Below are 113,013 nucleotides of genomic sequence, written 5' to 3' on the forward strand. Positions count from 1 at the left end.
CTGTAGCTCAGCTGGATAGAGTACTTGGCTACGAACCAAGGGGTCGTGGGTTCAATTCCTGCCAGCCGCACCAGTATTGCCAACATCGGGTTTTCCTGTGTTGATGAAAGTTTCAAGCTTCGCGCCGTCCGGCGAAGTGTGTCAGAGTTTGCGGCTGTAGCTCAGCTGGATAGAGTACTTGGCTACGAACCAAGGGGTCGTGGGTTCAATTCCTGCCAGCCGCACCAGTATCAGCAGTAGTGAAAAAAACCCGGAAAGTTCGCTTTCCGGGTTTTTTTTCGTCCAGTCAAACTGTCGCTTGAAACACGCCGCCAGCAGCGCGGCGCGCTTCAGTGGCCAGGCCGTATCAATTCGGATAAGGCTGGCCCGACGACGCCTGGTTGCCCAGGACGATGGTGGTCACCCACAATCCGCCATGCGTCACGGGACCGGTGAACTTGAACAGCGAAGCGCCGGACTGCGCCGGATCCGCCACGTTCGAGGCCAGCGCATTCAACCCCGAGCTCGTGAAGGTGCACGCGGTTTCTTGTCCAACTGCATTTTGTTCCGCATTCAGCACCGGCGTGGCGCCATTGAACAAATACAGGCCGCAATTATCCATTTTCGAGCCGTAGGTGGCGGATTGCGTGTAATGGAAGGTCACCGCGCCGTCGAGCAGGGCGGCGGCGGGGATGGACGACAGTTTCGCCGGCGTGATGCCGGTGAGGGTGGCGAACAGGCTGGCCTGGTTGGCCTTGGCAAACGCTTTCGACAGCGGCACGGCATTGATCTGGAACGGGAAGGCGCTGACGGGGCCATTCGGCGTTTTCAGGGTCCACACGTAGATTTTTCCAGGCGCCACTTTCGTTTCGTCGATGCAAGCCGTACCCGCGCCCAGGCCCGGCGTATTGGCGGGCAGGCTGGCCAGGTCCTGGCAGCTCTGGATCGCTTCCGCGTTATTGTAGAAAGCGCTGGCGGCGCCATTGCTGTCGGCAATCCGCATGTGGGTGTAGCCGGTCGCTGGCAGGATCAGCTGCAGTTTGCTGCCGGCCGTGCCCGGTATCTGGAAGTCGCCGAACGTCGTCAGGCCCGGTCCCCGCACGTCGATCTTGTTGACGGCCGGATTTTCCTGCAGCACGGTGTCGAGCTCGACGTGCGCGGCCCATTCGCGCGCAAAGCTGGCCGTGCCCCCGCTATCGACGCTGCGCTGGATGCGCGCATTCATGTGCATGTCCAGATGGCCGCTGCCGGCCAGTTTCCAGCCGCCGGCGCAGCCGCTGGTGTCGCTGGTCTTGACCAGTTGCCAGTTGAGCATGCCCGCATCGTTTCCTATCCGCAACTGCACCCATGCGCTGCTGGGCTTGCCTGCGGCGAAGGCGATGGCCGTCGCCCCGGCGCCCAGGCGATTGCCGATGAAGTCGGCCACGCGCGTCGTCGAGGTGCTGCTGCTGGATGTCAGCGTGGCAATTTCATTGCTGCTCAAGGGCTGCATGCTGACGCTGGACAAACCCAGCGCCTCGATCGTCAGGCCCGCGTGGGCGGCCTGGTCCGCGCTGGTCAGGGCGGCCAGGATGTCCGCCTGGCCCACCCCAGCGCCCATGTTGAAGCTGCTGTCGATGAACGGCGACACGACCGCCGTCGACGGCACGACGAAGCCCGTCTTCGGATACAGGGCGCTGAGCGAGGCCATGCAGGCGCGGATTTCCGGCAAGACACTGGCCGCGGCCGTCGCCTTGAGCAAGTCGGCATCCGATGGCGGCGTCGCCGCGGGGATGGTCGGCGCGCCGCCGGCGGCGGCGGGCAAGGTTACGCTGCCCAGCGCGCTGTTGGTGGCGATCAGGGTAACGGTGGCCATGGCGCCTTGCGCTTCCGCGGGCGCGACGAGGATCTGGTCCAGTACGGCATCCATGCCCGTGCCGTTGGCCACGAAGGCGCCCGTCAGCGGATTGGTATTGCCGGTATTAATCGGTTTGATCATGGCGACGACGGCGGCCACGGCCGCATCGAGCCGTTGCTGGGTCGCCGCCGTGGCCAGCGCCGCGGTGCAGGCGGCCGGGACCGCATTGGCGACGGGTGCGCAGACGGCGGCCAGGGCGGTGCCGCCGGGCTGGCCCGACGCCGTGGAGACGATCAGGTCCGTCAGCGGCGTGATGTTGACGGTTTGCCCTGCTGCGGTGGCGATGGAATTGAGCGTCACCTGCTTGCCCCCGGACGTGCCGGTGATGCTGAGGAAAAAGGGCGCCGTCATGCCGGCCACGTCGACGGTAAAGGCGCCGCCGGCGCCGGTGTTGACCGCCACGGACACTTTGCCCTTGCTATCGATGGCCACCACGCTGCCCGTGATGGGGGCGCCGACGGCGGCCGTGCCGCTGACCGTCGTTGCCGGCACCGGCGGGACGGGCGCAACGGGGGGAACTGGCGGCGCCGGGTCGGCCGGGGTGCTGCTGCCGCCGCCACAGGCGGCCAGCAGGAAGGTGGCCGCGCAGGCGGCGGCCAGAGGCAATTTATGCAATTTTATTTTCATGACATCCCCTTGGTATTTTTATTGAAATTACTGCTAGTAAACATTCTCAAAGTTTTCCATGAATAGCAATTTATTTTTCCTGGATGTATTGATAATGACTAGGAAGAAATAAACCTGTCGGTTTTGCGCCGCAGTCAGAAAATAAATGTGATGAAAGATGCAAGTGAGCGGGGCGGCTCGGCCGTTGAAATCCGGGCAGGGCGTCAATTGTGAAATAGTGCCGCCACGCCCTTTGCCATTCTGCAAAGCCCTGCTATAATCTTGTCTTAGGCGGCTGTAGCTCAGCTGGATAGAGTACTTGGCTACGAACCAAGGGGTCGTGGGTTCAATTCCTGCCAGCCGCACCAGAATATCGGGGGTCAGATTGTAAAATCTGATCCCCTTTTTCGTTTCCGAACGGATTTATGTTGCGCCTGTGGCACCGCGCCGGTACTGCCGGCGAAACGCGCGCGGCGTGACGTGCCTGGCGGCGCGGAACTGGCGGTTGAAGTGCGCGAGGTTGCGGTAGCCCGCCTCTTGCGCGATGACGGCGATGGCCAGATCGCTTTCGATCAGCTGTTGGCAGGCGCGGCCGATGCGCAGACGCGCCAGGTAGTCGCCCGGCGTGCAATGCGCATGGCGCTTGAAACAGCGGTGGAACGCGCCCAGCGACAGGGCCGCCTTCTGCGCCAGGGTTTCCAGTGCGATTTCTTCCCGGAAATGCGTGTGCATGAAATCGAACACGCCGGCCATGCGCTGGTGCTGCCCATCGGGCAGCGGCGCCTGCGCCATCGAGGCCAGCGGCCGCGCGCCCGCATCGCCCGCCAGTTCCAGCAGCACGTCGAGCAGCAGCGGCAAGCGCTGCGGCACGGGCAGGGCATTCAGCCGCAGCAGCTGAGCGGCGCAGCGCGCGCTCGTGGCCGGCGAAAAATGCAGGGCGGGGCCGGCGCGGCGCGCCAGCTGCCGCACGCCGTGCAATTCGGGAAAACAGGCCGCCAGCCGCTCCAGCCACTCCAATGAAAACCACACGACGACGGCCAGCATCGGCTGCGCGCTATCGATGCGCTCGCTGGCCGACCACGTGTGCGGCAAGTTCGGCCCCAGCAGCACCAGGTCGCCCGGTTCGAAGTCGCCCACGTGGTCGCCGATGTAGCGTTGCCCCCGTGCATTGACCGTCAGGGTCAGCTCGAACTGCGGATGGTAATGCCAGAGGAAGGGAATGGCGTCGAGTTCGCGCCACAGCAAGCCCCAGGAGTGGCCCGCCGGGATCGTGACTTGTTCGAATAAAGGCGTCATTGTGACGTTTTGAAGGTGTCAATGGTCAGGATAGTATCAGTATTGGCTGCCTGGCGCGCATTTTACGGCGCTGTGCCATCGCACAATCTGTCTCACACCAACACAGGAGACAGCGATGCAGAACCCATACCAATACGGCGAAGACCGTCCCGGCAACCCGTCCGTGGCCTACACGGAACAGACCCAGTTGCGCGACATCCAAAAGCAGCTGCCCCTGCGCGTGCTGTCCGCCAGCGACTTTTTGCACTGGCAAACCTACGGCTACGTCATCGTCAAGGATGCCGTGTCGCCTGAGCAAGTACGCCGCACGACCGATTTCCTGTGGGAATTTCAAGGACTGGACCAGCACGATCCCTCTACCTGGAACCGGGAGCAATTGCGCGACCATGCGATGAAGGAACTCAACGGCTCCGGCATGGTCGAGGCCTACCACAACCAGACCCTGTGGGATAACCGCCAGACCCCGCGCGTCTACGACGCCTTTGTCGACATCTGGGACCGCCAGGATCTGTGGGTAACCATCGACCGCGCCAACCTGAACACGCCGAATAATGGCAAGCGCAAGTTTGGCGGCTTCATCCACTGGGATGCCGATACCACGCTCGACCCGCTGCCCGTCAACGTGCAGGGCGTGCTGGCCCTGTCCGACACCTCGCCCGAGAGCGGCGGTTTTCAGTGCTATCCGGAACTGTTCAATAATTTATTGAGCTGGCGCAAGACGGTGCCGCAAGACCGCAACCCGTGGCAGCCGGACCTGGCGACGGTGCCGTATCCGATGGAATTCATCGCCATGAAGAAGGGAGAACTGTTGATCTTCAACAGCCTGCTGGCGCACGGCATTCGCCCGAACACGTCCACGGACCAGGTGCGTTTGGCGCAATACATTTCCTTTACGCCGGCCCAGCAAGACAATCAAAGTCTGCGCGACTGGAGGGTGCAAAGCTGGCGCGAGCGCAGCGCGCCGCAGGGCTACGCGTTTCCCGGCGACCCCGAGGAAAAGGAAAAGCTGCGCTACCCGCAGGCGCGCCTGACCGCGTTGGGCGAGCAGATTCTCGGCGCGCGCGACTGGTAAGCCACGCTCCATGCGTCAGGCTTGCCTGCCGGATAGACAATTGCGGGCAAATGCACGATCATGGCCTGACTAGCCATCGACCGAGGAAACGCATGAGTATCATCACCTGCATCGAAGACTTGCGCGTGCTGGCCCAGAAACGGGTGCCGCGCATGTTTTACGACTACGCCGATTCCGGCTCCTGGACGGAGTCGACGTACCGCGCCAACAACAGCGATTTCGCCAAGATCAAGTTCCGCCAGCGCGTGGCCGTCAACCTGGAAAACCGCAGCCTGGCGTCAACTATGGTGGGCCAGCCCGTGTCGATGCCGGTGGCCCTGTCGCCCACGGGCTTGACGGGCATGCAGCACGCGGATGGCGAAATCCTCGCGGCCCAGGCCGCTGAAAAATTCGGCGTGCCGTTCACCCTGTCGACCATGAGCATCTGCTCGATCGAGGACGTGGCGGCGAACACGACGAAACCGTTCTGGTTCCAGCTGTACGTGATGAAGGACCGCGAATTCATCAACCGCCTGATCGACCGCGCCAAGGCGGCCAAGTGCGGCGCGCTCGTGCTGACGCTGGATTTGCAGGTACTGGGCCAGCGCCACAAGGACTTGCGCAACGGCCTGTCGGCGCCGCCCAAGCTCACCATTCCGAATATCATCAACATGGCCACCAAGCCGCGCTGGGTGGCGGGCATGCTGGGCACGAAACGGCGCGGTTTCGGCAATATCGTCGGCCATGCCACCTCCGTGTCCGACATGTCGTCGCTGTCGGCCTGGACGCAGCAGCAGTTCGACCTGAGCCTGTCGTGGGCGGACGTGGAATGGATCAAGCAGCGCTGGGGCGGCAAACTGATCATCAAGGGCATCATGGATCCGGAAGACGCGCGCCTGGCCGTGGAAAGCGGCGCCGACGCGCTGATCGTCTCGAACCACGGCGGGCGCCAGCTTGACGGCGCGCAATCGTCGATCGAAGCCTTGCCCGCCATCGTCGACGCCGTCGGCAGCCAGATCGAAGTGCACATGGATGGCGGCATCCGCTCGGGCCAGGACGTGATCAAGGCCGTGGCCTTGGGCGCGAAAGGCGTGTACATCGGCCGCCCATTCTTATATGGCTTGGGCGCCATGGGCGGCCCGGGCGTGACCAAATGCCTGGACATCATCCGCAATGAACTCGACCTGACGATGGCGTTTTGCGGCTTGCGCGACCTGCAGCAGGTGGATAAAAAGATACTGCTGCCGGGGACGTTCTAAGCCGTCACGCGCACCAGCTTAAAACCTTCAGACGCGGCGGGCGGCACGAAGTGGCGCGTGATTTCATCAAATTGCGCGTTGCTGGTGGAAAACGGATGCAAGCCGCTGGCATTGCGCTGGCGCAAGCGCGCCTTGCATTCCTCATCCGTCACGTCGAGGTAGTGCAGCACGTGCGGCACGCCCGCCTGCTGGAACAGCTCGCGCATCCAGGCGCGGCTGGCCGGCGTATTCGCAGGGAAATCGAGCACGACGGACACGCCCGCCTGCAGCATCTGCAGGGCCAGAGGCGCGATGGCCGCGCGCAGCCGCGCCGCGCAAACCACGTAGTCTGCCAGACTGGCGATCTGGCCCGGATACAGTTGCGCCAGCAAGCCGTCTTCGCTGATGCGCACCGTATGCGGCGCGCTGGCCAGCCGGGCCGTCAGGGTGGATTTGCCTGAGGCAATCTTGCCGCACACGAGGTGCAAGGTGGGGGGAACCGGGGTGCTGGAAGTGGTGTGCATGGTCGCTCGCTCAGGTGAGTAAAACAAAGCCTGCGAGACGTCTTGATTGTTTGTTGCCGATCAAAGCCGCCTTGCAGGCGGCTTGGTCAATGTCATTCCTGTCCAGCCACCATGCTTGAAATGGCGGCAATAATCGATGGCTGGGGAGGGAATGGCGATGGCATGGGGTAACGATGCCATGGAATGTCTGGCGCTGTCAATGGCCGATGCTGCTCCACGTATCCTGGAATGCGGCGTCATCGAGCGGCCGCGCATGCGGGTCGTCCTGCCGGAACAGGCCGCCGATCAGCATGTCCTGGATGGCGCCCGTGAAGCCGCCATACGGCGAGGCGCGGCCCCACTGGCGGTGCGTATGGGCGAAGACGACGGCGTCTTGCTGCGCAGCCAGTTGCGCCAGCGCTTGCCGGAAGGTGGCGGCCGCTTCCGAGCCCATGTCCGTGGCGATGGCGCACACGAGGCGCTGGCTGAACTGCAGGCGCTTGCCTGCCAGTCCCAGCAGCGATTCATTGGCCAGGGCGAGGAACACATCGGGCGCCTGCTTGTCCTTTTCGCAGACGGTCCAGGTGGGCGCCCACGCTTCCAGGCTCATGAAGCGCGCATCCGTCGTGGCCGGCGTGTGCGTCCACTTCGCGTGCGATTTGTCGTTCCAGCCCAGGCGGCCAAAGGGAATCGACTTGCCCTTGGGATTGTATTGATGGCTGCGCACGGCGGCCTTGCCCCGCGCGCCAGCCTGCGCCATCAGGCCGTCGAGGCTGGCGGCAAACGGCGTCCATTGCGCCGCATCCCACAGCGGCGGCGCATCGGGCGCTGCCAGCAGCAGGAATACTTCGTACTCGCGTGAAAAAAACGCCATGCAGATTCCTTATCGTTGCAGTTGAGATATGGCCGCCCGCTGGCTGGGGCGCAGCAGGTAGACGCCGTACAGGCACAAGGGCAGCACGGCCAGCAGGGCGATGTACGGCAGGATCGATGCGCCATCCTCGGCGGGGTGCGGCAAGGTGGCCGTCACCAGCGCGTAGTCCCACAGTCCATGCACGAGCACCATGGGCCAGATGGAGCGGGTGCGCAGGCGGATGGCCGCGTAGCCGATGCCCTGCAGGGTGGCGGCCACGGCTTGCCACAAGGCGCCGCTGACGTCGCCCGAGGCCAGGCCGTTGGCCGTGTGGGCCAGGCCGAACAGCGCCGAGGACATCAGGACGGCGGGCCAGACGGCGTAGCGGTCCAGCATGCCTTGCAGCAAGATGGCGCGAAACATCAGCTCTTCCGAGATGGCCACCAGGGCCGCATTGCACGCGACGACCAGCAGCACGCGCGGCTGCGGCCAGCCGCCGGCCCAGGCCAGCAACAGCATCAGCAGCGCATACAGCAGGGGCGGCGAGACCAACCACACTGTTTTCCATGGCTGCGGCGCACACAGGCCCGCTTCGCGGGGCCGGCTTGACGCCAGCAGCAGCGCCAGCGCGAACAGGGCGGCCAGCGCCCATGACAGGCCGATACGGCCGGTGACGGCTGCGCCCGGCAAGGCGTAGCCGGCTGATTCCAGCCAGCGGCCGCCCATGCTCAAGCCCAGCCAGACGGCCAATGCGCCCAGGGCGAGCGGCATGGTGATATGAATTTTTTGCATGGAAAATCTCGATGTCATGTTGCTGGCGCATGGATGGTGACGCGGTTGCGGCCGCTGTTTTTCGACTGGTACAGCAAGGCATCGGCCTGGCGTATCAGTTCGCTGCTGTCCGTGCGCCGCTCCTGGCCGGGCAGGAGCGTGGCCGCGCCCAGGCTGACGGTCACGACGCCGTTCGCGCTGGCCGCGTGGGGGACTTGCAGCGCTTCGACGGCCGAGCGGATGGCTTCGGCCACTTCCAGCGCGCCCGCGGCATGGGTGGCGGGCATGATCACGGCGAACTCTTCGCCGCCGTAGCGCGCCGCCAGGTCTTCGGCCCGGCCCACGCTGCGCGCCACGGCGCCGGCAACGGCCTGCAGGCAGGCGTCGCCCGCCACGTGGCCGTACTGGTCGTTAAACTTTTTAAAGAAATCCACGTCCAGCATGATCAGCGACACCGGATGCCCGCTGCGCTGGGCGCGATTGAGTTCATGCGCCAGCGTTTCGTCGAAACAGCGGCGGTTGGCCAGGCCCGTCAAGCCGTCTTGCGAGGCGCGCGCGGCCAGGTCGGCATTCGCCTGTTGCAGCTCGGCACTGGCCAGGCGCAGGCTGGCCTCGATACGGTCGCGTATGGCGATTTGCCGCATCAGCTTGCGGAACAGGTACAGCAGCAGCGCCCCCGCCGCCAGCGAGGCGAGCACGATTTGCATGCTCAACCATTGCCATTCGGCAAAAATATCGTCCTTCGACAAGCCCGCCGCCACGATGACGGGAAAGCGCTGCAGATGGCGATAGCTGTACAGCCGTTCGATCTCGTCCACTTTCGCCGTCATCATCGCCGTGCCGACGGGCCCTTGGTCGCGGTAGGCTTGCAAGATGGCGCCCGAGGAAATATCCATGCCGATCACCTCGGGCTGGAACGGCCGCCGGTAGATCAGGGTGCCGTCATCGAGGGCAAAGAAGGCCGTGCCCGTATTGCCCAGGTTGAGCGTGGCGTAGATGCGTTCGAAGGAGTTCAGCCCCAGGGTGACGAGCACCACGCCGGCAAACGTGCCGTCTTTTGCTTCGACCCGGCGCGAGACGGGCAATACCCATTGCCCGCTTGATTTGCTGCGCACGGGCGCACTGATATGGCTGCCAAGCTGCGCATGCGTCTGGTGGTAGATAAAGTAATTGCGGTCGGCATTGTTGCCGTCCTGCCTGGCGCCGGAAGAGGAGGCCAGCAGCTCTCCCTGTCCATCGAAAATGAAGACGCCGGCAATTTCCACGATATTTTTCGACAACTGCTGCAGATGCGACTGCAGCCGTTCGCCGGTATGGTCATTGTTGCCTTCATTCCTGACGTGTTCGGCAATATCTTCCAGCATCACATCGGCGATTTCCAGTTCCATGTACGCTTGCGTGGCCAGGGTGCGCGCCATGTTTTCCGTCGTCGCCCGCGCTTCGCGCAAGCGCACGTCGCGCGAAGACCAGACGATCCACACCGTCATGCCGAGCAGCATGGCGCACATGCAAAAGAAGGCGATACTGGCCCAGACCGTCACTGGCCGCTTGTGGCGGTGCAAGACCTGGGGCTGCGCCGCGAGGGCGTTGGTGTCGGGGACATCCTTTAGTGGGCGCATGAACGGATCATGAAGTTGCATCAATGATATGGTAAAAATATTGCCATACTACATTAAAAAGTGCCGTCATAAAGTTGCCACATCACTATAGTTGCATGGAATAATAAGCATCGTCCGTTTCAACCTTCGATTGGAGTTGCATGGCCTACACGAAAACCATCACCACTGAGCGCCTGATCCTGCGCAAACCGCAACCCTCGGATGAGGCAGCCCAGTTCGCCATGCATGCCGATCCCGAAGTGATGCGCTATTTCAGCGAACCGCCGTGGGAAGATATCAGCCGCGCCACGCGCCAGATCGCCGAGGACAGCGCCGCTTTCGAGAAAGAGGAATTCTTCCGCTTTGCCGTCGAGCTGAAGGCGACGGGCGAATACCTGGGCAGCTGCAGCCTGTTTTCCGAGCACCGCCAGAACCGCCGCGCTGAAATCGGCTACGCGCTGGGCCGTCCGTACTGGGGCAACGGTTATATGCAGGAAGCGCTGTCGGCGCTGATCGAATTCGCCTTCGTCGAGCGCGACCTGAACCGCCTGGAAGCCGATATCGACCCGCTCAACGCCGGCTCGGCCAGCGCCCTCGAACGCCAGGGTTTTAATAAGGAAGGCTTTTTGCCGGAGCGCTGGATCGTCGCTGGCCAGGTCAGCGATTCGGCCCTGTACGGCTTGCTGCGGCGCGAGTGGGAAGCACGGCGCAAGGGCGCCGTGTGAGCCACTGCGGGAAGCCGCGATTGCCGCTCACCGATCATCCCCTGGTGACCTTGCGCCACCTGGAACGCAGCGACGCGCCCGCCTGGTATGCCTACCTGGCCGACCCTGTCGTCGTCGAACACACGAGCTGGGATTTGCATTCCATCGATGATCTGCAAGCCAATTTTGATGACTACGCATCGGCAGACGCGTCTTCGCCCATGCGCCTGGCCGTCGTGCTGCGCGAGGGCGGCCAGCTGGTGGGCACCATCGGCTTGAATGCGATTTCCCCGCAGCACCGTACGGCCGAAATCGCCTACGATCTTGCTCCTGCCGTGTGGGGGCAGGGCGTGGCCACGTCCATTGTGAACGCCGTCGTGGACTGGGCCTTCCGGCATCTTGGCTTGCTGCGCATCCAGGCGACCGTGCTGGAAAGCAACGAGCGTTCGCTGCGCGTGCTCGAACGCTGCGCTTTCGAGCGGGAAGGCTATCTGCGCTGCTACCGGCAAATTCGTGGAAGGTCCGGCAACTTCTGGCTGGTTGCGCGCCTTGCCGGCGTGCCATGAACAAAGCGCCCCTGAGCATCCTGCTGGTGGAAGACCACCTGGGCATCGCGCGCCAGGTGCTCGATTTCCTCGACGGCCTGGGCTGGCAGACGGACCATGCGGGCACGGGCGCGCTGGCGGTGCAATTGGCCACGCGCAATCCCTATGACGTGGTGCTGCTGGACCTGAACCTGCCCGACATCGATGGCTTGCAAGTGTGCCGCGCCATCAAGGCCGGCGCGCCCAGCAATGTGCCGGTTCTGATGCTGACGGCGCGCGACTCTTACGAAGACAAGGCGCGCGGTTTTCGCGACGGCGCCGACGATTATTTGACCAAGCCCTTCGACTTGCGCGAAGTGGCCTTGCGCTGCGAAGCGCTGGCGCGCCGGCAGCAGTTGCACGTGCAGCAGGAAATGCGCGTGGGGCCATTCACCTTGCAGACGCGCGCAGGACGCGCCCTGTATGGCGACGCACTCCTGCCATTGACGCAGACGGGTTTTAAGATCCTTCTGCTGCTGTGCCGCGAATACCCGCACGCCGTATCGCGCTCGGCCTTGCTGCAACAGCTGTGGGGCAGCCAGCCGCCCGACAGCGACGCCCTCAAATCGCATATCTACGCGCTGCGCAAGCAGCTGGAGTTGCTTGGCGGGTCTGGCGCGGCGGGCGTGCTGGTGACCATACCGCAGCTGGGCTACCGCCTGGCCTTCGACGGGGCGGCCAGCGATGGCTAAGTCGATCCGGCAGCGCCTGTTCGCGGCCCTGGCCGGCTTCACCGTCCTGCTGTGCCTGTGCTACACGGGCTTGGCGCTGGTCATCGCCTACGTGACGGAAGACATGCTGGTGCAGCGCCTGCTCGAACGCGAAGCGGTGGCCGTCAGCCAGCGCTTGCGCCAGCACGGTCAGCTTACGCCGTCTGGCAGCGACCTCATCACGGTTTATGGCAGTTACCTTGATTTGCCTCAAGCGGTGCGTGCGCAAGTGCCGCCGTCCGCCCCGCGCGCGGAAGTGTTTACGACGACGGGCCAGCATTATCATGTGCTGGCGCTCGATTTCGTTACCGGCGGCAAGCCGGCCCGCTGCTATCTGCTGGCCGACGTGGCGCCCGTGCTGGTGGTGTCGCGCCTGACGCGGGAAGTGGGCGGTGTCGTGGCTGGGGTGGCGCTGGCGCTGATCGGCCTGGCCCTGCTGCTGGCCTACTGGCTGGCGCGGCGTCTCGTGCTGCCCTTGCAGCGTCTGGCCCACGAAGCGCGCCAGCTGGCGCCCGGCGGCGCCGTCCATTTCAGCGAGCGCGACCGTCCCGACGAGATCGGTTTCCTGGCGCGCCGCCTGGAAACCACGTTTACCGAACTGCAGGCAGTGTTGCGGCGGGAACAGGCATTCGCGCGCGACGTCAGCCACGAACTGCGCACGCCGCTCACCCTGATGCATAACACACTGGCGCTGGCCTATGCGCAGCCGCTGGGCAAGCAGGAGCAGGCGCAGCTGCGGCAAGCCACGGACGAGATGCGCGCTACCATCGACGTGCTGTTCGCGCTGGCACGGGCCGAGCAATTGCCGGGCGACGTGGTGGAGTTGCGCGGCTGCATCGAGCAATGCCTGCTGCGCCTGCTCGACGAACACCCTTGGGATGCCAGCCTGCTGACCCTGGACTTGCCCGAGCGGCTGGAGGTGGTCGGCAACGTGCAACTGGTCATGTTGCTCCTAAATAATTGCCTGGGGAATGCCCTGTTCCATGGCGGCCCCGCTTGCCGCATCAGCATTGCATTTGCGCAAGGCCGCCTGAGCATCGTCAATACGGTGCCGGCGGGGCAACCGCGGCGCATCCACGGTTTCGCGCATGGCCAGAACCTGCTGCTGCGCCTGGCGCAAGCCATGCACTGGGACATCGTTTTCCACCCAAACACGGCGCAGTACCGCGTCGACATCATTGCGCTCCAGAAACAGTAAAAAGCAGGGAGATTTCACCGCGATTTCACCGGCGCCTGCATAAGCTGCAAGCTCTTGATTAACGGAGAAAACCGCATGAAATTTCTTATCAGCCTGCTGGTGCTGGCGTGCACCAGCATCCCTGTTCTGGCGCAAGTTAGCAGCCTCGTCCACAAGGAAGATAAACGCCGCTACATCGTCTACACGCCGGAGGCTTATCAAAGCCAGCCTCAGAAGACCTTTCCCGTCGTCTTCAATTTCCATGGCGGCGGCATGAGCATGGCGGAACAGATGCTGTACACGCAGATGAACAAGACGGCCGAGCGCCACCAGTTCATCGTTGTGTATCCGCAAGGCATCAAGCAAGACTGGAACGTAGGCTTCGGCATGGATTACCTGGCGGGCACGGACGACGTCGGTTTTACGCAAGCGATATTGAGCAAACTCAAGCAGGATTACCGCATCGATGACAAGCGCGTGTATGCGACGGGCCTGTCGCGCGGCGGCTTTTTCGCCTTGCGCCTGGCAGCCGAGTTGCCGCAGCAGTTCGCCGCCGTCGCCTCGGTGGGCGCGCCCATGCCGGAACCCGTGCGGCAGCATCACAAGCAGAAGGACAAGGTTGGCATGCTGCTGATACAGGGCACGGCCGACAAGGTGGTGCTGTTCGAGGGCAAGGCCGCCAGCTATCTGTCGGCCGAGGACACGTTCGATTACTGGCGCAGGCACAACGGCATCGACGGCGCCGTACCGCTGCCGCGCCTGATGCCGGCTCCTGCCGGCGACGCCACGCAAGTGACTTGGCTGGAGCAGGGCGCTGGCGGGGCCAGTGTGGCCTTGCTCACCGTCAAGGAAGGCGGCCACACGTGGCCCGGCGCCGATGCCTTCAATGTTGGCCTACCCATCGGCAAGACCACGCGCGCCATCGATGCGAATGAGGTAATGTGGGAATTTTTCAGCCGCCATCGGCGCTGACGCCATGCTAGGATGGCGGCGCATGGCGTAACCCAACAGGAAAGGCAGGCACAGTGGGATTATCAACAGCAGGTATCGCGGCCATGGCCGAGGCGATCTTTGCCAAGCCCGGCGCATCCGTGGCGCAGGCGTATTCGGAGCCGGAACAGGAAACGCTGCATTTCCGCTCGCCGGCCGAGCTGTGCGCGTATGCGGCCAGGCTGGAGGCAGATGGGGCCAGCGACGTGCTCCTGGCCGTCCATTACGCGGACATGGCCGGGCAGTTTGCCCCGACCCGCATCGCGCTCGACCCGGCCCAGTGCGGCGGCCTCACGTATCGTTATGTGTGCGAAGGCTGGGGCGTCATCCGCGTGTATCTGCGCCTCTCCAGCGGCAAGGGCCTGGCGTCGAACGTGGGCGCCAATTCGCAGAAGCGCGCGGAAAAATGGCAACCCCATTACCCGGCATTCGGTTCGCCCGACGCGTGGGACTGGGACGCCGTGGGCCGCCATGAACGCAGGCTTATCCGTGTGCTGAAGAAAGTGGCCGAGCAGGAAGGCGTGGCATGACGGACATGATGCAGATCAACCCCGCCACCGTCTTTTGCCGCTCGCTGGCGCAGCTTTCCGCCATGCTCGACAAGACCGGCACGGCGCCACAGCTGCTGGCGGCGCGGCTGCATCCGGACATGCTGCCGTTCGCCCAGCAAGTGCGCGCAGCCGTGAGCTTTTCCCTGCGCGGCTGCTGCCCGCTGGCGGGGCTGGAGGTGGCCGATTTCAGCGGCGCCGCCAGCCTGCAGGAACAGATCGCGCAGACCATGCGCTACATCAAGGCCATCCCCGCGGAACGCTTTGACGGGCCGCCTGACCGCATCTGCCGCGACCGCGCCGGCTTCGCCGACATCGTGCTGCCGGCCGATGAGTACCTGAGTCTGTACATCCTGCCGAATTTCTATTTTCATTTCAGCATGGCGTATGCGATTGCGCGCAGCCAAGGTGCCGCCATCGGCAAGGGCGATTTCGACGGTTATCATGCGTATGCGCCGGGATTTTCATTCGAGCGCCCTGCCGCGCCGTAGTGGTTACAGCCCCGCTTCCTTCCATGCTGACAGCTCCAGCCGCTTCAGCAGCCGGCCCGACAGCCCGCAGCTCCAGCAACTGATCTGGATTTGCCGGCGCCGCCCCTGATCCGCATGCCAGGCTTGCTCGGCGTAATCGAGCAGCGCGTCGCTGAGCGCAGAGGCGTCGGCTGTCGCAGGCAGGCGCGACATCAATTCAAGCACGCCGTGGGTGGCCTCCTTGATCTGCAGCAAACCGGCCAGCAGCGCGCGCAGCACGGCGCCGTCGATGGAACTGCTCGCTTGCGTGAAACGTTGCTGCCAGCACAGGCTGCGCTGCGGCCACAAGGCCAGCAGCGCGGGCACGTCGGCCGTCCGCAGTTGCCCGATCAGCTCATCCGCCTCCTGAAACAGGTCGAGGCGGTCGTACTCGTCGCCATCCAGCCCCAGCAGTTCATCGAGTTCCTGCAAGACGCTCATGCCACCACGTTCACGGGAACGCCCCGTTCGAACGCTTCGATATTGCCGATCAATATGTCAGCCAGCTTTTGCATGGCTTCACCACTGGCCCAGGCCGTGTGGGGCGTAAGGATGAAGTTGGGCAGCCGCAAGTTCAACAGCGGGTTGTCGGGCAGGGGCGGTTCCTTCGACAGCACGTCGAAGCCGGCGCCGGCGATTACGCCACGGGTCAATGCGTCGGCCAGCGCCGCTTCATCGACGAGGCCGCCCCGCGCCGTGTTGATCAGCAGGGACGTCGGCTGCATACGCGCCAGTTCCTTCGCGCCGATGATGTTGCGCGTCTTGTCCGTCAAGGGCAGGTGCAGGCTCAGTACGTCGGAGGTGGCCAGCAGTTCGTCAAAACTCACTTCCTTGACGCCGTCTTCCTGGATCGGGGAACGGTTGTGGACGATCACCTGCATGCCGAAGGCGCGCCCCAGTTGCGCCACGGACTTGCCCAGCGCGCCGTAGCCGAGCAGACCCAGGCGGCTGCCCGCCAGGTCGCGGATCGGGTGGCCGAACAGGCAGAAGCGGTCCGACGCCTGCCACAGGCCCGCTTCCACGTCCGCGCGGTAGGCGATGAGCTGGCGGCGCAGGGCCAGCATCAGGGCCAAGGTGTGCTCGGGCACGGTGGCGCGCGCATAGTCGCGGATATTCGCCACGATAATGCCCCGCTCGCGGCAGGCGGCCAGGTCGAGGATGTCCGTGCCCGTGGCGGCCACGGCGATCATCTTCAGATCGGGCAGGTGCGCCAGCTCGGCCGCGCGCAGCGGCACTTTATTGGTGATGGCGATGCTGGCGCCTTGCAGACGAGAAACTGTCTGCTCGCTGCCCTTGGTGTGCGGAAACTCTTCCCAGCTGTGGGCGAAGGCGGGCGGGCGCACGGTGGCGATCAGGCTGTCGCGGTCGAGAAAGACGATGCGGTGCGGGTGCAGGTGCGGTGGTGTGCTTGCTGCGGTCATGGCTGGGCCTCGGTCAGGGCGGCACGCGCGGGCAGGGTGCTCTTGCCCTTCAGTTGCGTGGCCGGGTGGTTGGTAAACATGTCGGCGACCCATTCGACGAACACGCGCACCTTGGCGGACAGGTGGCGGTTGGGCGGATAGATCACGTGGATGGGCAGCGGGTCGGATTCCCATTCACTGAGCAATTCCACCATTTTGCCCTGTTCCAGCAGCGGCGCAAGCATGAAATGCGTCATTTGCACGATGCCCAGGCCCGCCAGGCCGGCGGCCGCGTAGGCGTTCGAGTCGTTCAGGGCGATATGGCTGGGCATGGACATCTGGATGCGTTCACCGGCGCGCGTGAAATCCCACTCGAAGGTCTTGCCCGTCTTGGCAGAGAAAAAATTCACGCCCCGGTGCTGCGCCAGGTCGTTCGGGTGCTGCGGCGTGCCGTGGCGCGCCAGGTAGCCGGGCGCGGCGCAGGTAATGAAATGCAGCACGCCGACCCGGCGCGCGATCAGGTTCAGGTCGCCCAATTCTCCGCCGCGCACGGCGCAATCGACGCCTTCCTCGATCAGGTCGACGGGGCGGTCGCTGCAACCGAGTTCCAGCGAGATGTCCGGGTAGCGGGCAAAAAAGTCGGGCAGGGCGGGGATGATCAGTTCGCTGGCCAGGGCTGTCGGCGCATCCACGCGCAGCCGCCCGCTGGGGCTCAGGCGCGTGCGCGACAGCGATTCCTCGGCCTCGCGCACGTCCGACAGAATGCGCACGCAGCGCTCGTAATACGCGGCGCCATCGGACGTGATGCTGACGTGGCGCGTGGTGCGGTTGAGCAACTTGACCGACAGGCTCGCTTCCAGCGACTGGATCAGGGTCGACACGGTGGCTTTCGGCAGCTGCATGTTTTCCGCCGCGCGCGTAAAGCCGCCCGCGTCGACGACTTGGATGAAGACTTCCATGGCTTGCAGCTTGTTCACTTGATTTCCTATCACTTTCTGCGTGATTATTCAGAATCCTGAACAATCAATTCGGCATTGCACTCTTTATCAGATTGTAGATCAAGTCTATAGTTGTTGTACTGCAGCATAAATGTGATTGCCGCAGGAAGTTCACAGGAGAAATATCATGGGTCACCGGAATGGAATCTTTGCAGTGCTTGCTCTCGCTATGAGCTCGCTCGCTCTGGCCGCGATGGTATCGACGGATGCCTACTCGTCGGCGGCGCAAAGCGAAGCCAGCGGATATAGCGCCCTGACCCATGAAGTGGGCGGCGTCGCCCTGTTGTGCCTGAACGACACGGTGCGCGATGCTGCCGTGCAGCCGGTGGTGGCGCAATGACGTTTGCCGACGCCGCGGCTGAACTGGCACCTGGCCAGGCGCTGAAGATACGCGACATCCAGGTGCAGGGCGCGCAGGATGCGCTCGGCGCGCGCGTCTACACGGCCGGCGTGCCGGGCGCCAAACAGCCGAACCTGATGGTCTTCTTCCATGGCGGCGGCTTTGTCGATGGCGACCTGGAAGACGCGGACGACTTCCTGCGCTGCCTCGTGCTGAGCAACCCGGACCACGTGGTGCTGGCTGCGAACTATACCTTGGCGAAGGTGCGGCCATTCCCCGCCGCCGTGGAAGACGCGCATGCCGTGCTGCTGTGGGCAAAAAAGAACAAGTCCAAGCTGGGCTGGACGGGCAAGCAGATGGTGGTATCGGGCATCGAAGCGGGCGCCAACCTTGCTGCCGTGTGCGCCATGATGTCGCGCGACCGGGGCGGACCGCCCCTCGCGGGCCAGGTGCTGATCATGCCCATGCTCGACCCCGGCCTGTCGACCTGCTCGATGCGCAGTTTGCCCAGTTGTCCTGACCTGGCGGAAGTGGCGGACCAGTGCGCCGCCGCCTACCGCGGCTACCTGCCGAATGCCGCTGACCGTACCCATCCGTACGCGTCGCCATTGCAGTCGAGCCGCCTGAAGAACCTGCCGCCAGCCTTGATATTGTCCAGCGAAGACGACCCATTGCGCGACGAGGCTGAACAATACGGCAGCAAATTGATCGCCTGCGGCATCAAGACCACCGTGCGGCGCATGGCCGCCGCGCCGCTGCAAGACGCCACCGCCCGTAATGAATGCGCCTGCAAGGTGCAGGTATTGAGCGAAATTAGCAGTTTCGTCGCCGGACTGGGGCAAGAGCCCGAGTCATAAAGCCGCCATCCGCGGCACCGCAAAAAAACTTACACTAATCAGTTTACTTTTTGAGTTTCGGTTGCTACACTACGCAGTGTAGTTCCCATCCTGTCTGCGTTGTGCGTTCGCACAGCCAGCTTCGTCGTCCCCGTCCGCTTTCAAGCAGCTGGCGGCCTGTTTACCTTTGATCGAGCGCCGTCGGGCGCCATGGCACCACCATTCACTTTTTAAGCTGGGTTGCTTCCTGCCGCCCATACCATTAGAAATTTTCATAAAACAGGGAAATAAAATGAAAAACGTTCAACAATTTTCCACTCTGCTGAAGCCCCTGGCTGCCTCGCTCGCGCTGGCAGGTCTGGTGGCCGTGAGCCTGGCCGGCTGCGATTCGGCCAACAGCAAGGTGCCCGACGCGCCCGCAGCCGGCGGCCCGCCCATCTCGGCCGCCGCCGTCGTGGAAAAACAGATTACGGAAACGCAGGAATTCTCGGGTCGCCTGGAAGCGATCGAGCGCGTGGAAATCCGCTCGCGTGTCGGCGGCTTCATCACGGCCGTCAACTTCAAGCCGGGCAGCGAAGTCAAAAAGGGCGACGTGCTGTTCGTCATCGATCCGCGCCCCTTCCAGGCTGAAGTGTCGCGCGCCGAAGGCACGGCTGCCTCGGCCCGCGCCAAGGCGGAACTGGCCAAGCTGGAACTGTCGCGCGCTGAAAAGCTGCTGGCCGAAAAAGCCATCGCCCAGCGCGAATTCGATGAAAAGGCCTCGGGCCTGAAAGAGCTGGACGCGAATGTCCGCTCGGCGCAAGCCGCGTATGAAGCGGCCAGGCTGAACCTGTCGTACACGCAGGTGCAGGCGCCGATCAGCGGCCGCGTCAGCAAGGCGGAAATCACCGTCGGCAACCTGATCGACGCTTCCGCCATTCTGACTTCGGTGGTGTCGACGGACCGCATCTACGCCAGCTTCGACGGCGATGAAGACACGTATCTGCGCGTGGCCGGCACGGCGCAAAAGGGCACGCCCGTCACCGTCAAGGTGGGCCTGGCCAACGAAACGGGCTTCCCGCACGAAGGCAAGCTGGAATTCGTCGACAACCAGCTCGACCCGGCCACGGGCAGCGTGCGCATGCGCGCCACCTTCGCCAACGCCGAGCGCCAGCTGGTGCCGGGCCTGTTCGCGCGCATCCAGCTCGACGGCGGCAACGGGCCGCAGGCGCAAAGCACGGCCCTGTTGATCAGCGACCGCGCCGTCGGCACGGACCAGAGCCGCAAATACGTCTACGTGGTAGGCGCCGACAACAAGGCCGAATACCGCGCCGTCAAGCTGGGCCCGACCTCGGACGGCTTGCGCGTGGTGCGCGAAGGCTTGAAGGCGGGCGAAAAAATCGTCGTCAACGGCTTGCAGCGCGTGCGCCCCGGCGCGCCCGTGACGCCGCAGATGGTGGCGATGGATTTCGACCCGACCGCGCCCGTCGCTCCCGCAAAACCTGAAGTAAAAGACGCCAAGATCGCCGCGAAAGCAGCATCGACTTCCAAGGAATAAACATGAATTTTTCCCGCTTTTTCATCGACAAGCCGATTTTCGCGGCGGTGCTGTCGATTGTCATATTCGTGGCCGGGCTGCTGTCGATTTTCGGCCTGCCCATCTCCGAATATCCCGATGTCGTGCCGCCATCCGTGGTGGTGCGCGCGCAATACCCGGGCGCCAACCCGAAAGTGATCGCCGAAACCGTGGCCGCGCCGCTCGAAGAGCAGATCAACGGCGTCGAGAACATGCTCTACATGTCCTCGCAAAACACGTCCGACGGCGCGATGATGCTGACCGTGACCTTCAAGATCGGCACCAACGTCGAGCAGGCCGAAACGCAGGTGCAGAACCGCGTGCAGCGCGCCTTGCCGCGCCTGCCCGAGGAGGTGCGCCAGATCGGCGTGACGACGGTGAAATCGTCGCCGAATCTGACCATGGTCGTGCACCTGGTCTCGCCGAACAAGCGCTATGACGATATGTACCTGCGTAACTACGCGGTGCTGAACGTCAAGGACCAGTTGGCCCGTTTGCCCGGCATGGGCGACATCCAGATCTTCGGCGCCGGCGACTATGCCATGCGCATCTGGCTCGACCCGCAAAAGGTAGCGGCGCGCGGCATGACGGCCAATGACGTCGTCGACGCCATCCGCGAGCAGAACGTGCAGGTGGCTGCAGGTGTCATCGGCGCTTCGCCAGCGAAAAACTCGGACTTCCAGCTGACCGTCAATACCCAGGGCCGCCTGCAGACGCCCGAGGAATTCGGCGCCATCATCGTGCGCACGAATGCAGACGGCGCCGTCACGCACCTGAAGGACGTGGCGCGCGTGGAAATGGGCGCCAACAGCTACTCGCTGCGTTCGCTGCTGAACAATAATCCGGCCGTCGGCATGGGTATTTTCGAGGCACCGAATGCCAACGCGCTGCAACTGTCTTCCGACGTGCGTTCCAAGATGGAAGAGCTGAAAAAAGACTTCCCGCAAGGCGTGGAATACCGCATCGAGTACGACCCCACGCAATTCGTGCGTTCGTCCATCGAAGCCGTGATCCACACCCTGCTGGAGGCCATCGCCCTGGTGGTGCTGGTGGTGATCATCTTCCTGCAAACCTGGCGCGCATCGATCATTCCGCTGCTGGCCGTTCCCGTGTCGATTGTCGGCACCTTTGCCGTGATGCTGGGCTTCGGCTTCTCGATCAACACCTTGTCGCTGTTCGGTCTCGTGCTGGCCATCGGTATCGTCGTCGATGACGCCATCGTGGTGGTGGAGAACGTCGAGCGCAACATCGAGGAAGGCCTCTCGCCGCGCGACGCCACCATCCAGGCCATGAAAGAGGTCAGCGGCCCTATCGTCGCCATCGCCCTGGTGCTGTGCGCCGTGTTCGTGCCGATCGCCTTCGTGCCCGGCCTGTCGGGCGAGTTCTACCGCCAGTTCGCGCTGACCATCGCCATTTCGACCGTGATCTCCGCTTTCAGCTCGCTGACCCTGGCGCCGGCCCTGTCGGCCGCTCTCCTGAAACCGCACGATGCGCCGAAAGACGCACTGACGCGCGGCATGGACTTGGTCTTCGGCCGCTTCTTCGCCTGGTTCAACCGCTTCTTCGGCCGCGCTTCGCACCGCTACGAAGCGGGCGTGAAGGGCGTGTTGGGCCGCAAGAGCGCCTCGCTGGGCGTGTATGCGCTGCTGGTCGTTGCCGCCATCTTCACCTTCAAGTCCGTGCCGGCCGGCTTCGTGCCGGCGCAGGACAAGCAATACCTGGTGGGCTTTGCGCAATTGCCCGACGCCGCTTCGCTGGACCGCACGGAAGATGTCGTGCGCCGCATGTCCGACGTCATCAAGTCGGTGCCCGGCGTCGAATCGACCATCGCCTTCCCCGGCCTGTCGATCAACGACTTCACCAATGCGCCGAACGCCGGCATCGTCTTCGCCACCCTGAAGCCGTTCGATGAACGCGGCAGCAAGGAATTGTCGGGCGGCGCCATCGCGGCCGAGATCAACAAGCGCCTGGGCGGCATCCAGGACGCCTTCATCATGGTCTTCCCGCCACCGCCTGTGAATGGCCTCGGCACCATCGGCGGCTTCAAGATGATGATCGAAGACCGCGGCAACCTCGGTTACGACGCGCTGTACAACGCCACCCAGGCGCTGGCCGCCAAGGCCTACCAGACGCCGGAACTGGCGGGCGTGTTCTCGGGCTACCAGATCAACGTGCCGCAGCTGTTCGCCGACGTCGACCGTGTAAAAGCCAAGCAGATGGGCGTGCAACTGCAAACGATTTACCAGACCTTGCAGATCAACCTCGGTTCGCTGTACGTGAATGACTTCAATCAGTTTGGCCGCACCTACCAGGTGCGCGTGCAAGCCGATGCGGCTTTCCGTTCACATGCCCAGGATATCGCGCAGCTCAAAGTCCGTAATGACAAAGGCGAAATGATCCCGCTGTCGTCGTTGATGCGCGTCAAGGATAGTTACGGTCCTGACCGCGTGCAGCGCTACAACGCGTATGCCGCAGCCGATTTCAACGGCGGCGCCGCCCCTGGCGTGTCGAGCGGCCAGGCGCAAGCCGCACTGGAACGCATTGCCAAGGAAGTGCTGCCGCAGGGGATTTCGTATGAATGGACGGAGCTGACCTACCAGGACATCTTGTCCGGCAATACGATGATCTATGTGTTCCCCCTGTGCGTGCTGCTGGTGTTCCTGGTGCTCGCCGCCCAGTACGAAAGCTGGACCCTGCCGCTGGCCGTGATCCTGATCGTGCCGATGTCGATCCTGTGCGCCTTGTTGGGCGTCAAATTGACCGGCGGCGACAACAACGTGTTCACCCAGATCGCGCTGTTCGTGCTGGTGGGGCTGGCGTCGAAGAATGCGATCCTGATCGTGGAATTTGCCCGCGAACTGGAAGAGCATGGCCGCACCGTCGTGCAAGCGGCGCTGGAAGCGTGCCGTCTGCGTCTGCGTCCGATCCTGATGACGTCGATCGCCTTCATCATGGGCGTGGTGCCCCTGGTGTTCTCGCACGGCGCCGGTTCGGAAATGCGCCATGCGATGGGCGTGGCGGTGTTCGCCGGCATGCTGGGCGTGACCTTCTTCGGCCTGTTCCTGACGCCCGTGTTCTATGTTCTGCTGCGCACCCTGGCGCAGCGTTTTGAGAAAAAACCAGCCGATGCTGCCGCCAAGCCAACTGCTGCGCCAGCATTGAACCTGGAAGGAGATATATATTGAAAACCAATGCAATCATCCGGCGCGCGGCGCCCGTCTTGAGCGCCATGGCCGCAGCCGTGTTGCTGGCCGCCTGCGCGGCGCCCGAGTTCAAGCAGCCGCAGATCGAGACGCCGGCTGCGTTCAAGGAAGCGCAAACGCCGGCCGTGCAGACGGCGGCGGACGGCACGCGCTGGAAGCAGGGCGTGCCAGCCGAGCGCCAGGCGCGCGGCGAGTGGTGGCTGGCCTTCAATGATCCGGCCTTGACTAGCCTGATTAATGAGGCCACGCAGGCGAATGCCAACCTGGCGGTGGCCGCCGCCCGCGTCAAGCAGGCGAGGGCCATTGCCGGCATCGCCGAAGCGGACCGCATCCCGCAAGTGGGCGTGAACGTGGGCGGCCAGCGCAACCGCGCTTCCGCCGTGTCGCTCGGCTTGCCGAACGGCGCGCCGGTGGCGGCGACCAACGTCTACCAGGCCAGCCTGACGGCCAGCTACGAAGTCGACCTGTTCGGCCGGGTGGCATCGAATGTCAGCGCCTCGCGCAGCGATGCGCTGGCCGTGGAAGCGACTTACCGCTCGGTGCTGCTGTCGCTGCAGGCTGACGTGGCGCAAACCTACTTCCAGCTGCGCGCCACGGACGCCGAGCTGGCGACCCTGGAACAGACGGTGCGCCTGCGCGAGGAAAGCGTGCATGTGAACCAGCGCCGCTACGATCTGGGCGACATCGGCGAATTCGATCTGTCGCGTGCCCGCACGGAGCTGTCGACCGTGCGCGCCGAAGCCATCGGCCTGCAGCGCCAGCGCGCCACCGGCGAGCATGCGCTGGCCGTCCTGCTGGGCAAACCGGCCGCCAGCTTCACGGCGGGCGTCAACCCGCTGCAGGACAGCGGCTTTCTGCCCGTGATCCCGGCCGGCATGCCATCGTCCTTGCTGGAGCGCCGTCCCGACATCGCGTCGGCGCAGCGCACCATGGAAGCGTCGAATGCGCGCATCGGCGTGGCGAAATCGGCCATGTTCCCCGCCTTGAGCCTGAACGCTTCCGGCGGCGGCGCGTCCGACACCTTCTCGGATATCTTCAAGTGGAGCAGCCGCTCCTGGCTGCTGGGCGCCCTGATGTCGATGCCCATCATCGACGGCGGCCGCAACAAGGCTGCCGTGACGCGCAGCGAAGCGCAGCTGGAAGAATCGGTGGCCACGTATCGCCAGAGCGTGCTGGTGGCCTTCGCCGAGGTGGAAGACAACCTGGCCGGCCTGCGCATCCTGTCGGGCCAGACGCAGCAGATCGACGAAGCCGTCGTGTCGGCGCGCCGCTCGGCCGACCTGGCGCAAAAGCTGTACGACGCGGGCCGTTCCAGCTACCTGGACCTGCTCGACGCGCAGCGCAACCTGGCGGCCATCGAGCGCAACGCCGTGCAATTGCGCGGCAACCGCGCCGTCACCACGGTGGCGCTGATCCGCGCCCTGGGCGGCGGCTGGGGCGAGACGGAGCCGCAGGTCGCGGCCAACTGATTTCCGGCACCGCGGGCTGGCATTCCCGGCCCGCGGAGAGGAAAACATCATGAAAACGGCGTCGTGCATCTGCACGGCGCCGTTTTTTTTGTTGAAACCAGTTGAATCCGTTTGCGGACAGGCCGCGTAAATACTCGTGCAATCACGCAAATGCAGTCATCCAGGAGATATCACCATGCGCACCATCGTTCCCGCAGCTCTTTTCATCACCTCCATGCTGGCCGCCAGCGCCCCTTTTGCCGCCGACATGAGCACCATGGTGGGCGGCCAGAGCATGTATCCGAGCAAGGACATCGTCGACAACGCCGTCAATTCGGCCGACCACACGACCCTGGTCGCCGCCGTCAAGGCGGCCGGGCTGGTCGACACCCTGAAAGGCAAGGGGCCGTTTACCGTGTTCGCGCCGACGAATGCGGCGTTTGGCAAGCTGCCGGCCGGCACCGTCGAGACCCTGGTCAAGCCGGAAAGCAAGGCGACCCTGACGAAAATCCTCACCTACCACGTGGTGCCGGGCAAATACGACTTCAAGGCGCTGGCCAAGGAAATCAAGATGCATGACGGTAAAGCCACCTTGCCCACGGCCAGCGGGGGCAAGCTGATGTTCGCCATGAACGGCATGCACAACATCGTCGTGATGGATGAGGGCGGCAACAGCGCCAACATCAGCACCTATGATGTATATCAATCGAATGGCGTGATCAATGTCATCGACACGGTGCTGATGCCAAAATAAATGGACGAAAAAAAAGACAGGGGAAACCCTGTCTTTTTGTTGTTGCGGCCTCGATTACTTGGCTGGCGCTGCTGCCGGTGCGGAAGCTGCCGGCGTGGCTGGAACTGCCTTCTCTCCAGTAGCCGCTTTCTTCGCCTTGTGATGCTTGGCTTTCTTGTGCGTCGCTGGCTTGACGGCGGCGGCTGGCGCTTCGGCTTTGGCTGCAGGTGCAACGGCTGCGGCGGAAGCTGCTGGAGCGGCCGGCGCTGCCGGCGCTGCTGGCGCTGCTGGCGTCTGTGCGAAAGCGGCGGTGGCGAACAGGGTGGCGATCAGGGTGGCAATAACTTTTTTCATGATGAGATCCTTGGTGTTTTTTCGGGTGAGTGCAGTGTGAAGAAATTACTTGGCTGGTGCCGCTTCGGCGGTGGCCGATGCCAGTTTCGCATCTGCTTTGGCTTTGGTTTTTTTCGCCGTGTGATGCGCCTTGGCCTTGGTAGCGGCAGCTTCCGTCTTGGCGCTGGCCACTTCCGTTTTCGCGGCGACGACGGCTTTCGCTTCTTTCGCGTCCGCTTTCACGACGGCTTGCGCTTCCTTGGCGTCGGCTTTCACGACGGCCTTGGTGTGGGCCGCTTCCACTTTGGCGGGCGCTGCTGGCGCTGCGGGCGTCTGGGCAAAGGCAGCGGTAGCGAACAGGCCGGCGATCAGGGTAGCAATTGCTTTTTTCATGGTGCAGTCCTCAGTGGTGGTTTGTCTGGCGTGCCGGGATGATTCCCGTGTCACTGAGCATAAAACGCGCCCCCGGACGCTGGCGTTGACGCTCATTACAAACGCTTACAACTACCGCGTATCCGCCTTCAGGATGTCTTCCGAACGGCGTTGTCCGTAACCCTTGCCGTAGGCGCTGGAAGCGATGCTCACGAGCATACGGCGCGCCGGTATCACATAGATCTTGTTGCCGCCATTGCCCGGGGCGAAGTGCACGTCAATCTGCTGTCCCCCGATGTCCTGCGTCTTCGCGTACGAGAAGTAGCCGTAGCTGTCGGCGTCGCGGTCCACGGCGCCGATGGCCGGAGTGCCAGTGTCGCTCAAGTGCGCCGCTATGTCGCGCGCAAGCTGGCCTGTTCGATGACGTTCGCATGAAGGCGCGCCATGCAAAAAGGACAGCCGAAGCTGTCCCTGGTATTGCGGGCGAAACAGCCGCGCAAGCGCAGACCCGGCGGACGCGCTCGCGTGGCGACTGCCGCGATTACTTCGCTGGTGCTGGTGCCGCCGGAACGGCTTCTGCCGCTTTCGCTGCGTCCGCTTTCACTTTGGCTTTGCTTGCCTTGTGATGGGCCTTGGCCTTGGTGGCTTTCGCATCGGCCTTGGCGCTGGCGACGTCGGCTTTCGCGTCGGCGGCGGCGACCGCTTCTTTCGCATCGGCTTTCACGACGGCCTTGGTTTCCTTGGCTTCCGCTTTTGCTACGGCTTTCGTGTGGGCCGCTTCCGCCTTGGCGGGTACCGATGCTGCCGGAGCGGCAGGGGTTTGCGCGAAGGCGGCGGTAGCGAACAGGCTGGCGACGAGGGTGGCGATGACTTTTTTCATTTTATTTTCCTGGCGAGTGGTAAGTGATGGTGTGTCGGTGATTACTTGGCTGCTGCTGGCGCTGGCGCCGGTGCGGCGGCGGTGGCCGAAGCCAGCTTTTCGTCAGCCTTGGCTTTGGTGTGCTTGGCTTTGTGATGGGCCTTGGCCTTGGTGGCGGCCGCTTCCGTTTTAGCGCTGGCGACGTCCGTTTTCGCGGCGACGACGGCTTTCGCTTCTTTCGCGTCCGCTTTCACGACGGCTTGCGCTTCCTTGGCATCGGCTTTCACGACGGCCTTGGCGTGGGCCGCTTCCACTTTGGCGGGCGCTGCTGGCGCTGCTGGGGTCTGGGCAAAGGCTGCGGTGGCGAACAGGCCGGCGATCAGGGTAGCAATTACTTTTTTCATGGTGCAGTCCTCAGTGGTGGTTTGTCTGGTATGTCTGTTGGTGCCGGGATGATTCCCGTGTCACTGAGCATAAAACGCGCCCCGGAAGCTTACCGTTGACCTCGTTTACACTTTCTTACAATCAGGTGTTTTATCGGCTGTTGCTGCGTGATGCGGGCATGAAAACGAAAAAAGACAGCCGAAGCTGTCTTTTTGTGCGGCGCGGAAAACGCGCGGAGCCGATTATTTGGCTGCTGCTGCGGTCGCTTCAGTTTTGGCTTCGTCAGCCTTGGCCTTGGCTTTTTTCGCTTTGTGATGGGCTTTGGCCTTGGTGGCTTTGGCATCAGCCTTGGCGCTGGCGACATCGGCTTTGGCGTCTGCAGCGACGGCGGCTTCTTTCGCATCGGCTTTCACGACGGCCTTGGTTTCTTTGGCTTCTGCTTTAGCCACTTCCTTGGTGTGCTTGGCTTCGGCCTTGGCCGGCGCTGCTGGTGCTGGGGTTTGAGCAAAGGCTGCGGTAGCGAACAAGCCGGCGATCAGAGTAGCGACAATGTTGACAGTGCGTTTTTTCATGATGCAGTTCCTCGAGAAGTGGGGTTGTAGTTCAGGAGATCAATCCCCTGTCACTGAGCCAAAAACGCGCCGTGCGGCAATTGCGTTGACAGGATTTTCGTCAATTACAAACACTTACATTTGCCCGGACAGGCACTCTGTTAGCTGGCGTACCGCACCCCAGCCCCTGGCGGACTAGACTCGATGCCATCGTCACCGCATGGGTCCGCCATGAAAGCCGCCCTGAAAACCTATCAAGCCAAGCGCAATTTCGCCGTCACGCCCGAGCCCGCGGAGGGCGGCGAGGAAGCGGGCGACGGGCTCTCCTTCGTGATCCAGAAGCACTGGGCCAGCCGCTTGCACTACGATTTTCGCCTGGAACTCGATGGCACGCTGAAAAGCTGGGCCGTGCCGAAAGGGCCCAGCTACGACCCGCGCGACAAGCGCATGGCCGTGCAGGTGGAAGACCACCCCATTGCCTACGCCAGCTTTGAAGGCACGATCCCCGAAAAACAGTATGGCGCGGGCAAGGTCATCATCTGGGACAAGGGCACGTGGCAGCCGCAGGCGACCACGCCCGATGCGCGCGCCGCGCTGGCTGCCGGCGAGCTGAAATTCACCCTCTATGGCCACAAGATGCATGGAAACTGGGTGCTGGTGCGCATGCGGGGCAAGGATGAAAAGCAGCCGGCCTGGCTGCTTATCAAGGAAAAAGACGCGTTTGCCCGGCCGGCCGTCGCATTTTCCGTCGTCGACGAGTTCCCCGCCAGCGTCAAGCACCAGGCCCTGCCCGCGCGCAAGGCGGCTGCCGCACCGCCCGATGCCGCTTTGCCCAGCACCCTGTCGCCGCAGCTCGCCACGCTCGTCGATGCGCCGCCGCCGGACGCGCAAGACTGGATTTTCGAGGCGAAATTCGACGGCTACCGCATCCTTGCGCGTTGCGATGGCGAACGGGTCAGCCTGATGACGCGCAATGGCAACGACTGGACGGCCAAGCTGCCGCAACTGCTGCAGGCGCTGGAACAGCTGGGCTTGCCGCCTGGCTGGTATGACGGCGAAATCGTCGTCAACGACGCCGGCGGCCAGCCGGATTTTGGCGCCTTGCAGCGCGCATTCGACGCGGACAGCACCAGCGCGATCGTGTATTACCTGTTCGACGTGCCGTATTTCGATGGCCATGACTTGCGCGGCCAGCCCGTCGAGGCGCGCAGGGCCTTGCTGCAAGGGCTGCTGCAGCGCTTGCCAACTTCTCCCCAGGTGCGCTTCAGCGCGGCGCTCGATGCTGCGCCGCAGCAACTGCTGGCCCACGCCTGCCGTCTGGGGCTGGAAGGCGTGATTGGCAAGCGGCGCGGTTCGCCCTACGTCACGCGGCGTTCCGGCGACTGGATCAAGCTCAAATGCGGGCTGCGCCAGGAATTCGTCATCGGCGGCTATACGGCGCCGCAAGGCGCGCGCGAAGGCATCGGGTCGCTGCTGCTGGGCGTGCACGATGACCAGGGAAAACTGCGCTATGCGGGCAACGTGGGCAGCGGCTTTGACGATGCGGCCTTGCGCGACTTGCGGCAGCGTCTCGGGGCGCTCACCGTTGATACGAGTCCGTTTGAAGGCCAGGCGGGCGGCGTGCGCCGGCCCATCTGGGTCAAGCCGCAGCTGGTGGCCGAAGTGAGCTTCGCGCAATGGACCAGCGGCGGCGCCGTGCGCCATGCCGTGTTTCACGGCTTGCGCCAGGACAAACAGCCGGCCGCCATCGTGCGGGAGCGGCCACAGCGAAGCGATCGGACCAGGGAGAAGAGCATGCACAAGCACGATGAGGCGGCGGACAGCGTCCTGCCGGCCAGTTTCAAGGTCAGCCACGCGGACAGGGTGATCGACCGGGACAGCGGCGCCACGAAGATCGACCTGGTGCGCTATTACGCGCTGGTGGGCAAGCTGATGCTCGTGCATTTGCGGGGGCGCCCCGTGTCGCTGGTGCGCGCGCCGGCCGGCGTGGGCGGAGAATTGTTTTTCCAGAAGCATGCGGACACGTCCACCATGCCCGGCGTCAAACAGCTCGATCCCGGCCTCGATCCCGAGCATGCGCCCATGCTGGAAGTGGGCAGCGTACAGGGCTTGCTGTCGGCGGCGCAGTGGAATGTGGTGGAATTTCACACGCAAAACGCGCTGGCCAGCGCCTACGACACGCCGAACCGCCTGGTGTTCGACCTGGACCCGGGCAAGGGCGTGGCCTGGCCCGCCATCCGCGAGGCGGCCGTGCTGCTGCGCGCCTTCCTGACGGAGCTGGGCTTGCCCGCCTGGCTGAAAACCAGCGGCGGCAAGGGCTTGCACGTGGTCGTGCCGATCCGCCCGAAACACGACTGGGATACGGTCAAGGCGTTTTCGCAAGCCATCGTGGCGCACATGGCGCAGCTCATTCCCCAGCGTTTTGTGCTGAAAAGCGGGCCGGCTAACCGGGTCGGCAAGATTTTCATCGATTATCTGCGCAATGGGCGGGGCGCCACCACCGTATGCGCGTGGTCGGCCCGCACGCGCTCGGGGCTGGGCATTTCCGTGCCGCTGGCCTGGGAGGAACTCGACCAGCTGAAGGCGGGCGATCAGTGGACTGTCGGCAACGTCCACAGCCGCCTCGACGTGGGCAATGCGCCCTGGGCTGGCTATGCGCGCAGCGCCAGGGCCATCGATGGGGCCATGCAAAAGCTCGGTTTCAGTCCGCCGGCTTGAACGGCAGGGTGGCGCGCGCCAGCTGCAGCGCTTCGTCGATGGCGGCGTTAAGCTGGGGAATCTCGACGGGTTTGGTCAGGTAGCGGAAAAAGCCCGCGGCCAGGCCGTGCCGGATGTCGCCCTTCATGGCATTGGCCGTCAGCGCGATGACGGGGATGTGCGCCGTGCGCGGATCGTTGCGCAGGATGCGCTGTGCCTGGTTGCCATTCATGCCGGGCAGGTTGATGTCCATCAAAATGACGTCGGGGCGGCGTTCCAGCGCCAGCGCGATGCCCTGGCGCGCGTCGGTGGCCGAGATCATGCGCAGATGGGGCAGGAAGCTGACGATGTCTTCCACCAGCCGCAGGCTGGCCGGATTGTCTTCCACGTACAGCAGCAGGGCCTGGCCGCTGGCATCGTCCCCGGCTCCGCCGGCAGGCTCGGCCAGCCCCTCCGTGTCCAGCGGCATGCTCTCTGGCGGCGCGGCCATGGTGTCGAGTTCGATCCAGAACACGCTGCCCTCGCCAAGGCAGCTGTGCACGCCCATGCGTCCGCCCATCAGTTCGACCAGGCGCTTGGTGACGACCAGGCCGATGCCCGTGCCTTCTTCGCTGCCGGCCTCCTGTCCCAGGCGGTTAAACGGCTGGAACAGTTCGGCCATCTGCGCGTCGTCCAGGCCCTTGCCCGTGTCGCGGATGGCGATGCGCACGCACAGTGCATCGGGCTGCGAGATTTCCAGCTCCACCTTGCCGGCCGGGCGGTTGTACTTGATGGCGTTCGACAGCAGGTTCAGCAGCACTTGCTTGAGGCGCGTATGGTCGGCCCTGAGCGTCAGCGCTTCGCAGGCTGGAAAGATCAGGTGGATCTGGCGCTGCTGCGCCTGTTCTTCCACCATCACGCGCACTTCCTCGATCAGCGCGGGCAGCGTCACCGCTTCCATCGACAGGCTCAGGCTGCCTGATTCGATCTTCGCCAGGTCGAGGATTTCATTGATCAGGGTGAGCAAATGGCGGCCCGAGGTGACGATGTTTTGCACGAAGGTGCGTTTTTGCAGCACGGTCGCGGGCAGGGATTCGTTGGCCAGCAGCTGGGCAAAGCCGAGGATGGCGTTCAGCGGCGTGCGCAGTTCGTGCGACATGCTGGTGAGGAAACGGTCCTTCGCCTGGCTGGCCCGCTCGAGTTCGACTTTCTGTTCGTTGAGCGTGCGTTCGATGCGCTTGCGCTCGGAGATGTCGCGGATGGCCGACGAAACGAGCACGCCTTCGTCCGTTTCCAGCGGCGACAGGCTGATTTCGACGGGAAACTCGGTGCCGTCGCGGCGCAAGCCGTACAGTTCCAGGCCCGCACCCATGGAGCGGGCCCGCGGCGCCGTGGAAAATGCATGGCGGTGGCGCGGATGGTCGTGCGCGTAGCGGGCCGGGATCAGCACTTCCACATTGCGCCCGAGCAACTCCGCGCGCGAGTAGCCGAACAGGCGTTCCGTCTGCGAGTTGACGAGCACGATCTCGCCGTCGCCGTTGACGATGACGATGGCGTCCGGCGCCGATTCGAGCAGGCCGCGGAACTTCTGTTCGGCCCGGCGGCGGTCGCTGACGTCGCGGATGGCGCTGATGACGAAGGTGCCGATCTCCGTCTGGATGGGCGACAGGCTGATTTCGACGGGGAACTCGACGTTGTCCTTGCGCAAACCCAGCAATTCCAGGTCGGCGCCCATGGTGCGCGTGCGCGGCTGGTCGAAATAGCGCGCGCGGTGCGCCACGTGCGAATGGCGCAGGCGTTGCGGCAGCAGGCTATCGATTTGCCTGCCGTTCAATTCGCCTTCCGCGTAGCCGAACAGGCGCTGTGCCTGCTGGTTGGCCAGCACGATGGCGCCCGTGGCATTGACCATGATGACGCTGTCCGGCGTCGATTCGAACAGCACGCGGTAGCGCACCTCGACGAACTGGGCGTCGCGCGCCGCCTTCAGCAAGGTCGTGTCCTTCATGGTGGAAATCAGGTAGCGGGGGCCGTCCGCCCCGGCCTGTGCGGTCTGGCATGCCACATCGACGTGGATAAGTTCGCCATCCTTGCGCCGCCGCAGCGATTCGCGGTCATAGCTGCCGTGCAGGGTCAGCTGTTCGTCGATCAGCAGGGCCGCTTCGGCTTGTCCCGGCAGCGAGATCAGCTCCCACAGCGTGCGTCCCAGCGCCTCGTCGCTGGCATAGCCGAAAATGCGCTGGGCACCCACCGTCCAGCGCACGACGGCATGCTCTTCGTTCGTGATGACGACGCCGCCAGGGGCGCCGCTGAGGATAAGCTGATCTAACTCGGCATCCATTTTTTTCCGCACGCGAGACAGGGCTTGCCGGCTGGCAGGCCTGTGCATAACGTAGCGAGAAGCTTGATCAAAGTCAATGCATTTATAGTCTTGACTATTCTCGGTGGCGTGGGGCGTGCCTCAGGCCGCCTTGCGCCTGGCGGACGCCGTTTTGCGGGCGGCGGACGAGGCAGGACGCTTGCGGGCCGGCGCGGCGGGCGCCTTCTTGCCCAGGCTTTGCTGCAGCAGGGCGACCAGGTCGATCACGTTGCTGCCGTGCTCTTCTTCCGGCGTGGGCGCGGGCGCGGTGATGGTCTTGGTCTGTTTCGCCTTGATTTTCTTCTTGACCAGCGCCAGCACGTCTTCGCGGTAGCTGTCGTGGTATTGCTCCGGTTCCCACGCTTCGCTCATGCCTTCCACCAGGGACAGGGCCATCTTGAGTTCCTTGTCGGAAATACCCGCCGCCTTCAGGGTGTTGCCGGGTAAGTCCAGGTCGTCCGTGGGGCGGAGCTCATCGGCGTAGCGCAAGGTGTTGAGCACGATGGCGTCGCCGACGCAGACGAGCGCGCACAGATGCTGCTTGGTGCGCATGACTACGCTGGCGATAGCCACTTTATTGGCCTTGCGCAAGGTTTCGCGCAGCAGCGCATAGACTTTCTCGCCGCCCTTGGCGGGCAGCACGTAATACGGGTGCGCGTAAAAGGTCAGCGGCACCTCGGCCGCGTCGACAAAGGTGTCTATGTCGATGGTTTGCGTGGCCTTGACGTTCGCCTGCCTTAAATCCTCGTCGGACAGCACCACGTATTCGTCCGTCTTGTATTCATAGCCCTTGACGATGTCGTCCCACTCGACTTCCTCACCCGTCTGCTTGTTGTAGCGCTTGTAGCCGATGGGCGCGAAGTCGCGCCGGTCCAGCATGGACAAGTCCAGTTCATGGTCGAGACTGGCTGAAATCAGCTCGACGGGGATGTGCACGAGGCCGAAGCTGATGGCGCCTTTCCACAGTGCGCGCGCCATCGCTTATGCTCCCACGCTGCCGGTGACGGGCAGGACGATGCCCGTGATGTAGCTGGAACAGGCGGGCGAGGCTAAAAAGACGTAGGCGGGCGACAGTTCCTCTGGCTGGGCCGGACGGCGCATGTCCGTGTCGGCGCCGAATTGCCGGATTTCTTCCGGCGTCTTGTCGGCCGGATTGAGCGGCGTCCAGACGGGCCCCGGGGCGATGGCGTTGACGCGGATGCCCTTGTCGAGCAGGTTGCCGGCCAGCGCCATGGTAAACGCATGGATGGCACCCTTGGTGGTGGAATAGTCGAGCAGGTGTTTCGAGCCCTGCAAGCCCGTCACGGAACCCGTGTTGATGATGGCCGCGCCCCGCTGCAAATGGGGCAGCACGGCCTTGGCCATGTGAAAGTAGCCGTACACATTGGTTTTCATGGTCAGGTCGAAGCGTTCCTCGCTCAGGTCGAGCAGCGATTCCGCGTGTTCCTGGAAGGCGGAGTTGTTGACCAGCACGTCGATGTGCGTGAAACGTTCCAGCACCTGGCTGACGGCTTGCTGGCAAAAGCCCTGGTCGCGCACGTCGCCGGCAATCAACAGGCAGCTCTGGCCTTCCGCTTCCACGTAGCGCTTGGTTTCGTTGGCGTCCGCGTGTTCGTTCAGATAAATGATGGCGACATCGGCCCCTTCGCGCGCGTACAGCACGGCCACGGCGCGGCCGATGCCCGAATCGCCGCCCGTGATGACGGCCACCATGCCGGCCAGCTTGCCGCTGCCGCAATAGTCGGGCGCCAGGAAGCGCGGTTTCAATGCCATCTGCGCTTCGATGCCTGGCTTGTCCAGGTGCTGGGCGGGCAGGGGCGGGGCCGGCTGGCCGCGCTGGCCCGTCTGCACGGGCTGCCTGCTTTCCTGGCCTGGCTTGCCGGCATCACGTCCATCCTGCTCCTGCTGGACGGCGCGCTGCAAGTTACCGGCGGACTGGTCCTTGTTCTCGTTCATGCTGGCCTCCCTGGAAACGAAGATCCAGTATCGGCGCGGCGCCCCCATCAAACGGTGCGCTTGCTAACAGAGTGGCGCAAACAGGCGCAAAGTTATATGATGATTGACATAAATATTGGAGGGCAGCATGAAAGTGAGCAGGGAACAGGCGGCGCTGAACCGCGAACGCATCGTCGAAACGGCGGCCAGGTTGTTCCGCGAAAAGGGCTATGACGGCATCGGCGTGGCCGACCTGATGAAGAACGCGGGTCTCACGCATGGCGGCTTCTATGGCCATTTTGCGTCCAAGGAAGACTTGATGATCGAAGCGTGCCAGCATGCCTTGAATAAGTCGCTGGAAGGCTGGCGGGCGAAGGTGGCCAGCGACCCGCAGCGGGCGTTGCCGGCCATTGTCGACAGCTACCTGAGCACCCGCCACCGCGACCAGCCCGGCGGCGGCTGCCCGGCGGCGGCCATGGGCGTCGATGTGGCGCGCATGTCGCCCGGCGCGCGTCCCGCGTTCACGCAAGCCACGCGGCAGCAGTTCGCCTTGCTGCAGGGCTTGCTGCCCGACGGCGCCCCGGATGGTACGCAGGAGCGGCAGCGCCAGCAGGCGATCACCACGTTTTCCGCCATGGTGGGCGCCATGGTGCTGGCACGCGCAATCGATGACGAGGCGCTGTCGGCGGAAATCCTCGACGCCGTGAAGGCGCAATTGCTGCCAGACTGAGCACTTCCCCCTGTCAGCCGGCCTCGTCGCATGATAGGCTTCGGTTTTCAGATTTTGGGATTTCATCATGCTGCTCTGGCTCAGGCAATACCGGCGTCCTCTGTTGGCCGGGGACATCACTGCCGGTATCGTTGTCGCCATGATGATGGTGCCGCAAGGCATGGCCTACGCGCTGGTGGCCGGCTTGCCGCCCGTGGTGGGCATCTACGCCAGCATCTTGCCGCCCGTGCTGTATGCCTTGTTCGGCAGCAGCATGACGCAATCGGTGGGCCCGATGGCCATCGTTTCGCTGATGACGGCCGCGGCCCTGGCGCCGCTGGCCGACCCCGGTTCCTCGCTGTACATCGTGCTGGCCGCCCAGCTGGCCTTCATCAGCGGCCTCGTCCTGCTGCTGTGCGGCGTGCTGCGCCTGGGCTTCATGGCCAGCTTTTTGTCGCGCCCCGTGATCAGCGGTTTCAGCAATGGCGCCGCCATCCTGATCATCTGGGGCCAGATCACGCCCCTGCTGGGCGCAACGCTTCCCCACTGGCATACGCCCAGCCTCGTGCTGGGGCTGTCCGGCCTGCTGTTCCTGTGGCTGGCCAAGCGCTATGCTTCGCGGCTGTTGCAGCGCTGCGGCTTGAATAAAGTCGCCGCCGACGTGGGCGCGCGCCTGGCGCCGATGGCGCTGGTGCTGGCCGGCATCGCCCTCGTCGCCTATGGCGGCCTGGAAGCGATGGGCGTGCAGACGACGGGCCACGTGCCCAGCGGCTTGCCGGGCCTGAACCTGGCCACGTCTGGCGCCCATTGGCGCACCCTGCTGTCGCCGGCGCTGCTGATCGCCTTCATCGTCTTCCTGATGAGCATGTCCGCGGCCCAGACCCTGGCGCAAAAGCGCGGTGAAAAACTGCACACGAACCGGGAACTGCTGGGCCTGGGCGCGGCCAACGTGGCCAGCGCGCTGTCGGGCGGCTTTCCCGTGACCGGTTCCATTTCCCGCTCGGCCGTCAATTTCCAGGCGGGCGCGAACACGCCGCTGGCCAGCATCATCACGGCGGGCTTGCTGGCGCTGGCGCTGGTGGCGCCCACGGGCTGGCTGGCCCTGCTGCCGCTGCCCGTGCTGGCGGCCACCATCATCTTTGCCGTCAGCAGCCTGCTGGACTGGGATACCCTGAAATTGTCGTGGCGCTACGACCGCAGCGATGCGCTGGCCCTGCTGGCGACGACGGCCGGCGTGCTGGTGCTGGGCGTGGAAGCGGGCGTCGTGATCGGCGTGCTGCTGTCGATGGGGACCTTGATCTGGCGCGCCAGCCGCCCGCATATCGCCGTGCTGGGCCGTATCCCGAATAGCGAGCACTTCCGCAACGTGGAGCGCTACGAGGCGCAAACCCTGCCCGACGTCTTGCTGCTGCGCATTGATGCTGGCCTGTTCTTCGGCAATGTGGAAGCCGTCACGGAGCGCGTGGAAGACGAACTGCGCGGCCACCCGACGGCGCGCCACCTGGTGCTGGTCTTGTCGGCCGTCAACCAGATCGACAGCACGGCCTTGCTGGGCTTGATCGAACTCAACAGCACACTGGCCAAGCGCGGCATCAGCCTGAACCTGGCCGAAGTGAAGGGGCCCGTGATGGACCGTTTGCGCCAGAGCAGTTTATTGCAAGACCTGAGCGGCAAGCTGTACCTGAGCACGGCGCTGGCGATGAACGATTTGAGCGGAAGCAAAACATGACGATGGAATTGAACTTGCATGGCGAGGCGCGCGCCGTTGACAATATCCTTGCGCTGGAACAAATGCTGCAGGAAGCGCGCGCGCTGGCCCAGTGCGAACTGTGGCTGACCATGGCGAGCGATGCGGAGCAGGGCCCGGCCCTGTGCATGCTGCGCAATGGCGGCAACGCCTGGCTGATGTACCTGTCGGGACAGGATGACCTGAGTTTTCACTCGCTGGGCGATGAGGAGGCGGACGGCGTTTGCAGCTATCTGCTGTCGAACGGCCAGGTGGACGAGTATCCGGAAGCGTGGTGCATTGATCTGGAACAATGCCAGCGCGCCTTCGTCGCGTTCTTCAAGACAGGCGGCGCGCGGCCGGCCGCCATCGCCTGGGAGGCGGATTGATATGGCGCACACCATCATCGCTGACATCGACAGGGAATTGCTAGCCGCGCTCGATGCCAGGGCAGGGCTATTGACGCTGCGCGCCATCCTGCTACGCTACCACGCCAGCGGCGTGACGGCGGAACAAGTGGCCGGTTTGCTGCAGGAATTGCGCGCGTCTGCGCAGGACGGCGCGCAGGAGGGGCCGCTGGAAGACGTGATACTGGACGCCCTCGACATCGTGACGGGCTGGTGCGCGCCGCAGCTGCGGGTATGGGACGAGGCAGGGGAAAACCGTGCATCCTGAAAAGCTCAAGCAGGTGATGGGCCTGCCGTCCGCCGAACGCCATGCTTACTTTGTGCGCAAGGTAGCCGATACGCAAGAGGTGTGGGGCTTGCACCACGACGGCTGGGCCACGGCGCAAGCCCATGGACAGGTGGCGATCCCATTCTGGCCGGAAGCGGCGTTCGCGCAAGCGTGCGCCGGCGGCGAGTGGGAACATTTCCAGCCGCGCGCCATCGCGCTCGGCGATTTTTTGACCAGGTGGCTGCCCGGCATGGCGGGCAACTTGCAGCTGGCGTCCGTCTTTCCCGTGCCGCAAGGAGCGGGCGCCATCGCGGTGCCTGGCGATTTACTGAGGGATTTGCAGCATGAATCAGAACAATATGAGTGAACGCAAGGATCGCCTGGATGCCTGGTACGACGGCTCGGCCATCTGCCTGATCGCCGTCGGCGCGCAGGGCGACCCGCTGGACCTGGGCGACGACGAAGTGCGCGCCCTGATCGCGAAGCTGCAGCAATGCCTGGCCGAGTCCGAGGCAGGCACTGTGCCTGACTGAAGGTTCAGGCGGGCGTCAACTCCTTTTCCATCGCCACGCTGGCCAGGCTGATGCCGCTGGGATGCGCATACGCTTCTGCGCGCAAGGCAACAAAACCGGCGGCCTGGTAAAACGGTTCCGCATTGAGCGAGGCGGACAGGTGCAGGCGCGCGATGCCGCGCCCGCGCGCCAGCTGCTCCAGCGCCGCCAGCAGGCGCTTGCCGATACCGAGTCCCCCGCAGGCGGGATCGACGAACACGGCATCGACTTCCTGCTCGTCCGCATCGAGCATCGCATAGCCGGCAATGGCCCCGTCCTGCATGGCGACGATGCCGCCACCGGCAGCCAGCATGGCCGCATACGATGCCGGCACGGGCGTAGCTGTCCAAACAGTTATTTGCTCCGGCGCATAATGCGTGGCGCAGCTGACGCGCACGGCCACCGTGCGCAGGGCCCACAGGGCATCGATATCGGAGGGCAGGGCGGGGCGCAGGGTGATGGGCATGGCGGCTTTCCGGGCAAAAGGAGCATGCTAGCGCAATGGCTGGCACGGCGCCAGCATGAGTTTGTCAATCGTCACTGCGCCGGCTTGTCCGGATCGATGTAATACGAACCCGGCGGCGCACCCGGCACCTTCACCCGGAACTTCAGGCCGGACAGCAGCTTGTCCCACAAGGCGATGGCCTCTTCGTCGGTCAGCGACGCCGCGTCGGCGGCGCCGACCATGTTGTGGGCGACTTTGGTGTACATCTTGACTTCCAGCACAGATGGATTTGCGATGTCTTTCGGTTTGCCTACCAATGCCCATTCAAAATCATGTACTCCATCAGGGCGCAGGATGAGTGACTCTTCCCCCTTCCAATGCTGAACGTCCCGCTTCCCTTCGCGTAACAAGTTCCGCTTGGGATAAGTCGCCCCCTGTATGTCTTTTGCACTCTGTATGCGGTTGAGCAAGGATAATTCGCCACGCAGGCGCTTCTCAAATTCTTCTGAAGAGTAATCGCCGTATGCATCCTTGTTGGAACTCACCGAAAAAGTTATATCAGGAATACTTGGGAAATGAATTCCGACGTTATCAATCTCTTGCTCTTTATATAAACTTTCTGCTAGGAAGCCATGTTCGAAGCAAACGCCAGGATCTGAAGGAATTTCCTCCGTATCACGCAACCGTATGTTTTTTGCGAGAAGCAGTTGTCGACGAGCAATTTCTTCTTCTCGTTCACCGATATCCACATCTACAGCATCTCCAGCAATAAATGTAAAATCTCCTTTTGTAATATAAGTTCTAAAAAATAGAAATTTCATTTCCTTTGCATGAATGCTGTTGTAATAGCGTAATTGCCAACTATTTTCAATTGGGCCTTCAAGGTTGTATGTGATTTCTGCGCTCTTGTTTTTTTTAAGAATTTCTTCTATGTCTTTTTCTATTTTAAAATGCAAATTATTTGTTGTTATTTTTTTCGCGTCAATAGTATTGCTTCCAATAATAAGTTTCGATTCGACTGGAACTTCCAAGGCATAGCGGCCGAAACATAATAATTTAGTTTTTAAAAACATTTTTTCCAATCGACCATTCAATTTCGTTTTTTCAGGCATAATTTCCTCCTTAATCATAGAATTTTTTGTGCAAGCAATTATGGGGAGATATATGAAAATTATTAAAATATATTTAATAAAAATTGATTTCATTTTTTATCCCAATTTGCTAATTTTGCAATTTGAATTATGGAGTAAAGCATAGATGCAAGCACGTTTTTGTTCAAGTAACTATTTTGGTGTTCATAGCCGCTACCATCTGCTAATCCATGACGAAAAATATTTCCTGTAATATGGCGGGCAGACCGGATTGCTGGAACTGTTTCATCTCCAAGCTCTTTTGCAGGCTGCAACTTGAGTTTTAGTATGCGTGATCCAGTTTGAACGGTTAGGGTTCCTTTTGCATCATCGTTGGTTAGTTTCCATTTCTCTGCATGAGGAGGAGTAAAGTTCTTAAAAAAATCTGTCAGTCCACCACCCATGCCCTCAGTAACTTTGAAGATTACCTCGCCATAAGACAGGTAGTCTTTTGATTCGCAGTAACTAGCGTATGTTTGTTTGTGGAAGTATTTTTCGATGGATTGTGAAAATGCAAAAGCATCTTTTATTCGTTGGGTTACATTTTTTAATCCACCACCTTTTTCATGGGGAATGTTAGCTGGATTTACCCACGTCGGATTGATAAGGCGCCACCAATTACTGCTTGGTCGTAGATAAATGCTATCGAGTGCGTTCTGACCTTCTTGCGGCCAGCTCCATAAAATTCGATCTTTGTCGTCCACGACTTTGAGCCAATTCGCGCCATAGGCAACGCTCGGCATCATTTCCAATGCAGCTGGAGCATTTGCTACCATTGCAGTTGCATGCTCTCCGTTAATTCCCAGAACTTGTGCCGTCTTTTTATTGAATGGGCCAGATTTTTCCAAAAAACCGAAGCGCATACGTTTATAGGCGCTTGCGGCACCTATCGACGGCATGACGTTATGATAGACGCCAAGTACTTTTACTTCCTTGTCGTTAACAAGATTTCCATAACTTGGATGCATTAAGGTGCGTGCAAGCAGACCTCCCATGCTATGTGTGACGAGAATGACCTCTTCGCATTTGAATCCGCAGCCCACATAGCCTTTGACAAGTCCACGTATCCGCTCAGCGATGACGCCGGCGGAGATAGCATTGCTCTGCAAGAAGTTGTAGCCCATGGCGTGAACAGGATACCAGCATGGAGATATTTTTTTTAGATCAGCCTCGGTAATTGCAGTACCGGATGTGGCACCGAAGGCGCTGGGTGCTTGTAGCACTAATTTTGAAATTTCAGGATATGGACCTTGATTTTTATTGGAGTGAATATCTCTTGTCTGCCAATGGGGAAGAATATTTTTGTCTCTGACAATGTTATTCATGAAAAATTCCGCAGTCTTTAGCATTTCACCATAAGCCCCAATAAAAAGTATCTCGCTCCAGCCGCGCCAACGTGCAATTTGTGCCGGTGTTTCACGCAAGGCTGGGGGTAAGGAGGTATCTACTATTCCTGGAATGTTGTACTTTGCATTCTTTTTTATTTTTCTTGGACTAATGGCAATCAATGGCGGCACTCCAGCAAAATCATGTGGAATGTTGGTGTGGCGAAAATCGGAAAGTCCTGTGATGTTGCCACTTGGTTCAAATCTTCCTTGATTTGTGCTGTAAATATAATATTCGACCTCGGTTTCATTTGGATCGAGGGCCATCTGTCGATCTCTCGGTGATGCATTTTTATACCATCCACCGATGCCATAACCTTCTACGACACTCCATTTTCCGGCCACGCTCATCATGTCATCTGGCCTCCAGGAGATGTTATCGCTTTTGTCCAGCTCTTTCTGGCGTACCTTGCTCATGCGTAAATTACTACCCATCACGCCTGGTAAAAAGATGATAGGAATTATTTTCCCAGGAGGAATGGTTACGTCATGACGAATCGTGTCGTTTATTTCAGTCATATTGACGGTGTACTCAGCCCATCCGCCAACAGTCTGCCGAAATTCGCCTTGGTGATTGCCGTGTTCATTCAGATCCGTATCGTCACTCATGGAAGTTCTCCCTTATAGCGTATTGTGTAGCTATCCATGCCGTCTCCTTTCTGTACTGGGGTGTGCCCGTCACTGCTACTTTTTTCACTGATTCTGTGGCCATCTTCGCGTATTAACTCAAAAGCTATATCGGGAGCGGGTGTGCCATCGACTTGCAGCAGTCGAACGGCCTGATCAAAACGCGCCACTGGCCTCTCATTGAATTCCTGCGACACGCTCTTCGGCGCCAGGGTTTCCAGGTTGCCGTTGAAGAGCACGGGTGAGGAGGTGAAGAACTGCACCTTGTCGCTGATTTCCAGCATGTGGTTGGCGCCGTGCAGGCGTACGCCTTTCTTCCCCTTGATGTTGACCCAGTCCGCTTCGCTGATCAGCGACAGCACTTTCCGGGCGAGGATTTCCACCTCGTCGCTGTGCGCCTGGATGGACACCTTGCCGCTGGCGGCGATCAGTTTCATGCCGGCCTTGTGCACGAACAGGCTGAAGCTCTTGGCGATGCTGGCAAACATGCTGTCGCCGCTGGCGAGTGAAATATGCTTGCTGCTGCTGAGCGCCACATGCTCGCTGGCGGCCAGGTGGATGGACTGGGCCGTGCTCAGTTCGATGCCTGCCGGGCTGGCCAGCAGCAAATGTGGTTCGGACAGTTCCGGGAAATCGCCGCCGCTGCCCTTGATGGCGGCGTTTTGCCGCTGGATGGCGTCGGCCACGGCGCCTTGCTGTGCGGTACTGTCTTGCGCGCCCGCATCGACGGCCATGCCGGCCAGTCCCTCATGCAGTTGGCGCGCCTGCGCCAGGCGGGACTGCGTTTCGTCGAGCTGTTTGACCGATCCAGTTCCTGTTGATGTTTCCGTGGTGATCAGCATGCCTTTGGCGGCGCGCAGGGCGCCCCAGGCGTTGCTGGCCAATTCAAAGCCCGCGCCGCGTGCTTCCTTGCGGCCGGCATTGTCGTCGATGCGGGTGATGTTGCCCAATGACAGCCGGCTGTCCTGGTGTTCGCTGCGCAGCTGTGCCTGGATCGCGCCCTTGGTGTCGTCGAGTACCAGATGGTTGGCGCTGCGGGCGCCCAGTTCGCGGCTGCGCACGCCGGACAGCGCGCGCTGCTGCGGCAATTGCCACGGCGGCGGATTGGCGCTGTTGTAGACGACGCCGATGACGATAGGGTGGTCGATATTGCCGTCCTGGAATTGCACGACCACTTCCTGTCCCACGCGGGGCAAGGCGATCTGTCCCATTTGCGCTCCCGCCATCGGCATCATGACTCTTATCCATGGCGAGCTGCGTTCATCGAATGTACCCAGGCGGTCCCAGTGAAATTGCAGGCGGATGCGTCCCAGGGCGTCGGTATGGATTTCTTCCCCGGCCGGCCCGACCACCAGCGCCGTCTGCACGCCGGCGACGATGCATGGCGTGCTGTTGTAGCCGCGGCCCGGCCGCCAGCGGATGTCCCGCCGCACGCATACGAGCGTGTTCGCATAATCCGATGGCGCGCTGGGGCCTGCCTGATAGTTATTGCTGGCGATATGCTCGGCTGACAGGATCAGGTATTCGCGTTCGGCAATACTGTCTGGGCGCTCCTGGCCAGGCTGATAGCGTTTTTCCTCGGCGCTGAAATGCCCATCGAGCCGGAAACAAAGGCCGGGCTGTGCGCCACGGTGATTGCCTGCCGCCTCGAAATACTGGCGCAGATGGTCGCTTTCTTCCATGCGGCGCTGTGCCAGGGATTCCCCATCATTGACATTCTTGTAGCCATAGGCGCCCGTGTTTTCATACAGTTCGTGGGAAAATACGTCGCCCTGGCGATTCAGGGAGTAGCCGCTGGAAAGGCGTGGCTGCGGATTCTTATAGTCGAAACTGGCCAAGGTCAGCTGCCCGGAGCCGATCCGGCGCACGGCTTGCCATTGTTGTAAGCCATCGTCTTCCATGGAACCCGACCCGGAGTGGAAACGCATGGCGCCGTCGCCGGATGCCGTGGCGATCATGTCCGCTAGGGTGCTGTTATCTGCGAGCCACAAGGTATGGCCATCGGCACGGTGCTCGTACCAGTAATGCCAGCCGAGGGCTTCCCAGCGCCGGTGCAGGTGGTTGTAGTCGGTTTCATTGTGCTGGTTGGCGCAGGTTATCTGCGGATCGTCGCCATGGATGCTGGTTTTCCAGTCGCGCTGCCCGTAGTGCGCAAACGTTGTTTCGGTCAGCTGCATCACGCTTTGACCATGAAAGGAGACGTTGTCCTGGCGCAGCCGGGCAAAGGCCAGCCATGGTTGCAGCACCATGCGGTACCAGGTAAAGCCGCCGTCGGCGCGCAGCAGGCAAAACTCGCCCACATAGCCGTTAAAGTGGCGCAGCGTGCCATCGTCGCGCACCATGGAAATGGTCACCATGCGGCCCATCATGGCCTTGAGCGCAATGTGCGCGTCGTCCGACAGCAATTCGGCTTCGAAACGGAAGTCGCGCGATACTTCTTCCCTGGCGGACAGCGAATTGACCAGCAGGATGGCGCCGGCTGGCCCATCGTCATGGGGGAACTCGATTTTCAGCAGGCGCCGCTCTTGCGCGGCGAGGTCGAAGACCGATAGCGCCGCCTGTGTGCTTGCATGCATGGCCGGCCTCCGCTATAGCGATGTGATCAGGCGGGCACCGCAGGCGGTGGCATCGCCGTCATAGGCGTACGGCTTGCCCATGTGTTTTGCGCCGGCGCCGTCCGGCGTCATGGGGAAGCTGCCCTTGCACTTGGGGCAGAAGGTTGTGTCGTCGGCCAGCGCCGCCGTCTTCCCCATCACGGTGCTGCCCGACGATGCGCTGGTGACCTTGCCGCCGTGATCGGTTGCGTCTCCGAGCCGGATGACGCCGCGTCCCGCATGTTTCATGCTTGCCTCGCTTTCCAGAGATGAATTGTTCAATCCAGCTGCAGCAAATAACGCACTTCGGCGCCGCGCACCTTGCCTTGCGCCGTCTGCAAGAACGTCGTCCAGCCCAGGCGCCGCCTTTCTGAAGGGCTGGCGCTCAGGAGCAGGGGCCCGATGCACGGCGGGCTCAGTATCAGCCGCACTTCATATTGCAAGTCCGGGACGCCAAACAGCGCCAGCATCTTTGCCAGTGCCGCCGCACCAGCGCTGCGCGGCAGGAAGCGCTGCAGGCCGGCCGGATCCAGCGGGCCGATATGCAGGCAGATGCGCATGTCCTGGCGCCACAGCCGCAGGCCCACGGTTGCGCCGCGCGCCAGCGTAAAGTTGACACTGCCCAGCAGGCTGCGCCGGTCTTTTTCCAGATAGTCCCAGCCACCGACAAATTGTTGCAGGGCGACGGGGACGCCGCAGTACTCGGCCAGCACGGGGCCTATCGCTTGCGCGGAGACGGGGCGGCAGCGCAGCAGACCCGCGTACCAGGCCGCCACGTCCTGCGTCACGGCGCCGGCTTCGCCGCTTGACGGCAGCGCATCGCGCTGCACGCCGGCCAGTGCCGACAACAACAGTAGTTGCTCGTCTTTTGCCTGGGTCTGGAGCATGGATTCCAGCCGATACTTTTCACACGCCTGGTAATACAGCGCGACCATGCGGTGCGAAAAGATCTCGAGGAAGGCCGAGACGCCGGCGTCCTTGCTCGACAAGCGGTAGGCGGCGATGCGTTCCGAGTGATGCAAGGGCAAGGTGCCGCCGACGCCCAGAAAGCGCATGAACGCCGGTATCAGGATCAGCTGTTCATTCTCGTCGAGCGAGAGCCGCTCGATTTCACTGGCCGGAAAACTCAAGGACAGGCTGTTTCTGAAGCGCAGCACCTGGCCGAAGGCTTGTGCATGGGACACGTTCTGCTGACGTAGCCAGCACAGCAGAATACGCACCGCCTGCACGAACTGATAGCGGTACGGCTCGGCGAACAAGTGTTGGACTACACCAGATTCTGCAATCCGCTTCTTGGTTTGCATCGGATCAGCTCCTCTCCGCTTTGCAGTGACAGCACCACCAGTTCAATGAAACTGTTGATTTGCACATACAGGCCAAGGAAGTGATCGATCACCTGCACAAACAGGTGCATGCCGCTGCCGATAAAGGCTTCTTCGTCCAGCGTGATGCGCACTTCCACGCCGTGCGCCAGCGAGGTGCCGCGCCTGTGCCGCAGCCATGTCGTGGTGGGCGCGTGAGCCAATGCCACAATGCCGCCGATCTGGCGCTGCGAGGTGGCCGATTGGGACAGGTCATACAGCGTCAGCATTTCGCGCAGCGCCGGCAGGCCCTCCTGGACCAGCGCGTGATGATTCAGCGCCAGGTGCGAAATCAGGCGCCAGTGCAGGCCCGCGCCCGGTGAAAAGCGGCGCGGCTGGCTGGGACGGCGCAGCATGTGCAGTGCCGGCCCGCCAGCGCATGGCTGCAGGTCTCCTTGCGGCTGGCCGTATTTGAGTGCCAGGGGAAGATCGCGGTTGCTGCATGTCAGCGACAGCGACAGGCTGGCCTTTTCATGGATCAGTGGATGGAAGTCGCCATCGACCAGCGAAATTTTCTTTTCGTGACCAGGGCTCTTGATGGCCAACGCCGTATCGTGGCGCATGATCCAGTAATGGCCTTGTTGCGCCGGCCCCTCGCCATGGCGCAGGCTATACAGGGGGCGAAATTCGCTCAGCGTGCTTTCGCCGCCGCGTTGGCGCAGCAAACGCACCGCATCGACAGTGACGACTTCGTAGCCATGCGCATGGGTGGCATGGGCCAGCACGGAGTAGTCGGTTTTCTGCCGGGTGACGGAGATCGGTACGCCTTCCTGGCGGAAGAGATTGACCGCCGGACTGCAGCCCAGCTTCAGGTTTTCGCTGGAAATGCTGGACAACATGCGGGCCGCGGCGGAATCGGGCCGCAAACCGGCCATGCACAGATGCAGGGTGAAGCGCTGGCAAGCTGGCGGCAGGGCCGCGCCCAGCGCCGCGACATCGATGTCAAAGAAATTGAATTTTTCCGGATACGCAAAATACTCGCTCAGGATGCGGTAGGCCGGCTGCGAACGGGCGCCAAAAGGTAGCAAGGCATCCGCGTCGGCGAAGCCGACGGGCGTCAACGGCACGGTGGGCAATGCCGTCCATTGCGCCGCCTCGGTCGACACAAAAGCGCAGACTGTCTGCATGAACAAGGCATCGCGCAATGCGGCGCAAAAAGAAGCTTCGCCATCGATGAAGACGCGCAGCGATGCGGGTGCCGCATCGAGATGCCGGAGGCCGATGTTCAGCGAGGAACTGGCCGATACTGGCAAGCGCAAGCCCGGCGGCGCCTTGATCATCGCATCGAAAACGGCGCTGTCCAGTACCGATGCGCCGGTCGTCAGCTCATAGACCGTCTTGAAGCGGCAGCGCACGCCGCGCACGGGCGCTGCATCCATTTCACTGCCGGCCGGCAGGTGCAAGACGCCCGCGCCAGCCGCTGGGGCGCAATGGCGCACGATGCTGCAGGATGGAAAGGGGCGCAGATAATGCGGGAACAGGGCTTCGAACAGGGCTTCGGTAAATTGCGGATAGTCGTCATCGAGCCGTTTCGAGATGCGTGCCGCCAGCATGGCCACCGATTCGATCAAATGTTCCACGTGCGGGTCTTCGCACGACTCGCCGGACATGTGCAATTTGCCGGCGATTCTCGGATAGCGTTCGGCAAACTCGCGGCAATGCCGCCGCAACATCACCAGCTCGCGCTCGAAATACGGCAGCAAGTCCTCCATCTCTCTTTTCCTGTGTCTTGGCGGCGGAATGGCCAGTATCCGAGCGTTTGCTCCAAGGTAAATTGCGTTTGCGCAAATAATTGAACAGGGTTGCTGCGCAACATCAAGGACGTTCAAACTGACAACATCAGACTGGCAAGGCAGCATGATTCCAATGGTCAATATGGAGAACGCCATGACATTGCCATCCAAATTACTCTGGTCCGAAGGCCTGGCCATCGGTCCCCAGCAATTCCAGCAGCTGGACCGCTACCATGAAGCGCGCCTGCAACGTCTGGCTTCATTGATGAATCCCCATTTATGGGGCGTGCATGGCATCAGCTGGAACGCGGATGCGCTGGCCAACAATAGCTTGCGGGCGGATGCCATGTCGCTCGTCTTTCAGGATGGAGAACTGTTTGACGCGCCGCTTGGCGATATATTGCCCAGTGCGGTTGACCTGTCCAGGCTGCCTGCCAGCGAACATAGTTTTACGTTTTATGCCGCGCTGCCCGCGCTGCAGGCACATGGCGGCAATGTGAGCTCAGCGGGCGCCCGCTATGTCCAGGCGGATATCGAAACCCCGGATCTGTACAGCGAGGCAGTCAGCATAGACGTCGCTTACCTGAAGAAACGCGTGTATCTGCTGTCGCAACTGGATCCCCTGAACGATTACCTTGCCATCCCGGTGATCCGTTTGTACCGCGCTGGCAACGGCAGCTTTGACATCGATGCCGCCTTCATGCCGCCTGGCCTGACCATCAGCGCCGATCCCTCGCTGCAGAAACTGCTCGATTCGCTGATCGACCGCATGGGCGCGAAAATTGAAGCGCTGTACAGCCGCCACCGTCAGCCCGGTAACAATACGGTGGAATTTTATGGCGGTGATGTTTCCTCGTTCTGGATGCTGCATACCTTGAGCACGGCCAGCGCCATGCTCAGTCATTGCGCCAGCTACCGGCGCCACCATCCCGTGTATCTGTTTGAAAAATTGATGGCGTTGGCCGGCGGCTTGATGACGTTTTCAAAAAAATACACGCTGAGCGACTTGCCGTCTTATTCTCACGATGATGCGGCTCCCGGTTTCGGCAAGCTCGATGGCATCATTCGCGACCTGATCGATACGGTGCTCCTGTCGCGCTACTTCCCGATTCCCCTGTCCAACGATGCGCAACAAAACACCCACTATCACGGTTTGCTCGATGCCAAGCGGATAGACCGCCAGACCGAACTCTGCCTGGCGGTAAACGCCGATATGCCAGCGCTGGAACTGGTTGCCACGGTACCGTTGCAGTTCAAGATTTCATCTCCGGACAATATCGAACTATTGCTGGCCCGGGCGCTTCCGGGTGCCGAGTTGCGCCATATGGCCCAGGTTCCCGCCGAAGTGCCGGTGCGGCCCAATACGTATTACTTTTCCATCGATAGCAAGGGCAGTATCTATGACAGCATGATCAAGGCGCAGGCGATTGCGATTTACGTGCCGGCCGGCATAAAAGGGCTGAAGCTGGAATTGTTCGGTATCAGCGGCACGGCTGCATAACGATGACGGGTGTTGCGGGCGGGTGTATTGTCAAATGATTGTCCTAAGCAATAGACTTGCCCCTGCAGTTGACGTTATCATGTTTTTGTAAGTGTCGGTGGCTGAATGGCCGGCGCATAGGTGAAACATGGTGACAGGCGAGGGTGAGCATGGGCATGGCGAATGATGCGTGAGGTGTCTGGCGGCTTGCGGCCTGGCGGCGGAAGGGCGGCGGTGCGCCGCTGTGGGCGCGCATTGCTGCTGGCGTTCTGTGCCGCCTTGCCGGCATCGGCATCGGTGCCGGCCGCTGCGCCGCCGCACCAGGGCCAGCGCGTGCTGTTCCTCAACGCTTACGATTACGGCCGCGCCGGCGTGGAATCGTACACGCGCACCTATGTGGCCGCCATGGTGGCTGCGGGCCTGGCCAGCGAAGACATCATGGTCGAGCACCTGAGCCTCAATACCCAGGGCGACCCGGCGCTGCGCAATGAGATGCGGGATTTGTTGCTTTTAAGATACACGCAGATGATGGGACGCAAGGCCGACCTGATCATCGCCATGCAGCAGCCGGCGCTCGATTTTTTGCTGTCGGACCTGGCGCCGCTGGCGCGCGGTGTGCCCGTGCTGGCGATTAATACCTCGGGCAAGGCCTTGCCGGCCGGCAGCCCGCTGGCCATCTGGCAGCAAAAGGCGAATGTCGATTTCCCCGGCACCCTGGCGCAGGCCATGGCGCTGTTCCCGGAGACCAAAACCATCGTCATGGCCGTCGGCGCCAGCGAGGCCGACCAGGCCTTGAAGCGCAACATGCAGCAGGCGGCGCTGGCGTGGCAGGGCAAGGTGGCCATGCGCTACCTCGATGATCTGACCCTGGCGCAGATGCGCGCGGCGGTGGCGCACCTGCCCGCCGATACCTTGCTGGTGGCGGGCAATGTCAACCGCGACGTGGCCGGCAATATCGCCACGCCCGTGCAGTTTTCCGCGCAACTGGCGCGGCTGGCGAATGTGCCCGCCTTCGGCATGTATAACGCGACGGTCGGCAAGGGCATCCTGGGCGGCTCCATCCTGCACATCGAACAGGCCGCGCAGCAGGTGGCGCAGCTGTCGCTGGCAGTACTGGCGGGCAAGGCGCCTGCCGCGCCGGGCGCCTTGCTGCCGCCGGCCCGTCCCGTGCCCATGTACGATTGGGAACAGCTGCAGCGCTGGGACGCCGACATCAGCCGCCTGCCGCCGCACACCCTGTTCTTCAACCGGCCGCCGCAGCTGTGGCATGAGCACCGCGTCGCCGTGCTGCTGGTGGGCGGCGTCTTCATCGTGATGGCCGGCTTGCTGAGCGCCTTGCTGCTGCAGCGGCGGCGCTTGCGCCGTGCCGAGAGCGAGGCGCGCGAGAGCGAGCAGCGCTTCCGCATCCTGGTCGAGCACGCGCCCGAAGCCATCGTCGTGTATGACCTGGACCTGGACCGTTTCGTCGACGCCAACAGCAGCGCGCAGCGCATGCTGGGCATGTCGCGCGAAGCGCTGCTGGCGCGCGGGCCGTTCGACCTGTATAGCACGGAGCAGCCCGACGGCCTGCCTTTGGGCCTGATGGTGGAAGAGCATTTGCGCCGCGCCATGCTGGGCGAACCCATCCTCGTCGAGCGCCATGTGCGGCGCGCCGACGGCAGCATTTTCCCCTGCGAGGTGCGGCTGGTCAAATTGCCGATGGAAGGGCGGCGCCTGGTACGCAGCGGCATCGTCGACATTTCCGAGCGCAAGCACAGCGAGCAGGAATTGCTGGGCTACCGCGACCACCTGGAAGAGCTGGTGCAGCAGCGCACGGCCGCCCTGTCGGTGGCCGTCACCGAGGCCGAATCGGCGAACCGCGCGAAAAGCGTTTTTCTCGCCAACATGAGCCACGAATTGCGCACGCCCTTGAATTCCGTGATCGGCTTTTCGCAGATGATGGCCGATTCGAGCAGCATGTTCGAGGAAGAAAAACATAACCTGGCCATCATCAACCGCGCCGGCCACCACTTGCTGACCTTGATCAACGATATCCTGGAATTGTCGAAGATCGAGGCGGGCCGCATGCAGCTGCAGGCGGGACCCGTGGACTTGAACGGCTTGCTCGACGAGGTGCTCGAAATGGTGCGCATGCGCTCGCGCGACCAGGGCATCGCCCTGCGGCTCGAGCGCTCCGGCGTGCCGCCGCTGGTGCGCCTCGATGGCGCCAAGCTGCGCCAGGTGCTGCTCAATTTGCTGTCGAATGCGCTCAAGTTCATCGAGCAGGGCAGCGTGACCCTGTCGCTGGCCTGTCGGGAGGGCGACGACGGGCAGCTGGCGCTGGTGTTTGCCGTGCGCGATACGGGCAGCGGCATCGCGGAACAGGATCTGGAACGCATCTTTGAACCGTTCGTGCAGGCCGACAGCGCCGTGGCGCAGGCGGGCACGGGTCTGGGGCTGACCATCTCGCGCGAATTCGTGCGCCTGATGGGCGGCGAGCTGCGCGTCGAATCGACCTTGGGCGCCGGTTCCCGCTTCAGTTTCGAGCTGCGCGCGCCGGTGCTGCAGCAGCCGGCCATCGCGGCGCTGGCGCCGGGCCGCGTGGCGCGCCTGCCGCCGGCCCAGCGCGGGCGCATGGTGCTGCTGGTCGACGATGACGACAACTGCCGCAAGCTGCTGGCCGGCTTGCTGGCGCCGCTGGGCTTCCAGCTGCACGAGGCAGCGGGCGGCGCGCAGGCGCAAGCCATGCTGGCGGCGCAGCGCTACGACATGGTGCTCAGCGACTGGCGCATGCCGGACATGGACGGCCTGGCGCTGACGCGCTGGCTGCGCGCGCAGCCGGCGCTGGTGCAGCCGCGCCTGGTGATCATGACCGCCTCCGCCTTCGAGGAAGAAAAGCAGGAGGCGCTGGCGGCCGGCGCCGACGGCTTCCTGCGCAAACCGATCGAGCAGGAACACCTGTTCGCCATGCTGGAGCAGCAGCTGGGCCTGCGCTTCCAGCGCAGCGCCGCCGCCGCGCCGCGCGCGCCGGCCGCTGCCTTCGACCTGCAGCGGGAGCTGGCCCAGCTGGGCGGGGCCGAACGGCAGGCGCTGCTCGAATCCGTGCAAGCCCTCGATTTGCGGCGCAGCGCCATCGTGCTGGCCGGCTTGGCGACCAGCCTGCCGCAGCTGTCCGCGCACATCGCCGCCATGCTGGAACAGCACCAGTACCAGCCGCTGTGCGCCTTGCTGGCGCAGCTGGCCAGCGAGCCGCAGGGTGAAGGCGCATGACCGTTCACGCACCGAAAGGCGAGCGCCTGGGCGGCGTATCCATCGTGCTGGCCGTCAGCGTGGCGCTGACCTTTGTCGTCACCGTGCTGCTGCTGGTGTTTGCCGTGCTGTTTTACCAGTCCGAACGCGAGCAGCGCTGGCAGCAGCTGCACCGCAGCCTGGCCATCAGCGCGGACCAGCTGGCCGTGGCCATCGAGCTGCCCTTGTGGAATCTCGATGAAAAGCAGATGCAGGCCATCATGCGCAGCACGCTGGGCAAGCGCGACCTGGTGGCCAGCTCCCTGACGCCGGGCATCGGCAAGGAAGCGCTGGTCCTGCGCCGCACTGCGTCCGGCGCCATCGGCAGCTTTTCCTCGCTGTCCGCGGAACCTGGCTGGCTGGTGCAGCGGCGCCCCGTGACGATGGGCGGACAAGTCATCGGCAGCGTTGCCGTGTATGCGACGCCGGCCCTGCTGCACGCGCAGCTGCGGCAGCGCGCGCTGGGCATCGGCGCCATGATCGTGGCGCTCGACGTGATCCTGGTGGCCAGCATCTGGCTGCTGATGTGGTGTCTGATGCTCAAGCCCCTGAAGGCGATCGGCCAGTATGCGGCCGGCGTCAAGGCGGGGCAGGGCGAAGCGTTCGGCACGCCGCCGAAAGCGTGGTTCCTGGGCGAGCTGCGCACCTTGTACCGTTCCATCCGCGACATGGTGGCGCTGCTCGACAGCCGCTACCGCGCCTTGCAGCGCAGCGAGGAGCGCGTGCAGATGGCCACCGGCGCGGCCAGCATCGGCATCTGGGACTGGAACGTCAGCAGCGACGCCTTGCAGTGGGATGAGCAGATGTACGCGCAGTTCAAGGCCGATGCGGATAGCTGCATGGCGCCGGCGGCGATCTGGCGCGCGGCGCTGGTGCCGGACGACGTGCCGGCCGCCAAGGAAGCCCTGCGCGCCGCGCTGGGCGCCGGCCAGGCGTTCACGCACGAGTACCGCATCCTGTGGCCCGATGGCGCCATCCGCTACATCAAGGCCGATGCCGTGATCTTCCGCGACGGCCAGGGCCGGCCCATGCGCCTGGTGGGGTCGAACTACGACATCACGGCGCACCGCGAGGCGGAACTGGAACTGCTGCGCCACCGCCATCACCTGGAAGAGCTGGTGGCCGAGCGCACGAGCGCCTTGTCGGTGGCCGTCAGCCAGGCGCAGGCGGCGAACCGCGCCAAAAGCACCTTCCTGGCCAACATGAGCCATGAACTGCGCACGCCCTTGAATTCCGTGATCGGCTTTTCGCGCCTGATGGCCGCCTCGCCGAACATGCAGGACGATGAAAAGCGCAACCTGGCCATCATCCACCGCTCCGGCAATCATTTATTGACTTTGATCAATGAAATCCTCGAACTGACGAAGGGCGAGGCGGGCCGCCTGCAGGCGCAGACGGCCGTGGTGGCGCTGGCTCCGCTGCTGCAGGAAGTGATGGACATGCTGGGCATGCGCGCCGAGCAGCAGGGCATGGCGCTGCGCCTCGATTGCGCGGACGTGCCGCCGGCCGTGCTGCTCGACGCGACGCGCCTGCGCCAGGTGCTGCTGAACCTGATGTCGAACGCCGTCAAGTTTGCCGGCGGCGGCGAGGTCGTCTTGCGCGTGCGCGGCGAACGGCGCGAGGGCGAACAATGGATGCTGTCGTTCGCCGTCAGCGACACGGGCATCGGCATCGCGCCTGAGGACCAGCAGCGCATCTTCGAACCTTTCGTGCAGGCCGACAGCGCGGGGCCGAAGGATGGCACGGGCCTGGGCCTGGCCATCTCGCGCGAATTCGTGCAGCTGATGAAAGGCGAACTGACGCTGGAGTCCAGGCCGGGGCAGGGCGCCACGTTCCGCTTCAGCATACCCGCGCAGGCGGCCGAGGCGCCCGTGCAGGCGTCCGTGCCGCTGCCGGCAGCGCCCGCGCACGAGGCCCCGCCGGTACTGCGGGCGCAGGACTTGCTGCTGCTGGCCGGGGAAGAGCGCGCCGCCTTGCTGGTGGCGCTGCGCGAATTGAACCTGGCCAGGGTTGCCCTGCTGCTGGGCGCCTTGCCGCCAGCGGCGGCGCCCGTGCTGGCACCGCTGCAAGCCATGCTGGACCAGCATCAGTACCGCCAGCTGTGCGACTTGCTGGAGAATGAGGGCGCGCTGGCGCCCGCGTAAAAGTGTGGGATGACAACATCGTTTTCGCTGAAAAGACGGACTAAGTGGCGCCGATGGATGGTGCTAAATTGCAATAAAGATTATGATGATAATACGTAGTTCATCGCAAAGAAATGTCTTGTCCAGCGCGGCAACGGAGCGCCGCGCCTCATCCAAAGCTGAGAGAACTGCTACATGCACCGCGATTTTTCGGAAGTGAATTCGAAGGGCGAAGTACTGATCGTTGAAGATACGCCGGCTTCGCTGAAGCTGTTGAGCGATTTGCTCGGTGGCGCCGGCTATGCGGTGCGCCAGGCGCCGAACGGCGAACTGGCCCTGTGGACGGCCCAGGCGCGCCCGCCGGAGCTGATCCTGCTCGACGTGCGCATGCCTGGCCTCGACGGCTTTGAAGTATGCCGCCGCCTGAAGGAAATTCCATCGCTGAGCCAGGTGCCGGTGATCTTCCTGTCGGCGCAATACGATACGGACGACAAGGTGCGCGGCTTTGCGCTGGGCGCCGTCGACTTTATTGCCAAGCCCTTCCAGGCCGAGGAAATCCTCGCCCGCACCGATGCCCACGTGCGGCTGGCGCGGGCGCAGCTGCAGCTGGCGCAGGAGCGCGCCAACCTGGAGCGGCGCGTGGCCGAGCGCACGGCCGAACTGGAACAGGTGGCCAGCACCCTGGCGCGCGAAGTGCAGATCCGCCGCGCCAATGAAGAATTGCTGCGCCTGTCGGGCCAGGTCTTCGAAGCCACCCAGGACGCCATCCTGATCACCGACCCGGCAGGCGTCATCGTCACCGCCAATCCCGCGTTTACGCGCATCACCGGCTACGCGGCGCAGGAAGTGGTGGGCACGGACATCATGCGCCTGCATGCCGAATACACGGGCGAAGCGGTGCTGCTGGCGCTGCGCCAGGGCTTGCGCAGCAGCGGCTGCTGGTCGGGCGAGGTGCAGACGCGGCGCAAGAGCGGCGACACCTATCCCTGCCTGCTCAGCGCCTCCACCGTGCACGGCCCCGACGGCGCCGTCGTCAACTACATCGGCGTGTTCCTCGACATCAGCGAGCGCAAGGCCGAGCAGCACCTGATCGATTTCCTCTCCTACCACGACGCGCTGACGGGTTTGCCGAACCGCGTGCTGCTGCGCGAGCGCTTCGAACAGGCGCGCGCGAATGCCCTGCGCGACGGCCAGCAGGTGGTGCTGATGTGCCTGGACCTGGACCGCTTCAAGAACATCAACGATTCGCACGGCCAGGCCGTGGGCGACAAGGCGCTGCAGGTGGTGGCGCGTTTCCTGTCCGGCTGCGTGCGCGAGGGCGACACGGTGGTGCGCCAGGGCGGCGACGAATTCCAGATCCTGCTGCAGGACGATGCCCTGCTGGGCCGCACGCTGGCGCTGGCGCAAACCATCCTGGCCGGCCTGCGCGAAGAACTCAGCGTCGATGGCGAGCGCCTGGCGCTGACGACGAGCATCGGCATCGCCCTGTGCCCGGCCGACGGCGACAGCCTCGACGACGTGCTGCGCCACGCCGACACGGCCCTGGTGCGCGCCAAGGAAATGGGGCGCGACCATTACGCCTTCTTCACGGAGCGCATGGGCAGCGATATCCGCGCCCGCCTGGCCATGCAGCAGCAGCTGCGCGGCGCCATCGGCCGCGATGAATTCGAAGTGCACTACCAGCCGCAGATGTGCTTGCGCACGGGCGCCATGCTGGGCGCGGAAGCGCTGTTGCGCTGGAATAACCCTGTGCTGGGCAAGGTGCCGCCCGGCCTGTTCATTGCGCTGGCCGAGGAGTATGGTTCCATCACGGCCATCGGCGAGTGGGTGCTCGAAAGCGTCTGCGCGCAGATTCGCGTGTGGCACGATGCGGGCCTGGGCAGCATCAAGGTGGCCGTCAACCTGTCCGGCAAGCAGTTCGCGCAGGACCGCACCGTGCCTTTCGTCGAGGCGGCCCTGCGCAAATACGGCATCGCGCCCGCCTGCCTCGGCATCGAGATCACGGAAAGCACGGTGATGGGCGACCCGGACAAGGCCGTGGCGGCCCTGACGCGCCTGAAGGACATCGGCGTGGGCATTTCGCTCGACGACTTCGGCACCGGCTATTCCAGCCTCGGTTACCTGAAGCGCTTCCCCATCGACGTGCTGAAGATCGACAAATCCTTCGTTGACGACGTCACCACCAGCAGCAGCGACGCGGCCATCGCCCGCTCCGTCATCTCGCTGGCGCACAACCTCGACATGCGCGTCATCGCCGAAGGCGTGGAAACGCGCGAACAGGTCGATTTCCTGACGGAACACGGCTGCGATGAAATGCAGGGCTATTATTTCAGCCGCCCCCTCGCGGCCGCCCCATTCACGGACTTGCTGCGCGAACGGCGCACCCTGGCCGTGGCCCAGGCCTAAGTGCCGCGGTGCGGCCGATGCACCATGCTGGTGCGTCCGCCGCAGCGCGGTGCAGGATTCTCACTTTTCCTTCCCCTGACGCTGGCACATATCCTGCTTAGGTAATCGCTTATTTACGCGATTGCCCCGCATGCCAGACAGCAGCCATCCAGTCATACCTACACCAGCCAGCGCACACGGCGCCTGGCAGGCGCACCTGCGCCTGGGCTTCGCGCTGCACGAGGGCGTCAGCCGCCTCGTCGAGCGCGCGCACAGCGGCCCCCTGCGCGTGCAAAAGCCCCTGTATCCGGAAGGCGACGGCGTCTGCCACGCCATCATCATCCATCCGCCCGGCGGCGTGGTGGGCGGCGACCAGCTGGCCGTCGATGCCACGGCGGGCGAGGGTGCGCACGCCTTGCTCACGTCGCCGGGCGCGGCCAAGTGGTACCGCGCCAACGGCCACGTCTCGGGCCAGCACATCGTGCTGCGCGCCGGCAGCGGCGCCGCCATCGAGTGGCTGCCGCAGGAAAGCATCTTCTTCAACCAGGCTTGCGTGCGGCTGCGCCATGAGGTGGAACTGGCGCCGGACGCCGGCTACATCGGCTGCGACATCGTCTGCCTGGGCCGCAGCGCCGCGGGCGAAGTTTTTAATACGGGCAGCATCAGCCAGCAAGTGCGGATCCGCCGCGGCGGCAAGCTGCTGTGGTGGGAGCAGGGCGTGCTGGCCGGCGGCGGCCCGCTGATGGCCAGCCCCCTGGGCCTGGGAGGACATACGGTGTGCGCCACCCTGATCGCCGTCGGCACGCCCGTCTCGTCATCCGTGCTGGCCGCCTTGCGCGAGATCAAGGTGCCTGCCGGCGCCGCGTTTGGCGCCACGCAGATGAAAGCGCTGGTCGCGGTGCGCCTGCTGTGCGGCGACAGCGAGGCGGCGCGCCGGATCATGCTGGCCGCCTGGCAGCTGCTGCGACCCGCCATGCTGGGACGCACCGCCGTCGTGCCCCGCATCTGGAACACTTAGCATCTGGAACACTTAATCAGGAAAGAAGCGCAAGGAAAACCATGGACCTGACACCCCGCGAAAAAGACAAGCTGCTCATTTTTACGGCCGCGCTGCTGGCCGAACGGCGCCTGGCGCGCGGCTTGAAGCTCAATTACCCGGAAGCGGTGGCGCTGATCAGCGCCGCCATCATGGAAGGGGCGCGCGATGGCAAATCGGTGGCGCAGCTGATGTCGGACGGCACGAAGATTCTGTCGCGCGCCGACGTCATGGACGGCATCGCCGAGATGATCCCCGACATCCAGGTGGAAGCGACTTTCCCCGATGGCAGCAAGCTGGTGACCGTGCACCACCCGATACCGTAGTTTTTTTTGCGAAGGAGCCCCTCATGACCCCAGGCGAATACCAGTTGGAAGAAGGCGAAATCAGCTTGAATGCCGGGCGCGCCACGGCCACCGTGGTGGTGGCCAACCGGGGCGACCGTCCCATCCAGGTCGGCTCGCACTTCCACTTTTTTGAAGTCAATCCGGCGTTGGCCTTCGAGCGCTGGCGCGCCTACGGCATGCGCCTCAACATCACGGCCGGCACGGCCGTGCGCTTCGAACCTGGCCAGCAGCGCACGGTGGAACTGGTGGCGTTGGCGGGCGAACGCAAGGTCTACGGCTTCAATGGCGCAGTGATGGGCGAATTGCAAGACACTCCACCAGGAAAGGATTGAGATGGCCAGCATTCCCCGCAGCGCGTATGCCGAAATGTTCGGCCCCACCAAGGGCGACCGCATCCGCCTGGCCGACACGGAACTGTTCATCGAGATCGAGCATGATTACGCCATCTACGGCGAAGAGGTGAAATTCGGCGGCGGTAAAGTCATCCGCGACGGCATGGGCCAGTCGCAGCGCTGCGCGGCCGAGGTGATGGACACCGTCATCACGAATGCCGTCATCCTCGACCACTGGGGCATCGTGAAGGCCGACATCGGCCTGAAAAACGGCCTGATCTTCGGCATCGGCAAGGCGGGCAACCCTGACATCCAGCCCGGCGTCACCCTCGCCATCGGCGGCGCGACGGAAATCATCGCCGGCGAGGGCATGATCGTCACGGCCGGCGGCGTCGACACGCACATCCACTTCATCTGCCCGCAGCAGATCGAGGAAGCGCTGATGAGCGGCGTGACCACTATGCTGGGCGGCGGCACGGGGCCGGCCGTGGGCACGGCCGCCACCACCTGCACGCCGGGGCCGTGGCATCTGCACGCCATACTGGCGGCCGCCGACGCCTTCCCGATGAACCTGGGCTTCATGGGCAAAGGTAATGTGAGCCTGCCGCTGCCCCTGGAAGAGCAGGTGCGCGCGGGCGCCATCGGCCTGAAACTGCATGAAGACTGGGGCAGCACGCCGGCCGCCATCGACAATTGCCTGTCCGTTGCCGACCGCATGGATATCCAGGTGGCGCTGCACAGCGATACCCTCAACGAGGGCGGCTTCCTCGAGCACACCCTGGCCGCCTTCAAGGATCGCACCATCCACACGTTCCACACGGAAGGGGCGGGCGGCGGCCATGCGCCCGACATCATCGCCGCCGTGGGCCAGTCCAACGTGCTGCCGTCGTCGACGAATCCCACGCGCCCGTTCACCGTCAATACGCTCGACGAGCACCTGGATATGCTGATGGTATGCCACCACCTGGACCCGGCGATTGCCGAAGACGTGGCCTTTGCCGAGTCGCGCATCCGCCGCGAAACCATCGCCGCGGAAGATATCCTGCACGACATCGGCGCCATTTCGATGATGTCGTCCGATTCGCAGGCGATGGGGCGGGTGGGCGAGGTGATCATGCGCACCTGGCAGACGGCGCACAAGATGAAGGTGCAGCGGGGGCCACTGGCGCCCGACACGGCGCGCAGCGACAATTTCCGCGCCAGGCGCTACATCGCCAAGTACACGATCAACCCGGCCATCACGCATGGCATTGCGCACGTGGTGGGGTCCATCGAGGCGGGCAAGATCGCCGACATCGTGCTGTGGAAGCCGGCGTTTTTCGGCGTCAAGCCGTCGATGATACTCAAGGGGGGCATGATCGCCGCCGCGCAGATGGGCGACCCGAACGCCTCGATACCCACGCCGCAGCCCGTGCACTACCGCATGATGTTCGGCGCCTTCGGCGGCGGCCTGAAAAAGTCGTTTACGTTTGTGTCGCAGGCGGCCTACGAGCTCGATATCGGGCACCAGCTCAAACTCAATAAATCCGTCATCGCCGTGAAAAACATGCGCGGCCTGCGCAAGCACGACATGATCCACAACGGCGCCACGCCGCACATGGAAGTGGACCCGGAAACCTACGCCGTGCGCGCCGACGGCCAGCTGCTCGTGTGCGAGGCGGCCGCCGTACTGCCGATGGCGCAGCGCTATTTTCTATTTTAAGGGGGAGACATCATGCTCACTTTGCATACCAAATTAGGTCCCGACGATGGGCGCGCGCCCACCGCGCAACTGATACTGCCCTACGACCAGCGCGAAAAATGCCGGCTGCGCGCCGTGCTGTCGAATGGCGCCGACGTGGCCGTGTTCACCGTGCGCGGCACGGTGCTGCGCGACGGCGAGCGCATGACGGGGCCAGGCGGGCAGGTGGTGCGGATCGTCGCCGCGCGCGAAGCGACCTATCTGGTGCAGTGCGCGGATGCGCACACGCTGCTGCGCTGCGCTTTCCACCTGGGGAACCGCCACACGCAGGCGCAGGTGGGCGACGGCTTTTTGCGCATCCGCAAGGACGTGGTGTTGAAGGAGATGCTGGAAGGCTTGCAGGCGACCGTGACGGAGGAAGACGCGCCGTTCGAGCCGGAAGCGGGCGCCTACGGCGGCGGCCATGGCCACCACGACGGCCACGGCCAGCATTTGCTGGCACCCGTGCCGCTGCGGCAGAAAATCCACCGCCCCAGTGATACGCCGGGCACCGTCTGATGCAGGCCTCGGCCCTGCTGCATCTGCTGCAGTTCGCCAGCCCGGCCTTGCCGATCGGCGCCTACAGCTATTCGCAGGGGCTGGAAGCGGCGCTGGAGTCCGGCCTGGTGAGCGACGCGGCCACGGCGCGCGCATGGATCGCGCAGCATCTGGCGCAGGTGGTGGCGCGCTGGGAAGCGCCTTTGTGCTGGCGCTTGATGCAGGCGTTTGCAGCGCAGGATTTGTGCGCCGTGCAGCGCTGGAGCGAGCGTTTCATCGCTTCGCGCGACACGGCGGAATTTCGCGCCGAAACCATCCAGATGGGGTACTCATTGACCAAATTGCTGGCCGAGCTGGGCGTGGCCGACGGCGTCTTGATCGACATGCTGCAGGGCCAGCCGGAGGTGGCGCTGCCCACCGCGTATGCCTGCGCCGTGGCGGCGCTGGCGATTCCGCGCGAAGAGGCGCTGCTGGCCATGCTGTTCGCCTGGGCGGAAAACCAGGTGCTCGTCTGCGTGAAATCCGTGCCGCTGGGGCAGGTGGCGGGCCAGCGTTTGCTGCTGTCGCTGCGGCCCGACCTGGAAGCGGCAGCCCTGACGGCGCAAACCTTGGCAGACGACGAGATGGGCAACTGGGCGCCGGGCCTGTCGCTGCTGTCGATGCGCCACGAAGTGCAGTACAGCCGACTGTACCGCTCCTGAACACTACCACGAGAGACTACAACATGACATCGATTACCTCAAACCCCCTGCGCGTAGGCATCGGCGGCCCCGTCGGCTCGGGCAAGACCGCCCTGTGCGAAATGCTGTGCAAGGGCATGCGCGAACGCTACGACATGGCCGTCATCACGAACGACATCTACACCAAGGAAGACATGGAAATCCTGCTGCGCGCGGACGCCTTGCCGGCCGAGCGTCTGATGGGCGTGGAAACGGGCGGCTGCCCGCACACGGCCATCCGCGAGGATGCGTCCATCAACCTGGAAGCCATTGCGCGCATGCAGGCTGATTTCCCGAATCTCGACCTGATCCTGGTCGAGTCGGGCGGGGACAATCTGGCCGCCACCTTCAGCCCGGAACTGTCGGACTTGACCATTTACGTGATCGACGTGGCCGGCGGCGAAAAAATCCCGCGCAAGGGCGGACCCGGCATCACGCGCTCCGATTTGCTCATTATCAACAAGACGGATCTGGCGCCGTACGTGGGCGCCAACCTCGACGTGATGGCGCAGGACGCCAGGCGCATGCGCGGCGAACGCCCCTTCGTATTCACCAACCTGCGCAGCGGCGATGGCGTGCAGGTGGTCATCGATTTTATCCGCGAGCAAGGTTTGCTCGATCAACCAGGCAAGGAGCTGCAATGAGTGCAAGACTGATGACAAAAACGGCCGCCGTGGCGGCCTTGTGCTTGCTGGCCTTGCCGGCCATGGCCCACCCCGGCCATGGCGACAGCGTGGGCTTCCTGGCCGGTTTTGCCCATCCATTCACGGGTATCGACCATTTGCTGGCCATGCTGGGCGTGGGTCTCTGGGGCGGCCAGCAGCGCCGCAGCCTGGCACAGCCCGCCACGTTTGTCGGCATGATGCTGCTGGGCGCGCTGGCCGGCATGGTCGGATTGACGGTGCCTGGGCTGGAAACGGGCATCGCCGCCACAGTGGCGCTGGCGGGACTTGCCATCGCGCTGGCGCTGGCCTTGCCGAACTGGCTCGGTATGTTGCTCGTGGGTATGTTTGCGCTGGCGCATGGCAATGCGCATGGACAGGAATTGCCGGCCGCCTCGGCCGCGTGCGGCTTCCTGCTGGCCTCGGCCGTGCTGCTGTGGGCGGGACGCTGCATCGGCCAGGTACTGGCCGAGCGCCTGTTGCGCGTGGCCGGCGTGGCCTTGACGGCCGCCGGCGTGGTGCTGATGGGGGGGGCTTGAGCGGCTTAAGCGCCGGGGCGCTTGTCGGACAGCACGATGGGCGCCGCCTTTTCCGGATGTAAACCCTGGTGGCCCGCATACACGGCGGCAATCGCCGCCATGTCGGCGTCCTTGTCGCCCGTCAAATACAGATGGTCGACGACGCCCAGCACCTTGTTCGGGTAATCGATGTAGACCAGCAGCAGCGGCACCTTGGCGGCCAGCGCCAGGTGATAAAAGCCGCTTTTCCAGTTCGGACGGTAGCTGCGCGTCGCTTCCGGCGTGATGGCCAGCCAGTACCAGTCGGCGGCCAGCATGCGTTCGGCCTGGCGCTGTATCGTGCCGCTGGTGGTGCTGCGGTCGACGGGTTCGCCGCCCAGGTAGCGCAGCACCTTGCCCATGGGACCACGGAACAGCGAATCCTTGGCCAGCCAGCGGAACGGCAGCGACAGTGCCCATTTGCCGAACAGGCCCACCATGAAATCCCAGTTGGACGTGTGCGGGTAGACGACGGCGATGCCGCGCGGCCCCGGCAGGGGGCGGAAGCGCATGCGCCAGCCAAACAGGTGCAGCACGCGCAGCGCGCTGCGCTGGTGCCAGGTTGGCAAGTCGCCCGCTTGTACAAATAAATCGTCCATTGATACCCTTCAGTGACACTGTTCTTAATGGGATGGCGCTGGTGGCCATTTTCCTTGAAGCAAAATTCTGCGCAGGCATTCTATACGGGGCTGGCGGTGGCGACAAGCAGCCGAGGCCGCTATTCATGCGGTGTCGGGGCTGGTTGTACTGTCATTTTACCCATGCTTGCATCCTGTGCCGGGCACTAAATGCACAGTATGTGGTCAAAACTTGACGTAGTGTTGATTCATCCGACAGGGAGCCATGGCATGGAAAACAGTGTCAATGATGTACATGGAAACAATGTCCGAACGGACAAAGTGATGGCAGAGCTCGTCGAGCGTGGCGTGGCGTTTCATCACGCCCTGGGCCGCACGGTCGCGATGGCCTACTTGCGCGAGCACGCGGTGCCGGCCGAGGTGATACGCCGTGTTTTCAGCAGCGTACAGGCGCGCCGTCCGGCCCGGCCGGCACGGCGCCGATGGCGCTGAGGGGCAGGCAACAGCGACAAGTGCCGCTGCCACCGCTCAGGGGGGCCATGTATGTTGTTTAAGCCCGTGCCGCCAGTGCCGGGTAGTCCGTGTAGCCTGCGGCGTCCGGCGCGTACAGGGTGGCCGGGTTCAGCGGATTGAGCGGCGCATCGCTGTGCAGGCGGATGGGCAGGTCGGGGTTGGCAATGAACCACAGGCCGAAGGCCACGGCATCGGCTTCGCCCTTGGCCAGCAAGGCTTCGGCCGCCGCCTTGTCCATTTTCTCGTTGGCAATGTACACGCCGCCAAATTCCTGCTTCAGGTAGGGGCCCAGGCGGTCGTCACCGAGCGCTTCGCGGGCGCAGATGAAGGCGATGCCCCGTTTGCCCAGTTCGCGCGCGACATAGCCGAAGGTGGCGCGCGGGTCGGAGTCGCCCATGTCGTGTGCATCGCGTCGTGGCGCCAGGTGCATGCCGACCTTGTCTGCGCCCCAGACGGCGATGCACGCGTCCGTCACTTCCAGCATCAAACGGGCGCGGTTTTCAATCGAACCGCCATAGTTGTCGGTGCGCAAGTTGGTGCTGTCTTGCAGAAACTGGTCGAGCAAGTAACCATTGGCGCCGTGGATTTCCACGCCGTCGAAGCCGGCTTTTTTCGCATTCTCTGCGCCCAGGCGATACGCCGCCACGATGCCTGGAATCTCTTCCGTGTCCAGTGCGCGGGGCGTGACGAATTCCTGTTGCGGGCGCACCAGACTGACATGGCCGGCCGGCTTGATGGCGCTGGGCGCCACGGGCAAGTCGCCATCGAGGAAGAGGGGAGCGGAAATGCGGCCCACATGCCACAGTTGCAGGACGATCAGGCCGCCTGCTTCATGCACGGCGCGGGTGATGTGTTTCCAGCCTTCCACCTGTTCGTCGGACCAGATGCCCGGTGTGTCGGCATAGCCCACACCCTGCGGCGTGACGGCCGTCGCTTCCGAGATGATCATGCCGGCCGAAGCGCGCTGCGTGTAGTACTCGGCCATCAGGGCGTTGGGCACGCGGCCCGGGTTGCCGGCGCGCGAACGCGTCAGCGGCGCCATGATGATGCGGTTTTTCAGTTGCAAACTGCCAATGGTGATGGGGTCGAATAAAGTTGCCATGATTGTCCTTGTGAGTGCCGCTCCGGCGGCGTTGAGATGGGGGTGCTTACAAACCTTGCTGCATGTGCTCCAGAAAAGCCTCGATGGTGGCTTCATTGCGCTTGAAAAAGCTCCATTGGCCAACTTTCCTGGTGGAAATCAAGCCAGCCTTTTGCAAGGTGGCCAGGTGTGCCGAGACCGTCGATTGCGACAGCCCCAGCCGGCGGTCGATCAGGCCGGCGCAGACGCCGAAGTCGAGCGGATGGTCTTGTTCGCAAAAATACTGTTCCGGCTCTTTCAGCCACTGCAGGATCTGTCGCCGTACGGGATTGGCCAGCGCCTTGTGGATGGCGTCGATGTCCATGCTGTTTCTCCTGGTCGATGTTCGTCTTCAAACGATATATGTATCGTCTTTTGTGAATTTCAATATCGGTATATTACGATATAAGTAAAAAACGTGCTGGCCAGTGGATTTTTCAGGCAGGGATCAGGCGAAGTGGAACAGCAGCAGGGCGATGACGGCGGGCACGGTTTGCAGGTAAAGGATGCGCGTCATGACGGTGGCCGCGCCCCACACGCCTGCCACGGCGATGCAGCCCAGACCGAAGACGGTGAATGCCTGGGCGATGGCGGCGTCCGGATGGAAAAAGCCCAGCGCCAGCGCGGCGACGAGAAAGCCGTTGTAGCAGCCCTGATTCGACATGGCGGGGCGCACGATCTCCGCCTTTTCCTTGCTCAGGCCAAACACCTTGCGTCCGCGCGTATCGAACAGCACGGTTTCCAGCAGCACGATGTAGACGTGCAGCAGCAGGATGAGGGCAGTAAGGATTTGGGCCAGCAGTAGCATCATTTTTCCCGAGAGTGAGTGGATGCCCAATTATGCTTCTATCAGCATATTTTTGGGCAACAGCAGCAGAAAAATGTTCTGGCGGCAAGAGTTTTCACCCAATGGTATACTTTTCCCTTTGCTCCTGTGGGGACGACCCCGCTCGATGTGGGGGCTGTATGGCGGGGACGACCCTGCCGCCTCGGGAGAAATAGATGGCGTGGATCATTCTGGTATTGGCGGGTTTGCTGGAAATCGGCTGGGCCATCGGCCTCAAATATAGCGCTGGCTTTACCCGCCTCGTGCCATCCGTCTTGACGGCGGTGTCCATGCTGGGCAGCGTGGTGATGCTGGGCCTGGCCTTGCGCACCTTGCCGCTGGGCACGGCCTACGCCATCTGGACGGGCATCGGCACCGTGGGCACGGCCATCTTCGGCATCATGGTGCTGGGCGAACCGGCCAGCGCCGCGCGCATCGCCTGCATCGCCCTGATCGTGTCGGGCATCCTGGGCTTGAAACTGCTCAGCCCTCAATAAAGGATGCCCGCATGAGTCTCGCCATGACGTATTTCTACCTGGCTATCGCCATCATCGCCGAAGTCATCGCCACCAGCGCCTTGAAGGCGTCCGAAGGCTTCAGCCGCCTGTGGCCCAGCGTCATCACCGTGATCGGCTACAGCATCGCCTTCTGGTGCCTGTCGCTGACCCTGAAGGTCATTCCTACCGGCATCGTCTACGCGATCTGGTCCGGCGTGGGCATCGTGCTCATTTCCGCCGTGGGCTGGTTCTGGTTCAAGCAAAGCCTCGATACGCCGGCCCTGATCGGCCTGGGGCTGATCATTGCCGGCGTGCTCGTCATCAACCTGTTTTCCAAGTCCGTCGGCCACTAATTAAAAGCTGCTGGCCACCCGCGCCAGGTAATACCACTCGGCATTGGCTTGCGCGTTGACGTCCGGGAACAGGATGTAGGCGTCGAATTCGGCCGTCACGGGCGTGCCGTCCGCGCGCACGCCGATCTGCTCGCCCTGTTTTACCTTGTCAAAACTGGACCAGGTCTTGATGAAGCGGTCGTTTGCATGCAGCTTGTCGTGCACGACGACCATGTTCAGCGCTTCCATGTCGGCGTCGGCGATGGGTTCCGGTTGCGGTGCATCAATGAAGCCTAAAAAGGCCAGGGTATTCTTGATGGCGCGGTAGGCGACGTCCGGCGCGGCCGGGTCCGCGTGCTGGCCGCATTCCAGGGTCAGGGCGTAGCCGCCCGTCGAGCGCATGTATTCGGTCGTGCCCACGCCATAGCGCAAGACCAGGCCCACCTGGTCGCTATTGCCCAGGCGGCGCTGCACACCCTGGCCATACGCATGCAGCCAGCCATCGACAAAGCGGCGCACGCCCAGGCGGCGCGCCAGCGCGCGTTCCTTGTCTTCATGCTGGAACGGTTGCAGCGGGCCATCGTTGTTGCGCGGTCCCACCATGACGAAGGGCTGGCTGTCGGCATTGAACGAGTGCAAGTCGAGCAGCACGTCGTGCTGGCCCAGCAAGGGGCACAGCCAGTTGGCGATGCGGTCTTCGAAATCCTGCGGATTGTCGTTCGGAAACAGATTGCGGTTCAGGTTGCGGTCGCCGCTGCGCACGCCCTTGGCGTAGGCCAGCGGGTTGGTGATGGGCACGAAGGTGACGCTGCCGGCCACGATGGAGAGGGCGCCGCTGTCGAGTTCAGCCATCACGCGGTGGATGCCCTTGGTGCCGCAGGTTTCATTGCCGTGCACGGCGCCCGTGACGATCAGGCGCGGGCCGCTGCCCTGGCCCGTGTAGTTGATGGACTTGAAGTGGAGTGCGCTGCTCATGCTGGACATATCCTATGCTGTTGCGGGAAGGGAAAGCGGGGTCGGCATATTTTAGCGGGATTCGCCGTGCACGCCTGCAAAAATGTGGCCATGGTGCACTCTGGCGTGGCATGATCGGCGCCACCGTTGTTTTCCCTTGCCGATTCCATGTCCAGTACGTCCCATCCTTCCCGCCTGTATGGCCTCGACACCTTGCGCGCGCTGGCCATCGTGCTCGTCTTCATGAACCATTATTTGTTGTTCGTCAGCGAGGGCGGGGCGTTTGGTTTCTGGGGAGAAATCGGCTGGGTGGGCGTGGACTTGTTCTTTGCCCTCAGCGGCTATCTGATCGGCAACCAGATATTTGTCGCCTTGCGCAGCGAGCATGGATTTTCCTTGCCTTGCTTCTATGCGCGGCGCTTCCTGCGTACCTTGCCCAATTTCTATGTCGTGCTGGCCCTGTACTATTTGTGGCCCGCGTTCCGTGGCGACAGCGCGTTATTGCCCCTTTGGAAATTCCTGACGTTTACGCAAAACATCAACCTGACGCCGGGCACGGCGTTTTCCCATGCGTGGTCGCTGTGCGTGGAAGAGCAGTTCTATGTGCTGCTGCCGGCCGTGGCGCTGGCGATCGCCGCCTGCCGCAAGTCCTTGGTGTGGGCGTGGCTGGCCGTGGCCGCCAGCTTGATCGTCGGCATGCTGGTGCGCGCGTATCTGTGGGAGGAGTACGTACAAGTGCCGCGTGGCGGCCTCGGCTATTACAAGTATATTTATTACGCGTCGTGGTGCCGCTTCGACGAGCTGGTGGCGGGCGTGGCGCTGGCGCTGCTGAAGAACTACCATCCTGCCGCCTGGGCGCGCCTGACCGCCTACGGCAACCGCACCTTGCTGGCGGGAATCGCGGGCACGGCGCTGATGTTTTATGTGTTTCTCACCGATCACTATGGTTATGCGGTGACGGTGTTCGGGTATCCGGCCCTGGCCGCCAGTTTCAGCTTGCTGCTGATCGCCGCGCTCAGTCCCGGCAGTGCGCTATATCAACTGCGCGTGCCGGGCGCGGCCAGCCTGGCGTTGTGGTCATATGCGATTTATCTGTTGCACAAGCAGCTGTGCATCCTGCTGCGGCCGCTCTTGCAGGAGATGGGGTATGGCGCGGACGGCGCGCCGGCGATACTGATCAGTATCGTCGTCAGTATCTTGACGGGCTGGCTCCTGTATGGATTGGTGGAAACGCCGTTCATGCGTTTGCGGGCGCGTTATGTGCCGGCTAATCATACGTGACGACTACATATCGATCACATCGAGCCCCCGCGGCGTGCCCACCAGTAACTCCAGGATCGCATGTACGCGCAGGTTCGTGTCTTCCTGTTCCGTGTTGTAGATCAAGGTGCGCAGGCCGGGGACGGCTTCCGCGATGTGGGGACTGGCATAGGCATTGATCAATAACAGGACCAGGTCCGTGGCGCCCGCGCCCGGCTGGCGGCGCAGCCGGTCGTGGATCACGTTCAGCAGCGCGCGCTGCATGCGCGGCGTGGGATTGCTGATGTAGGCGAAGACGCTAGGCGTGTTGGCGATGGCCGCGCACAGACGCAGCTCCATCTCGTCGGGCTTCACGTCGGAAGCGATATCGAAATACGCGGCATTCCAGCGCGTGCGCGCATATGGGTGGTTGGGAGGGAAGGAGTCGGCCGTTTCAAAACCGCAGATGCGGCTCAGGGTTTTCAGCCAGGCTAATATGGTGGAGTTCATGCCCCGATTCTAGCGGCATTCCGCATGCGCCGGGCCGTCTCTATATAAAGGAGGCTGACGCCCGGGAAGCGGATGAAAAAGAGATTAAAGTTTCCTGTAAAACAGCCCTTGTCATTCTGGGAAAGCCTCTCTATAATGCTGGTCTTCGGGGCGGTTAGTTCAGCTGGTTAGAATACTTGGTCGACATCCAAGGGGTCGGGGATTCGAATTCCTCACCGCCCACCAGAATTTGGCAGTAGATAGTTTTTAAGCTGGCGCAAGCCGCAAGCGGTCATTTGAAATACAATGATCAAAAAAGTTTTACGGGCGGTTAGTTCAGCTGGTTAGAATACTTGGTCGACATCCAAGGGGTCGGGGATTCGAATTCCTCACCGCCCACCAGAATACAGTTAGAGAGAAAGGTAAAACCGGTTATGACACCGCGAACTACTACCAAGCTTTGGGAGTGACGCTAGTCGAACGGGTTTCCTTTGTCTCAAGAAAGTGAAAAACGCGGCTAGTCCGCGTTTTTTTGCGTCTGCGTTTTCCTTTCAGTATTTTACCCATCACATTGCAGTTTTACCTGGCGCCAGCGCCGATATGGAGATCAATATGCTTACAATCCGACTTCCCGATGGTTCCGCCCGTCAATTCGACGGCCCGGTCACCGTGGCCCAGGTTGCGGCCAATATTGGTACCGGCCTGGCCAAGGCTGCCCTGGCGGGCAAGGTCGATGGCAAGCTGGTCGATACCTCCTATCTGATCGAGCAAGACGCGGAACTGGCGATCGTCACGGACAAGGACGCCGACGGCCTGGAGGTGATCCGCCACTCGACGGCCCACTTGCTGGCGTATGCCGTCAAGGAATTGTTCCCGGACGCGCAAGTGACCATCGGTCCCGTGATCGACAACGGCTTTTATTATGACTTCGCCTACAAGCGTCCGTTCACGCCGGAAGATCTGGTTGCGATCGAAAAGAAAATGGCGGAACTGGCCAAGAAGGATGAGCAAGTCACGCGCAAGGTTGTCGCGCGCGACGAAGCGATTGAATACTTCAACAGTATCGGCGAAGCCTACAAGGCTGAACTGATCGGCTCGATTCCGGCCGACCAGGAAGTGTCGCTGTATTCCGAAGGCAAGTTCACGGACTTGTGCCGCGGCCCCCACGTGCCATCGACGGGCAAGCTGAAAGTGTTCAAGCTGATGAAGCTGGCCGGCGCCTACTGGCGCGGCGACTCGAAAAACGAGATGCTGCAGCGTATCTATGGCACGGCCTGGGCCAAGAAGGAAGACCAGGAACTGTACCTGCACAATCTGGAAGAGGCGGAAAAGCGCGATCACCGCAAACTGGGCAAGCAGCTCGATTTCTTCCATTTCCAGGAAGAAGCGCCGGGCCTGATCTTCTGGCACCCGAAAGGCTGGTCGATCTGGCAACAGGTCGAGCAATACATGCGCAATGTGTACCAGGTCAACGGCTATCAGGAAGTCAAGGCGCCGCAAATCCTCGACCGTGGCCTGTGGGAAAAAACCGGTCACTGGGATAATTACCGTGAAAACATGTTCATCACGGAATCGGAAAACCGCGCCTATGCGCTGAAGCCGATGAATTGCCCCGGCCACATCCAGATTTTCAACAATGGCATGCGCAGCTACCGCGACTTGCCATTGCGCTACGGCGAATTCGGTCAATGCCACCGCAACGAGCCGTCCGGCGCCTTGCACGGCATGATGCGCGTGCGCGGCTTTACGCAGGACGATGGCCACATCTTCTGCCTGGAAGAGCAGATCGCCGGCGAAGTGACGGCTTTCCACCAGCAGGCGATGGATGTGTACACGGCGTTCGGCTTTACGAATATCGACGTGAAGCTGGCCTTGCGTCCCGATAACCGCATCGGCACGGAAGAATCGTGGGATTTCGCCGAGGAATCCCTGCGTTCGGCCCTGCGCGCCTGCGGCGTGGAGTGGACGGAGTTGCCAGGCGAGGGCGCGTTCTACGGTCCGAAGATCGAATACCACCTGAAAGACAGCCTGGGCCGCGCATGGCAAGTGGGCACAGTGCAGATCGACCCGTCGATGCCGGGCCGCCTGGGTGCCGAATACGTGGCCGTGGACAACACGCGCCAGGTACCGATCATGCTGCACCGCGCGATCGTGGGTTCGCTGGAACGTTTCATCGGCATCCTGATCGAACACTATGCGGGCGCCATGCCGTTGTGGTTGTCGCCGGTGCAGGTGTCGGTGTTGAATATTTCCGACGCTCAAGCCGATTATGTACAGGAAGTTACAACAAAACTGCGCAAAGCGGGGCTGCGCGTGCAGGCTGATTTGCGTAACGAGAAAATTACCTATAAAATACGTGAACATTCCGTACAAAAATTGCCTTACATCTTAGTAATTGGCGACAAAGAGCGGGATGCGAATACAGTGGCCGTGCGGGCGCGGGGCAATGTCGATCTGGGCGTCATGTCCGTCGATGCCCTGATTGAGCGACTCAAACATGAAGTCGACACCAAGGCCTGACGAGGAAACTCGCTGCACGACCGTCTTACAAGATTTTTAAAGGAAATTACAATAGCTACTGACAAGTCACATCGCATCAATGGCGAAATCACTGCCCCTGAAATGCGTTTAAGCGGGGTCGATAACGAGCCACTCGGTATCGTAAGTTTGGCTGAAGCCTTCCGCCTGGCGGAAGAGGCAAACGTCGACCTGGTGGAAATTGCGCCTACCGCGCAGCCACCGGTGTGCCGTTTGATGGACTACGGCAAATTTAAGTATTCGGAGCAGAAGAAAGCTCACGAAGCCAAATTGAAGCAAAAGATCATCCTCGTGAAGGAAGTTAAATTCCGTCCGGGGACTGATGATGGTGACTACAATATCAAGTTGCGTAATCTCATCAAGTTCCTTGAAGACGGCGATAAAACCAAGATCACCTTGCGTTTCCGCGGTCGCGAGATGGCGCACCAGGATATTGGCTTCCGCATGCTGGAACGTCTGAAAGCCGATCTGGAGCCGTACGGCCAGGTCGAGCAGTTCCCGAAGATGGAAGGCCGCCAAATGATCATGGTTCTTTCGCCTAAGAAGAAGAAGTAAGCTACAATAGCGTTTTACTGTGGATCGACGTGGTTTGTGCCTGCATTGGTGCGACACCAGATTCCAGGCAGAATTTGCGCGGCCCGCTCAGCAATGTGCGGGCCGCGTGAACTGTAGCGGACTCGCATCCGCTGCACAACATGTGAAAGCAGGCATCTAAGCGCAGCGTCGTGTTGCCACCTGCAATCCTGTTATAAATGGAGCTGTCCGTAAGAGGACAGATTGCTATGCCTAAAATGAAGACCAAAAGCTCCGCGAAAAAACGTTTTCGCGTGCGTCCAGGTGGAACAGTCAAGTCGGGTCACGCGTTCAAGCGCCACATCCTGACCAAGAAAACCACCAAAAACAAACGTCAGTTGCGCGGTACCCGTAACATCAACGCATCGGATGTCACATCCGTCATGCGCATGATGCCGACTGCTTAATCTCACACTCAATTTAAGGAGTTACTATGCCTAGAGTAAAACGTGGGGTTACAGCTCGTGCCCGTCATAAGAAGATTCTTGTTCAAGCTAAAGGCTACCGTGGTCGCCGCAGCCGTGTATACCGTGTTGCCAAGCAAGCAGTTATGCGCGCTGGCCAATACGCTTACCGCGATCGCCGCAACAAGAAGCGCGTTTTCCGCCGCCTGTGGATCGCCCGTATCAACGCCGCTTCCCGTGAGCATGGCGTAACGTACAGCGTATTCATGAACGGCTTGAAAAAAGCAAATATCGAACTGGACCGTAAAGTCCTGGCCGATATGGCTGTGATGGACAAGCCAGCATTCGCTGCGATTGTCAACGCAGTGAAAGCAAAAATCGCTGCGTAAGCACGGTTATTGCACAACGTCATCCTCAGGGTGACGTTATAAAGAGCGGGGCAGGGGTTTTAACACCTTATGCCCCGTTTCCGTTTTTGATTGTTGGATTTTAGATAACTGAGTCCAGAATTGATGTCCAAAACAGGAAATGCCGCATGAACTCCCTAGAAGAACTCGTCGTCTCGGCCCAGGCTGACTTTATCGCCGCCGCAGACGCTGCCGCACTTGAAAACGCCAAAGCCCGCTACTTGGGCAAGACTGGCCAGATTACTGAAATGATGAAGGGCCTGGGCAAGCTGGACCCGGACGCGCGCAAGGCGCAGGGCGCCCTGATCAATGCCGTCAAGGTGCAGATCGAAGACGCGCTGACGGCGCGCCGTGATGCGCTGGCCGATGCCCAGATGCAAGGCCGTCTGAACGCCGAAGCGATCGACGTGACCCTGCCAGGCCGTGGCCGCATGCCCGGCGGCATCCACCCCGTCATGCGCACGTGGGAGCGGGTCGAGGAAATCTTCCGCTCCATCGGTTTCGGCGTGGCCGACGGCCCCGAAATCGAGAATGACTGGACCAACTTCACGGCGCTTAACAGCCCGGAAAACCATCCGGCCCGTTCCATGCAGGATACCTTCTACATCGACGGCAACGACACCGATGGCAAGCCCTTGCTGCTGCGCACGCACACGAGCCCGATGCAGGTGCGCTATGCGCGCACGCACACGCCGCCGATCAAGGTCATCGCGCCGGGCCGCACCTACCGCGTCGATAGCGACGCCACCCATTCGCCGATGTTCCACCAGGTCGAAGGCCTGTGGATCGCCGAAGACATCAGCTTTGCCGACCTGAAGGGCGTCTACCTGAACTTCGTCAAGGCCTTCTTCGAGACGGACGACTTGCAAGTGCGCTTCCGTCCGTCGTACTTCCCGTTTACGGAACCGTCGGCCGAGATCGACATCGCCTTCGGTTCGGGCCCGCTGAAAGGCCGCTGGCTGGAAGTGTCGGGCGCCGGCCAGGTGCATCCGAGCGTGGTGAAGAACTTTGGCCTCGATCCCGAGAAATTCATCGGTTTTGCTTTCGGCTCCGGCCTGGAACGCTTGACGATGCTGCGCTATGGCATCAACGACCTGCGTCTGTTTTACGAGGGTGATTTGCGCTTCCTCAAGCAGTTTAACTAAGGCGTTTCATTATTCCATGTCACTCGATGCGCTGGAGCGTGCCCTTGCATGCTCGCGCATTGAACATTTGAAAGCTTGATTATGCAATTTTCCGAAAACTGGCTCCGTACCATGGTCGATCCGAAGATGACTTCGGACGAACTGGCCCATCTGCTGACCATGTCCGGTCTTGAAGTCGAGGACGTCGATCCCGTCGCCCCGCCGTTCTCGAACGTGGTGGTGGGCCTGGTCCTGGAGATGGAAAAACATCCGAACGCGGACCGCCTGAACGTGTGCCAGGTCGACGTCGGCACGGGCACCATGCTCAACATCGTCTGCGGCGCGCCGAACGTGCGCCCGGGCTTGAAAGTCGTCTGCGCGATGGCCGGCGCCGTACTGCCGCCCGGCGCCGATGGCAAGCCGTTTGAAATCAAGGTAGGCCAGCTGCGCGGCGTCGAGTCGCAAGGCATGCTGTGCTCCGCGCGCGAATTGAAATTGTCGGAAGAAAACGCCGGCTTGATGGAATTGCCGGACGACGCGCCGATCGGCCAGAATTTCCGCGATTACTTTGCGCTCAACGACTTGAAATTCACCATCAAGTTGACGCCGAACAAGGCGGACTGCCTGTCCGTGCTGGGCGTGGCGCGCGAAGTGTCGGCTCTGACTGGCGTACCGCTGAATGCGCCGCAGTTCCGCACCGTGCCGGTTTCCAGCGATGAAATCCTGCCCGTGAAAATCAGCGCGCCGGACCTGTGCGGCCGTTTCACGGGCCGCGTCATCCGCGGCTTGAACGCCAAGGCTGCCACGCCGGACTGGATGAAGCAGCGCCTCGAGCGCAGCGGCCAGCGTCCGCTGTCGGCCCTGGTCGATATTTCCAACTATGTCATGCTGGAACTGGGCCGTCCCAGCCACGTGTTCGACCTGGCAAAGATCCATGGCAGCCTCGACGTGCGTTGGGGCAAGGCGGGCGAATCCGTCAAGCTGTTGAATGGCAACACCATCGCCGTCGACGAGTGGCTCGGCGTCATTGCCGATGAGCAGGAAATCGAATCGCTGGCCGGCATCATGGGCGGCGACGCCAGCTCGGTGTCGGACGATACGGACAGCATCTACCTGGAAGCGGCATTCTGGTGGCCGAACGCGATTCAAGGCCGCGCCCGCCGTTTGAATTTCTCGACCGATGCGGCGCATCGCTTCGAGCGCGGCGTCGATTTCGCCACCACCGTCGAGCACATCGAGCGCATCACGGCCCTGATCGTGGAAATCTGCGGCACGCCAGCCACCACCGTCGGCCCCGTCGACGACCACGTGGTGAACCTGCCGCAACGCCAGCCTGTGTCGATGCGCACGGCGCGCGCGCAAAAAGTCATCGGCGTGCCGCTCAATGATGAGCTGATCGCCGATATCTTCACGCGCCTGGCCCTGCCATTCACCCTGGCCGACGGCGTGTTTTCCGTGACGTCGCCCAGCTACCGTTTCGACATCGAGATCGAGGAAGACTTGATCGAGGAAGTGGCGCGCGTGTACGGCTTTGAAAACATCCCGACCTTGCCGCCCGTGGCCGCGAACGTGATGCAGATTGCACCAGAAAATACCCGCTCCTTGTTTGCGGTACGTCATGTGCTGGCCGACCTGGGCTTCCAGGAAGTGGTTAACATGAGCTTTGTCGATACGGCTTGGGAGCGCGATTTCTCGGGCAACACGAATCCGATCAAATTGCAGAACCCGATCGCCAGCCAGATGAGCGTGATGCGTTCCTCGCTGATCGGCAGCCTGATCGCCAACGTGCGCTACAACCTGAACCGCAAGACCAACCGCGTGCGCATCTTCGAAGTGGGCGCCATCTACCAGCGCGACGACAGCGTGGAAAACGGCCCCCTGTCGGTGGCCGGCTACGCCCAGCCGAAGCGCGTGGCGGCCATGGCCTACGGCGCGGTGGCGGACGAGCAATGGGGCCAGCCGTCCCACACGGTCGATTTCTTCGACGTGAAGGCGGATCTGGAAGCGCTGTTCGCGCCGCTGGTCTTGCGTTTCAGCAAGGCGGAACACCCGGCCCTGCATCCGGGCCGCTCGGCGAATGTGGAACTCGACGGCAAGGTCATCGGTTTCATCGGCGAATTGCACCCGCGCTGGATGCAAAAGTACGACTTGCCGCTGGCGCCCGTGCTGTTCGAAGTCGACGCCGCCGCCCTGACGCAGCGCGTCGTGCCCGCGTACCAGGAAATCTCGAAATTCCCTGGCGCCAGCCGCGACCTGGCCGTGGTCGTCAAGCAATCGGTGGCAGTGCAGGATCTGCTCGACAGCTTCCATGCCGCCGCCAAGGCAAGCCCGGCAGCGCGTATCGTGCAAGCCATTGTTTTATTTGATGAATATCGTGGAAAAGGGCTGGAAACGGATGAAAAAAGCCTTGCTTTCCGGATTAGCTTGCAAGATACTCAAAACACCCTGCAAGACGATGTCGTCGATGGCCTGATGGCTGTCCTGATCGATGCCGCCAAGCAGGGACACGACGCGAAACTGCGTTCGTAATTACCGGACTGGCCGTCGCTTTTTGCGTGACGGCCTTTCCGTCGTCAACCGTAGACGAGCTTGCCATGTGGCGGGCTCGGGCGCACAGAAAAGGCAGGGCAGGAAAATTAATAACAGCGACGTTGATTCCGCCGTACTGCAGTCCGCACTGGCCGCAGACTTACATCGGGCCATGCTGGTTGCCAAAGTGCGCCAGGAAGCGGAAAAAGATTTACCCACCTTGACCAAGGCGGAGCTGGCCGAACTGTTGTTCGAGCAAGTGGGCCTGAACAAGCGCGAAGCGAAGGATATGGTCGAGACCTTTTTCGACGAGATCCGCAATGCGCTCGAGCGGGGCGAAGCCGTCAAATTGTCGGGTTTCGGCAATTTCCAGTTGCGCGACAAGCCGCAGCGGCCGGGCCGCAATCCGAAGACGGGTGAAGAGATTCCCATCACGGCGCGCCGTGTCGTGACCTTTCATGCCAGCCAGAAGCTGAAAAGCATGGTCGAAGAGACCAGTCCGCTGGCACGTGCTGCCTGAGTGAGTGGCGATGAACGAGCGCATCAGTAAAACCGAGTTGATCGCCTTGCCGCCCATTCCGGCGAAGCGCTATTTCACGATCGGCGAGGTGAGCGAGTTGTGCGGCGTCAAACCGCATGTATTGCGCTACTGGGAGCAGGAGTTTTCCCAGCTCAAGCCGGTCAAACGACGTGGCAACCGCCGCTATTATCAGCACCATGAAGTGCTGCTGATACGCCGCATCCGCGAATTGCTGTATGAACAGGGCTTTACCATCAGCGGCGCGCGTAACAAACTCGACAGCCGTGGCGCATCGCATGTCATCGCCGATGAGCTGCCAGTGCTGCCGGCCGTGCCCGTCGTGCCGCAGGAAGCGCCGCTGGACCGCGTGTGGATACGCAATGAATTAATTGCGATTTTAAACTTGCTAAAATAAGATTTGTACCAATATAGGTCGGGTTGTCCGATACCGCTTGACTATACTGCATGGTACAAGCCCTGGCGCTGCCGGTATCGTACGGCACGCCATGTTTTGAATATAATGTTAATGTTGCGTTTTTGTTAGTGACGCTAGGCCGGAGCAGCGTTCAGGTTCCGGTAGTCTTTCCCAGGCCAGGAAAATTTAAGGGGAAACAATGATACGCGTTGCCATTTGTGATGATCACCAAATAGTACGAGCTGGATTCAAACAGATTTTTTCGTCGTCAAGCGATTTCAGTGTGGTGGCGGAAGCCGGTACGGGGCGCGAAGCGCTCGATATCGCCCGCCGCGAAATTTGCGATGTCTTGCTGCTCGATATCGCCATGCCCGATCAGAGCGGCATCGATACCTTGCGCACGATCCGCCAGGGCCAGCCGGAATTGCCCGTGCTGATCCTCAGCGGCTATCCTGCGCAGCAATACGCGCTGAACCTGTTCAAGATGGGCGCGAATGGCTATCTGAACAAGGAATGCGAAGCGGACGAGCTGATGACGGCCGTGCGCACCGTGTTCCAGGGACGCCGCTACGTCAGCTCCACCGTGGGCGAATTGCTGGCGCAGTCGTTCGACCGCGATACGAATGCCGCACTGCACACGGAATTGTCGGACCGCGAATTCCAGGTCTTCCTGCGCCTGGCGCGCGGCGCCACCGTGTCCGATATCGGCGTGGCCTTGTCGCTGAGCATCAAGACGGTGAGTACTTACCGTACGCGCATCATGGAAAAAATGGGCTTGCAATCCAACAGCGACTTGACCTATTACGCAATGAAAAACAATTTGCTTGACTAGCGTTGCGGTGCGATCATGGAAACATGATCGCTCAGCCAGCTGGCCAGCACGACTTGTGCAGTGCAGCAGTCTGTGGCGAGGACTATAATTGGCCGGCGCCGGCGTCTTCTCCCGCGCCGAACCTTGCTAAGGATGCACATCAGGATGTATTTCACCGCTGAACCGGCCCCGAATCACCGCCTGCCCCTGTACAAGACGATCCTGTGCGTCACTTGTGCCCTGCTGCTTGTACTCAATGGTTTCAGTCTCTTCCATAACTTGCAGTCGCTGAAGGGCACGAACGCCTTGCTCAGCCAGAGCGCCCGCGTGGCCGACCGCCTGCAGTACTTGAACGTGCTCGTGCTCGACGCGGAAAGCAGCTTGCGCGGCTATTTCATTTCCGGCTCCGAAACCTATCTGGGACCGTCGAAGACGGCATCCACGGAAATCGAAAACGAATTCAACGAGCTGCAAACCTTGCTTGCAGGCAGTCCCACCCAGCTGAAGAACCTGGGCCAATTAAAGAGCTTGATCCGTCGCAAGATGTCGATGCTGCAACAGTCTATCGATGTCTACAAGCAGGGCGGGCTGGCTGAAATCGTCAACATCTCCCGTGTCACCGATGACCGCGCCACCATGGACGAGATCCGCCTGCAGGTGGTGATCATGACGCGCGAGCAGAACGAGGCACTGTCGACCGGCAGCGCCGCCTTTTACCATGAGTACCAGAAAGCCGTGCTGCTCGGCATCGGCATCAATGCCCTGGCCATCCTCGTGCTGATCATGTTTTACCAGCTGGTGCGGCGCAGCTTCCAGAACCGCGCGGCCGTCGAGTATGCATTGCAGAATGCCAATGACACCCTGGAATCGACGGTCAGCAAGCGTACCGAGCAGTTATCCGTACTGTCGCGTCATTTGATCAGCGTCAATGAAGTGGAAAAGGCGCGCCTGGCACGCGAACTGCACGATGAGCTGGGCGCCAACTTGACCTCGATCAGCATGGACCTGGGTGCCGTCACGCAGCAACTGGCACATACGCAGCCGGAACTGGCCGCGCAATTGCGCCGCGCCAAGGCCACCTTGCTGGAAACGGTGGAACTGAAGCGCCGCATCGTCGAAGACCTGCGCCCGAGCCTGCTGGACAATTTGGGTTTGTGCGCCGCCATCGAAAGCTATTGCGAGGATTTTGCGCGCATGAGCTCGGTTCGCTGCGAAACGGACGTGGCCATCAATATCGACAACCGCGAAGCGACCTTGACGATTGCCCTGTTCCGTATCGTGCAGGAATCGCTGACGAATATCCTCAAATATGCACGGGCCGGCATGGTCAGCGTGACCTTGAAGCGCAACGAGCACGGCCTCGTGCTGCGCGTCATCGACGACGGCATCGGCATCACGGACGATGCGCTGCAAAAACCCATGTCGCACGGTTTGCTGGGCATGCGCGAGCGGGCCTTGCTGCTGGGCGGCACGCTCACGGTGCGCCAGGGGCCGGAAGGCAAGGGGACGTGCGTGGAAGCCGTGATTCCGCTGCCGCTGACGCCGGAGCCGGAAGACATCGATGCGGATGCCGAGGCGTAATTTTCCTTGAGACAAAAAAAAGGCCGGGCATGCAGCCCGGCCATTTTTTATTTATCTTGCCTGATCAGCAGCGTGAAACGTCGCGCAGCAAGCGGTCATATTCCGTCTTGGCAACTTTATAGCACTCGCCCGCATAGCATTCCAGGCCGGCGCGGTCCAGCACCGTGATATTGCCGCGGCGGTAATGAATCAAGCCTTCTTCCTGCAGCTTGCCGGCGGCGGCCGTGATGCTTTCGCGGCGCACGCCCAGCATGATGGAGATCAGCTCTTGCGTGACTTTCAATTCGTTCGATGGCGAACGGTCCAGGCGGTCCAGCAGCCAGCGGCACAGCTTTTGCTCGATCGAGCTGTGGCGGCCGCCGACGGCGTTCTGCGCCATTTGCGCAAACAGGGCGTTGGTGTAGCGCATCAGCAGCTGGGGCAGGGCGCCGCCCTGGTTGAAGGCGTCGCGCAAGCTCTGCGTTTTGAGGCGGTAGCCGTAGCCGGCGCTTTGCACGACAGCCGTGCACATGGCGCGCTCGCCAGCCAGCAGCGAGGCACCGGCCACGCCTTCATGGCCGACGACGGCGATTTCCGTCGTGGCGCCGTCTTCCATGACATACAGCAGGGAAATGATGGCGGTGGTGGGGAAATAGCTGTATTCCAGGTTATTGCCGTAGGCATACAGTTCCTTGCCGAAAGGCAGTTCCACCAGTTCCAGGTCTTCGAACAGCGATTCGAGCGCGGCGCGCGGCAGGGCGGCCAGCAATTCATTCTGTTGGGCACTGCTGAGGCTGACCCGCGACGCAAGCTTGATTTCCCGTCCGGCCGCCGGCATGGCGCGCGGCAGCAACTGGCTTTTCTGGACCGGGGTGCTAAGTTGAGTATGGTTCATGGTATTTCCTCACAGGCTTTTTACATCGGAGTGCGATTGCCGCGTTGCCGGTCGAAGAAGCGGCTGTCTCCATTTGGTGACAGCGTTTTTTTCGACCGCGCGGTGCAGATCGCGATGTAGCTACTTTAAAAGCTTATGTAAGTGGCGAACATAAGATTAGCAGTCGCCACTTTGTAGTCTCATTTGAGGCGAAATTGTAGTCCTTGTCCTACGTGCACACTTTTGACTAGCTAGCCTTGCGCCGTTCTGCGCGATTTTGTGATATGACGCGCGGCTTGTTGGCGCTCCACAGGCCGGCTGGACGCACGCTGGGCAAGCCGTCGCGCACGGTCGCCGCGGGTGCCTGGCGCGTGGCTGGCGCCTCGTGTTCGCCCAGGCGGAAGCGGCTGACGGCCTGCGTCAGCGCCTCGCCTTCCTGGTGCAGGCGCTGCGAACCGGTGCGCGCCTCGTCGACCAGGCCCGCGTTCTGGCGCGTCATGTCGTCGATCTGCGCCAGCGCCTGGTTGATGCGGGCGATCTCGCCATTCTGCTCGGCACCGGCGCTGCTGATGCGTCCGATCACCACGGCAACTTGCTGCACGGCATCGACGACTTGCCGCATGGTGCTGCCCGCGGCATTGACCAGGTCGCCGCCCGCATCGACGGTGGCGACGGAATCGCCGATCAGGCGCTTGATTTCCAGCGCCGCCTCGTTCGAGCGCTGCGCCAGGCTGCGCACCTCGGCCGCGACGACGGCAAAGCCGCGCCCTTGCTCGCCCGCGCGCGCCGCTTCCACGGCCGCGTTCAGGGCCAGGATATTCGTCTGGAAGGCGATGCCGTTGATGACGCCGATGATGTCGACGATCTTGTGCGAGCTGGCCTTGATCGAGGCCATGGTCTCGACCACGGCGCCCACGGTGTGCCCGCCGCGCAGGGCCACGTCGGCCGCCGTCGCCACTAGGGTGCGGCCCTGTCCTACGTGGGCTTCGTTGCGGCCCACGGTGGCCGTCAGCTCGCGCATCGAGTCCACGGTGGCCCCCAGCGCGTCCGCTTGCGTGGCCGTGTGGCCGGACAGGGCCGCGTTGCCCTGGGCGATATCGGCGCCGGCGGCGGCGATGACGGCCGCGCCGCCGCGGATTTCCTGCACCAGGGTGGCCAGGCCGTGCGTCATGGCGCCGAAGTCGCGCACCAGGTCGCCGATTTCATCGTGCGCCTGCGAGGTGATGCGCTGCGACAGGTCGCCCGCCGCCGCCGCGCCGACGGCCACGCGCAATTGCGTCACATCGCGCGCGAAGGCGGCATAAAAGCCCGCGCACAGGTAGGCGGCGGCCAGCAGCACCAGCAGCATGGCGGCCAGGATCAGGCCGCGGCGCGCCTCGTCGCGGGCGATGCGCTGCGCCAGCAGGCTGTCCAGGGCCGTGGCGGAGGCGCCGGACAGCGCGTGCAGGGCGTCGATCGCCTGCATACCGGCCGCGTGGAATTGCGCGCCCGACGTCTGGTCGTAGGAATTCGTCACTTCGTTCTTCGTGCGTTCCAGGAAGGCGAGAGCTGCCGGCACGGCTTTCAGGGCCGGCTGCAGACTGGCCCGCAATGCCGGCTTGGCGGCGAGGATTTCGTCGTAGCGGGCCGGCAGGCGTTCCAGTTCGTGGCGCGCGATCAGGGCGTTGGCGTTGACGAGCTGGTCTTCATTCGCTTCGAACAGGCCCGTGTCGATGTAGGCGGCGCCGCGCCCGCCGATGTCGGACAGGCTCTCGGCCAGGTCGGGCAGGGTGGCGGTAAATACGGCGCTCAGGTGGTTGGCGCCCGCGTCCGGGTCCAGGCTCAGGTGCGAGCGGTCGGCCACCAGCTGGCCCAGCTTGGCCGCCTGGCGCAGCAGCGCCGTATGCGCTGCATAGCTGTCGCGCGCCGCGAGGCCCGCCTGGCGGCCCAGCAGCGCTTGCCACTGCTTCGTCAGCTCGGCCGCCTGCGGCAGGCCGGCGCCGGCCGGCAGGCGCGCCAGGGCCGCCAGCGCGGCCGTAATGCGCGCATTGACGGCCGTATTGTCCATGCCCGCCTTGCCGCTCAGGCGCAAGTGCTCGAGGCCGCGCCGCTGCTGCAGCAGGCGCGTGCCTTCCTGCAGCTGGCGCACATAGGCCACGCCCCGCTGCGCATCCTGCGCCTGGGCCAGCGATTTGCCCAGTTCCGAGATCAGCAGGGTGGTCGCCAGCGCCAGCGGCAGCAGGAAGACCAGGCAGACAAGCATGAATTTGGGCAGCAGGCGCAAGCGCTGCATGAGTCGGACGGCGGGGGTGAGGAGCATTTTCATCGGGTTTCCAGGGTAGGGTGACAACATTTCTGCAGTGCAATGTTGCCTGCGGATTGTGACCCCTTGATGAACTGCGCGGCTGCTTGGCCAATTCGCGCAGCCGATTTTGCCGTTCGCCAGAGTGAAGCAGTTCACACGGAAGGCCGATCCTTCTGTAAAATCGAGGGTTTTTTGCGAGGGCCATATTATGGTCACCAATATGGCCAACGAGAACGACATCAACACCCCCGATTCCACCGACAGCGCGGACAATGCCGCGGCGCCAGCCAGCAGCAAGGCGCCGGCCGTGATCGCGCGCGAAGTGCAGCGCCGCCGCACCTTCGGCATCATTTCGCACCCGGATGCGGGTAAAACCACGCTGACGGAAAAACTGCTGCTGTTCTCGGGCGCGATCCAGATGGCCGGTACCGTCAAGGCACGTAAATCGGGCCGCCACGCGACGTCGGACTGGATGGAGATCGAGAAGCAGCGCGGCATTTCCGTCGCTTCCTCGGTGATGCAGTTCGAATTCCGCGACCACGTCGTCAACCTGCTCGATACCCCGGGCCACCAGGACTTCTCGGAAGATACCTACCGCGTGCTGACGGCCGTCGACTCGGCGCTGATGGTGATCGATGCGGCCAAGGGCGTGGAAGCGCAGACGATCAAGCTGCTGGCCGTCTGCCGCATGCGCAATACGCCCATCGTCACGTTCATGAACAAGATGGACCGCGAGACGCGCGATCCGCTGGACCTGCTCGACGAACTCGAATCGGTGCTGAAGATCCAGTGCGCGCCCGTCACCTGGCCTATCGGCATGGGCAAGAACTTCCGCGGCGTGTACCACCTGCTGAACGACGAGATCATGCTGTTCAAGGCGGGCGAGGAAAAGGCCGACGGCGCCTTCGAAATCATCAAGGGCATCGACAACCCGCGCCTGCAGGAGATGTTTCCGCTGGAGATGGATCAATTGCGCATGGAAGTCGAATTGGTGCACGGCGCCTCGAACCCGTTCAACCTGGAGGAATTCCTCTCCGGCGTGCAGACGCCCGTGTTCTTCGGTTCGGCCATCAACAACTTCGGCGTGCGCGAGATTCTCTCCGCGCTGGTCGACTGGGCGCCGGCGCCGCGCCCGCGCGACGCGACCGTGCGTTCCGTCGATCCGACCGAGCAGCCATTCACCGGTTTCGTCTTCAAGATCCAGGCGAATATGGACCCGGCCCACCGCGACCGCATCGCCTTCCTGCGCGTGTGCTCGGGACGTTTCGAGCGCGGCATGAAGGTCAAGCACTTGCGCCTGGGGCGCGAGATCAAGGTGTCGAACGTGGTGACCTTCATGGCTTCCTCGCGCGAACAGGTGGAAGAAGCGTACGCTGGCGACATCATCGGCTTGCCGAACCATGGCAACATGCAGATCGGCGACAGTTTTTCCGAAGGCGAGATGCTGACGTTTACGGGCATTCCGTACTTCGCGCCCGACTTCTTCCGCTCAGTGCGCATCCGTAATCCCTTGAAAATCAAGCAGTTGCACAAGGGCTTGCAGCAACTGGGCGAAGAGGGCGCGGTACAGGTCTTCAAGCCGGTGCAGGGCGGCGAACTGGTACTGGGCGCCGTCGGCGTGCTGCAGTTCGAAGTGGTGGCCAGCCGTTTGCTCAACGAATACGGCGTCGACGCCGTGTTCGAAGGCACCAGCATCAGCAGCGCGCGCTGGGTCAGCTGCGACGACAAGCGCATCCTGCAGGATTTCGAAAACGCGCTGGGCCACAACGTGGCCTACGATGCGGCCGGCAACATGGCCTACCTGGCGACATCCGGCGTGAACCTGCGTTTGACGGAAGAGCGCTGGCCGAAGCTGACGTTCCACGCCACGCGCGAGCATTCGGCCAAGCTGGCTTGATGAATATCAAGTAGGTGACAGGGGCAGAACCAGCGGTTCTGCCCTTTTTTTACGCCGGCAGGATCGTGCGCGTGCTCCAGTCGCGCCGCTCCAGCAGCAATGCCGTCAGCTGCGCCGCTGTCATCGGGCGCGCAAAGAAGAAACCCTGCACGTTGTCGCAGCCGGCCGTTCTCAAAAACTCCACCTGCTGCAGCGTTTCCACGCCTTCGGCCACCACTTTCAGGTGCAGGCTGTGCGCCATGGCGATGATGGCCGTGACGATGGCTTCGCCCTCGCCGGGCAGGTCGTGCACGAAGCTGCGGTCGATCTTCAATTGGTCGATCGGCAGGCGTTTTAAATACGACATCGACGAATAGCCGGTGCCGAAATCGTCGATCGACAGGTGGATGCCCGTTTCCTGCAGGCGCCGCATCAGTTCCACGTTGGCGTGGACGTTGTCCATCAGGACCCCTTCCGTGATTTCCAGCTCCAGCAAGCCATGCGGCAGCTGCGTTTCATGCAGGATGGCGCGGATATCGTCCATCAGTCCCGGGTCGCGCGCCTGGCAGGCCGACAGGTTGACGGCCACGTGTTCCAGCGAATCGAGCAGGCCCGCCTTGCACCAGCTGGCAGCCTGGCGGCAGGCGCTTTGCAGCACCCAGCGTCCCAGGTCGACGATGATGCCGCTTTCCTCGGCCACGGGGATGAATTCGGCGGGACTGAGCTGGCCCATTTCGCGGCAGTTCCAGCGTATCAGCGCTTCCACGCCGACGATGCGCCCGCTGCGCAGGTCGATCTGCGGCTGGTAGTGCAGATACAGTTCCTCGTTCTGCAGCGCGCGGCGCAGGTTCGCTTCCATGCGCAGGCGGCGCTGGGCGCGCAGCTCCATTTCAGCCTTGAAGACGGCGTAGCGGTTCTTGCCCTGGTGCTTGGCGTGGTACATGGCCGTATCGGCATTGCGCGTCAGGGTGGCCACGTCCTGCGCATCGAACGGATACAGGCTCACGCCGATGCTGGCGCTGACATACAGCTGGTGGCCTTCGAGGTCGAACGGCGCGGCCAGCACGGCGAGGATCTTGCGTGCCACGCTGGCCATTTCCGAAGCGTCGTCGGCCGGTTCGACGATGACGACGAATTCATCGCCGCCGATGCGGCAGATGATGTCGGTGCCGCGCAGGATGGCCACCAGGCGTTCGGAGACGAGCTTGAGCAGCTGGTCGCCGCAGTGGTGGCCCAGGGTGTCGTTGACCACCTTGAAGTTGTCCAGGTCCAGCAGCAGCAGGCCCACGCTGCTGTCCTGGCGGTCGGCGCGCGCCAGCGCATAGGCCAGGGCGTCGTTGAATTCATGGCGGTTCGGCAGCTGCGTGACGGGATCGACGTGGGCCAGGTAGTGCAAATGGTTTTCCGCATGCTGGGCGGCGGTGCGCGTGCGGCGCACCATCAGGAACGTCAGGCCGAACGCGCACAGGCAGACCAGCAGGGTGAAGGCGGCAAATTGCCCCAGGCTGGCGTACAGCGGCGCCAGGCTGGCGCGCAGGTATAGCGCGCCGCCGCCGGGCAAGGCCTTCAGGATGGCGGCGCTGCCGTCCAGATAATCGGTGTGCATGCCGCTGCGCGGCGCCGCGGGCACTGCATCGCTGCTGCTGCGCGCATAGCGGACAATCGGCGTGCCATAGGCGTTGTAGAGCAGTGCTTGCCGCAGGTGCGGGGCAGCGGGGAGGGAAGCGAGAAGTTGCTGCGCTGGCAGACGATTGTCCTGGCGCAAGGCCTGGGTGGCGGCGGGCGCCAGCATGTCGGCCTGGATGCGCAAATCGCGCTGGAAAGATGCCTGGAGGGAAAACAACTGGAAGAGGATCAGCAGCATGCTGGCCATGGCCAGCATGGCCGCCGCAGCCAGCAAGTTCAGCCGGGCTATCCGGTCGCCGCGCAACTGCACGGAAGGCAGCATCAAGGGCGCCATCATGACGCTGTCTCCTTCCGGCCCCGCTTGCCGCCGCCCCGTGTGATCCCGCCTCGCCCTGCCATACTTTACGTTCCAGTCTGATGAAAACCGAAGTGAGCCGGAACTCTCAACGTGTTGCTAAGTGTTGCTAAGGCCGACATATTGTCATTTTGCCGCGTGAAAGTACAGGGCGCGCGGCAATTTAATGTCCATGCCACACGCCGGTGGCGGCAATGAAGGCGACAAGATCAGCGGAAAAGGCGGGGCATGTCTTTCTAATAATAATGCAAGCTGAATTTTAATCCTTTTTTTGGCGGCAGGTTTTTTCCCCTAAAAACATGCTACCGGTAAACAAAATGTCATGAAGAATAACTTGAGTACCCCCGGCCATCCCGGCGCGGATTAACTTTTTCTCCGTATGGTCCATTGCAAGTCATTGATTTTAATAAATTTTAATGAAGAATGCGAGAACGCTATGGCCTTGCTCCGCGAGTTCGTCCATAATCCGCTGATGATGGACGTTCTGATGCTGTTTATTTTGTCTGCCGCGGCCAAGCAAGCTGCCGCCAGCAAAACCGGACGTCGCCCTAATGATCAATAGTGAGGATATCTTGGAAAAAAAACCAAAAATTATTTTGTCGTCACAGGACCTGGAACGACTGGAAGCGTTGTTGTATGCCTTGGGCAATAACTTGTCGCCGGACAAGGCCGCCTTGCTCGATGAGCTGGGCCGTGCCGAAGTGCTCGAGCCGCAGGAGATTCCCCCCACCGTCGTGACGATGAATTCCACCGTGCGCTTCACGGTGGAAAACAAGGAGGAATTCTGCCTGACGCTCGTGTATCCGAAGGATGTGGAAGGCCAGGCCGACCGCATTTCCGTGCTGGCGCCCGTCGGCAGCGCGCTGCTGGGCCTGTCCGTGGGCGACAGCATCGCCTGGCCCATGCCGGGCGGCGTGGTAAAGGTGAAGATCGAGGAAATCGTCTACCAGCCCGAGCGGGCCGGCGAATACCACCGCTGAGCGCGGCAAGCAGTAACGGCGGACGGCGCCTGCCGTTCGCCTGCCAGGCCGTGTTTCCAATAGTCAACTATTGCGTTGCACGCGCACCACCAGCCATCCCGCCACGACGGTAAATGTGACGATGATGGCGACGATGATCCAGAAGCCCTGCGGGTGCTGGGCCAGCGGAATTCCCCCCACATTCATGCCCAGCATGCCCGCGATGATGTTGATCGGCAAGGCCAGCACGGTGACGATGGTCAGCACGAACAGGCTGCGGCTGTTTTCCTCGTTGACGCTGGCGGCGATCTCTTCCTGCAGCAGCTTGATGCGTTCCTGCAGCGAGGACATATCGCTGAGCACCACGGAAAATTCCTCCGTCGACTGGCGCAATTCCAGGCTGTCCAGCTCCGACACCCATGCGGGCGGGCGCTGCAGCAGGCGGAACAGGGCTGCCGGTTCCGGCGCCAGCAGGCGCTGCAATCGCACCAGCACGCGCCGCATGCCGCCCAGGTCTGCGCGTTTCGGCACCAGGCGTCCGGCCAGCAAGTGGTCCTCGATATCGTCGACCCGCGCCACGGCATCGCGCACGATGTTGACCAGCACGTCGGCCTGGTCGCGCAGCAGGTGGATCAGCAGTTCCACCGACGAGCGGATCGGCTCGTGGTTCTTGATGACGGCCTGGCGCAGGCGCTCGATCGACTGCAGCGGGGCGCGGCGCGCCGTGATGACGAGGTTTTGCGCCACGCTGGCCCACATGGTGGAAATGTCGGACGCCTCGAACGAGAAATTGTGCACCACATCGTTGACCACGGCGATCAGGGTGTTTTCCGCCTGTTCGATGCGCGTCGAGCGCGAGCCCTGGTGCAGGGTTTCATAGAATTCACCGGCCAGTTGCGTATGCGCCATCAGCCATTTTTCGCTGGCCGCATGCGATAGATTAAAGTGCAGCCAGACGAATTCCTGCGCCGGCCGCGCCGCGCCGTCGGCCAGCCAGGCCAGTGCGGCCGTCGAGTCGAGCGCCAGCGGCTGCGCTTCGCGGCCAAACAGGAAGCCCCAGACCAGGCCCGAGGTGTCCGAGCCGTAGGTAAAACCGGCAGTTTCCATCGCCATCGTGAATCTTTCTCGCGCAGTGTGATTGTTCGTCGCGCGATTTTAATGGACGGATATGTCGGGAGAATGACAAGGCCACCGCGATGGGTGGCCTTGGCGGGGACTACAGTCGAGTATTAATTGCGATGGGGATTATCGGGCCGGCGGTCGTCGCGGTTCGGTATGCCGTCGCCGTCACGGTCGTGGCGGTTGCCATTGTCGCGGTCATAGCGGTTGGGAATGCCGTCGCGGTCGCGGTCGCCGTTCGGGCCGCGTGGCGACCAGCGGCCTTGCTCCATCTGCCAGCGGCCGTCGCGCTGGTTCCAGGCGGGCGGCGCATACACGTAGCCGGGGCGTTCGGCGATCCACACGCCTGGCGTCCAGGCGTAGCGCTGGCTGCGCCATTCCCAGTGGCCGGGCGCCCAGATGTAGCCGTGGCGGGCGCGCGGGATGGCTTCGCGGCGTGGCGGCGGCGGGGCGATGCGGATCTCGTCATAGCGCACGGGCTGCACCTGTGCGGCGACCCAGCCGCCACGGTCCAGGCGCCAGCGGTTGTTCTCTTGTATCCAGGCGGCGCGGCGGTACTGGTTGCCGCCCCGTTCGCGCAGCCATTCGCCATTGTTCCAGACATGGCGCTGGCCATCCCAGTTCCAGTAGCCGGGCGCCCAGACATAGCCGGCGCGCGGCGCGGGCACGCTTTCAAACCGTGGCGGAGGCGGGGCGTTGCCGACGACAATGCTGACGCCGAGCTGATTCTGTGCCATGGCCTGCGCGGGCAGGAGGGCCGCGGTGCTGATGGCAAGCATGGCTGCTGCGTAGAGTGCGATGGGTTTCATGATGTGCTCCATTTCGGTGATTGCGTGAAATGGACTATAGGCGCTTGCTGGCGGATTTTCGCCTTTGATTCAACTTATTACAATTGACACAATGCTGTGTGTCCGTGTATCCGTGGCGGATACAAATGGCGGCCTGGCGCGGCGGTCTTCAAACTGGCGCCAGGCGGCGTGGGGGGCGTCATGCGTGGCTCACAGGGTGCTGGCGGTGGCGTTGCCCAGCAAGGCTTGCCGTTCTTCGATCAGCGAGATTTTCTTTTCCTGTTCCGTCAGGCGCTTGGCGCTGACCACCACGACGGGGATGGCGCTCGCCTGTGCTACATCGGCCGTTTTGGCAACCGATGGCTGCATGAAGCTGACGTAGCTGGCGCCGCAGGCGATGGCGACGGCGACGGTGAAGATGGCTTCCATGTTTTTCAGGGCGTTTTTTTGCGTGTTCATGATGGTTCCTTTCGGGGGGCGGGTGGGTATGCATGCACTGTAGCCAAGGGCGCGCCTGCCCGCCATGCGCATGCGACCAGCCGTGGTTTTGGCGGGATGGCCTGCAAAAAAACGGCGCTGAAATGCCGGCGGGGGCGGCCCGTGATCCGACGGCTGGAATTGAGGGCTAAATAGCCCTGTATCCGGGCATATGAATGCAATTGCCACATGGCATTATTTGACACTGCGCGATGTGGCGTGCGCCGCCGGCGCTCCTGCTAGAATCGCTACGGTAGCCAGCGCGCGCAATCATTCTCATCAGGAGTCACATATGTTCCAATTGTTTGGTTTTGGCGGCGCCCGCTGCCCGCGCTGCGAGCACAAGAACGGCGCTGCCGCCGGCTATTGCGCGCAATGCGGCTTGTCGCTGGGCGCCCCCGACAGCGACGCGGTGCTGCATGCCAATCAATGGCATCTTGCTGATGGGCAACTGGCTCTGTTCTTCGGCGTGCGCGAGCTGTCCTCGCTGTTCGGCAGCGCCGCGCGCCGCCTGCAGGTGCCCGCCGAGTCGCGCGCCTGGATCGTGCAATCGGACGCTTTCACCTTGATACCGGCCGGCGACTACGACAGCGCCGCCTTCTTCGCCCGCCTGCCCGCGCTGCTGCCGGCGCGCCCGGCCGAAGTGCTGATCGCCCGCGCCGGTGCCGTCAGCCTGGAATTCGATCTGCCCGGGCTGGCCAGCACGGAACTGCTCAACGTCGCCGCGTCCTTGCGTATCGATATCGCGCTGGGCCAGCCCGATGCGTTCGCGCGCCAGTTCATGCGCGCGCCGGGCGCCGTCACGCGCGCCCACCTGCACGCCTTGTTGCTGCCGTCCGTGCGCCAGATTGCGCTGGAATTCATCGGCAGCCGCGCGCTGGCCGAGATGGATGCGAATGCGGACTTGCGGCCCGAATTGAACGAACGCCTGCAATCGGCCCTGACGCAGCGCCTGGCGCCTTCCGGCCTGGCCGTGGCGCGCGTGGAAACGCTGAGTTTGCGACACGACAAACGCGACGGCAACGGCGATGCCGCTATCGGCACCTTGTGGCTGGGCGGCTTGCCGGCGCAGGAGCTGGAACAGCACAGCCTGGAGCGCATGAAGCAGCTCGACCAGCTGTATGACGAGGAAGAATGGCAGCGCATCCGCCGCGAAGAACTGGCGGCGCGCCATGCGCACCGCCGCGCCGAACTGCGGCAGGATGCGACGCTGGAAAAGGCCGAGCTGGGCCACCAGGAAGCGGAGCGCCTGCAAGCACTGCGCGGACGCCAGATCGACCTGTATGGCCGCATCCTGGAAGCGAAATCGCGGCGCCAGGCGCTCGACCACGGCGCCGCGCTGGCGCTGGGCGAGCTGGAACAGGAGCTGGCGCAGAAGGGCGCGCAGCGCGCCGATGAAGCGGCCAACTGGGAGCACGTGCGGGCGCTGGCCGCCATCAAGATGCGCAGCGAGCTGGAATTGTCGCAGCTGCATGGGCGCGAACAGATCCAGCTGGCGCAGCAGCGTTTTACGCATCAGGTGCACTTGCAGTCGATCGCGCAGCAGGTGGAAAGCGCGCTGCTGATCGATGATGAGACGGGACGCCGCACCCAGCTGGCGCGCCTGCGCCAGGCGGAGGCGGATGCTGCCCAGCGCGAGGCGCAGCTGGAGGCGGAGCAGCACCAGGCGGCCTGGCAGGGCCTGATGCTGGCGAATGCGGCGCGCAAGCGCGAGGCGGAGCGGGTGCAGGAATGGGAAGACCAGATGCAGCTGGCGCGCCAGCGCGAATTGCTTCGCGCCGAGGCGCACAAGGACGAGGCGGCGCAGGTGCAGGCGGTGGAAATCGCGGAAAAGGTCGCGGCGCTGCGGCGCGGCGGCGCGCGCGAAGAGGCCATCGCGCAGCAGGAAAAACTGCTGCGCACCATCGAGGCGGACGGCGTGCACGCGCGCCAGATGCAGCAGCAAACGCAGCTGGCGCAGCTCGACGCGCTGGCCATCGAGGAGCAGCGCCAGCAGCTGCGCCAGCTGGAACAGGAAGCGCAATGGCAGCGCGACTTGCTGGCCATGGCGCAGCAGCGCGAAAGCGATTACGCGCGCTGGAAGGGAGAATATGAAGCCTTGCTGGCGCAGCAGGCGCATGCGGCCGAACTGGCGCGCATCGACATCGACTGCATCGAGAAAATCGGCTCGCTGAGCGACACGGGCAAGGTGGCCATGGCCGCCGGGCAGAATGCGGCCGCGCTGGCGCAAGTGCTGAAAGTGCAGCTGCAGGCGGGCATGAGCGCCGAGCAGATCCACGCGCTGGCGGCGCTGGCGGCGGCCGAGAACAGCGTCGCGCCGCTGGACGCCATGCGCATGGCGCAGGACAGCGTGGCGCAGGAGCGCAGCTACCTGGAAGGCCAGGCGGAGCGCGAACGGCGCCAGCAGCTCGACCTGATCAACCTGCAGAACGCGGCGCACGCGCACGGCCTGTCGGCGCAGGCGCAGCTGGGCGTGGCCGTGGCGCAGGCGCTGCAGCCTGGCGCGGCCTCCGCCGCTGCCGCGCCGGCGCGCTGCAAGAATGGCCATGCGCAGCGCGCGGGCCACCCGGAAGATAAATTCTGCGCCGCCTGCGGTGTCGCCCTGCAGCCTTGATGGAAGCGTTTCACCCCAGATGATGCAAAAAGCACGAGACAAACTGCGGGAACTGCGCGCCCTCCACGACGACGGGCTGCTCAGCGAGCAGGAATTTGAACGCCGCAAGAACGCCATTCTCGACGCCGAGTACGCGCCGCCCGGCGCGGCTCCCGCGGCCGCGCCGTTGCCCGTACGCCAGGGCACGGAGCTGGGTTTCATGACGGGCCAGGAAATCGGCCCGCAAAACCGCCGCTACCGGCTCGAACGGCTGATCGGCACGGGCGGCATGGGGCAGGTGTGGCAAGCGACCGACCTGGCCACGCACGCGGAGCTGGGCAGCAGCGAAATGGTGGCGCTGAAGATCCTGCCGCCGCAGCTGACGCAGAGCGCCACGCATGCCAAGCTGCTGATCGAGGAAGCGACGCAGGCGCGCAAGCTCGCGCATGAAAACATCGTGCGCGTCTACGAGTGGGCGCAGGACCCGGCCACGGCCAGCTATTTCATCATCATGGAATGCCTTGATGGCGAAGACCTTGAGCATTACCTGGGGCGCCAGGGCGCGCTGCCCCTGTCCACCGTGCAGCAATTGCTGCAGCCGGTGGCGGACGCGCTGTCGTATGCGTGGGAAAAGCACAAGCTGGTACACCGCGATATCAAGCCGGGCAATGTCTTCCTGACGGCGAAGGGCGACGTCAAATTGCTCGACTATGGCATCGCATCGCGCGTGCGCAATGCGGACAGCAGCCTGGCGCTGGAGATGCCAAATGCGGGCACGCACGGCTACCGGGCGCCCGAGGCCGGCGCCAACCAGCGCCAGCCCAGCCCGCGCCTGGACGTGTATGCGGTGGCCGTGATGATTTACCAGATGCTGGAAGGGCGCATGCCGTTCGACGATGCGCGCAGCGCCAGCCATCTGCCGTCGGCACCGCAAGCGCTGAACGCGCAACAGTGGCAAGTGCTGCAGAACGGTTTTTCGCTGACGCCGGAATTGCGCCCGCAATCGGTGCAAGCCTTGCTGGAAAATCTGGAACGGGCGGCCGGGCCGTCGCCCGAAGAACTGGCGGAGCAGGCGCGCCAGCAGCAGGCGCGCGCGGCGCAGCAGCAAAAGGAGGCGGCGCTGGCCGCCGAACAGGCCCGCGAGGAAGAGATCAAGCGGGCCCGGATACGCCAGGAAGAGCTGGACCAGCGCCGCAAGGCGGAAATCCAGGCGGCTGCCCTGGAAAAGCAGCGGCAGGATAAACTGCGCCGCGAGCAGGAGGCGCAGCGCCATTTCGAGGCGGAAGAGGCGCGCAAGCTGCGCAAGGAGGCACTGCGCGGCCAGCTGCGCGCGCGCCGCGAAGCCGATGCGGCGATGGCGCTGCAGGAGCACCAGGAATTGCAGCGCAAGGCCATCGTCGCCAAGGCGGAAGCTGCCTACCGCGCGGAGCAGGAACGGGCGCGCCGCGAGGAGGCCAGCCGCGCCGCCGCTGTCCCCGCGCCGGCATCGGCGCCAGTGCCAGAGCAGGAGCACGCGGAACCGGTGGCCAATGCGGAAGGCATCCTGCGCGACGATTTCCTCGATGGTTCGGGACAGGGGCCGGAACTGGTGCTCATTCCCAGCGGCCGTTTCCAGATGGGCGCGCACGAGACGGAACACAAGGCCGCCATCCAGGCCGGCTCGCAGCAGGCCTGGCTGGAGCGCGAAATGCCGCAGCACTGGGTCGGCATCGAACGCCCGTTCGCGCTGGCCCGGCATCCCGTCAGCGTGGGCGAATGGCGCGCCTTCGTCAAGGCGACCGGCTGGGCGGGCGGTTCCGAGACGGACTGGGACAATCCCGGCTTCGTGCAGAACGACCAGCATCCGGTGGTGGGCGTGAGCTGGAATGACGCGCAGCTGTACCTGGCGTGGATGAGCGAGCGCACCGGGCGGCAGTACCGCCTGCCCAGCGAAGCGGAATGGGAGTACGCCTGCCGCGCCGGTACGCGCACGGCCTTCAACGTGGGCGACACCATCAGCACCGAGCAAGCCAACTATGATGGCCTGTATGTGTACAACGGCGGCCCGCGCGGCGTGTACCGGGGCGGCACCACGCCGCTGGGCAGCTTCGCGCCGAACTCCTGGGGCCTGTTCGACATGCATGGCAATGTGTGGGAATGGGTGCAGGACGTGGTGCACGACAATTACGCAGGCGCGCCCGTCGACGGCAGCGCATGGGAAGAGGGCAGCGACAGCAGCCGGCGCATCCTGCGCGGCGGCTCCTGGCTGTACCACCCGCGCTACCTGCGCTCGGCCCTGCGCAACGGTTTTTCCACCGTGCTGTCGAACGATATCGTCGGCTTCAGGGTGGCGCGCACGCTCGATTAGGCAAGTTGGCAGGGAGCGGGCTGCGCCAAGCGGCCAAACGGTGTAAATTGTGGCTTTCCAAACGCACCAAGGAACGCCATGACCATCAAAGCCATCCGCGACCAGTCGCAAGCCATGCGCCACATCGTGCACGTGCGCGATCACATCATTTCTGCCGACGCCTCGGTGGAGGAGGGCGGCGGCGATGCCGGCCCGTCGCCGCACGACCTGTACGACGCGGCCCTGTCGGCCTGCAAGGCGCTCACCGTCGTCTGGTACGCCAGACACAAGGGCATCCCGCTGGAACACGTGGAAGTGTCGACCGAGCGCGATGCCAGCGAAGAGCGCAAGGGCGTGTACCGCCTGGCCGCTACCCTGCACCTGACGGGCGAGCTGACGGATGCGCAGCGCCAGGAATTGCTGGCCGTGGCCGGCAAATGCCCGATCCACAAGCTGATGACGGCCGTTACCACGGAAATCACGACGGTGCTGGCATGAGCGCGGCCATCCTGAAAAGCCACGAAAAGGACCTGGGCGGCGGCTTCGTCGTGCGGCGCCTGCTGCCTTCCGCCGTCAAACAGGCCGTCGGCCCCTTCATCTTCTTCGACCATTTCGGCCCCATCGACGTGGCGCCCGACGCCGACCACGACGTGCGCCCCCATCCGCATATCGGCCTGGCCACCGTCACCTATCTGTTCGAGGGCGCGATCGACCACCGCGACAGCATCGGCTCGTACCAGCGCATCGAACCGGGCGCCATCAACTGGATGACGGCCGGGCGCGGCATCGTGCATTCGGAGCGCACGCCGCACGACCTGGCCGGCCAGCCGCACCGCACGCACGGCTTGCAGCTGTGGGCCGCGCTGCCGAAGGCGCACGAAGAGGATGAACCGAGTTTCACGCACACGCCGCAGGCCGACATTCCCGTCGTGGCGCTCGATGGCGCCGTCGTCAAAGTGTTGATCGGCACGGCGTTTGGCCAGACCTCGCCCGTGCGCACCTACATGCAGACCTTGTACCTGGACGTGGCGCTGCAGGCGGGGCGCACGTTGCGGCTGGAAGGCTTGCCGGCGGAAGCGGCGATTTACCCGGTTAGCGGGGAGGTGCTGGTCGATGGCGTGGCGCTGGTGCCGCACACCATGGCCTTGCTGGAGGAGGGTAAGGTGCCTGTCGTGACGGCAGGCGGCGGCCCGGTGCAGTTCGTCGTGATCGGCGGCGAGCCGCTGGACGGCCACCGCTTCCTGTTCTGGAACTTCGTCTCGTCGAGCAAGGAGCGCCTGTCGCAGGCGGCTGACGACTGGAGCGCCCAGCGCATGGGACAAGTGCCGGGCGAGACGGAATTCATCCCGTTGCCGAAGGCGCCATTGCGCCCGGCAAGCTAGGCATCGTTCAGAACCGCGCGCGCAAGGTCAGTTGCGCCTTGCGCGGTTCGCCATAGAAATTGCCCCACGCGGGCGCGCTTACCGTCTGGTAGTAGCGCTTGTCGAGCAAGTTCGTCACGGACAGCGACGCCGTCCAGTTGCGGTCGATCTGGTACGCGGCACGTGCGCTCCACAAGGCATACGCGCCCTGCGCCACGGTCACGTCGCGCGTGGTGCGCGAGCTCTCCGTCTGGAAGTTCACGCCGCCGCCCACGCTCCACTTCTGCAAGGCGCCCGGCAGGCGGTAGTCGCTCCACGCGCGCAGCATGTGGCGCGGCGAGTAAGTGCTGGCGAACATCACGCCCACAATCGAGGTCTGCTCCAGATATTTAAAATTGTTCAGGGTGTAGCCGGCGAACAGCTGCCAGCCCGGCGCCACTTCGCCGCTGATTTCCGCATCGACGCCTTCGCTGCGCACCTTGCCCGTCGAGAAATAGCATTCGGTGCCGCTGGTGCAGATATTGACCAGATCTGCCTCGGCGCGGTTGCGCTGCTCGATGCGGAACAGCGCCAGCGAGGTATTGACCTTGCCGTCGAACAGTTCACCTTTCACGCCCACTTCCAGGTTGCGGCCTTTCAGCGGATCGAGCAGGGCGCCTTTGGCCGTGCGCTGGTTTTGCGGCTGGAAGATGTCGGAGACGCTGGCGTAGCCGGACCAGCGCTTGTCGAATGCGTAAATGACGCCGCCATACGGCGTGACGACGCCGTTTTCGCGGTACGGGTCGATGTACACCTCGCCCGTGTCGCGGTACACGCTGCTCCATTTATAGTTCGACACGCGCGCGCCCGCCACCACGGTGAGCGGGTCGCTGATGCTGAAACGGGCCACGCCATACGCGCCCGTCTGCGTCATGGTCGTCAGGCTGTGAGCGCCGCCATACTTTTCCTTGCGTATCCATGCATCGCTCGGTTCTGCCACGCCGTGATTCGGTTGCAGCGCGCCATTGGGCAGCTTCATCATGGCCAGGCTGTAATCGCTGTCGCTTTCCAGCCGGTTCGTGCTGACGCCGGCGCTGAAGCCGTGGCGGCGGCCGAAGGCGTTGAATTTGCCATCGAGCGACAGGTCGATGCCCTTGTTGGTGCTGCCGTAGTCGAACACGCCGGTGTACATCATCATGCCGGCCAGGGTGGCGGGATTGAGCGCGCCCAGGCTGAACATGTATTTCACGTCATGCTGTTCGCGCGTGTAGTTGGCGCTGGCCTTGAGCGACCAGTCGGCATCGAAGCGGTGTTCGAATTCGGCAAAGGCGGCCGTCTGGCGGCTGTCCCAGCGGTTCCAGTCTGCGCCGAGGTAGGTCGAGCGGGGCAGTTTCGGGTCGCTGCCATCGAGGTAGCGGGGCATGCCGGAGAAGAATGGCGTCGACTTCAGTTTTTCGTAGCTGGCGCCCGTCGTCAGCTTGCTGCCCGGCGTCAGGTCGAATTCCAGTACGCCATACAGCACGTCCGTGCGGCTGTCGGCCACGTCATAGAAATAATCGCGTTGCTCGCTCGCGGCCACGGCGCGGCCGCGGATGCTGCCCGACTCGTTCAGGGGACCGGTGACGTCGACTTCGCCGCGCACGTCGTTCCAGCGGCCCGCGCTGAGTGCCAGCTGCACCTGCTTTTCCGCCAGCGGGCGCTTGCGCACCATGTTGATGGCCGCGCCCGGCGAGCCCGTGCCTTGCAGCAGGCCCGTGGCGCCGCGCACGATTTCCACGCGATCGAGCATGGCCGTATTGCTGGTAAAGCTGTTCGCCTGCGGGTAAAACATGGCGCGGTTGACGCCGTCGAACTGGTACGTTTCGACCATGAAGCCGCGCGAATACACATAGCGTCCGCCCATGGGGCTGTCGTACATGGTGATGCCGGTGGTATTGGCCAGCACGGCGTCGATGGTGTTGAGGTTCTGGTCATCCATCTTCTGGCGCGTGACGACGCTGACGGATTGCGGGATTTCGCGCAGGGTCTGCACGCCCTTGCCGACGGTGACGGCGCGCGCCGCGTACGAGTTGCTGTGTTCACTGACGGGGTCGCGTTCCATGCTGGCGTTCACGACCACGGGGGCCATGGTTTTTTCCGTGCCCGCCACCGTTGCGGAGGGTGCGGCCGCCTGGCGCAGCACCCAGGCACCGTTCGGCAATTGCACCGCTTCCAGGCCGCTGCCGGCCAGCACCTGGGCAAAGCCCTGGGCCACGTTGAAGCTGCCGCGCACGCCGGACGAGCGCAAGCCGCGCGTCTGCGCGGGATCGGTCGACAGGCTGACGCCGGCGGCGACGGCAAAATCGTTGAGGGCGGTGGCCAGCGGGCCGGCCGGCACGGCGTAGGCTTGCGGCGCCGCGCTTGCAGCGGCCTGGCCTTGCGCCAGGGCGGGCGCGGCGGTGAAGGCGGCGGGGGCGGCGCAAGCCATGGCGATGACGGCCAGGCGGATGGCGCGCGCGGCGGGATGGAGGACGGGGGTGGTCAGCTGCATGCTCGGTCTTTCTGTTCAGGGTATGGTCAATGGAGGATGAATCGGCTACTTATCTATGAAGCCGAAGCAGCGCAGCAAAACACCAACCCCTGGCGCAAAAAAAAACTGAAAATAATTACGTTGACCGGGCCGCCACCGTGGCCCAGTAGCGCGTGAAGTACGTCACTTGCAGCCCGTGCGAGGCGCACAGGCTTTCCAGCACGGCGTCGATATCGTCGAGCCGGTAAGTGCCCGTGACGGGGCGCCGCGCCACGCCGGCGTCGCAGACGAGACGACCGCGCCGGTAGCGCGCCAGTTCCTGCACCAGCTGTTGCAGGGGCCAGTCGGCCGCCACCAGCATGCCGCGCAGCCAGCTGTCCTGGTGCGCTTGCGTGGCCTGCACACTATCCGCGCCAGTGGCGCTGAAACGCAGCTGCTGGCCTGCTTCCAGGCGCCGCACGGCGTCCGGGCGCGCCGCGCAGCGCACTTCCACGGCGTGCTCGAAGACACTGACGACGCTGCCATCCGCATCGCAGCGCACGCCGAAGCGCGTGCCCAGCGCGCGGATCACGCCGTGCGGCGTGTCGACGAGGAAGGGGCGCGCATCGGGCGCCGTCGTGATCATGATTTCGCCATGGTGCAGGCGGATACGGCGCTGCGTGGCGCTGTAAGCGACATCCAGGGCGCTGTCTGTATTGACTTCCAGGCGCCCGCCATCGGCCAGCGCCACATGGCGGCGCTGGCCCGGCGCCGTGCGCAAGGACGCCGTCAATGCCTGCCAGGGGGCGGACTGCAAGCCCGCCTGGCCCAGCGCGATGCCGCCGCCGGCCGCGACCAGCACGGCGAGTATCCTGGCGGCCGCGCGCCGGCGCTGCTGCGCCGCCTGCAGGGCCGGAATCGCCAGCGCTGCCGGTATCGCGCCCAGCTGGCCGTCCATGTGCTGCAGCAGCTCCCAGGCCCGTTCATGCTCGGCGCTGGCGTCGCGCCATGCCTGCAGGGCGGCCGGGTCGGCGCTGCCGCACTGGCGCTCCACATGCCAGTGGGCGGCAGCGGCCAGCACCTTGCGGGGGATGGTTGACGCAGCGGAGGCGGATGAGGCGAACATCAGGCGGCCGCCAGCATCAGGCATTCCGTGTAGGCGCGCACCAGGTGCTTTTTCACGGTCGGCAGGGAGACGCCGAGGCGCCGGCTGATGTCCACGTAACTCAGTTCTTCGATTTGCGCCAGCAGGAAGATGGTCCGCGTGCGCGCGCCCAGGCGGTCGAGCAGGCGGTCGATGGCGAGCAGGGTTTCGATGATGATGGCATGCGTTTCGGCGCACATCGATGTTGGTTCTGCCTGCTGCGCCAGCGCTTCCAGGTAGGCCTGCTCCAGCGCCTGGCGCCGGTAGCGGTCGATCAGCAAGCCGCGCGCGATGGTCGCCAGGTAGCCGCGCGGCTCGCGCAGGGGTGCCAGCGGTGCCGCCTCGCGCTTGCCCAGCAGGCGCAGGAACGTGTCCTGCGCCAGGTCGGCCGCCTCGGCGCGGTTGCCCAGCTTGCCGCGCAGCCAGCCATACAGCCAGCCGTGGTGCTCGCTGTACAGGGTCTTCAGGTGGATGGCATGGACGGGACTGACGGTACTCACTGCGTTCTCCAGGCAAAGGAAGAGCTGGGCTGACGGAACGCGGGGTGCCGGCTGGCTGGGCTGTTTGAGAATGATACTCATTATCACATTGCCATGCGGGCGGCGTCAATTACTGTCCGCCGCCCAGGCGCCAGCGCTCCTGCCACTGTTGCAGATCCGCTCAGGCTTGCTGCAGGGCCGTGGCGGACCAGTGCAGCAGGCCCTCGAACGCCAGCACGCTGCGCTGCCAGTGGATGCCGTCGAAAAACACGTGGTCGGCCACGATGGTGGCGGCCAGCCAGGCGGCGATGATGACGATGATGTCGTGGCGGCCGCTTTTCCACCAGCGCAGCGAGTGGCGGCGAAAGATCCACGGCACGCCCAGGGGATTGGGCCAGTCTGCCAGCAGATGCATGATGCCGCCGGCGGCAAAGCCGAACAGGGGCGGCGCCCACAGGTGGTGCGGCAATTGCAGGTAGGTGTAGACGAGCAGGGCGATCCAGGCCAGGCCCCAGTGCGTCCACGTACGGTGTGTGATCCACAGCCGGTGCGTGCGCGCCCACCATGCCACTTCCAGCCAGTCCGGCGCCGTGCCGCCCAGTGCCCCCATGACAAAGGCGAGCATGCTCAGCACTTGATAGGGGCCACCGGCGCCAGCGTGCGCGACCAGGGCCGCGGCGATCACGCCGGCAGCCCAACCGGTCGCATGATGCGCTTTGTTGGAAGCCATAGGAAATGTAAAACGCCCTCTGGGCGCTTTGTGAAATGTCATGAATATTAACTGGATGAATATACAGTACGCAAGGGCGTCGCTGTGGGCTATTTGCGGAATATCTGTCGATAATTTGTTAAATTATGTGTCGGGATGGACGTGATGGCGAACTCGGCGCCTGATGCCGGCCGGCCAAGTGTGTTGTGTGGCTGATAATGCATTTGGCGCAGGGCGCGCTATGCTGAAAGCAGTCTTACGTTTTAAGAGGTGTCGCCATGAAAATCCCGCGCGAATTGCAGATTCCCGCCATCGTGTTTACGCTGGAAGCGGTGTTTATTCTGGGATTGTCGATGATTTTTCTCGTACTGATACCACGCTAGTACCGTGCGGATAACTGCAGATTTACAACAGTGTTCTTATGCAGTTTGCATGGTGCTATCGCACAGCGCAGCGCCTTCGGTGCGGATGATCCAGCATTCCGGATACGGTTCGCTGGCGAAGCGGTTATGCCGCGCGAAGCCGCTCAGTTTATCGAGCGCTGTGGCGGGGGCCAGCGCGGTTTCCTTGCCGCTGGCCGTGTCCAGGTGCCAGAAACCGCCATTGCGGTGGAACAGCACGGGAAGGCAGCCGGCTTGCGGCGTGGCTAGGTGGCTGGCCGGCGTGGGCTGGGTGTCTGGCAGCAGCAGGTAAAAACACTCGGCGCGGGCGCCGTGGTCGAGGCGGTGCAGGATCACGCCGTGCGCGAGCAGGGCCGTGACGCTGAGTACGACGATGCCCTTGATGCTGGCGGACAATTCAATGCGCATGCCCAGGCGCAGGGCGACGGGCTTGTGCTTGCCGGGCCACACGCCGTCGAGCAGCATGCCGTAGCGCGATACATCCTCGATTTCAAAGCCTTGCTGGCCGCGCCGGATGAGGGCGTGGCGGCCCGACAGGCGGCGCGTCAAGCCATTGTTGTCCTGGCCGTCGGGGCTGAAATGGCTGAGCAGCACATCGGCTTCCGGATCCACCAGCTCGAAACGCCCCAGCATGCATTCTTCCAGCGCGAACAGGCGGATCTGGCGCTGTTCGCCCGCTTCCGGCGCCGCATTGACGAGGCAAGCGGCCTGGCTCGGGTGCGGGTGGCAGTGGCTGGCGGCGGGCAGGTCGACTTCGATCAGCTCCTCGTCCCAGGCGATGGTGGTAAAACCCATGTCGATCTTGCCTTGCGGGGAAGATAAATCCACGTGGGCGATGCCGGCATTGCGCGCGGTGACGTCGAGGTTGCAGCCATCGCCGCCCGTCACGCGGGCGATCGAGGCATCGTCGGCCATCACGCGCACGTTCTTGTGCGTGCTGAGGAAGATCTGGTGGATTTCCGTCAGGGTGGCGTCGCGGCGCGGCACCAGGATGACGAAGGTGCACACCCATTTCTGCGCCACGGCGCCATCGACGTGGCTGTGCACTTCCACCTCGATCTGGTATTGCCCGTGTTCCTTGTTGCGCGAGGAAAACTCGACAAACACGGGACGCCAGTCGCCGCGCGTGGCGCGCACGAAATCATGCTGGACAAAGCCACGGGGGATCAGGTCCGAGCGCAGGCGCAAGGTCAGCTGCGGCGCGCAGGTGGCGCTCATGCCGCGCAACTCCATTTTCAGGGTTTGCCGTCCGCCTGCCGCGCGGGGATCGAAGCCGCTGATGTGCAGGTGGGCATGTATCGGCTGGTAGGCCGGCGCAGTGGTCGGCTGTGCGACGGGCATTGGGGTAAATGCCGGCAGGCCGGCGGGGGCCGAGGCTGGCGCAGGGCTGGTCACCGCTTGAGCGGCATCGCGTATCACCGCATCGCGCAGCCCGGCATCATGCGCACGGGCGTGCGGAAGCGCCGTTGCCGATGGCTCGGAACGGGCGCTGCGCAGTGCGGTCAACAGGTCGTAGCTGCTGGGATCAGTCGCCGCTTGCAGGTGGTTGCCCGCGCAGACTGTTTCCCCAGGCAAGACCCAGAACGTACAGTGCGGGTGCTCCGGGTTGCTGCATTTTTTCATGACATTCTGACTCGAATCGAGCGGGGACGTTTTGCCCTCTGTTATACATGAGAGCTTACGCGCTTTTGCGCCTGCTTGGCAACTTTCGCCGCACCGGAATGCGCTCTTTTTGTCCAAATTCATCCCCTTGGTCACACCTTGCCATGCATGCCATGGAAACTATTGCTCAAAAACACATTTTATATCTTTCTGGATATGTTGTTTTGACATGTATTTCACCCGCGCCGTTTGTCGATGATGACTTCCAGATACTCGCCCGGCACCACCAGCGAGTGGGCGCCCGCCGTATTCAGCCGTTCGAGCAGGGCGAACAGTTCCTGCTCCAGCGCCTCGGCGCCAGCCGTGTCGAGCGCGGCAAAGGCCTTGTGGACGGGGCCGTAATAATCGCGGAAGACCTGCACCCAGTGGTGAGCGGAGGCATAGCGGAAATTGAAGACCTTGCGCTGGCTGTGCACCTGCTCGGCCGCCTGGCCGAACAGGTCGCGCACATACGCTTCTTCGCCCCAGCGGGCCGGCGACACCACGCCTGCCGGGGGCGGCACATACTTGCCGATGGTCTTGAACAGCTGTCCGATAAAGCCGTCCGGCGTCCAGTTGGCCATGCCGATGCGCCCGCCAGGACGCAGCACGCGCAGCATTTCGCCGGCCGCGCGCCGGTGGTCGGGCGTAAACATGACGCCAAAGGTCGACAGGGCCGCGTCGAAACTGGCATCGGCGAAGGGCAGGGCTTCCGCGTCGGCCACGCGGAAGGTCACGGCCAGCCCATCCGCCTCGGCGCGCGCGCGGCCCTTGTCCAGCAGCGCCGGCACATAATCGGTGGAGACGACGCGGGCAAAGCGGCGCGCCGCCGCCAGGGTGGCGTTGCCGTTGCCGGCGGCGATGTCGATGACGTCTTCGTTGGCGCGGATGTCGGCCGCTTCGGCCAGCGATTCGCCGACCGGCTGCAGGGTCACGCCGATGACGGCGAAGTCGCCGCTGGCCCAGCCTGCTTGCTGGCGCTGCTTGATGGCGGCGTAGTCGGGCGCGCCGGCTGCGCCGGCCTGCGGTGTAGCGGTGTTGTTGCTCATGGCATGCTCCTGGTGACGTTGGGAGAGATCCTTCCGTCAGACCGCGCGCCACGGCCATGGTTCACGGGCATGCGCCATTTATGCGGCCCGTTGCGATTCGCGTCACGATGCCACCTTGCGCGGCTGGCCGCTAGCCGCCCGGGACGGTGAATGCCGCATCGAAGCGCAGCGCCAGCACGGTAATGTTGTCGCTATGCAAGCCTTTTGGCGGGTGCGAGAGGAAGTCGTCGAACAGGGCGTTGACGGCCTGTGCCGCGGTCTTGCCGGCACACAAGGCGGGCCAGCGGGCTGTGAGGGCCAGCGGATCGTCGCAGGCCCAGAAACCGTCGCTGGCCAGCAGATAGTGGGCGCCGGGGCGCACGCGCAGCACGCGGCGGTCGCCCAGGTGGGCCAGGAAGGGCGGCAAGGCGGCCGCATCGAGGCCGCGCAGCGGCTTGTCGAGCTGCAGGCTGTCGCTGATGGCGTTGCCTAAAATAAAGGCCTGCGAGATTTGCGGATGGTGTTCGCCGTGCACGGCGGCGCGCCAGCGCGTCTCGTCGAGGGCGCCGCGCATGGCGTACACGGTGGCCGGCACATGGTCGACGGTGAGGATGCTGGCCTTCCCGTCGGCAATTTCATACAGGCGCGAGTCGCCCACGTGATACAGCAGCGGGGCTTCGCCGGGCGGCACTTCCAGCAAGGTCAGGGTGGTGCCGGGCGGGCGCGCCTGGGCGGGCGCCGTCCTGGCGAAGGTGTCCTGCAGCCGCGTGTGCAACTCGTCGAGCCTGGCTGCCAGGCTGGCCGTATCGAGGCAGGCGGGTACGGCCAGCAAGCCTTGCACGGCCGCTTCCGCCGCTTCACGCCCCAGGCCGTGGCCGCCCATGCCGTCGAGCACGGCGGCGCGCACGTGGCCGCGCGGCCAGCCCGGCACCTGGCAATGAAACGGCGCCTGGCGCGACAGGCAGACGGCATGGCCGCTGGCATCGATCAGCAGGAAGTTGTCCTGGTTTTCGCGCCGTGGCAGGGGGCCGGCGCCCACGCTGGTGCCGGCGGCGGCATCGAGCCAGGGGCCGAAGTCAAGCGCGTCTTTAATTAAATGCATCGGTTGGTGCGGTCCAGGCGGCCAGTAATGTTGATCATAGGACACAGCTTAGCCGATATTGTGCGGTGGCGATACCTTGCTTATCTTGCAAAAAAACCTGCGGCAGCAGGCTGGCGCAGGTTTTGGCGGATGGTGGGTGCCGATCAGCGACGATGGCCCCAGCCGTGGCCGTGACCGTGGCCACGGTCATAGTAGTCGCGGCGGCCATGGTCGCGGTAGTAGCCGCGGCCCGGTTGCACGTAGACGACGGCCGGCGGGCCGTAGTAGCGCGGAGGCGGCGCGTAATACACGGGCTGCGGGGCCGGGGCGTAGTACACCGGTTGCGGCGCAGGCGCGTAATAGGTTTCGCGGTAGCCGCCGCGATAGCCGCCACGGTCGTAATAGCGGTCATTCGTGCTGATGCTGTTGCCGACGGCGGCACCCAGCACGCCACCGACGATCGCGCCATTGCGTCCGCCGGTGCTGTTGCCAATGGCCGCCCCGACAACGGCGCCTGCAACGGTATTGAAGTCGCGGTCACCGGCGACTGCGGCCGAAGACACAGCCACTGCCGCTACCATTACCGCACCCAGGAGTTTCTTGTTCAACATGGCATTTCCTTCCATTCCGGCGAGATCACAATGATCTGCATGCACTGGACTATATCTGCTGCCGCAAGCTTGTTCCACGTCTAATACAACTTATTACAATCGGGGCTGAGCGGTAACAAGTCAGCGCAGGCGCGCCTGCCATTCGGGCCGCAGCAGGCTGTACATTTTGACATCGCGCATCACGCCGTTGATAAAGAAGGCCTGGCGCATCAAGCCCTCCTGGGTAAAGCCGTTCTTTTGCGCGATGCGCTCGGAGCCGATGTTCAGCGGGTCCATCAGCAGCTCCAGCCGGTGATACGGATAGGCGTTGAACAGGTAGTCGATCACCAGGCGCGTCGCTTCGCTGATGTAGCCCTGCCCATCCCGCTGCCGGTCGAACAGGCGGTAGCCGATCTCGCGCGAGGCGGGCGTGCGGCTCTTGAAATGCGTGATCGTGCCGATGATGTGCTGGGCCTTGTCTTCGATGAGGAACAATTCGCTGTCCTCGGTGACGAAGCCCGATTGCAGGAAGTCGCGCCGCATGGCCTCGGGCGACTTGAACTGCATCGAGAAAAACTCGCCGCGCGAGGGCAGGTCGTTGACGAGGGAAATATAGGTATTCAGGTCGGCGGCCTGCAAATGCCGGACGGTACAGAGGGTTCCCTTGAGCATGGCGGTATCCGGTAGCGATCACGATCCTGATGGTAATCGACTCTGGGGGAAAGAAGCAATCACTCCCGCAAAAGTTGCTGCAATGACAGAATAAATACGCTATCGTAGAAAGCCGCGCCTTGCCCCTGGCCACGGCGTACCCGCTTCGACCTTGTTGACTGGAATTGACATTACATGCATACCATCCTGACTGGCGCGCCACTGCGCCGTTCCGTTTTATCCATCGCCCTGGGCTGCATCGTCAGCGCCGGCGCCTTTGCCGCCGCGCCAGGCAATACGCCGCAAGCGCTGGCGCAGGTGCGCGACACGGCGCTGCACAGCGACTGGGCCTACGCCCGCCTGGCCGACATGACGGACCTGATCGGTCCGCGCCTGTCCGGTTCCGCCGGCGCGGCTGCCGCCGTGCGGCAGGTGGCCGACACCATGCGCCAGCTGGGCGCCACCGTTACCTTGCAGCCCGTGAAAGTGCCGCACTGGGTGCGCGGCGTGGAAACGGCGGAAATCGTCGATTATGCGGGCCGTCCGCAGGGCGTGTCGCAGCGCGTGGTGCTGACCGCCCTGGGCGGCTCCGGCGCTACGCCGGCCGCCGGCCTGACGGCGCCCTTGATCATCGTCAAGAGCCTGGACGAACTCAAGGCGCGCGCGCCGGAAGTGAAGGGCGCCATCGTGCTGATCGACACGCCGTTCGACCAGGAGATGGCCGAGCGGGGCCTGGCCGGCGTGACTTACGGCCAGGGGTCGCGCGCGCGCTTCCTCGGCCCGAAGGCAGCGGCGGACCTGGGCGCGGCCGCCGCGCTGGTGCGCTCGGTCGGCGGCGCCGATTTCCGCATCCCGCACGCGGGCGCCACGGGTCTCGATGACAACAAGCGCATTCCGGCCGCCGCCGTCACCGTGGAAGACGCCTTGCTGATCGGCCGCCTGGCCGCGCGCGGCGCGCTGAAAATGCACCTGACCCTGACGCCGCAAAACCTGCCGGAAGCGGACAGCTACAACGTCATCGCCGACTGGCCGGGCACGGACAAGGCGGACGAAGTGGTGGTGGTCTCGGGCCACCTCGATTCGTGGGACCTGGCGACGGGCGCGCACGACGATGGCGCCGGCGTGGTGGCGGCCATGGGCGTGGTGGAAACCCTGAAAAAGCTCGACTACCGCCCGCGCCGCACCATCCGCGTGATCGCCTGGATGAACGAGGAAAACGGCGGGCGTGGCGGCCAGGCGTATTTCGAGGCCCACAAGCAGGCGCTCGGCAAACAATATGCGGCCATCGAGATGGACAGCGGCGCCGGCCGCCCGTTCGGCATCCTCGCCAGCGTGGGGCCGAAGTCGGAAAAACTGTTCGCGCCGCTGCGCGCGGCCCTGCTGCCGATGGGCGCGCACGCCTTCACGCGCCGCGACGCACTGGGCACGGGCGACCTGCACCGCCTGGAAACGGGCGGCGTGCCCAGTTTCGAGCCGCTGGTCGACAGCCACAGCTATTTCCACTACCACCATACGCCGGCCGATACCCTGGACAAGGTCGATCCGGATAACCTCAAGCGCAACGTGGCGCTGATGTCGTCGCTGGCCTGGTTCCTGGCCAATATCGACGGCGAAATCGGCCGCGCGCCGGAGCAGGGCGAGTAAGCGCCAATGTCGCTACCCGATCTGAACCTGTTGATCACCCTCGATGTCCTGCTGGCCGAAGGCAGCGTCACGCGCGCGGCGCGGCGCTTGCGTCTGAGTCCATCGGCCATGAGCCGCGCCCTGGCGCGCCTGCGCGAGACGACCGGCGATCCGCTGCTGGTGCGCGCCGGCCGTGAACTGGTGCCCACGCCGCGCGCGCTGGAGTTGCGCGAACGGGTGGGCCACCTGGTGGGCGAGGCGCTGGCCGTGCTGGGACCGGCGGAGCAGCTCGATCCGCGCCAGCTGGAACAGACGTTCACGCTGCGTTCGAGCGACGGCTTCGTGGAAAATTTCGGTCCGGCCCTGCTCGCGCATATCGGCGCGCAGGCGCCCGGCGTGCGCCTGCGCTTCGTGCAAAAGGTCGACCGCGAAAGCGTGCAGCTGCGCGAGGGCAGCATCGACCTGGAAACGGGCGTGATCGGCAGTCTGACCAGCCCGGAAGTGCGCACGCGCAGGCTGTTCGGCGACCGTTTTGTCGGCGTGGTGCGCAGCGGCCATGCGCTGGCGCAAGGCGACATCAGCGCCGAGCGCTATGCGGCCGGCCGGCACGTGCTGGTGGCGCGGCGCGACCAGGAGACGGGACCGATGGATGACGCGCTGGCCGCGCTGGGATTGCAGCGCACGATCGCCAGCATCGTCGGCGGCTTCACGGCGGCGCTGGCGCTGGCCGCCGGCTCCGACCTGATCGCCACCGTGCCGGAACGGCATACGGGCAATCTGCGCGCCGGCATGTTCAGTTTTGCGCTGCCGCTAGGCATGCCCGACCTGACCGTATCGCTGATGTGGCATCCGCGCATGGATGCCGACCCCGCCCACCGCTGGCTGCGCGGCTGCGTGGTCGACGCCTGCGCGGCCCGGATCAGCGCCGGCTGATGGCGCCGGCAGCGGCCTGCTGCGCGGGCCCGTCGAAGCCGCCGGCCATGGCCGTATAGCCGCGCGCCGTGGCGATGGTCACGTCGCGCTGCGCCGTCACCAGCTGCTCCTGCGCGGCCAGCGCAATGCGTTCCGCTTCGAGCACGCCCAGCAGGCTTTCCGCGCCTTCCTGGTAGCGCACACGCGCCAGGCGCGCGCTTTCCTGCGCCAGCTGGTGCGCCAGGCGCAGCTGCGCATGGCGGCTGCGCAATTGCACCCATTGCGCGATGGCGCTGTCGGCTTCTTCCAACGCCAGCGCCAGCGCCTTGTCGAAGCCGGCCTGCGCGGCCTGCACCTCGGCGCCAGCCGCGCTTGCGCGGGCGCGGCGCGTGCCGCCGTCGAACAGCGGCAGGGAAAACGCGGCGCCCGCCTGCCAGCGCGCCGCATCGCCGCCATTCCAGTCGCCGGCCACGCCGGAGGCGCCAAACAGCGCGCCCAGGCTGATGCGCGGGAAGCGCTCGGCGATGGCAGCACCTTCGCGCGCGCTGGCCGCCGCCAGCGCGCGTTCGGCCGCGCGCACGTCGGGCCGGCGCAGCAGCAGGTGGGCCGGCTCGTCCGTCAGCAAGGATTGCGGCAGCGCCAGCGGCATCGGCTGGTCGAGCGCCGCCAGTTCCTGCGCATCGAGACGCTGTCCGGTGAGCGTCGCCAGCCGGTTGCGCGCCACGCGTTCTTCGGCGTTCAGGCTGGGCAGGCGGGCGCCGGCCAGGCGCATCTGCGCCTCGGCGCGCATGCGCTCGGCCGGCGCGGCGCGGCCCGCGCTTTCGCGCTCGCGCACCAGTTGCAGGGTGCCGGACTGGTTCGACAGCTGCTCCTGCAGGCTGGCGCGCATCTGCTGCGCGCCGCGCAGCACCAGGTAGGCGTCCACCACCTGCGCCAGGATCAGGCGCCGCACGTCGTCGCGCACGGCGGCGCGTTCGTCCGCCGATGCCTCGGCAGCGGCGATGCTGTGGCGCACGCGGCCGAACAGGTCGAGCTCCCAGCTGAAGACGGCGCTCCACTGCACCGGCGAGGCGATGTGCGGCTGGCCGTCGCCGCCCTCGATCGGCGCCAGGCGCGCGCGTCCGGCCTGGGCGTCGAGATCCACCGTCGGCAGGCGGGCGCCGCGCGCGGCCTGCGCGAACGCGCTGGCGCTGGCCAGGCGCGCGGCGGCGATGCGCACGTCGTAGTTGTCTTGCCAGGCGCGCCGCACCAGCTGTTCCAGCCTGGCATCGCCCAGTTCCTGCCACCACAGCGCCGGCGGCGCGCCGGCCTGCAGTTCCGGGCCGCCCGCCGAGGGCAGGGCAGACAGTTGCGCCGGATCGAGCGCCCGCGTCGCCGTGGGCGTGCCGGCGCTGCAGCTGGCCAGGGCCAGCATGGCCGCCGCCAGCAGCGGCGCGGCGCGGCGCGTGTTCAGGGTTGTCATGCGGCTCATGCGGCTTCTCCCAGTGCGACCGTGCGCGTGGCCGGCGCCGCGCGGCGGCGGCTCAGCAAGGTAAAAAACAAGGGTGTAAACAACAGGCCGGACAAGGTCACGCCCAGCATGCCGGCGAAGACGGCCGTGCCCATTGACTGGCGCATTTCCGCGCCCGCACCGGAAGACAGCATCAGCGGTATCGCGCCCAGCAGGAAAGCCAGCGACGTCATCAGGATGGGCCGCAAGCGTGTGCGGGCGGCGCCGATGGCCGCTGCGCGCGCATCGGCGCCGGCCGCCATCGCCTGGCGCGCGAATTCGACGATCAGGATGGCGTTCTTGGCCGCCAGGCCGATCAGCACCACGATGCTGATCTGCGTCAGCACGTTGTTGTCCAGGCCGCGCCACGACACGCCGATCAGCGTGGCCAGCACGCAGCTGGGCACGATCAGCACGACGGACAGGGGCAGCAGCCAGCTTTCAAACAGGGCCGCCAGCAGTAAATACACCAGCAGCACGGCCAGTCCCAGCACCATGCCGGTGCTGGCGCCCGCTTGTTTTTCCTGCAGCGCCAGCTCCGTCCACTCGTAGTCGAAGCCGGCCGGCAGGCGCGCCTTGAGCAGTTCTTCCATCGCGGCGATGGTCTGCCCCGTCGAGTAGCCAGGCCTGGTGCTGCCCTGGATTTCGGCGGCGGGATACAGGTTGTAGCGCGGCACGCGGAACGGCGCCGTGCCTTCGCTGAAGGTGGCCACGCTGCCCAGCGGGACCATGTCGCCGCTGGCGGCGCGCGTCTTGAGCGCGGCCAGGTCGGCCACGCTGCGCCGGTAGGGCGCGTCCGCCTGCGCGGTGACGCGCCAGACCCGGCCCATCAGGTTCATGTCGTTGACGAACACGGGCGCCAGGTAGCTTTGCAGGGTCTCGTTGACGCGCAGCAGCGGCAGGCCCAGGTATTCGGCCTTGGTGCGGTCCAGTTCAACCTTGATCTGCGGGCTCATGGCGTTGAACGGCGTGAAGGCGCCCGTCACCGAGGGCAGCCTGGCCGCTTCCTCGGCGATGCCGCGCGCGGCCGCCTGCAAGGCTTGCGGTCCCAGGCCGCCCGTGTCGCGCAGCATCAGCTTGAAGCCGCCGCCGGTGCCGATGCCGCGCACGGAAGGCGGCGGTATCACCATCACGCGCGCCGCGCTGATGGGCGCCAGCTTGCCGCGCAGGGCGCCCAGCATGGCCGGCCCGTCCAGGCCAGCGCTGGCGCGCGCGCCGAAGTCCTTGAACATGGTGAAGATGACGGCCGTGTTGGGCGCCGACGTAAACGTGGCGCCGTCGGTGCCGACGAAGGCGGCCGTGTGGGCCACGCCAGGGTGGCTCATCAGGCGTGCCGTGGCGTCCTGCACCACTGCGCTGGTGCGCGCCAGGGTCGAGCCGGCCGGCAGCTGGATCGAGACGATGGCATAGCCGCGGTCCAGCTGCGGCACGAAACCGCGCGGCGTGACGTCCAGGCGCCACAGGGTCAGGCCCGCCAGCACGAGGTACACGGGCAGCATCAGCCAGCGCCGCGAAAGGATGCGCCCGGTCAGTTGCACATAGCCGCCCGTCAGGCGGGAAAAGCCGCGGTTGAAGATGGCCATCCAGCGCGCGCCCAGGCTGTTGGCATTGAGCTGCGGCTTGAGCAGCAGCGCGGCCAGGGCCGGCGACAGCGTCAGCGAGACCAGCGCCGAGAT

Annotated in this window: 104 protein-coding genes and 4 tRNA genes (1 of these 108 only partly in view); 60 read left to right on the forward strand and 48 right to left on the reverse strand. The window is 63.5% G+C overall.

All coding sequences use genetic code 11. The features are described 5' to 3' along the window. Positions 1-150 precede the first annotated feature (150 nt). Positions 151-227, forward strand: a tRNA-Arg gene (locus IGS61_RS08965). 119 nt (positions 228-346) lie between these two features. Here the strand turns inward: IGS61_RS08965 and IGS61_RS08970 are convergent. After that, positions 347-2,503 (reverse strand): hypothetical protein, encoded by a 2,157-nt coding sequence (locus IGS61_RS08970; RefSeq protein ID WP_230539275.1) that lies wholly within the window; start codon positions 2,501-2,503, stop codon positions 347-349. A 270-nt stretch (positions 2,504-2,773) separates the two neighbouring features. Here IGS61_RS08970 and IGS61_RS08975 point away from each other — a divergent pair. Continuing rightward, positions 2,774-2,850: transfer RNA gene (locus tag IGS61_RS08975), tRNA-Arg, on the forward strand. Positions 2,851-2,905: 55 nt separating this feature from the next. Here IGS61_RS08975 and IGS61_RS08980 read toward each other — a convergent pair. Next, entirely contained in the window at positions 2,906-3,778 is an 873-nt protein-coding gene (locus tag IGS61_RS08980; RefSeq protein WP_230539276.1) for a helix-turn-helix domain-containing protein, read from the reverse strand. A gap of 115 nt (positions 3,779-3,893) precedes the next feature. Between IGS61_RS08980 and IGS61_RS08985 the strand changes: the two genes are divergently transcribed. After that, entirely contained in the window at positions 3,894-4,850 is a 957-nt protein-coding gene (locus IGS61_RS08985) for a phytanoyl-CoA dioxygenase family protein (RefSeq protein WP_230539277.1), read from the forward strand. A 92-nt stretch (positions 4,851-4,942) separates the two neighbouring features. After that, positions 4,943-6,088, forward strand: coding sequence for an alpha-hydroxy acid oxidase (locus tag IGS61_RS08990; RefSeq protein WP_230539278.1), 1,146 nt, complete (start codon positions 4,943-4,945; stop codon positions 6,086-6,088). Here IGS61_RS08990 and IGS61_RS08995 read toward each other — a convergent pair. The 4 genes from IGS61_RS08995 to IGS61_RS09010 all read right to left on the reverse strand — a co-directional run bounded on the left by IGS61_RS08995 (position 6,085) and on the right by IGS61_RS09010 (position 9,813). Then, positions 6,085-6,591 carry an AAA family ATPase gene (locus IGS61_RS08995; protein ID WP_230539279.1) on the reverse strand — a complete coding sequence of 169 codons (507 nt, stop codon included), beginning with the start codon at positions 6,589-6,591 and terminating at the stop codon, positions 6,085-6,087. The two genes, IGS61_RS08990 and IGS61_RS08995, sit on opposite strands and share 4 nt — an antisense overlap. A gap of 196 nt (positions 6,592-6,787) precedes the next feature. After that, the gene (locus IGS61_RS09000) at positions 6,788-7,444 is read right to left on the reverse strand and encodes a hypothetical protein (RefSeq protein ID WP_230539280.1); all 657 of its coding nucleotides are present in this window, start codon (positions 7,442-7,444) and stop codon (positions 6,788-6,790) included. A 9-nt stretch (positions 7,445-7,453) separates the two neighbouring features. Beyond that, on the reverse strand, positions 7,454-8,215 hold the full coding sequence (locus IGS61_RS09005) for a CPBP family intramembrane glutamic endopeptidase (protein ID WP_230539281.1): 762 nt from the start codon (positions 8,213-8,215) through the stop codon (positions 7,454-7,456). A gap of 14 nt (positions 8,216-8,229) precedes the next feature. Continuing rightward, on the reverse strand, positions 8,230-9,813 hold the full coding sequence (locus tag IGS61_RS09010) for a sensor domain-containing diguanylate cyclase (RefSeq protein ID WP_230539282.1): 1,584 nt from the start codon (positions 9,811-9,813) through the stop codon (positions 8,230-8,232). Positions 9,814-9,953: 140 nt separating this feature from the next. Here IGS61_RS09010 and IGS61_RS09015 point away from each other — a divergent pair, with 140 nt between their 5' ends. From IGS61_RS09015 to IGS61_RS09045, 7 genes are all read left to right on the forward strand, one after another. Further along, a complete protein-coding gene (locus IGS61_RS09015) occupies positions 9,954-10,517 on the forward strand; it encodes a GNAT family N-acetyltransferase (protein WP_230539283.1) in 564 nt (187 codons plus the stop codon). A 20-nt stretch (positions 10,518-10,537) separates the two neighbouring features. Continuing rightward, on the forward strand, positions 10,538-11,062 hold the full coding sequence (locus IGS61_RS09020; protein ID WP_230539284.1) for a GNAT family N-acetyltransferase: 525 nt from the start codon (positions 10,538-10,540) through the stop codon (positions 11,060-11,062). Further along, positions 11,059-11,772 (forward strand): response regulator transcription factor, encoded by a 714-nt coding sequence (locus IGS61_RS09025; protein ID WP_230539285.1) that lies wholly within the window; start codon positions 11,059-11,061, stop codon positions 11,770-11,772. Before IGS61_RS09020 ends, IGS61_RS09025 begins: the two co-directional genes overlap by 4 nt. Beyond that, a complete protein-coding gene (locus tag IGS61_RS09030; protein ID WP_230539286.1) occupies positions 11,765-12,988 on the forward strand; it encodes a sensor histidine kinase in 1,224 nt (407 codons plus the stop codon). The genes IGS61_RS09025 and IGS61_RS09030 overlap by 8 nt, the downstream gene beginning before the upstream one ends. A gap of 75 nt (positions 12,989-13,063) precedes the next feature. Then, positions 13,064-13,939: an alpha/beta hydrolase family esterase gene (locus IGS61_RS09035; RefSeq protein ID WP_230539287.1), complete on the forward strand. Its 876-nt coding sequence runs from the start codon at positions 13,064-13,066 to the stop codon at positions 13,937-13,939. 83 nt (positions 13,940-14,022) lie between these two features. Then, on the forward strand, positions 14,023-14,487 hold the full coding sequence (locus IGS61_RS09040; RefSeq protein WP_230539288.1) for a hypothetical protein: 465 nt from the start codon (positions 14,023-14,025) through the stop codon (positions 14,485-14,487). Further along, a complete protein-coding gene (locus tag IGS61_RS09045; RefSeq protein ID WP_230539289.1) occupies positions 14,484-14,996 on the forward strand; it encodes a DUF1993 family protein in 513 nt (170 codons plus the stop codon). The genes IGS61_RS09040 and IGS61_RS09045 overlap by 4 nt, the downstream gene beginning before the upstream one ends. Positions 14,997-14,999: 3 nt before the next feature. Here the strand turns inward: IGS61_RS09045 and IGS61_RS09050 are convergent, their stop codons facing one another. From IGS61_RS09050 to IGS61_RS09060, 3 genes are read right to left on the reverse strand one after another with little or no spacing between them, the layout of a single operon-like run. Continuing rightward, a complete protein-coding gene (locus IGS61_RS09050; protein WP_230539290.1) occupies positions 15,000-15,455 on the reverse strand; it encodes a hypothetical protein in 456 nt (151 codons plus the stop codon). Further along, positions 15,452-16,435, reverse strand: coding sequence for a D-2-hydroxyacid dehydrogenase (locus IGS61_RS09055; RefSeq protein ID WP_230539291.1), 984 nt, complete (start codon positions 16,433-16,435; stop codon positions 15,452-15,454). Before IGS61_RS09055 ends, IGS61_RS09050 begins: the two co-directional genes overlap by 4 nt. After that, positions 16,432-17,391: a LysR family transcriptional regulator gene (locus IGS61_RS09060; RefSeq protein WP_230539292.1), complete on the reverse strand. Its 960-nt coding sequence runs from the start codon at positions 17,389-17,391 to the stop codon at positions 16,432-16,434. The genes IGS61_RS09055 and IGS61_RS09060 overlap by 4 nt, the downstream gene beginning before the upstream one ends. A gap of 190 nt (positions 17,392-17,581) precedes the next feature. Between IGS61_RS09060 and IGS61_RS09065 the strand changes: the two genes are divergently transcribed. From IGS61_RS09065 to IGS61_RS09090, 6 genes are all read left to right on the forward strand, one after another. Beyond that, positions 17,582-17,752 (forward strand): hypothetical protein, encoded by a 171-nt coding sequence (locus IGS61_RS09065; RefSeq protein WP_230539293.1) that lies wholly within the window; start codon positions 17,582-17,584, stop codon positions 17,750-17,752. Further along, positions 17,749-18,609, forward strand: coding sequence for an alpha/beta hydrolase (locus IGS61_RS09070; RefSeq protein WP_230539294.1), 861 nt, complete (start codon positions 17,749-17,751; stop codon positions 18,607-18,609). The genes IGS61_RS09065 and IGS61_RS09070 overlap by 4 nt, the downstream gene beginning before the upstream one ends. Before the next feature lie 271 nt (positions 18,610-18,880). Continuing rightward, positions 18,881-20,125, forward strand: coding sequence for an efflux RND transporter periplasmic adaptor subunit (locus tag IGS61_RS09075; RefSeq protein ID WP_230539295.1), 1,245 nt, complete (start codon positions 18,881-18,883; stop codon positions 20,123-20,125). A 2-nt stretch (positions 20,126-20,127) separates the two neighbouring features. Further along, positions 20,128-23,328 carry an efflux RND transporter permease subunit gene (locus tag IGS61_RS09080; RefSeq protein WP_230539296.1) on the forward strand — a complete coding sequence of 1,067 codons (3,201 nt, stop codon included), beginning with the start codon at positions 20,128-20,130 and terminating at the stop codon, positions 23,326-23,328. Between the two features lie 44 nt (positions 23,329-23,372). Continuing rightward, positions 23,373-24,815 carry an efflux transporter outer membrane subunit gene (locus IGS61_RS09085; RefSeq protein WP_230539633.1) on the forward strand — a complete coding sequence of 481 codons (1,443 nt, stop codon included), beginning with the start codon at positions 23,373-23,375 and terminating at the stop codon, positions 24,813-24,815. 175 nt (positions 24,816-24,990) lie between these two features. Next, positions 24,991-25,548: a fasciclin domain-containing protein gene (locus IGS61_RS09090; protein WP_230539297.1), complete on the forward strand. Its 558-nt coding sequence runs from the start codon at positions 24,991-24,993 to the stop codon at positions 25,546-25,548. A 54-nt stretch (positions 25,549-25,602) separates the two neighbouring features. Here the strand turns inward: IGS61_RS09090 and IGS61_RS09095 are convergent, their stop codons facing one another. The 6 genes from IGS61_RS09095 to IGS61_RS09120 all read right to left on the reverse strand — a co-directional run bounded on the left by IGS61_RS09095 (position 25,603) and on the right by IGS61_RS09120 (position 28,047). Then, a complete protein-coding gene (locus tag IGS61_RS09095; protein WP_230539298.1) occupies positions 25,603-25,881 on the reverse strand; it encodes a hypothetical protein in 279 nt (92 codons plus the stop codon). Between the two features lie 45 nt (positions 25,882-25,926). Further along, positions 25,927-26,253: a hypothetical protein gene (locus tag IGS61_RS09100; protein WP_230539299.1), complete on the reverse strand. Its 327-nt coding sequence runs from the start codon at positions 26,251-26,253 to the stop codon at positions 25,927-25,929. Positions 26,254-26,364: 111 nt separating this feature from the next. Then, positions 26,365-26,616, reverse strand: coding sequence for a hypothetical protein (locus tag IGS61_RS09105; protein ID WP_230539300.1), 252 nt, complete (start codon positions 26,614-26,616; stop codon positions 26,365-26,367). A gap of 157 nt (positions 26,617-26,773) precedes the next feature. Beyond that, on the reverse strand, positions 26,774-27,112 hold the full coding sequence (locus tag IGS61_RS09110) for a hypothetical protein (protein WP_230539301.1): 339 nt from the start codon (positions 27,110-27,112) through the stop codon (positions 26,774-26,776). Between the two features lie 41 nt (positions 27,113-27,153). Continuing rightward, positions 27,154-27,495 carry a hypothetical protein gene (locus IGS61_RS09115; protein ID WP_230539302.1) on the reverse strand — a complete coding sequence of 114 codons (342 nt, stop codon included), beginning with the start codon at positions 27,493-27,495 and terminating at the stop codon, positions 27,154-27,156. 222 nt (positions 27,496-27,717) lie between these two features. Continuing rightward, the gene (locus tag IGS61_RS09120) at positions 27,718-28,047 is read right to left on the reverse strand and encodes a hypothetical protein (protein WP_230539303.1); all 330 of its coding nucleotides are present in this window, start codon (positions 28,045-28,047) and stop codon (positions 27,718-27,720) included. Positions 28,048-28,257: 210 nt separating this feature from the next. Between IGS61_RS09120 and ligD the strand changes: the two genes are divergently transcribed. Continuing rightward, on the forward strand, positions 28,258-30,744 hold the full coding sequence (gene ligD / locus IGS61_RS09125) for a DNA ligase D (RefSeq protein WP_230539304.1): 2,487 nt from the start codon (positions 28,258-28,260) through the stop codon (positions 30,742-30,744). Here ligD and IGS61_RS09130 read toward each other — a convergent pair. The 3 genes from IGS61_RS09130 to IGS61_RS09140 form a co-directional block, all read right to left on the reverse strand. Further along, positions 30,728-33,040, reverse strand: coding sequence for a PAS domain S-box protein (locus IGS61_RS09130; protein WP_230539305.1), 2,313 nt, complete (start codon positions 33,038-33,040; stop codon positions 30,728-30,730). The two genes, ligD and IGS61_RS09130, sit on opposite strands and share 17 nt — an antisense overlap. Positions 33,041-33,160: 120 nt before the next feature. Next, positions 33,161-34,036, reverse strand: a complete 876-nt coding sequence (gene ku / locus IGS61_RS09135; protein ID WP_230539306.1) for a non-homologous end joining protein Ku — start codon at positions 34,034-34,036, stop codon at positions 33,161-33,163. Between the two features lie 3 nt (positions 34,037-34,039). Further along, complete coding sequence (locus IGS61_RS09140; protein WP_230539307.1) at positions 34,040-35,014, reverse strand: SDR family oxidoreductase; 975 nt, start codon at positions 35,012-35,014, stop codon at positions 34,040-34,042. Positions 35,015-35,141: 127 nt separating this feature from the next. Here IGS61_RS09140 and IGS61_RS09145 point away from each other — a divergent pair, with 127 nt between their 5' ends. From IGS61_RS09145 to IGS61_RS09170, 6 genes are all read left to right on the forward strand, one after another. Then, on the forward strand, positions 35,142-35,723 hold the full coding sequence (locus IGS61_RS09145; RefSeq protein WP_230539308.1) for a TetR/AcrR family transcriptional regulator: 582 nt from the start codon (positions 35,142-35,144) through the stop codon (positions 35,721-35,723). Between the two features lie 67 nt (positions 35,724-35,790). Next, a complete protein-coding gene (locus IGS61_RS09150; protein WP_230539309.1) occupies positions 35,791-37,431 on the forward strand; it encodes a SulP family inorganic anion transporter in 1,641 nt (546 codons plus the stop codon). Further along, entirely contained in the window at positions 37,428-37,817 is a 390-nt protein-coding gene (locus IGS61_RS09155) for an Imm1 family immunity protein (protein ID WP_230539310.1), read from the forward strand. Before IGS61_RS09150 ends, IGS61_RS09155 begins: the two co-directional genes overlap by 4 nt. Before the next feature lies 1 nt (position 37,818). After that, positions 37,819-38,103: a hypothetical protein gene (locus IGS61_RS09160; RefSeq protein ID WP_230539311.1), complete on the forward strand. Its 285-nt coding sequence runs from the start codon at positions 37,819-37,821 to the stop codon at positions 38,101-38,103. After that, a complete protein-coding gene (locus IGS61_RS09165) occupies positions 38,093-38,470 on the forward strand; it encodes a DUF2750 domain-containing protein (protein WP_230539312.1) in 378 nt (125 codons plus the stop codon). The genes IGS61_RS09160 and IGS61_RS09165 overlap by 11 nt, the downstream gene beginning before the upstream one ends. After that, positions 38,448-38,636, forward strand: coding sequence for a hypothetical protein (locus IGS61_RS09170; protein WP_230539313.1), 189 nt, complete (start codon positions 38,448-38,450; stop codon positions 38,634-38,636). The genes IGS61_RS09165 and IGS61_RS09170 overlap by 23 nt, the downstream gene beginning before the upstream one ends. A gap of 4 nt (positions 38,637-38,640) precedes the next feature. Here IGS61_RS09170 and IGS61_RS09175 read toward each other — a convergent pair whose 3' ends face one another. From IGS61_RS09175 to tssF, 7 genes are all read right to left on the reverse strand, one after another. After that, positions 38,641-39,120: a GNAT family N-acetyltransferase gene (locus IGS61_RS09175; RefSeq protein WP_230539314.1), complete on the reverse strand. Its 480-nt coding sequence runs from the start codon at positions 39,118-39,120 to the stop codon at positions 38,641-38,643. A gap of 71 nt (positions 39,121-39,191) precedes the next feature. Then, positions 39,192-40,211, reverse strand: a complete 1,020-nt coding sequence (locus tag IGS61_RS09180; protein WP_230539315.1) for a T6SS immunity protein Tli4 family protein — start codon at positions 40,209-40,211, stop codon at positions 39,192-39,194. 89 nt (positions 40,212-40,300) lie between these two features. Then, positions 40,301-42,223 carry an esterase/lipase family protein gene (locus IGS61_RS09185; protein WP_230539316.1) on the reverse strand — a complete coding sequence of 641 codons (1,923 nt, stop codon included), beginning with the start codon at positions 42,221-42,223 and terminating at the stop codon, positions 40,301-40,303. Then, positions 42,220-44,817 (reverse strand): type VI secretion system Vgr family protein, encoded by a 2,598-nt coding sequence (locus IGS61_RS09190; protein ID WP_230539317.1) that lies wholly within the window; start codon positions 44,815-44,817, stop codon positions 42,220-42,222. Before IGS61_RS09190 ends, IGS61_RS09185 begins: the two co-directional genes overlap by 4 nt. Before the next feature lie 12 nt (positions 44,818-44,829). Continuing rightward, entirely contained in the window at positions 44,830-45,084 is a 255-nt protein-coding gene (locus IGS61_RS09195) for a PAAR domain-containing protein (protein WP_230539634.1), read from the reverse strand. A 29-nt stretch (positions 45,085-45,113) separates the two neighbouring features. After that, positions 45,114-46,139, reverse strand: coding sequence for a type VI secretion system baseplate subunit TssG (tssG, locus tag IGS61_RS09200; RefSeq protein ID WP_230539318.1), 1,026 nt, complete (start codon positions 46,137-46,139; stop codon positions 45,114-45,116). Beyond that, positions 46,103-47,908 (reverse strand): type VI secretion system baseplate subunit TssF, encoded by a 1,806-nt coding sequence (tssF, locus tag IGS61_RS09205; protein ID WP_230539319.1) that lies wholly within the window; start codon positions 47,906-47,908, stop codon positions 46,103-46,105. Before tssF ends, tssG begins: the two co-directional genes overlap by 37 nt. A 175-nt stretch (positions 47,909-48,083) precedes the next feature. Here tssF and tssK point away from each other — a divergent pair, with 175 nt between their 5' ends. The 12 genes from tssK (at position 48,084) to IGS61_RS09265 (ending at position 63,037) form a co-directional block, all read left to right on the forward strand. Continuing rightward, positions 48,084-49,430: a type VI secretion system baseplate subunit TssK gene (tssK, locus tag IGS61_RS09210; RefSeq protein ID WP_230539320.1), complete on the forward strand. Its 1,347-nt coding sequence runs from the start codon at positions 48,084-48,086 to the stop codon at positions 49,428-49,430. Between the two features lie 165 nt (positions 49,431-49,595). Then, the gene (locus IGS61_RS09215; protein ID WP_230539321.1) at positions 49,596-52,658 is read left to right on the forward strand and encodes a sensor histidine kinase; all 3,063 of its coding nucleotides are present in this window, start codon (positions 49,596-49,598) and stop codon (positions 52,656-52,658) included. Next, positions 52,655-54,820, forward strand: a complete 2,166-nt coding sequence (locus IGS61_RS09220) for a sensor histidine kinase (protein WP_230539322.1) — start codon at positions 52,655-52,657, stop codon at positions 54,818-54,820. The genes IGS61_RS09215 and IGS61_RS09220 overlap by 4 nt, the downstream gene beginning before the upstream one ends. A 174-nt stretch (positions 54,821-54,994) precedes the next feature. After that, positions 54,995-57,205, forward strand: a complete 2,211-nt coding sequence (locus IGS61_RS09225) for an EAL domain-containing response regulator (protein WP_230539323.1) — start codon at positions 54,995-54,997, stop codon at positions 57,203-57,205. Positions 57,206-57,335: 130 nt separating this feature from the next. After that, positions 57,336-58,202: an urease accessory protein UreD gene (locus IGS61_RS09230; protein ID WP_230539324.1), complete on the forward strand. Its 867-nt coding sequence runs from the start codon at positions 57,336-57,338 to the stop codon at positions 58,200-58,202. Positions 58,203-58,243: 41 nt separating this feature from the next. Further along, positions 58,244-58,546 carry an urease subunit gamma gene (locus IGS61_RS09235; protein WP_034751936.1) on the forward strand — a complete coding sequence of 101 codons (303 nt, stop codon included), beginning with the start codon at positions 58,244-58,246 and terminating at the stop codon, positions 58,544-58,546. 23 nt (positions 58,547-58,569) lie between these two features. Further along, positions 58,570-58,899, forward strand: coding sequence for an urease subunit beta (locus tag IGS61_RS09240; protein ID WP_035819980.1), 330 nt, complete (start codon positions 58,570-58,572; stop codon positions 58,897-58,899). Position 58,900: 1 nt separating this feature from the next. Continuing rightward, entirely contained in the window at positions 58,901-60,601 is a 1,701-nt protein-coding gene (gene ureC / locus IGS61_RS09245) for an urease subunit alpha (protein ID WP_230539325.1), read from the forward strand. 12 nt (positions 60,602-60,613) lie between these two features. Then, positions 60,614-61,138 carry an urease accessory protein UreE gene (gene ureE / locus IGS61_RS09250; protein WP_230539326.1) on the forward strand — a complete coding sequence of 175 codons (525 nt, stop codon included), beginning with the start codon at positions 60,614-60,616 and terminating at the stop codon, positions 61,136-61,138. After that, positions 61,138-61,818 (forward strand): urease accessory protein UreF, encoded by a 681-nt coding sequence (locus IGS61_RS09255; protein WP_230539327.1) that lies wholly within the window; start codon positions 61,138-61,140, stop codon positions 61,816-61,818. Before ureE ends, IGS61_RS09255 begins: the two co-directional genes overlap by 1 nt. 23 nt (positions 61,819-61,841) lie before the next feature. Next, complete coding sequence (gene ureG, locus IGS61_RS09260; protein WP_086144768.1) at positions 61,842-62,480, forward strand: urease accessory protein UreG; 639 nt, start codon at positions 61,842-61,844, stop codon at positions 62,478-62,480. Continuing rightward, positions 62,477-63,037: a HupE/UreJ family protein gene (locus IGS61_RS09265; RefSeq protein WP_230539328.1), complete on the forward strand. Its 561-nt coding sequence runs from the start codon at positions 62,477-62,479 to the stop codon at positions 63,035-63,037. The genes ureG and IGS61_RS09265 overlap by 4 nt, the downstream gene beginning before the upstream one ends. A gap of 5 nt (positions 63,038-63,042) precedes the next feature. Here IGS61_RS09265 and IGS61_RS09270 read toward each other — a convergent pair whose 3' ends face one another. Continuing rightward, positions 63,043-63,654: a 1-acyl-sn-glycerol-3-phosphate acyltransferase gene (locus IGS61_RS09270; protein ID WP_230539329.1), complete on the reverse strand. Its 612-nt coding sequence runs from the start codon at positions 63,652-63,654 to the stop codon at positions 63,043-63,045. Positions 63,655-63,903: 249 nt separating this feature from the next. Here IGS61_RS09270 and IGS61_RS09275 point away from each other — a divergent pair, with 249 nt between their 5' ends. After that, positions 63,904-64,125 carry a hypothetical protein gene (locus IGS61_RS09275; RefSeq protein ID WP_230539330.1) on the forward strand — a complete coding sequence of 74 codons (222 nt, stop codon included), beginning with the start codon at positions 63,904-63,906 and terminating at the stop codon, positions 64,123-64,125. Positions 64,126-64,183: 58 nt separating this feature from the next. Here the strand turns inward: IGS61_RS09275 and IGS61_RS09280 are convergent, their stop codons facing one another. The 3 genes from IGS61_RS09280 to IGS61_RS09290 all read right to left on the reverse strand — a co-directional run bounded on the left by IGS61_RS09280 (position 64,184) and on the right by IGS61_RS09290 (position 66,077). Further along, on the reverse strand, positions 64,184-65,248 hold the full coding sequence (locus IGS61_RS09280; protein ID WP_230539331.1) for an alkene reductase: 1,065 nt from the start codon (positions 65,246-65,248) through the stop codon (positions 64,184-64,186). A 46-nt stretch (positions 65,249-65,294) separates the two neighbouring features. Then, a complete protein-coding gene (locus tag IGS61_RS09285) occupies positions 65,295-65,591 on the reverse strand; it encodes an ArsR/SmtB family transcription factor (protein WP_230539332.1) in 297 nt (98 codons plus the stop codon). Positions 65,592-65,714: 123 nt separating this feature from the next. Further along, positions 65,715-66,077 (reverse strand): DUF1304 domain-containing protein, encoded by a 363-nt coding sequence (locus IGS61_RS09290; protein ID WP_442908045.1) that lies wholly within the window; start codon positions 66,075-66,077, stop codon positions 65,715-65,717. A 191-nt stretch (positions 66,078-66,268) separates the two neighbouring features. Here IGS61_RS09290 and sugE point away from each other — a divergent pair, with 191 nt between their 5' ends. Next, complete coding sequence (gene sugE / locus IGS61_RS09295; RefSeq protein ID WP_070217981.1) at positions 66,269-66,589, forward strand: quaternary ammonium compound efflux SMR transporter SugE; 321 nt, start codon at positions 66,269-66,271, stop codon at positions 66,587-66,589. Positions 66,590-66,612: 23 nt separating this feature from the next. After that, positions 66,613-66,942, forward strand: coding sequence for an SMR family transporter (locus IGS61_RS09300; protein WP_070280339.1), 330 nt, complete (start codon positions 66,613-66,615; stop codon positions 66,940-66,942). Here IGS61_RS09300 and IGS61_RS09305 read toward each other — a convergent pair whose 3' ends face one another. Beyond that, a complete protein-coding gene (locus tag IGS61_RS09305; protein ID WP_442908046.1) occupies positions 66,943-67,905 on the reverse strand; it encodes a succinylglutamate desuccinylase in 963 nt (320 codons plus the stop codon). It lies immediately after the preceding gene. Between the two features lie 138 nt (positions 67,906-68,043). On the opposite strand from IGS61_RS09305, the gene IGS61_RS09310 reads away from it, so the two are divergent. After that, positions 68,044-69,156 carry an acyltransferase family protein gene (locus IGS61_RS09310; RefSeq protein WP_230539335.1) on the forward strand — a complete coding sequence of 371 codons (1,113 nt, stop codon included), beginning with the start codon at positions 68,044-68,046 and terminating at the stop codon, positions 69,154-69,156. 3 nt (positions 69,157-69,159) lie between these two features. Here IGS61_RS09310 and IGS61_RS09315 read toward each other — a convergent pair whose 3' ends face one another. After that, on the reverse strand, positions 69,160-69,624 hold the full coding sequence (locus tag IGS61_RS09315) for a hypothetical protein (protein ID WP_230539336.1): 465 nt from the start codon (positions 69,622-69,624) through the stop codon (positions 69,160-69,162). A 148-nt stretch (positions 69,625-69,772) separates the two neighbouring features. Here IGS61_RS09315 and IGS61_RS09320 point away from each other — a divergent pair. The 12 genes from IGS61_RS09320 (at position 69,773) to IGS61_RS09375 (ending at position 80,505) form a co-directional block, all read left to right on the forward strand. Further along, a tRNA-Val gene (locus IGS61_RS09320) sits at positions 69,773-69,849 on the forward strand. A 79-nt stretch (positions 69,850-69,928) separates the two neighbouring features. Next, a tRNA-Val gene (locus IGS61_RS09325) sits at positions 69,929-70,005 on the forward strand. Positions 70,006-70,215: 210 nt separating this feature from the next. Continuing rightward, positions 70,216-72,123, forward strand: coding sequence for a threonine--tRNA ligase (thrS, locus tag IGS61_RS09330; RefSeq protein ID WP_230539337.1), 1,908 nt, complete (start codon positions 70,216-70,218; stop codon positions 72,121-72,123). 12 nt (positions 72,124-72,135) lie between these two features. After that, positions 72,136-72,696 (forward strand): translation initiation factor IF-3, encoded by a 561-nt coding sequence (infC, locus tag IGS61_RS09335; protein WP_205711303.1) that lies wholly within the window; start codon positions 72,136-72,138, stop codon positions 72,694-72,696. Positions 72,697-72,923: 227 nt separating this feature from the next. Continuing rightward, entirely contained in the window at positions 72,924-73,121 is a 198-nt protein-coding gene (rpmI, locus tag IGS61_RS09340; protein ID WP_038493025.1) for a 50S ribosomal protein L35, read from the forward strand. 26 nt (positions 73,122-73,147) lie between these two features. After that, a complete protein-coding gene (gene rplT / locus IGS61_RS09345) occupies positions 73,148-73,507 on the forward strand; it encodes a 50S ribosomal protein L20 (protein WP_010399214.1) in 360 nt (119 codons plus the stop codon). A 146-nt stretch (positions 73,508-73,653) separates the two neighbouring features. Then, entirely contained in the window at positions 73,654-74,670 is a 1,017-nt protein-coding gene (pheS, locus tag IGS61_RS09350) for a phenylalanine--tRNA ligase subunit alpha (RefSeq protein WP_230539338.1), read from the forward strand. Positions 74,671-74,751: 81 nt separating this feature from the next. Beyond that, a complete protein-coding gene (gene pheT / locus IGS61_RS09355; RefSeq protein WP_230539339.1) occupies positions 74,752-77,178 on the forward strand; it encodes a phenylalanine--tRNA ligase subunit beta in 2,427 nt (808 codons plus the stop codon). A 172-nt stretch (positions 77,179-77,350) separates the two neighbouring features. Next, complete coding sequence (locus tag IGS61_RS09360) at positions 77,351-77,698, forward strand: integration host factor subunit alpha (protein ID WP_010399205.1); 348 nt, start codon at positions 77,351-77,353, stop codon at positions 77,696-77,698. Between the two features lie 10 nt (positions 77,699-77,708). Then, entirely contained in the window at positions 77,709-78,113 is a 405-nt protein-coding gene (locus IGS61_RS09365; RefSeq protein WP_230539340.1) for a MerR family transcriptional regulator, read from the forward strand. Positions 78,114-78,312: 199 nt separating this feature from the next. Next, complete coding sequence (locus IGS61_RS09370; RefSeq protein WP_034783185.1) at positions 78,313-78,945, forward strand: response regulator; 633 nt, start codon at positions 78,313-78,315, stop codon at positions 78,943-78,945. 144 nt (positions 78,946-79,089) lie between these two features. After that, entirely contained in the window at positions 79,090-80,505 is a 1,416-nt protein-coding gene (locus IGS61_RS09375; protein ID WP_230539341.1) for a sensor histidine kinase, read from the forward strand. Between the two features lie 64 nt (positions 80,506-80,569). Here the strand turns inward: IGS61_RS09375 and IGS61_RS09380 are convergent, their stop codons facing one another. After that, positions 80,570-81,379 (reverse strand): Crp/Fnr family transcriptional regulator, encoded by an 810-nt coding sequence (locus IGS61_RS09380; RefSeq protein ID WP_230539342.1) that lies wholly within the window; start codon positions 81,377-81,379, stop codon positions 80,570-80,572. Positions 81,380-81,605: 226 nt separating this feature from the next. After that, complete coding sequence (locus tag IGS61_RS09385; protein WP_230539343.1) at positions 81,606-83,663, reverse strand: methyl-accepting chemotaxis protein; 2,058 nt, start codon at positions 83,661-83,663, stop codon at positions 81,606-81,608. A gap of 199 nt (positions 83,664-83,862) precedes the next feature. Here IGS61_RS09385 and IGS61_RS09390 point away from each other — a divergent pair, with 199 nt between their 5' ends. Then, on the forward strand, positions 83,863-85,539 hold the full coding sequence (locus tag IGS61_RS09390) for a peptide chain release factor 3 (RefSeq protein ID WP_230539635.1): 1,677 nt from the start codon (positions 83,863-83,865) through the stop codon (positions 85,537-85,539). Between the two features lie 49 nt (positions 85,540-85,588). Here the strand turns inward: IGS61_RS09390 and IGS61_RS09395 are convergent, their stop codons facing one another. Continuing rightward, entirely contained in the window at positions 85,589-87,481 is a 1,893-nt protein-coding gene (locus IGS61_RS09395; protein WP_230539344.1) for a putative bifunctional diguanylate cyclase/phosphodiesterase, read from the reverse strand. Positions 87,482-88,071: 590 nt separating this feature from the next. On the opposite strand from IGS61_RS09395, the gene rnk reads away from it, so the two are divergent. Beyond that, the gene (gene rnk, locus IGS61_RS09400) at positions 88,072-88,479 is read left to right on the forward strand and encodes a nucleoside diphosphate kinase regulator (RefSeq protein WP_162835757.1); all 408 of its coding nucleotides are present in this window, start codon (positions 88,072-88,074) and stop codon (positions 88,477-88,479) included. Between the two features lie 63 nt (positions 88,480-88,542). Here the strand turns inward: rnk and IGS61_RS09405 are convergent, their stop codons facing one another. The 3 genes from IGS61_RS09405 to IGS61_RS09415 all read right to left on the reverse strand — a co-directional run bounded on the left by IGS61_RS09405 (position 88,543) and on the right by IGS61_RS09415 (position 90,824). Continuing rightward, complete coding sequence (locus tag IGS61_RS09405) at positions 88,543-89,571, reverse strand: transporter (RefSeq protein ID WP_230539345.1); 1,029 nt, start codon at positions 89,569-89,571, stop codon at positions 88,543-88,545. Between the two features lie 116 nt (positions 89,572-89,687). Then, entirely contained in the window at positions 89,688-90,386 is a 699-nt protein-coding gene (locus IGS61_RS27940) for a YXWGXW repeat-containing protein (protein ID WP_329958048.1), read from the reverse strand. Positions 90,387-90,575: 189 nt separating this feature from the next. Next, positions 90,576-90,824: a hypothetical protein gene (locus IGS61_RS09415; protein WP_230539346.1), complete on the reverse strand. Its 249-nt coding sequence runs from the start codon at positions 90,822-90,824 to the stop codon at positions 90,576-90,578. Positions 90,825-91,134: 310 nt separating this feature from the next. On the opposite strand from IGS61_RS09415, the gene IGS61_RS09420 reads away from it, so the two are divergent. From IGS61_RS09420 to IGS61_RS09435, 4 genes are all read left to right on the forward strand, one after another. Further along, a complete protein-coding gene (locus IGS61_RS09420; RefSeq protein WP_230539347.1) occupies positions 91,135-93,456 on the forward strand; it encodes a hypothetical protein in 2,322 nt (773 codons plus the stop codon). Positions 93,457-93,475: 19 nt separating this feature from the next. Continuing rightward, positions 93,476-95,782: an SUMF1/EgtB/PvdO family nonheme iron enzyme gene (locus IGS61_RS09425; RefSeq protein WP_230539348.1), complete on the forward strand. Its 2,307-nt coding sequence runs from the start codon at positions 93,476-93,478 to the stop codon at positions 95,780-95,782. A 78-nt stretch (positions 95,783-95,860) separates the two neighbouring features. Next, positions 95,861-96,259 carry an OsmC family protein gene (locus tag IGS61_RS09430; RefSeq protein ID WP_230539349.1) on the forward strand — a complete coding sequence of 133 codons (399 nt, stop codon included), beginning with the start codon at positions 95,861-95,863 and terminating at the stop codon, positions 96,257-96,259. Beyond that, complete coding sequence (locus tag IGS61_RS09435; protein ID WP_230539350.1) at positions 96,256-97,143, forward strand: pirin family protein; 888 nt, start codon at positions 96,256-96,258, stop codon at positions 97,141-97,143. The genes IGS61_RS09430 and IGS61_RS09435 overlap by 4 nt, the downstream gene beginning before the upstream one ends. A 7-nt stretch (positions 97,144-97,150) precedes the next feature. Here the strand turns inward: IGS61_RS09435 and IGS61_RS09440 are convergent, their stop codons facing one another. The 9 genes from IGS61_RS09440 to IGS61_RS09480 form a co-directional block, all read right to left on the reverse strand. Then, on the reverse strand, positions 97,151-99,631 hold the full coding sequence (locus IGS61_RS09440; RefSeq protein WP_230539351.1) for a TonB-dependent siderophore receptor: 2,481 nt from the start codon (positions 99,629-99,631) through the stop codon (positions 97,151-97,153). A 115-nt stretch (positions 99,632-99,746) separates the two neighbouring features. After that, the gene (locus IGS61_RS09445; RefSeq protein ID WP_230539352.1) at positions 99,747-100,715 is read right to left on the reverse strand and encodes a FecR domain-containing protein; all 969 of its coding nucleotides are present in this window, start codon (positions 100,713-100,715) and stop codon (positions 99,747-99,749) included. Beyond that, a complete protein-coding gene (locus IGS61_RS09450; RefSeq protein WP_230539353.1) occupies positions 100,715-101,233 on the reverse strand; it encodes a sigma-70 family RNA polymerase sigma factor in 519 nt (172 codons plus the stop codon). The genes IGS61_RS09445 and IGS61_RS09450 overlap by 1 nt, the downstream gene beginning before the upstream one ends. Positions 101,234-101,393: 160 nt before the next feature. Further along, positions 101,394-101,942, reverse strand: a complete 549-nt coding sequence (locus IGS61_RS09455) for a metal-dependent hydrolase (protein ID WP_230539354.1) — start codon at positions 101,940-101,942, stop codon at positions 101,394-101,396. 398 nt (positions 101,943-102,340) lie between these two features. Beyond that, positions 102,341-103,945, reverse strand: coding sequence for an FHA domain-containing protein (locus IGS61_RS09460; protein ID WP_230539355.1), 1,605 nt, complete (start codon positions 103,943-103,945; stop codon positions 102,341-102,343). Between the two features lie 215 nt (positions 103,946-104,160). Next, positions 104,161-105,012, reverse strand: a complete 852-nt coding sequence (locus IGS61_RS09465; protein WP_230539356.1) for a class I SAM-dependent methyltransferase — start codon at positions 105,010-105,012, stop codon at positions 104,161-104,163. A gap of 130 nt (positions 105,013-105,142) precedes the next feature. Next, positions 105,143-106,093, reverse strand: coding sequence for a PP2C family protein-serine/threonine phosphatase (locus IGS61_RS09470; RefSeq protein ID WP_230539357.1), 951 nt, complete (start codon positions 106,091-106,093; stop codon positions 105,143-105,145). Between the two features lie 143 nt (positions 106,094-106,236). Continuing rightward, positions 106,237-106,683, reverse strand: coding sequence for a glycine zipper 2TM domain-containing protein (locus IGS61_RS09475; protein ID WP_034751896.1), 447 nt, complete (start codon positions 106,681-106,683; stop codon positions 106,237-106,239). Between the two features lie 120 nt (positions 106,684-106,803). Next, positions 106,804-107,334 (reverse strand): GNAT family N-acetyltransferase, encoded by a 531-nt coding sequence (locus IGS61_RS09480; protein ID WP_230539358.1) that lies wholly within the window; start codon positions 107,332-107,334, stop codon positions 106,804-106,806. Between the two features lie 174 nt (positions 107,335-107,508). Between IGS61_RS09480 and IGS61_RS09485 the strand changes: the two genes are divergently transcribed. Beyond that, positions 107,509-108,957 carry a M20/M25/M40 family metallo-hydrolase gene (locus tag IGS61_RS09485; RefSeq protein WP_230539359.1) on the forward strand — a complete coding sequence of 483 codons (1,449 nt, stop codon included), beginning with the start codon at positions 107,509-107,511 and terminating at the stop codon, positions 108,955-108,957. 6 nt (positions 108,958-108,963) lie between these two features. Next, positions 108,964-109,869, forward strand: coding sequence for a LysR family transcriptional regulator (locus tag IGS61_RS09490; protein WP_230539360.1), 906 nt, complete (start codon positions 108,964-108,966; stop codon positions 109,867-109,869). Here the strand turns inward: IGS61_RS09490 and IGS61_RS09495 are convergent. Together IGS61_RS09495 and IGS61_RS09500 are read right to left on the reverse strand one after the other, a co-directional pair. Beyond that, positions 109,856-111,319: an efflux transporter outer membrane subunit gene (locus tag IGS61_RS09495; protein ID WP_230539361.1), complete on the reverse strand. Its 1,464-nt coding sequence runs from the start codon at positions 111,317-111,319 to the stop codon at positions 109,856-109,858. The genes IGS61_RS09490 and IGS61_RS09495 overlap by 14 nt on opposite strands. Next, on the reverse strand, positions 111,316-113,013 hold the 3' portion of the coding sequence (locus IGS61_RS09500; protein ID WP_230539362.1) for an efflux RND transporter permease subunit. Its footprint extends 1,443 nt past the window's final position; the window shows 1,698 of its 3,141 coding nt (coding positions 1,444-3,141); the start codon falls outside the window, past its right edge; its stop codon occupies positions 111,316-111,318. The genes IGS61_RS09495 and IGS61_RS09500 overlap by 4 nt, the downstream gene beginning before the upstream one ends.

It is taken from the genome of Janthinobacterium sp. FW305-129, from assembly GCF_020858115.1.
In the GTDB taxonomy this organism is placed as follows: domain Bacteria; phylum Pseudomonadota; class Gammaproteobacteria; order Burkholderiales; family Burkholderiaceae_D; genus Janthinobacterium.

What these genes read in the sequence shown, in the direction of transcription:
- IGS61_RS09280 (WP_230539331.1), bottom strand. Translation starts at nt 65,248, where the DNA reads ATGGCAACTTTATTCGACCCCATCACCATTGGCAGTTTGCAACTGAAA.
- IGS61_RS09230 (WP_230539324.1), top strand. Translation starts at nt 57,336, where the DNA reads ATGCCAGACAGCAGCCATCCAGTCATACCTACACCAGCCAGCGCACAC.
- IGS61_RS09465 (WP_230539356.1), bottom strand. Translation starts at nt 105,012, where the DNA reads ATGAGCAACAACACCGCTACACCGCAGGCCGGCGCAGCCGGCGCGCCC.
- IGS61_RS09235 (WP_034751936.1), top strand. Translation starts at nt 58,244, where the DNA reads ATGGACCTGACACCCCGCGAAAAAGACAAGCTGCTCATTTTTACGGCC.
- IGS61_RS09305 (WP_442908046.1), bottom strand. Translation starts at nt 67,905, where the DNA reads ATGTCCAGCATGAGCAGCGCACTCCACTTCAAGTCCATCAACTACACG.
- ligD (WP_230539304.1), top strand. Translation starts at nt 28,258, where the DNA reads ATGAAAGCCGCCCTGAAAACCTATCAAGCCAAGCGCAATTTCGCCGTC.
- IGS61_RS09170 (WP_230539313.1), top strand. Translation starts at nt 38,448, where the DNA reads ATGAATCAGAACAATATGAGTGAACGCAAGGATCGCCTGGATGCCTGG.
- IGS61_RS09425 (WP_230539348.1), top strand. Translation starts at nt 93,476, where the DNA reads ATGATGCAAAAAGCACGAGACAAACTGCGGGAACTGCGCGCCCTCCAC.
- IGS61_RS09380 (WP_230539342.1), bottom strand. Translation starts at nt 81,379, where the DNA reads ATGAACCATACTCAACTTAGCACCCCGGTCCAGAAAAGCCAGTTGCTG.
- tssG (WP_230539318.1), bottom strand. Translation starts at nt 46,139, where the DNA reads ATGCAAACCAAGAAGCGGATTGCAGAATCTGGTGTAGTCCAACACTTG.
- IGS61_RS09415 (WP_230539346.1), bottom strand. Translation starts at nt 90,824, where the DNA reads ATGAACACGCAAAAAAACGCCCTGAAAAACATGGAAGCCATCTTCACC.
- IGS61_RS09045 (WP_230539289.1), top strand. Translation starts at nt 14,484, where the DNA reads ATGACGGACATGATGCAGATCAACCCCGCCACCGTCTTTTGCCGCTCG.
- IGS61_RS09420 (WP_230539347.1), top strand. Translation starts at nt 91,135, where the DNA reads ATGTTCCAATTGTTTGGTTTTGGCGGCGCCCGCTGCCCGCGCTGCGAG.
- IGS61_RS09300 (WP_070280339.1), top strand. Translation starts at nt 66,613, where the DNA reads ATGACGTATTTCTACCTGGCTATCGCCATCATCGCCGAAGTCATCGCC.
- IGS61_RS09485 (WP_230539359.1), top strand. Translation starts at nt 107,509, where the DNA reads ATGCATACCATCCTGACTGGCGCGCCACTGCGCCGTTCCGTTTTATCC.
- sugE (WP_070217981.1), top strand. Translation starts at nt 66,269, where the DNA reads ATGGCGTGGATCATTCTGGTATTGGCGGGTTTGCTGGAAATCGGCTGG.
- IGS61_RS09080 (WP_230539296.1), top strand. Translation starts at nt 20,128, where the DNA reads ATGAATTTTTCCCGCTTTTTCATCGACAAGCCGATTTTCGCGGCGGTG.
- IGS61_RS09435 (WP_230539350.1), top strand. Translation starts at nt 96,256, where the DNA reads ATGAGCGCGGCCATCCTGAAAAGCCACGAAAAGGACCTGGGCGGCGGC.
- IGS61_RS09455 (WP_230539354.1), bottom strand. Translation starts at nt 101,942, where the DNA reads ATGGCTTCCAACAAAGCGCATCATGCGACCGGTTGGGCTGCCGGCGTG.
- ureE (WP_230539326.1), top strand. Translation starts at nt 60,614, where the DNA reads ATGCTCACTTTGCATACCAAATTAGGTCCCGACGATGGGCGCGCGCCC.
- IGS61_RS08995 (WP_230539279.1), bottom strand. Translation starts at nt 6,591, where the DNA reads ATGCACACCACTTCCAGCACCCCGGTTCCCCCCACCTTGCACCTCGTG.
- IGS61_RS09445 (WP_230539352.1), bottom strand. Translation starts at nt 100,715, where the DNA reads ATGTTCGCCTCATCCGCCTCCGCTGCGTCAACCATCCCCCGCAAGGTG.
- IGS61_RS09285 (WP_230539332.1), bottom strand. Translation starts at nt 65,591, where the DNA reads ATGGACATCGACGCCATCCACAAGGCGCTGGCCAATCCCGTACGGCGA.
- IGS61_RS09075 (WP_230539295.1), top strand. Translation starts at nt 18,881, where the DNA reads ATGAAAAACGTTCAACAATTTTCCACTCTGCTGAAGCCCCTGGCTGCC.
- IGS61_RS09375 (WP_230539341.1), top strand. Translation starts at nt 79,090, where the DNA reads ATGTATTTCACCGCTGAACCGGCCCCGAATCACCGCCTGCCCCTGTAC.
- IGS61_RS09015 (WP_230539283.1), top strand. Translation starts at nt 9,954, where the DNA reads ATGGCCTACACGAAAACCATCACCACTGAGCGCCTGATCCTGCGCAAA.
- IGS61_RS09390 (WP_230539635.1), top strand. Translation starts at nt 83,863, where the DNA reads ATGGCCAACGAGAACGACATCAACACCCCCGATTCCACCGACAGCGCG.
- IGS61_RS09315 (WP_230539336.1), bottom strand. Translation starts at nt 69,624, where the DNA reads ATGAACTCCACCATATTAGCCTGGCTGAAAACCCTGAGCCGCATCTGC.
- IGS61_RS09100 (WP_230539299.1), bottom strand. Translation starts at nt 26,253, where the DNA reads ATGAAAAAAGCAATTGCTACCCTGATCGCCGGCCTGTTCGCTACCGCT.
- pheS (WP_230539338.1), top strand. Translation starts at nt 73,654, where the DNA reads ATGAACTCCCTAGAAGAACTCGTCGTCTCGGCCCAGGCTGACTTTATC.
- IGS61_RS09120 (WP_230539303.1), bottom strand. Translation starts at nt 28,047, where the DNA reads ATGAAAAAACGCACTGTCAACATTGTCGCTACTCTGATCGCCGGCTTG.
- IGS61_RS09270 (WP_230539329.1), bottom strand. Translation starts at nt 63,654, where the DNA reads ATGGACGATTTATTTGTACAAGCGGGCGACTTGCCAACCTGGCACCAG.
- IGS61_RS09195 (WP_230539634.1), bottom strand. Translation starts at nt 45,084, where the DNA reads ATGAAACATGCGGGACGCGGCGTCATCCGGCTCGGAGACGCAACCGAT.
- ureC (WP_230539325.1), top strand. Translation starts at nt 58,901, where the DNA reads ATGGCCAGCATTCCCCGCAGCGCGTATGCCGAAATGTTCGGCCCCACC.
- IGS61_RS09310 (WP_230539335.1), top strand. Translation starts at nt 68,044, where the DNA reads ATGTCCAGTACGTCCCATCCTTCCCGCCTGTATGGCCTCGACACCTTG.
- IGS61_RS09430 (WP_230539349.1), top strand. Translation starts at nt 95,861, where the DNA reads ATGACCATCAAAGCCATCCGCGACCAGTCGCAAGCCATGCGCCACATC.
- IGS61_RS09085 (WP_230539633.1), top strand. Translation starts at nt 23,373, where the DNA reads ATGGCCGCAGCCGTGTTGCTGGCCGCCTGCGCGGCGCCCGAGTTCAAG.
- IGS61_RS09110 (WP_230539301.1), bottom strand. Translation starts at nt 27,112, where the DNA reads ATGAAAAAAGTCATCGCCACCCTCGTCGCCAGCCTGTTCGCTACCGCC.
- IGS61_RS09035 (WP_230539287.1), top strand. Translation starts at nt 13,064, where the DNA reads ATGAAATTTCTTATCAGCCTGCTGGTGCTGGCGTGCACCAGCATCCCT.
- pheT (WP_230539339.1), top strand. Translation starts at nt 74,752, where the DNA reads ATGCAATTTTCCGAAAACTGGCTCCGTACCATGGTCGATCCGAAGATG.
- IGS61_RS09215 (WP_230539321.1), top strand. Translation starts at nt 49,596, where the DNA reads ATGCGTGAGGTGTCTGGCGGCTTGCGGCCTGGCGGCGGAAGGGCGGCG.
- IGS61_RS09470 (WP_230539357.1), bottom strand. Translation starts at nt 106,093, where the DNA reads ATGCATTTAATTAAAGACGCGCTTGACTTCGGCCCCTGGCTCGATGCC.
- IGS61_RS09395 (WP_230539344.1), bottom strand. Translation starts at nt 87,481, where the DNA reads ATGATGGCGCCCTTGATGCTGCCTTCCGTGCAGTTGCGCGGCGACCGG.
- IGS61_RS09490 (WP_230539360.1), top strand. Translation starts at nt 108,964, where the DNA reads ATGTCGCTACCCGATCTGAACCTGTTGATCACCCTCGATGTCCTGCTG.
- IGS61_RS09095 (WP_230539298.1), bottom strand. Translation starts at nt 25,881, where the DNA reads ATGAAAAAAGTTATTGCCACCCTGATCGCCACCCTGTTCGCCACCGCC.
- IGS61_RS09440 (WP_230539351.1), bottom strand. Translation starts at nt 99,631, where the DNA reads ATGCAGCTGACCACCCCCGTCCTCCATCCCGCCGCGCGCGCCATCCGC.
- rplT (WP_010399214.1), top strand. Translation starts at nt 73,148, where the DNA reads ATGCCTAGAGTAAAACGTGGGGTTACAGCTCGTGCCCGTCATAAGAAG.
- IGS61_RS08970 (WP_230539275.1), bottom strand. Translation starts at nt 2,503, where the DNA reads ATGAAAATAAAATTGCATAAATTGCCTCTGGCCGCCGCCTGCGCGGCC.
- IGS61_RS09365 (WP_230539340.1), top strand. Translation starts at nt 77,709, where the DNA reads ATGAACGAGCGCATCAGTAAAACCGAGTTGATCGCCTTGCCGCCCATT.
- IGS61_RS09005 (WP_230539281.1), bottom strand. Translation starts at nt 8,215, where the DNA reads ATGCAAAAAATTCATATCACCATGCCGCTCGCCCTGGGCGCATTGGCC.
- IGS61_RS09000 (WP_230539280.1), bottom strand. Translation starts at nt 7,444, where the DNA reads ATGGCGTTTTTTTCACGCGAGTACGAAGTATTCCTGCTGCTGGCAGCG.
- IGS61_RS09225 (WP_230539323.1), top strand. Translation starts at nt 54,995, where the DNA reads ATGCACCGCGATTTTTCGGAAGTGAATTCGAAGGGCGAAGTACTGATC.
- IGS61_RS09175 (WP_230539314.1), bottom strand. Translation starts at nt 39,120, where the DNA reads ATGCCCATCACCCTGCGCCCCGCCCTGCCCTCCGATATCGATGCCCTG.
- IGS61_RS08980 (WP_230539276.1), bottom strand. Translation starts at nt 3,778, where the DNA reads ATGACGCCTTTATTCGAACAAGTCACGATCCCGGCGGGCCACTCCTGG.
- rpmI (WP_038493025.1), top strand. Translation starts at nt 72,924, where the DNA reads ATGCCTAAAATGAAGACCAAAAGCTCCGCGAAAAAACGTTTTCGCGTG.
- IGS61_RS09385 (WP_230539343.1), bottom strand. Translation starts at nt 83,663, where the DNA reads ATGAAAATGCTCCTCACCCCCGCCGTCCGACTCATGCAGCGCTTGCGC.
- IGS61_RS09480 (WP_230539358.1), bottom strand. Translation starts at nt 107,334, where the DNA reads ATGCTCAAGGGAACCCTCTGTACCGTCCGGCATTTGCAGGCCGCCGAC.
- IGS61_RS09145 (WP_230539308.1), top strand. Translation starts at nt 35,142, where the DNA reads ATGAAAGTGAGCAGGGAACAGGCGGCGCTGAACCGCGAACGCATCGTC.
- IGS61_RS09150 (WP_230539309.1), top strand. Translation starts at nt 35,791, where the DNA reads ATGCTGCTCTGGCTCAGGCAATACCGGCGTCCTCTGTTGGCCGGGGAC.
- IGS61_RS09275 (WP_230539330.1), top strand. Translation starts at nt 63,904, where the DNA reads ATGGAAAACAGTGTCAATGATGTACATGGAAACAATGTCCGAACGGAC.
- IGS61_RS09405 (WP_230539345.1), bottom strand. Translation starts at nt 89,571, where the DNA reads ATGGCGATGGAAACTGCCGGTTTTACCTACGGCTCGGACACCTCGGGC.
- IGS61_RS09090 (WP_230539297.1), top strand. Translation starts at nt 24,991, where the DNA reads ATGCGCACCATCGTTCCCGCAGCTCTTTTCATCACCTCCATGCTGGCC.
- IGS61_RS09030 (WP_230539286.1), top strand. Translation starts at nt 11,765, where the DNA reads ATGGCTAAGTCGATCCGGCAGCGCCTGTTCGCGGCCCTGGCCGGCTTC.
- IGS61_RS09190 (WP_230539317.1), bottom strand. Translation starts at nt 44,817, where the DNA reads ATGCATGCAAGCACACAGGCGGCGCTATCGGTCTTCGACCTCGCCGCG.
- IGS61_RS09265 (WP_230539328.1), top strand. Translation starts at nt 62,477, where the DNA reads ATGAGTGCAAGACTGATGACAAAAACGGCCGCCGTGGCGGCCTTGTGC.
- IGS61_RS09130 (WP_230539305.1), bottom strand. Translation starts at nt 33,040, where the DNA reads ATGGATGCCGAGTTAGATCAGCTTATCCTCAGCGGCGCCCCTGGCGGC.
- thrS (WP_230539337.1), top strand. Translation starts at nt 70,216, where the DNA reads ATGCTTACAATCCGACTTCCCGATGGTTCCGCCCGTCAATTCGACGGC.
- IGS61_RS09290 (WP_442908045.1), bottom strand. Translation starts at nt 66,077, where the DNA reads ATGATGCTACTGCTGGCCCAAATCCTTACTGCCCTCATCCTGCTGCTG.
- IGS61_RS09255 (WP_230539327.1), top strand. Translation starts at nt 61,138, where the DNA reads ATGCAGGCCTCGGCCCTGCTGCATCTGCTGCAGTTCGCCAGCCCGGCC.
- IGS61_RS09055 (WP_230539291.1), bottom strand. Translation starts at nt 16,435, where the DNA reads ATGACCGCAGCAAGCACACCACCGCACCTGCACCCGCACCGCATCGTC.
- ku (WP_230539306.1), bottom strand. Translation starts at nt 34,036, where the DNA reads ATGGCGCGCGCACTGTGGAAAGGCGCCATCAGCTTCGGCCTCGTGCAC.
- IGS61_RS09115 (WP_230539302.1), bottom strand. Translation starts at nt 27,495, where the DNA reads ATGAAAAAAGTAATTGCTACCCTGATCGCCGGCCTGTTCGCCACCGCA.
- IGS61_RS09070 (WP_230539294.1), top strand. Translation starts at nt 17,749, where the DNA reads ATGACGTTTGCCGACGCCGCGGCTGAACTGGCACCTGGCCAGGCGCTG.
- IGS61_RS09240 (WP_035819980.1), top strand. Translation starts at nt 58,570, where the DNA reads ATGACCCCAGGCGAATACCAGTTGGAAGAAGGCGAAATCAGCTTGAAT.
- IGS61_RS09360 (WP_010399205.1), top strand. Translation starts at nt 77,351, where the DNA reads ATGCTGGTTGCCAAAGTGCGCCAGGAAGCGGAAAAAGATTTACCCACC.
- tssF (WP_230539319.1), bottom strand. Translation starts at nt 47,908, where the DNA reads ATGGAGGACTTGCTGCCGTATTTCGAGCGCGAGCTGGTGATGTTGCGG.
- IGS61_RS27940 (WP_329958048.1), bottom strand. Translation starts at nt 90,386, where the DNA reads ATGAAACCCATCGCACTCTACGCAGCAGCCATGCTTGCCATCAGCACC.
- IGS61_RS09220 (WP_230539322.1), top strand. Translation starts at nt 52,655, where the DNA reads ATGACCGTTCACGCACCGAAAGGCGAGCGCCTGGGCGGCGTATCCATC.
- IGS61_RS08985 (WP_230539277.1), top strand. Translation starts at nt 3,894, where the DNA reads ATGCAGAACCCATACCAATACGGCGAAGACCGTCCCGGCAACCCGTCC.
- IGS61_RS09370 (WP_034783185.1), top strand. Translation starts at nt 78,313, where the DNA reads ATGATACGCGTTGCCATTTGTGATGATCACCAAATAGTACGAGCTGGA.
- IGS61_RS08990 (WP_230539278.1), top strand. Translation starts at nt 4,943, where the DNA reads ATGAGTATCATCACCTGCATCGAAGACTTGCGCGTGCTGGCCCAGAAA.
- IGS61_RS09475 (WP_034751896.1), bottom strand. Translation starts at nt 106,683, where the DNA reads ATGTTGAACAAGAAACTCCTGGGTGCGGTAATGGTAGCGGCAGTGGCT.
- tssK (WP_230539320.1), top strand. Translation starts at nt 48,084, where the DNA reads ATGACATTGCCATCCAAATTACTCTGGTCCGAAGGCCTGGCCATCGGT.
- IGS61_RS09160 (WP_230539311.1), top strand. Translation starts at nt 37,819, where the DNA reads ATGGCGCACACCATCATCGCTGACATCGACAGGGAATTGCTAGCCGCG.
- IGS61_RS09185 (WP_230539316.1), bottom strand. Translation starts at nt 42,223, where the DNA reads ATGAGTGACGATACGGATCTGAATGAACACGGCAATCACCAAGGCGAA.
- IGS61_RS09180 (WP_230539315.1), bottom strand. Translation starts at nt 40,211, where the DNA reads ATGCCTGAAAAAACGAAATTGAATGGTCGATTGGAAAAAATGTTTTTA.
- IGS61_RS09025 (WP_230539285.1), top strand. Translation starts at nt 11,059, where the DNA reads ATGAACAAAGCGCCCCTGAGCATCCTGCTGGTGGAAGACCACCTGGGC.
- IGS61_RS09460 (WP_230539355.1), bottom strand. Translation starts at nt 103,945, where the DNA reads ATGAAAAAATGCAGCAACCCGGAGCACCCGCACTGTACGTTCTGGGTC.
- IGS61_RS09010 (WP_230539282.1), bottom strand. Translation starts at nt 9,813, where the DNA reads ATGCGCCCACTAAAGGATGTCCCCGACACCAACGCCCTCGCGGCGCAG.
- IGS61_RS09155 (WP_230539310.1), top strand. Translation starts at nt 37,428, where the DNA reads ATGACGATGGAATTGAACTTGCATGGCGAGGCGCGCGCCGTTGACAAT.
- ureG (WP_086144768.1), top strand. Translation starts at nt 61,842, where the DNA reads ATGACATCGATTACCTCAAACCCCCTGCGCGTAGGCATCGGCGGCCCC.
- IGS61_RS09050 (WP_230539290.1), bottom strand. Translation starts at nt 15,455, where the DNA reads ATGAGCGTCTTGCAGGAACTCGATGAACTGCTGGGGCTGGATGGCGAC.
- IGS61_RS09495 (WP_230539361.1), bottom strand. Translation starts at nt 111,319, where the DNA reads ATGAGCCGCATGACAACCCTGAACACGCGCCGCGCCGCGCCGCTGCTG.
- IGS61_RS09140 (WP_230539307.1), bottom strand. Translation starts at nt 35,014, where the DNA reads ATGAACGAGAACAAGGACCAGTCCGCCGGTAACTTGCAGCGCGCCGTC.
- IGS61_RS09040 (WP_230539288.1), top strand. Translation starts at nt 14,023, where the DNA reads ATGGCCGAGGCGATCTTTGCCAAGCCCGGCGCATCCGTGGCGCAGGCG.
- IGS61_RS09065 (WP_230539293.1), top strand. Translation starts at nt 17,582, where the DNA reads ATGAGCTCGCTCGCTCTGGCCGCGATGGTATCGACGGATGCCTACTCG.